Origin of the sequence: Geomonas sp. Red32 (assembly GCF_023652955.1) — a bacterium.
Classification (GTDB): Bacteria; Desulfobacterota; Desulfuromonadia; order Geobacterales; family Geobacteraceae; genus Geomonas.
The window spans coordinates 54,633-167,717 of record NZ_JAKLOY010000010.1 but is presented as its reverse complement, the minus strand read 5'-3'; the positions used below and the strand labels follow the sequence as shown (position 1 = coordinate 167,717).

Here is a 113,085-nt window from a genome sequence, read left to right as displayed (position 1 = left end):
CGTCCTTACCCCCCTCGTCGATGGAGCAGCAGAGCATCTGGAACGGCTTCCCCTGCATCGTCTTGTTGAGCTGCACCATGGAGGGGATCTCCTCACGGCACGGCGGGCACCAGGTGGCCCAGAAGTTGACCACCACCACCTTCCCCCGGAGGGAGGAGAGCTTGACATCCCGGCCGGAGAGGTCCTTGAGGGTGAAGTCGGGGGCGAGGTTCCCTTCCACCGCCGGAGTCTCTTCCTTGGTGCAGCCGGCGATTGCCAGAGCGGCCAGCACTAAAACGGCGCAGATCCAACGTTTCATCGATCACTTCCTCCCAGGTTGCACGATTTGGTATTTTTCCATCCGGTAAATCAGGGTGTGGCGCGGAATGCGGAGGAACCGGGCCGCGGCGGTCTGGTTCCAGTCGTTGCGTTCCAGGGCCTCCAGCACCGCCTCCCTTTCCAGCTGTTCGAGCGGATATCCCTCGGGGGGAAGCCTCAGCACGCCTTCCGCGGATCCTCCGGCAGGGGCGGAGAGCATCTTCTCGGGGAGGTCCTGGAGCCCGATCTGGTCCCCCTCCCGCATGATGATCAGCCGCTCCACCGTGTTCTCGAGCTCGCGCACGTTCCCCGGCCACGGGTAGGCCTGCAGCCGGGCCAGCGCTTCCTTGCTGATGGTGACCCGTTCCGCCCCCAGTTTGCCGCAGAAGTAACGGAGCAGGAGCGGGATGTCTTCGACCCGGTTCCTAAGGGGGGGGAGCTTAAGAGGGATCACGCAGAGCCGGTAGTAGAGGTCCTCGCGGAAGCGCCCCTCGGCGATCGAGCGCTCGAGGTCGGCGTTGGTGGCAGCCACCACCCGCACGTCCAGCTTGGTCGGGTGGGTGGCGCCCACCGGCTCCACCACCCTCTCCTGCAGGACCCGCAACAGCTTCGGCTGCAGTTCGATGGGAAGTTCCCCCACCTCGTCGAGGAAGATGGTCCCCCCCTCGGCGGTCTGGAACCTCCCGTCCTTGTCCCTGATGGCCCCGGTGAAGGAACCCTTGAGGTGGCCGAAAAGCTCGCTCTCGAGGAGGTCACGGGGGATGGCCGCGCAGTTGACCGCCACGAAAGGGCCGGAGCGGCGGGAGCTTCCCGAGTGGATGGCGCGGGCGACCAGTTCCTTCCCGGTCCCGGACTCCCCGGTGATGAGGACGGTGGCCTCGGTGTCGGCCACCTTGCGGACTACCGAAAAGACCCCTTCCATGGCACGGGAGGTCCCGACGATGGTATGGAACTCGGCCCGGCCGGAGAGCTCCTCCTTGAGAAGCCGGTTCTCCTCCGAGAGCCCGCGCAGCTGGAGCCCCTTTTTGACGGTGAGTTTCAGCTCGTCGCGGTTGAACGGTTTGGTGAGGTAGTCGAAGGCCCCCGCCTTCATGGCCTCCACCGCCGTGTCGATGGCGCCGAAGGCGGTCAGCACGATGACCACCGTGGAAGGGGAGCGCTCCTTGATCTCGCCCAGCACCTGGAATCCGGAGATTCCCGGCATCTTGAGGTCGGTGATCACCAACGCGGGGTTGCGGTCGGCAAAGAGCTTGAGACCGGACTCGCCGTCGGCCGCGGTGATGACCGTGTACCCCTCCTGCTGGAGGTTGTACTCGAGCACCCGGCGCAGCGAGCTGTCGTCGTCTATGATCAGAATGGTATCGGGCATAGCTCTCGATGGGCCGATGGGACGGTTGAGTGACACCATTCTTTAACCGATTTGTACCGTCAGGGCAACCAATTTGTGGAGACGGAAGCGATCGGGGAAGGGGAGACACGCCAGCGGAGCGGCGGCGACGGGGGGAGCGGAGGGCGAGAACACGGGGGATCCGGCAGGGTCTTCTGGGCAAAAAGAAGACGTGGGCACCGGCAAACGGTTACCGGAGCCTGAAGGGGGACCTTACGCCAGCAAGGGCAACGCCTAGGGGCGGCGCCCCCGTGGCCTGCGCGGGATGCCGAGGTAGCTGTGGGTCAGCTCCCTGGTTCCGATGGCGAGAGGCAGCAGGTTTTCATGCTTGGCGAGCGCATCGTCGAGGGAGCGTCCATCGGTGATGATGACGTCCCCGTCCCCAAGGCAGGTCTTCGCGAAGTAGCGGCCGGCAGCACTGCTGTACACGGAGATACAGAAATACTCGCCATTCACCTCCAGCTCAGACGAATGAATAGGATTTTCCTCGTCCACAGGTTCCTCCCGGCACGACATATCATGAAGGCATGCGGATGGGACAGCAAGAAGCAGACCAGCAGAGCAGGAGCCTGAGGGAAATATGGAGGGAAACTCCGGAAACGACCGAAGCGGCAACCAAGAGGAAATTTTATAAGGAGGTCTCTAATGTGAAAAAGCTAACCAATTTGACAGCAAACGGTCATTTTTCCGTTATATCGCAGGGAGGGGTCTCGTTATTTGACGCGAGTCACCACGTAGTCCGCCAGCTCAGCCATGGCCTCCCGCACCGGGGAGGCGGGGAACTTCTCCAGGTGCTCCTTGCAACGGGCGACGCGCTCCCGTGCGGCAGCCACGGTGTGCTCGATGCCGCCGTAGCGGTGGACCAGGGAGAAGACGCTGGCGAAATCGTCGTCGGAAAGCTCTTCCTTGTCGACGACGGCGGCGATGATGTCGCGTTCAGCGGGGGTGCAGCACTGGAGGGTGTGGATCAGCGGGAGGGTGATCTTGCCTTCCTCGAGGTCGTGGCCGATGCTCTTGCCGAACTGCTCCTCGTTGGCGGTGTAGTCGAGGGTGTCGTCCATCAGCTGGAAGGCGATGCCGAGCTCCATGCCGTAGTCGGCCACGGCCTGTTGCAGCTCGGGGGTCGCTCCCCCCAGGATGGCGCCGACCTCGCAGGCCGCGGAGAGGAGGATGGCGGTCTTGGAACGGACCACTTCGATGAAGCGCTCGACGGTGATATCGAGGTCGCTGGTGACTACCAGCTGGAGCACTTCCCCCTCGGCGATGATGGTGGTCGCGCCGGCCAGCACCTTGAGGATGCGGAGGTCGCCATCGGCGACCATGAGGGAGAAGGATTTGGAGAAGAGGAAATCGCCGACCAGCACGGAGGCCTCGTTGCCCCAGAGGGTGTTGGCCGAGGCGAGGCCGCGCCGCAAGTTGGCGTTGTCGACGACGTCGTCGTGGAGCAGGGTGGCGGTATGGATGAACTCGACCACGCTGGCCAGGGGAACCGAGCGGTTCCCGCTGTAGCCGCACAGCTTGGCAGCCAAAAGGACGAGGGCGGGACGGATCCTTTTCCCCCCGCTGGAGAGAACATATTCCCCTACCTTGCGGATGAGGGGGACATCTGACTCGAGGTCCTTCTTGAACTGGAGCTCTACATTTTTGAGGTCTTCCCCGATGAGGGCAAGCGCTGCGTCCATACCGATGCCTCTGTTCCTTTACCAGGACGCCTACCCGAACCACACTAAATTGTCGAAGATTTTATCGGCAAGGAGGGAGGAGGGCGTACATTTTAACGACGGAGCACTGTAGCAAATCCCGTCTCATTATTCAAGGCATTTCGTTAGGTTTTGCGCATCCCGCCCCCTCAGGCGACTCTCCTCTCCCGGCAGGGGAGTCCGTGGTAGCTGAGCTCCTTCTGCAGCTTGGCCCTGGTGATCCCGAGCGCCCTGCAGATGGCGGTACCGTTGCCTTCGTAGCGCCTGATCGCCATCAGCAGCACCGCCTTTCTCAGCGAGTCCGAGAGCCGGTCCATCACGTGATCCTGGGAGGCGGCGGCCACCACGTCGAAGATGGGCGACAGGTTGTCCTTGAAGAGCCGGGCGTTTTCGTCCACGTGCATCATGCGCTGTTCGTTCATGGTGGTCTCCTTTGACGGCTTCATCTTTGACTCCTTTGGGCAGGATGTTCCGTTTCCCTGCACCTAACCTTCTACAACAGCCGTACCAATCGCCACCCCCTCCCGCCACTTTTTATTTTCCCTGCCGGATCAGAAGGTTAACGGGCCACCGCCCGAGGAACTCATGATAACGGCGGCCAAACTGTTCACATCGTGCACAGGAGCTGACCTTCATCAATCCACCGCGGCTGGTATACTAATGAGCACGCGGGCTCTCCAAGCGCCGCCAACCATGCACGGATACTTGAATATATTTTAATCTGTGCTATCATCCCGCGACGCACATGAGAACCAACGCCACGATAGCCCATACCAGGACGACGGAGGTTTGTATGCAGAGGCTTCAACTTTGGGAACGTTTCAAGGACCGTCTCTTTCACGCCCCTGAGCTCGGGCTGACGCTGGACACGAGCCGGATGAACTTCGGCGAGGATTTCATGGAGTCGATGGAGCCCCGGCTGCAGAAGGCCTACGGCGAGATGGCGGAACTGGAGAAGGGGGCCATCGCCAACCCCGACGAACAGCGGATGGTCGGCCATTACTGGCTGCGCGCTCCCGAGCTGGCTCCCGAGACGGGACTTGCCGAGGAGATCGTCGGGACCCAGGCCTCCGTCAAGGCCTTTGCCGCCTCCGTCCATGCCGGCAACATCGCGGCCCCCGGCGGGGTCCACTTCACCAGGCTCCTCATCATCGGCATCGGCGGCTCCGCCCTGGGACCGGAGTTCGTGGCCGACAGCCTCGGGGGAGCCCACGACCGGCTGCGCCCCTACTTCTTCGACAACACCGACCCCGACGGGATGGACCGGGTGCTCGCCGAGATCGGCAACGGTCTGCAGCAGACCCTGGTGCTGGTGATTTCCAAGAGCGGGGGGACCAAGGAGACCCGCAACGGGATGCTCGAGGCCCGCAACGCCTTCACCCGCGCGGGGCTTAACTTCGCCGCCCACGCGGTGGCGGTGACCGGAGTGGGGAGCGAGCTCGACCGTACCGCGGCCGAGGAGAAATGGCTGGCGCGCTTCCCGATGTGGGACTGGGTGGGGGGAAGGACCTCGGTGACCTCAGCCGTGGGGCTGCTTCCTGCCGCGCTGCAGGGAATCGACATCAACCTCCTCTTGGACGGCGCCCGGATCTGCGATCAGCACACCAGGGTGAGTGAGACCAGAAAGAACCCGGCGGCACTCTTGGCGGCCGCGTGGTTCCATGCGACCCGGGGTAAGGGAGAGGCAGACATGGTCATCCTCCCCTACAAGGACCGGCTCATTCTGTTCTCCCGCTACCTCCAGCAGCTCATCATGGAATCGCTTGGGAAGGAGCTCGACCGCAACGGCGCCGCCGTCTACCAGGGGATCTCGGTGTACGGCAACAAGGGATCGACCGACCAGCACGCCTACGTGCAGCAGCTGAGGGAGGGGGTTCCCAACTTCTTCGCGACCTTCATCGAGGTACTCAAGGACCGGGAGGGGGTCTCGCTGGCGGTCGACCCGGGAGCAACCTCCGGGGACTACCTGTCCGGCTTCTACCAGGGGACGCGTGAGGCGCTCTACGAGAAGGGGCGGGAGTCGATCACCATCACGGTCAACGAGGTCTCCCCGCTCACCGTGGGGGCGCTGATCGCCCTCTACGAGCGGGCGGTCGGACTCTACGCCTCGCTGGTCAACATCAACGCCTACCACCAGCCAGGGGTCGAGGCCGGGAAGAAGGCGGCCGGCAGCGTCCTGAAGCTCCAGCACGAGATCGTCGAACTCTTGCGCAGCCAGCCGGTGCGGGAATTCACCTGTTCCGACATCGCGATGGCGCTCGCCCGTCCCGAAGAGGTGGAAACGGTCTTCACTATCCTGCGGCACTTGGCAGCCAACCCCGACCACCGGGTGGCCTCGATCAGGAGCGACAAGCTGTGGGAGAGCAGGTTTAAGCATCACCAGGAGTAAAACGTCAAAAGCACCCTCACCCGCCCGTGCGGGGCACCCTCACCCCTAAAGGGCGAGGGGATTCACTCACCCCTCTCTTGTAGGGGGAGGGGATTCGCGCGGGAACCCGTTCCTCCCGAGGAGAGAGCCGGGGGTGAGGGCAGATGAAGGAGAGTATGAAAGTAATCGATTTGAGAAGCGACACCGTGACCCTCCCCTCCGATGCCATGCGCGGCGTTATGGCCCGGGCCGAAGTCGGGGACGACGTCTACGGCGAGGATGTAACCGTCAACCGGTTGCAGGAGATGGCAGCCGAAAAGCTCGGGAAGGAAGCCGGCCTCTTCCTCCCCAGCGGCACCATGAGCAACCTGGTCGCCCTCCTTACCCACTGCGGAAGGGGAGACGAGTACATCGCCGGGCAGGAGGCCCACTGTTACCGCTGGGAAGGTGGCGGGGCGGCCGCCCTGGGGGGCATTCAGCCCCAGCCGCTCGACTTCGAGGCCGACGGCACCCTCGATCTCGAAAAGATCGCCCGCGCCATCAAGCCGGCCGACCACCACCACGCGGTGACCCGCCTGATCTGCCTGGAGAACACCACCGGCGGCATCGTGCTGCCGCTCGACTACCTGGCCAAGGTGCGGGAGTTCGCCGCCCAAAGGGGCCTCCTCCTCCACCTCGACGGCGCCCGACTGGCCAACGCGGCGGTGTACCTCGGCGTACCGCTTGCCGAAATCGCCGAAGGTTTCGATTCCGTCTCCTTCTGCCTCTCGAAGGGGCTCGGAGCTCCGGTGGGTTCGGTCCTCTGCGGCAGCCGCGAGTTCATCGAGCGGGCGCACCGCTGGCGCAAGGTCACCGGTGGCGGTCTGCGCCAGGCGGGAATCCTCGCCGCCGCCGGCATCCATGCCCTTGAGCACAACATCGACCGGCTGGCCGACGACCACCGGAACGCGGAGCTCCTTGCCGAAGGCCTCGGGAGGATCGGCGAGTTGCGGGTCAGCTCTCCCCGCACCAACATCCTCTATGTCACCCCTCCCGCCGGAACGGCCGACGACCTCAGGGAAGCCTTGGCCCTCGAAGGGATCCGGCTCGGGAGAGGGGAGACCATCCGCCTGGTCACCCACCTCGACGTGAGCCGGGAAGGCGTCGAGCGGACGGTGGAAGCCTTCAAGCGGTACTTCGCGAGCTAGACAGGAGAGGGGGAGTGGCCCCCGGCAGAGCCACTCCCCCTTTATATTTCTACCCTCGCCCGGAATAACCTCGCTCCTACCACAGCCCTTCCCCCGCCAAGCTCTCACCAATACAACGGCACTCCTCCTCTTTTCCCCTACCACAATGACCACTATCCCCTCCCCTTACCCCCACCGAAAGGGGTGCGATATTTGAGTTTCTTGCAACAAAATGGCATACCCTCGATAACCACTCGATAACATTACACTCCCCCTTCCCTCCGTAGCCGCCGGATTGAATTTCTTCGCACCCCTGCCTTTCGCCCCCCTCGACGGCCACCTTGCAAGCCGCCGGTATCATTGACGAAAAAATCCTTACACATGGGTACGCCCTTTGCTCTTAATGAGGATATCGCACGCCTCAGGGGCGGCAGAACAGCCCCCATGTAGTTTCTGGAAGGAGGTACCCCATGGTGAAGACAGCAACGTTGATCCGTCTCGCACTTTTCACTGCACTGCTGACGGCAGCAGCCACCGGGGCCGAGGCCAGTACCCTGGTTCCCCAGACCTGGCTGCCGGGGCAATGCATCCCGCAGTTTTCCGTACCGCTGCCGACCTTCGGTCCGGCCGGCATTGCTCCCCGGGTGCAGGCAGCCTCGCACCCGTTCCTCGCGGTCAAGATGAAAGAGGTCGAGGTCCAATCGCTTCCCGACGGGATGACCGTCTCCTGTCCCGCGCTGGATCCGACCGCACAGCAACCGCCCACCGTAACGTTCAACCCGACCCGGGTCTGGGCCTATGAGACCTCGGACGCCAAGACCGGCAAGGTTCTAGGACCGGCAAATTGGCCGGCAGTTTCCATCGACGCCACCCGTAACATCCCGACCACCATCAAGTACGTCAACGTCCTGCCGAGCTTCAACTTCTCAAACAGCCAGCCGGCCAACTATCCCTTCAGCCCGGGATTGGTCCAGGGTCTTGTCACCGTCGACCAGACCATCGATTGGGCGAATCCCGAAAAGAACACCTGCAGCGAAGGGGTGAACTGCGTCAGCAACCCGGGCGATCCCTGCTGCCGCGCCTTCACCGGATCGCCGCCGACGGTACCGCACATGCACGGCGCGGAGGTCTTCTCCGCCTTTGACGGCGGTCCCGAGGGATGGTTCACCGCCGACGGACGCAAAGGCCGCGCCTACGGCTCCCTCTTCGACGCCGGCCCCGGCTCCGCGGTCTACGTCTACAACAACACCCAGGAGCCGGGGACCCTCTGGTTCCACGACCATACCCTGGGCGCTACCCGCGACACCGTTTTCGCCGGCGGGCTGGCAGGCTTCTTCCTGCTGCGCGACCAGAAAAACGAGCCGAAGAACCTCCCGTCCGGCGCCTACGAGGTGGAGATGGCGCTCCAGGACCGGCTGTTCGACACCAACAGCCAGCTCTTCTTCCCTGACGGCAGCGGTCCGGTTGATGCCACCGGTAACCCGCTGGGGAACCTCAACGGCCCCCCGACCAACCCGGACATCCACCCGTACTGGATCCCCGAGTTCATCGGCGACGTCGCCATCGTCAACGGCAGACCGTGGCCGTTCATGAACGTCGAGCCCCGCCGCTACCGCCTCCGCCTTCTGGACGCTTCCAACGCGCGGGTCTTCAACCTGGCCTTCGGCAACGCGGTGGTTTACCAGATCGGTGCCGACGACAACTACCTCGACCGCCCGGTACCAGTCACCCAGGTCAAGATCGCCCCGGGCGAACGGGTGGACCTGATCGTCGACTTCTCCAAACTGGCCGGTAAGACGATCACGGTGACCAACGACGCCCCGGTCCCCTATCCTGACGGCCTGTACCCGGTGCCTTATCCCGACCCGGCCAACCCAGGGCAGATGCTGCCGGCCGACCAGCCGCAGATGGCGAGCATCATGCAGTTCAGGGTCGGCTCCCATGCGGTTGCCGACAATAGCTGCCGTCCCGCCACGGGCGAGTGCAAGCGCCAGACCCCGATGGTCAGGCTGACCGACGGCCACGGCCACCTGGCCCCCGCCGTCAAGATCGACCGCAAACGGCAACTGGTGCTCAAAGAGTTCGAGGGCCCCGGAGGACCGGTGGAGGTCATGCTCAACAACTCCGATTTCAACGGCCTCAAGAACCCCAGCATCGCCTCCTTCCCGGATGGGGTGACCGAGCAGCCGCGGATCGGCTCTACCGAGCTCTGGGAGATCATCAACCTGACCGCCGACGCCCATCCGATCCACACGCACCTGGTCCAGCCGCAGATCCTGAACCGCCAAGCCTACGATGTTGACCGCTACCTCGGCACCTTCGACGCCAACGGCAACCTCCTGGTCGCCGGTGCCTGGACCAAGGCCTTCGGACACGGTCCGGTGGCGCTTCCTGCCGGATGCCAGTTCGAGCAGTATTGCCCCAACTACGGGCCGCCGCTTCCCTACGGGGTCCTCAACGCCGATGGCGCCCTGGGAGGGAACCCCGCCATCACTCCGTTCCTGGTCGGCAAACCAATGCCTCCCGAGCCTGGCGAGAGCGGCTACAAAGACACCATCCGGTCGATGCCGGGCGAGGTGCTCCGGCTGGTGATCCGCTGGGCACCGACCACGACGCCGGTGGGAAGGTCGATGGTAGGGGTCAACCTCTACCCCTTCGATGCTACCGGCGGCCCCGGCTACGTCTGGCACTGCCACATCCTCGACCACGAGGATAACGAGATGATGCGTCCGTACAACGTCAAGAAGTGAGCCGATGACGGGCCCCGGCCAGCCGGACGCGAGGGAACGCTCCCTACGCCGGCTACCGCCGGGGCGCCATGGCTTTACATAGGGCCCCTCCTCCGGGAGGGGCCGCAGGAGGCTGTCATGAGCAGGTTAACGTCCACCATCCTGGTCCTGCTGCTGGTAGGCACCGCTTTCATCGCCGGAAGATGGGTAAGCCACGGCTCCCTGGTTTCCTCCGCCGCCGACGGCAAAAAAATCCTTTTCTACGTCGATCCGATGCACCCCTCCTACCACTCCGACAAGCCGGGGGTGGCCCCCGACTGCGGGATGCCGCTCGAGCCGGTCTACGAAGACGGCTCCATGGGGGGCGGGGACGGCAAATCGCTCCCGCCCGGTGCGATCCAGGTTTCTGCCCAGCAGCTACAGACCATCGGAGTCAAGCTCGCCACCGTCGAACGGAGCTCCGCCCGAGCCTCCCTCCGCTTGCCCGGCCGGGTCGTGCCTGACGAGAGACGGGTGTACCGGGTAACCGCGGCGGTGGACGGCTGGGTCCAGCAGGTAGGGGAAGCCACCACCGGAAGCGCCGTCCGTAAAAACGAAACGCTCCTCTCCTTCTACGCGCCCGAATTTCTCTCCGCCATCCAGACCTATGTCTACGCGCTGTCCGCCAGCGAACGGGCCGCCGTCTCCCGGGGAAGCCTCCCGGCCGCCGCCCAGGAATACAACGACAGCAACCTGCAAACCTACCGTAACGCCCTGTTGAACCTGGGGATGAGCGAGGCCCAGCTCGCCGAGATGGCGAGAACCCGGAAGGCCACCGAGAGCGTGCGGCTGGTCTCTCCCGGCAGCGGCATCGTCCTCTCCCGAAACGTCTCCCCCGGCCAGAAACTCGACAAGGGGAGCGAGCTGTACCGGATCGCCGACCTCTCCCATGTCTGGGTGCTGGCCGACCTCTACGGTGACGAGGCGGAGCGGACCCGGCCCGGGACAAAGGTGACGGTGTCGATACCGAACAGGAACCTGACCCTCACGGCACGGGTGAGCTCGGTCGAGCCGATCTTCGACGGGGCGAGCCGGACAACGAAACTTCGCCTCGAGCTGGACAACCCGGGCAACGTGCTGCGCCCCGACATGTTCGTGGACGTGGAGCTCCCCCTGGGCGCCCCGGCCATGGTGGGGATTCCATCCGAGGCGCTCCTTGATACCGGGACGAAGAAGATCGTGTACGTGCTGCGAAGCGAGGGAGTCTTCGAGCCACGCGAGGTGGTCACCGGCCGCAGCTTCGGCGGGCGCGTCGAGATCCTTGCCGGTGTCACCGAAGGGGAGAAGATCGCCGCCTCCGGCACCTTCCTCCTCGACTCGGAAAGCCGCATGAAGCTCGCCTCCGCCCAGGGACCGGCCACCCACATCGATCCGGTCTGCGGAATGGCGGTCGACGAGGCCAAGGCCAGGGCCGATGGACACTTCCTCCAGGTGGCGGGAACCACCTACTACTTCTGCTCCGACGACTGCAAGAAGAACTACCTGAGGCGGAGCGGCCCCAGCCGGGCGGCAGAAAGCCACCGCGATGACGATGGCCGCGGGCACGCCCACGAAGGCATGAATCACCGGCACGGGGCGATGAACCGGCACGAGGCGATGGCGCACCGCGACGACTGAAAGGAGCACGCCATGATAGACCGCGTGATCGAATTCTCGGCCCGCAGGCCGTTCATGATACTGACCGTCGCCCTGGTGGCGGCGGTGATGGGATGGTGGTCGCTCAAGCGGCTCCCGGTGGATGCCCTTCCCGATCTCTCCGACACCCAGGTCATCATCTACTCCCGGTGGGACCGCAGCCCCGACCTGGTAGAGGACCAGGTGACCTACCCGATCGTCTCGGCCATGCTCGGGGCACCCAAAGTGAAGACGGTGCGTGGCTTCTCCGACTTCGGCTACTCCTTCGTCTATGTCATCTTCCAGGAAGGGACCGACATCTACTGGGCCCGCAGCCGCACGCTCGAATACCTCTCCTCGGTCCAGCAGCGCCTTCCCCAGGGGGTGAAGAGCGAACTCGGCCCCGACGCCACCGGGCTCGGGTGGGTGTACCAGTACGCGCTGGTCGACACCACCGGCAATCACAGCCTCTCCGACCTCCGTTCCTACCAGGACTGGTATCTCCGGTACTATCTGAAGTCAGTCCCCGGAGTGGCCGAGGTGGCACCGGTAGGAGGCTTCGTCCGCCAGTACCAGGTGAACCTCGATCCCAACCGGCTCCGCTCCTACGGTATCTCCATCAACCAAGTGGTCGATGCCGTCCGCGCTGGCAACAGCGAGACCGGCGGGAGGCTCATCGAGTTCGGAGGGAGCGAGTACATGGTCCGCGGGCGCGGCTATGCTCGCTCTCCGGAGGAGTTCGGTGCCATCGCGGTGGCGGCCGACGATAACGGGACTCCCATCCGGGTGCGCGACCTCGGCGTGGTGGGCACCGGCCCCGATCTTCGGCGCGGGGTGGCCGACCTGGACGGCAGAGGAGACACCGTCTCCGGCATCGTGGTGATGCGGCAGGGGGAAAACGCGCTCCAGGTGATCGAGCGGGTCAAGGCGAAGCTCAAAGAAATCGAACCGGGGCTCCCGAAAGGGGTTAAGGTTGTCCCCGTCTACGACCGGTCCACTCTCATCCGGGCCGCCATCGACACGCTCAAAGGGACCTTGGTGGAGGTGGTCGCCACCGTCATGCTGGTCATCTTCCTATTCCTCTGGCACCCCGCCAGCGCGGCCATTCCCGCGGTGACCATTCCGCTTGCCGTGCTGATCTCTTTCATTCCGCTCCGCCTAATGGGAATCAATGCCAACATCATGTCGCTCGGGGGAATCGCCATCGCCATCGGCGCCCTGGTTGACGCCTCCATCGTGGTGGTCGAACAGACCCACAAGAAACTGGAGGCCTGGGAAGCTGGTGGCAGGGTGGGCGATCAGAAATCCATCGTGGTCTCCGCCATCAAAGAGGTGGGGGGGCCGAGCTTCTTCGCGCTCCTGGTGATCGCGGCAGCCTTTCTCCCGGTCTTCGCACTGGAGGCCCAGGAGGGGCGCCTGTTCAAGCCGCTCGCTTCCACCAAGACCCTAGCCATGGCGGTGGCCGCCGTTCTTACCATTACCCTCGATCCGGCCCTCAGGGTGCTGATCACCCGCACCCGCCATTTCGAATTCCGTCCCCGGTTCTTTAGCTCGCTTTTGAACTCGGTAACCGCCTGCCGGTTCCGCTCGGAACAGGAGCATCCCTTGAGCCGCTTCCTGATCCGGATCTACGAGCCGGTGGTTAACTGGGCACTGCGCTGGAAATGGCTGGTACTCGGCGGGGCGGTCGCTGTGGTGATCGCGACCATGCCGGTGGTCGGCAAACTGGGGAGTGAATTCATGCCGCCCCTCGACGAAGGGTCGCTATTCTACATGCCGACCACCATGCCGGGGATTTCGGTAGCCGAGGCGCAGAAACTTCTCCAGGTGACGGACCGGATCATCAGCCGGTTCCCCGAGGTCCAGCAGGTACTCGGGAAGGCGGGACGCGCGGAGAGTGCTACCGATCCGGCCCCCCTTTCCATGCTGGAGACCGTCATCGTGCTCAAGCCGCACGACCAGTGGCGCCACGTGGCGACCTGGTATTCGTCGTGGGCACCGGAATGGATGAAGCCTGCGCTGCGCCGGATCACCCCCGACCGGCTCTCCCGCGAGGAACTGGTCAACCAGTTGAACGAGGCGCTCAAGCTTCCCGGGGTATCCAACTCCTGGACCATGCCGATCAAGGGGAGAATCGACATGCTGACCACCGGGATCCGCACCCCGCTCGGTCTCAAGATCAGCGGTGCCGACCCTGCCCAGGTCGAGAAGATCGGAACCCAGGTGGAAGGCCTTCTCCGCCCCCTGAAGGGTGCCCGCGGCGTCTTCGCGGAACGGACGGGAGCCGGGTACTTCCTCGACATCGGCTGGAACCGCGACGCCCTGGCCCGCTACGGACTGAGCATGGAGGAGGCCCAGGGGGTGGTGCAGAGCGCGATCGGCGGCGACAACGTCACCACCACTATCCAGGGACGCGAAAGGTACGAAGTGAACGTGCGGCTGCTGCGTGATTTCCGTGGGGATCTCGATGCGCTACGGAGGGTTCCAGTCTCGGTGAAGGGGGGAAAGGGGCAGGTTTCGCTGGGCGAGTTGGCAACCATCGCGGTGACCACCGGCCCCTCGATGATCCGCAACGAGGACGGGCTGATCACCGGCTATGTCTTCGTGGACTTGGCCGGCCGCGACCCGGAGAGTTTCGTGGAGGAGGCCGCGCCGCTACTCCGTGCCAAGGTGGAGCTCCCCCCGGGAGCCGCCATCACCTGGAGCGGACAGTACGAGGCGATGCAACGGGTCAAGGACCGCCTGACCCTGGTGGTTCCCGCCACCCTGCTGCTGATCCTCGGTCTGCTCTATCTGAACACCCGCTCGCTGGTGAAAAGCTCCATCGTCCTCTTGGCCGCCCCCTTCTCCGCGGTGGGAGCGTTCCTCTTCCTCTGGGTGCTCGGCTACCACCTGAGCGTCGGCGTCTGGGTGGGGCTCATCGCCCTCCTCGGGGTCGATGCCGAGACCGGCGTCTTCATGCTCCTCTACCTGGATCTCGCCTACCGGAACGCCCGCCAGTCCGGGGGGATGATGACGCTGGCCCGGCTGCGGGAAGCGATCGTGGAAGGGGCTGCCAAGAGGATCCGGCCGAAGTTCATGACCACCGCCACCATGTTCGTCGGGCTGGTGCCGATCATGTGGTCGACCGGAACCGGCTCCGACGTGATGAAACACATCGCGGCGCCGATGATCGGCGGCATCTTCAGCTCATTCCTGCTGGAACTGCTGGTATATCCGCCACTCTACGAGGTATGGAAATGGCACTTCGAATTGAAGCCGGAAGTGGCGAGGGAGCCGGTAGGGATGGGATTGGTACTGGAGAAGGGAGCTACGGAAAACGGAGCGGCAAGGGAGATCCCCCTCTGAGAAAAGTTCTTCCGAGAAACGCCGGGGAGAATTGAAGTCCCCTTTGACAAGGGGGGAACGGTAGGCCAGCGGCGTTACCATGATTCTCTGAAGAGCGGTTTCAAAGGGGGGAGTAAAAGAGTGCATCACCCTTTCTGCCGAAGCGCCTCGGCATACACCACGCTCTTCGCCAGTCCGGTCTCCTTGGTCACCTGCTTCACCGCGTCCTTGAGGGAGAATTCCCCCGACGCCAGGTAGCGCCGCAGCAACTCCTCCATCGCCGGAGTATCCGGAAGCTCAGGCTGGTCCGACGGCGACATCAGGATGGCCACTTCTCCCCGGACCGGCACCTCCTCCGCACGCGCGATCAGCTCAGAGAGCCTTCCCCGCAGAAACTCCTCGTACATCTTGGTGAGCTCGCGGGCGATGACGACCTGCCGGTCGCCGAGGATCTCCAGCATGTCGCGCAGCGTGGTGAGGAGCCGTTTCGGGGCCTCGTAGAAGATGATGAGGCCGGGCAGCTTGGAGAGTTCCTGCAACTTCTCCCTCCTGCGCCCATGACGGTTGGAGAGGAACCCGGCGAAGGTAAAGAGATCGCTCGGAAGCCCGGAGGCGGCAAGGGCGGCGATGGCCGCGCAGGCGCCCGGAATGGGGACCACCGTGTAGCCCGCGGCCCAGGCGTCGCGGACGATCTGGTAGCCGGGATCGGAGACGCAGGGAGTGCCGGCATCGGTCACCAGCGCCACATTCGCCCCCTTCTCCAGCTGATCGAGGATGAAGTTCCCCTTCACCTCCTTGTTGTGGTCGAAGTAGGAAGTGAGCGGGCGGGAGATGCCGAAATGGGTAAGGAGCTTGCGCGTGTGGCGGGTGTCCTCGGCGGCGATCAGGTCGACCTCCTTGAGGATCCGGAGGGCGCGCAGCGTGATGTCTTCGAGGTTACCGATCGGAGTGGCGACGATGTACAGGGTACCGGACAACTATTTCCCCCAGTCCCGCGCGTAGCGGAAGTCGCGGTCGATGGTGCGGTTGGAGACCTTGGCGATGACCGGGAGGCGGCGCTTGAAATGGCTCCCCTGGACTTTGCGATGGACATTGTCGATGAAGGCGGGATCGAACCCTTCGGCGATCAACTCCTCGCGGCTCATCCGCTGGTCGACCATCCGGAAGAGCAGTTCGTCGGCCTCGCGGTAGGTGAAGCCCAGCTCCTGCTCGTCGGTCTGGCCAGCCCAGAGGTCGGCGGAAGGTTTCTTCTCGATGATCTCGCGCGGAACCCCCATCGCCTCCGAAAGCTCCCAGACCTGGCTCTTGTAGATGTCGCCGATGGGGTTGAGCGCACTGGCCATGTCGCCATGCAGGGTCCCGTAGCCCAAGAGCAGCTCGGTCTTGTTGCTGGTGCCGAGCACCAGGCCGCCGACCGCTGCCGAATGGTCGTACAGGATCGTCATCCGCTCGCGGGCCATCTTGTTGCCGCGCCGCATGTTGTCGGCGTCGGGGATCATCTGGAAGTAGGCGTCGACCATCGGGGTGATCTCGATCACCTTGTAGTTGATCCCCAGCTTGTCGGCACAAAGCTTGGCGTGGGCCTCGCTCTCCGGGTTGGAGGTACGGTACGGCATGGTGTAGGCGTAGACGTTCTCCGGCCCGAGCGCCTCGGCGGCGATGAAGGCCACCAGCGCGGAATCGATTCCGCCGGACAGGCCGAGCACCCCTTTATTCACCCCTACCTTGGTCACCTCGTCGCGGACGAAGCCGACCAGGATATCGCGCAACAGCGCGGTGTTCACAGATAGCGCACCCATCAGCGACTGTTCTCCCTGTCGATACGTTTGAGTTCTTTCAAGGTGATCCCCATGTTCTCGTCCCGCATCATGGGAGAGAAGATCCGCTCACGCCGCAGGGCCCCTTCGTCCACCTTCACCGTCAGGAAATCCTCTTCGAGCATCTTGGAGCGCTCCAGCACCTGCCCGGAAGGTGCGACGACCTCGGAACCGCCCCAGAAGTTGATGCCGTCCTCGTAGCCGACCCGGTTGCAGTAGAGGACCCGGCAGTTGAGGAACATCGCGGTGGTGGAGGTGAGCTTCTGCCAGGCGGCCGACGAACCAAGCTCTTCAGTGCCGCTCACGCCCCGGCCGGGGCTCGACGACAGACAGATCAGCGTGGTGGCGTTATCCATGGCGAGGATGTAGGGCGCCGAAAGGTGCCACATGTCTTCGCAGATGAGGATGCCGAACCGCCCAAAGCGGGTATCGAAGGCGCGGAAGCGCTCGCCCCTGGCGAGGTAGCGCTGCTCGTCGAACAGGCCGTAGGTCGGGAGGTACACCTTGCGGTGAACGTGCAGGATCTCTCCCCCTTCGAGGTAGAGGGCCGAATTGAAGAAGCGGTAGTCGGCGGAGACCTCGACGAAGCCGATGGCGATGGAGATGCGCTTGGAGAGTTCTTTGAGCTTCTGGATCTCGGGGGCATCGAGGCTCAGTGCCACGTCCGGCACCAGGTCCTTGAGGAAGTAGCCGGTAAGAGCCAGTTCGGGGAAGACGATGAGGTCCGCTCCGTCCGCCACCCCCTTTTCAATGGCAGACTCGATAATCGACATGTTGTCGCCCAGGCAGCCCAACTTCGGCTTGATCTGGGCGAGGGCAACAGTGAAATTCATGAGTGTCTCCGGAAATTTTTCTTCATTACTAGCATAGCGAGGAGGGGATTTCAATTTTTTCGGGGCTTACCGATTCCCCCTCCCCTTGAGGGAGGGGGCCAGGGGGTGGGGGAAGCCACCACGAAGACACCCTGTCGGCCAGCATGGTCCGACGAGCTCCCCGGCCAGCAGAGGCTAAAATCCCCCCTGCCCCCCCTTTGACAAGGGGGGGACCTGATTCCCACTTTTCGGGGGAGAGGCTGGCCTTAAAGCATGATGACCAACGCGACGCCGCCGGCGATAACGGAAAGGTTGCAGACTGCGGAGACGCCGTGCAGCTTTGAGAACTGCTGGCGAAGGGGATGGTCTTTAGGAGTCGTTTCGAAGGAGACGATCTGGCGCTTGAGCTCGGCGGCCTTCGGCTCGATGTAGAACGCCTGGATCGAGGAGAGCGTCAGCATCACCGCGAGGATGATGGAGGGGATGACGGTCCCTTTCCCGGCCATGACCAACCGGCAGACGAGGGCGATGACGCCGCAGGCGACACCCCAGCGGAAATAGCCGGGGAAGAAGAGCCCGACGATGCGGGCGGCGGTATCGCGGGTTTCGTTTTTGAAGAGAAGCGGAGTGAGGACAAAAGTAAAAAGGGCTGCGCCACCAAGCCATAGCGAGATGGCGAGACGATAGATTACCGGTACTGCCTGCATGGAAACCTCCGAAAACAAGTTCTAGGTTCTACATCTAATACGCCAATTCGAAGGCGTTTCTTATATGCTCGATCTCCGGCAGATCGTGCTTATGAAGAACGATCGCCACCACATCGAAGCGGGCCTCGGCATCGAAGAGTTTTCTTTTGGAAAGCCAGACGAGGGCGGCCTTGGAAATCTGCCGCTGCTTGAAAGGTGTCACGGCAAGCTGGGGAGGGCCGTAAAGCCGGTTGTTGCGGCACTTCACCTCGACAAAGACAATAGTTCTTCCGTCCCGGGCCACGATATCGACCTCACCGCAGACACAGCGAAAGTTCCGCTCCACCACCTTGAAACCTTGCCCCACAAGGTAGGTGGCGGCGATTGACTCGCCGGCTTCGCCCTTTTCGCTGTTCCCGTCCTGCCCTCGCACGAGCCCCCCTTCCCCGGGTTACGGTCATGAAGAGTTTACAGCAAGATCTCTAACACTGCTGAGAACAACTCCCCCCCTCCCCTGGAGGGAGGGGGCCGGGGGGGTGGGGGAAGCCGGCCCGGGCTGTACCGGTCGCGCGGGGGGGGAAGCTTCAGCATGATGGACAAGCACCGGCGGTGCCAATCCCTTGCGTCTTAGAAGCTGAAGGAGCCGTTACTTCCTGCGGGATTATCGCTGGGCGGCGGAGCGGGAAGGTGCTCCTTGACGCCGCGGAAGGTCTTCCGGTGGATGGGGGACGGGCCGAGTTCGGCGATGGCCGCCAGGTGCGATGCTGCGGCGTATCCCTTGTGGCTTGCAAAGCCGTAACCGGGATACTGGACGTCGTATTCCAGCATCATCCGGTCACGGGTCACCTTGGCGATGATGGAGGCCGCCGCGATGGAGATGCTGCGCGAATCCCCCTGCTTGACGGTCCGCTGCGGGACGTTCATCGGGATGTTGGATATGCCGTCGATGAGGATGAAATCCGGCTTCGGGGTCAGACTTTCCACCGCCTGCCGCATCGCCTTGAGGGTCGCCTGGAGGATGTTGAAACGGTCGACGGCTTCATGGTCGCAGATCCCGACCCCGACCGATATCGCCTCGCGGTGGATCACGTCGAAAAGCTGCGTCCTCATCGCCTCGGTCACCTGCTTCGAGTCGTTGACGCCGGGGATAATGAGGCCCGGGGGAAGGATGACCGCCGCGGCCACGACCGGTCCCGCCAGCGGACCTCGCCCGGCTTCGTCCACCCCGGCGATGATGCCGTACCCCTGGCGCAGAGCCTGTTCTTCGCAAGCCAAGAGGTCGATAGGCGAATTGTCTTCGGGAAACAGTCCAGCCATCATGACAAACCTTCCAGTTTCTAAGGCATCTCCGCTTAAAAGAGAGGTGCCCCGATTTGAATGTGGAGATAGTTACTGGCAAACGCCCCCGGAGTAAACTTAAACTTCGGGCATAAAAAAAGCCCCGGGCGTCGTTGACCGGGGCTTTTCGTAGCGGGCCTGTAAAATTACTGGCCGGCGACGTATTTTCTTTCTTTGATCCTGGAAGCCTTACCGCGCAGCTTGCGGAGGTAGTAGAGCTTGGCGCGACGGACCTGACCGCGGGTCACGACTTCGATGGTCTCGACGGACGGCGAGTGGAGCGGGAAAACCCTCTCGACGCCAACGCCGTTGGAGATCTTACGGACGGTGAAGGCTTCGCGGACGCCGCCGCCGGTGCGGGCGATGCAGACGCCCTGGAAAGCCTGAATACGGCTCTTGTCGCCTTCGACGATCTTTACCTGAACCTTAACGGTATCGCCCGGGACAAACTTGGCGATGTTCTTCTTCATTTGTTCGCGTTCGAGCATGTCAATCTTGTTCATGTTGCACTTCCTCCCTTATCTGGAACCTCTAGACTTACAAGTTGATGTTATTGGCAAAAAGCCGGCTTCGTTTTCTCTTAAAACTTTACCTTCCGAAAAGCCTATCCAGCATAATCGCGGCGGCTGACCTGACCGACAGATGGTTGTAATCCCCACCCGCACTGATCGGCTCCAGCACGTAGTCGCTGGCGTTGAATACCTGCTCAGTCAGCCCCCACCCGGTCCCGAGCAACAGCAAAAAAGGCTCCTCCGGGTTCGACTCCATCAGCCCCTTCAGTTCTGCGAAGGTGACGCTGTTTGGCCGACCCGCGGCGCCGGTTACCACGACCTTGGGACGCTTTCCGGTACGTTTCTCGATATCGGCGACGGCATCGGCCAGACTCTTTTCAGTCTGCAAAAGCTCCAGCGCCATCTTCCGTTTCGGGTTGTAGGTCGAACCCCAACCTTCCAGCCAGTGAGTCCTGATCTTCTCGACCAGGTTCCGTTGATCCTCCACCGGGGTCACGACGTAGTAGCGCGATAACCCGTAGGTGCGTGCGCTCCTGGCTATGTCGTGGACGTCCAGGTTGGTGACCGCGGTGGCCACGATGTCCCGGTTCTTGTCGTACACCGGGTAGTGGATCAGGGCGATGCTGAAATTACCGGCCAAGCTCATTTCTGTACCTCGGCCAGCAACTTTTTGTCGGCCTTGCTCAACTCGATGTTCTCGAGGAGCTCGGGCCGGGAGGCGAGCGTTCTCCGGAACTGCTCCTTCCTGCGCCACTTGGCGATCCCGGCATGGTTGCCGGAAAGAAGGATGTCGGGAACCTTCTCGCCCCTGAATTCGGGGGGCCTCGTGTACTGCGGGTATTCCAAAAGCCCGTCGGCAAAAGAGTCGTACTGGGCCGAATCGTCGTGCCCCAACACTCCGGGGACCAGTCTGGAAACGGCGTCGACGATGACCATGGCGGCGATCTCTCCGCCGGTCAGCACGAAATCGCCAAGGGAAATCTCGTCATCGACGAACAGGGTGCGTACCCGCTCGTCGACCCCTTCGTAGCGTCCGCAGATGATGATGAGCCCTTCCTCGCGGGAGAGCCCTTCGGCCACCTGATGGGAGAAAGGACGTCCCGCCGGGGTGGTCAGGATCACCTTCGACCGGGGACTCTTCTCCTTGACCGCCTCGATGGCGCCCGCCAGGGGCTCCACCTTCATCACCATCCCGGCGCCCCCTCCGTAGGGAGAGTCGTCGGCGGTGGCGTGCTTGTCGAGGGCCCAGTCACGGATGTTGTGGAGGCCGATCTCGATCAGGCCGTTCTCGGTGGCGCGCTTGATGATGCTCTCGGTCAGCGGCCCGTCAAACATGGCGGGGAAAAGGGTCAGGATGTCGAACTTCATAGCTCGAGCAGCCCCTCGGGTAGAGAGACCGTCATCCGCCCGCTGGCGACATCGACCGCCACCACGACGTCGTCCAGGGCCGGGATGAGGAGCTCGCGCCCCTGATACTTGACCACGTAGACGTCGTTGGAGCCGGTCTCGATGATGTCGACCAACTGGCCGAGCTCTTCCCCCTCCTCGGTTGCTACCGTAAGTCCCAGGAGGTCCGACCAGTAGAACTCGTCGGAGGGAAGCTCGGGAAGTGCACCCCGGTCGGCGTAGATCTCACGCCCCACGAGCTGCAGCACCTGGTTGATATTGTCAAAAGGCTTCAGGGTGAGGATCACCCGCTGGCCGTGAGACTTGGCCGATGCCACGGAGAATTCCTCCATGGCACCGGCCGGCGATTTCAAGAAAACGCTCTTAAGCTCCGAGATACTTGAGGCATCACCGGCAAAGGGAATGACACGCAACTGTCCCTTGATCCCATGCGGCGCCTGGATCTTACCGATCAATACCTTGTTACTACTGGACATCTATCACTCTACGATTTTTAGGATGGCCTTCTTGTTATCCTTGGTTGAGACTGCGTTGAGAAGGGTGCGAATCGCCTTGGCAGTACGTCCTTCCTTGCCAATGATGCGGCCCATGTCTTCCTTCGCAACGGTGAGCTTGATGACGGTGGTGTCTTCTTCCAACTCCTCGGTTGCGCGAACCTGGGTGGGGTCATCAACAAGTGCCTTGGCAATGGTCTCTACAAGCTCTTTCATGGCGCTATCCTCTGTAGGGTGGGATATCCGGTGTACCGGAGCTAACGAGAATTAAGCGGCCGGAGAGACGAATTTCTCCCAGATGCCGGTTTTCTTCAGGATCTGCTTGACAGTGTCGGTCGGCTGGGCACCTTTGCCGAGCCACTCAAGAGTTTTCCCTTCTTCGAGACGGTATTCAGCCGGGTTTTTGTTCGGGTCGTAGGTACCGACGTTCTCGATGAAGCGTCCGTCCCTACGGCTGCGGCAGTCGGCTACCACCACCTGGTAAAAGGGTTTCTTCTTTGCGCCCGCACGTGCAAGTCTGATCTTTATTGCCATTTGCTTCCTCCTGGTGTTCTCGGATCTAAGATCCGCAATTGGGTATTAGTGTGTGTCTCGTATACAGATTTAACTAACTCTACTCTATTTATAGCAGCCGTCAAAGAGAATGCGTTAAAAGGGTAACATTCCCTTACCCATTCCCTTCATCCCCTTGAGAAGTCCCTTGGGGCCCATCTTCTGAAGCTGCTTCACAACCCGCTGTGCCTCAGCGAACCTCTTGAGAAGCTGATTCACTTCCTGCACCTGGGTGCCGCTCCCTTTAGCTATCCTCAGCCGGCGGCTGCCGTTGATGACCCCGGGGTTGGCCCTCTCCTTGGGAGTCATGGAATCGATGATGGCCTCGATCCTCTTCAGCTCCTTCTCGGAGGGCTGGGCGCCCTGCATCTGCTTCATCGCCTTACCCATGCCGGGGATGAGCGACATGATGGACTCGAGCGACCCCATCTTCTTTATCTGCTGAAGCTGGCTGCGGAAATCCTCCAGGTCGAAGGTCCCGCCGCTCTTCTTCATCTTCTGCTGGAGCCGCTCGGACTCTTTCTCGTCGAAGGTGGCCTGTGCCTTCTCGATCAGGGTGAGGACGTCGCCCATGCCGAGGATGCGGGAAACCAGACGGTCGGCGTGGAAGACATCGAGCGCGTCCATCTTCTCGCCGAGGCCGACGAACTTGACCGGCTTGCCGGTGACCGCCTTGATGGAGAGCGCCGCGCCACCCTTGGCGTCGCCGTCGAGCTTGGTGAGCACCACGCCGGTAATCCCGAGGCGATCGTTGAAGCCGGAGGCGACGTTAACCGCTTCCTGGCCGGTCATGGCGTCGGCGACGAAGAGGATCTCGCGGGGAGCCAGCTCGTCCCGGATCCCTTCCAGCTCGCTCATCAGGTAGTCGTCGATCTGGTGACGGCCGGCGGTATCGTAGATCACCACGTCGAACCCGTTCAGGGCCGCGTAGCGGGTCGCGTTACGGCAGATGTCGAGCGGCTTCTGGTCGGCGGTGGAATCGAAGACCTCGATAGCGAGCTGACGGCCGAGCACTTTAAGCTGCTCGATGGCGGCCGGGCGGTAAACGTCGGCGGGAACCAGCAGCGGCTTTTTCCTCTGCGACTTCAGGTGGCGGGCCAGCTTACCGCAGGAGGTAGTCTTACCGGCGCCCTGGAGACCGACCATCATGATGGCGACCGGCGGCTTGGCGGCGAGATCGAGCGAGTTATCCTCGCTGCCGCCCATGAGCTCGACGAGCTCGTCGTGGACAATCTTGATGACCTGCTGGCCGGGGGCCAGGCTCTGCAGCACCTCGGTGCCGACCGCCCGGGTCCGCACCTTTTCGATGAAGTCCTTGACGACCTTGAAATTGACGTCCGCCTCGAGAAGCGCCAAGCGTACTTCACGCAGCGCATCCTTGACGTTGTCCTCGGTCATCACCCCCTGGCCGCGGAGCTTCTTAAAAACCAGGTCGAGCTTATCGGATAAAGTGGCGAACATGCAAACCCTATAACGTCCCGTTTTCCAACGGTTATTATCTACAAAACCGGGGCGGGCGCCGGTGTCGGCACGCAGGTATCCCGCGGCAAGAGAGTCAATTTAGTAGAAAAAAGCCGGTATTGTCAAGAAAAATATCCGGAGCATCAGAGGTTACGCTCGCCTTTACAGCCTCACCACGTTGCCGGCCTTCATCATACTTTCGGCGATGGTAAACATGTTGGTGACCGCCCCGGCCGCGAGTTGCTCCCTCTTCTTGAAATAATCGAGGCAGACGCCACAGGAGAGGACCTCCACGCCGCGGTTACCGAGCGCCTCCAAAGCCTCGAGCACCTCGGATCCCTCGACCGTCAAAAGAACGCCGGAATTGACGAAAAATATCCGGTCCGGGAGCTTGTCGAGGTCCAGGAGCGTGATGATGTAGTTCTTCATCAGGAGACGGCCAAGCTCCTCCGGCCCCTCTCCCAGACGATCGGCCCCGACCAGCATGACGACCGGACCCTCCTTGGCGGCGGCCGGTTCGGCCGGCTGCTGCTCTCCGCCGGTGATGGCGAGGGCGAAGCCCCCCTCGACCGCCTCCTCGGTTACGGTGTATCCCCGCCCGGTGGCGAAGCGCGTCACATTCTCGCGGGGAGCGCCGTCGTCGAGCAGAACCCGCACCCCTCCCTCGGCGCTCTCCAGCGCCCGTTTCACCGACACGACCGGCATCGGGCAGGCCATGCCCCTTACGTCCAGACTCTTCATGCTTTGGCTCCTATTTCCACGAAAGTGTCACCCTGTTTCCGGTAAAGATGGCGCGGGAGGAGTTCGGCGGCGGTCAGAAGTGCCTCCACCTCCTCGCGCAAATCCTCCGAGTACCTGAGGGCCAGACCGCAGTCCGCCGCCAGCGCGCGGGGGGCCGGAATCACCAGGATCTTCAGTTTCTTATCCTTTAAAAGCCGCTCCGCCTCCATCACCCGGTGTACCGAGTTGAAAACGGCGACGTAATCTCCATCCTTTACCACAACGACTCCTTTTGTTTCGTCGGCTTCGCGCACGGCGTGGATAATACTCAGATGGCCGGAGGCCGGGTGAGGGAGGTTCTCTGTATTGCCGCACAACCGAATTGACAATGGTGAGCTTACCTCATAATATCTGCTGCGCGAGGTAACGAATGCATACAGCACTCTTAGTAGCAGCCCTGGTCCTCGGGGCCATCACCATCAACGTCCCCATGGGATTCCAGCGGCAGGGGTGCCGGAAGTTCTCCTTCGGTTGGTACTTCTACGTCCACATCACGATTCCCATCATCATCTACGCCAGGATCAAGACGGGGCTGGGATGGCAGTTCATCCCGTTCACCCTCGCCGGTGCCGTCACCGGCCAGATCCTCGGCGGACGCCTCTATCGCAAGAGGAATCCCGTTGAGCCGGAATGACAAACGTCCCAGGATGCGCCGGCCGGCGGCGGTCTCCGATCTCCTTTCGACCATGCTCAAGGGGACTCCGGCCGAGACGCGTATCCGGGAGGGGCGCATCTGGGGGATCTGGGAGCGTGCGGTAGGAAGCCGCATCGCCAACCACGCCCAGCCTTCCGCCTTCCGCGACGGCACCCTCACGGTCACCGTCGACAGCGCGCCCTGGATGCAGCAGTTGAGCTTCCTCAAGCGCGAGCTCATCTTAAAGGTGAACGACGCGCTTGGCTACACGCTGGTAAAGGAGCTCTATTTCCGCGCCGGCAAGGTCGTCAACTGGGCCGCCCCCGCGCCACCCGCCCCCGTGCGCCAGCGCCGCCAACTGGCTGCCGAAGAGATCGAGGAGATCGAAGAGCAGGCAAAGGCGGCGGGCACAGCCGAGCTGCAGGCGATCTTCGCGAACCTCATCAAGAAAGATAAAGAGAACCGGTAAAGAATTAAAATCTTTGGAACGCGGATGACGCGGATTGGGCGGATTTCCGCGGATCAAGCACAAAAACTTTGGGGTAACCGCAAAATCGTTTTAGTAGTATCCGCGTAAATCCGTTAAATCCGCGTCATCCGCGTTCGATTGCAGTTTCTTTCCGATAGATCCTCAGCTTCTCCTCGCTGTATCCTCCATCTTCTCCCCGCACAAAGAGCGGCGGCTCCACCTGCAACTCGCCGGCACGCCCCTTCATCAGCTCGACCAGGAACATCCGCGCCGCCATCTTCGCTGTCCCGTACACCATCCTCAACCGCAGGACCGCGAGCTTCTGCCGCGCCGCCTCTACCATCACCTCCGGAAGCCGCGAGGTGTGGTAGATGAAACAGATCCTGCCGTTTTCCTTGACCAGGAATTTGGCTGCCGACAGGAAGTCGGCCAGGGTCGCGGTGGTTTCGTGACGCGCGAGATCACGCCCGGCGCGCGGGCTTACCTTTCCCGTGCCGGGGCGGCGGTAGGGCGGATTGGAGAGGACAAGGTCGAAGCTCGAAACGGCGAAGCGCTCCTTAAGGGAGATCACGTCGCCGTCGACGATGTCGATACGGTCCGCGAGACCGTTGGCCTCCACGTTTCTCCTGGCCAGGGCCGCCATCCCCTCCTGCAGTTCGATCCCGGTGACCCGTGCAGCCGGCTCGCTCCGGGCCACCAATAGCGGAATGACACCGCACCCGGTCCCCAGGTCCGCCACCCGGTCCCCCTCACGCAGCCGCGCGAAATCGACCAGCAGGAGCGGATCGACCGAGAAGCGGTAGCCGTGACGCGGCTGAACAATCCTTAACCGGTAGCCGGTCAACTCGTCCAGGGTTTCGGTCTCTGCGCAAAAAGGTATCGAGCTCTCTACGACGGGATCCACGACTCTACCGGGCACTATGCCGCCCCTTCCTCCGCAGAGCTCCGACATCCCAGCGTCCGGCGCCGGCGGAGCAGGAACTCGCGCACCAAGGCCCCGGCGAAGATGAGGAAAGAGGCAAGGGTGAGGTACTTGCCGACCTTGAACGGCGTCGGGTCGAATACGAACTCAACCTTGTGCTGCCCCGGAGCCAGGTAGACCCCGCGCAGGACGTAGTCGACCGGGTAGATCTCAGCCTTCTTGCCATCGACGTAAGCGTGCCATCCCTTGTAGTACTTCTCGCCCAGGACCAGCACCGAGTTGAGCTGGACGGCGGCGTTGACCTCGATCTGGGTCGGATCGTAGCGGGTAACCCGGGCATCGCCTCCGGAGAGCGGAGCCTGAGCGCTCGGGGTAGCCAGCGGGATCGGGGTAGCCGACTCCACGATCGCCATCGACCGGCCGTTGAACTGAGGATTCTGCAAGTCTGCGAGCGCGTCTTCGGGGGTGTTGGCCATAACCGCCACCGGCGCCAGCCAAGCCTTGGGAAGTACGTTACGGTTCTCGAGCACGACGCTCCCGTCGGGAGCGTTGAAGACCGGGGTGAACTTCGCCCCGACCACCCCTTTCTCCTTCTCGTACTGCTCCCCTGCCTCCACGATGTACCTGACGTTCATGATGTCGGCCATGCCCGACATCGCGTTGAAGTTGTCGAGGAAATCCTGCCACCGCTTCTTCTGGACCGGGTTGGAGGTGAACATGACGGGGATGCCGTTACTGACGTAGGACATCGGGTCGGCCCCCTCCATCGGAAGGGTGCGGTATTCCTTGCCCGCTTTCGCCACGTACTCCATGGCGGGGGTCTTCACACCGCGCCCCTGCTCCGGCACCGGCTGCAACAGGAGGTACTTCAGGTTGACCCGGGTGACGTCGCCGAGATAGCAGACGAGCAGCAGGACCGGAAGCCAGGCCAGGATCTTCTTGTTCTTCCCTCCCCAATAGATCACCGCAGCATGGATGGCAGCCACCACCATGGCGATCCCGGTCTCGTTCACCAGGTTAACCCAGCGGCGTGCGACCAGTTCGGGCCCCTGCTCGTAGCGGGTGGGATTTCCGATCATGTTGGAGAAGGCGTCCATTAAGCTGCCCCGGGCCACCGTCTCGATCCCGAGCAAGGCCCCCACCGCAACCGGAAGGGCGACGACTCCATAGACATACCTCCGGAATGCGGCGGTGGCGCGGACCTTCTCGTCGATCAGGAGATCGATCCCGCGGGCCGCCAGCACGCCGAGCCCCATCACCGGCAGGAACATGATCATCTTCGGAACGCGGAACCGGTTGATGCCCGGGAAGTGCTCATAGAGGAACCAGTAGAAGGGGGTGAATTTCCCCATCGAGAAGAGGATCCCGGCCACCACGCCGGCGGTGGCGAGCCAGGTGTACTTGTCGCGCCTGAAGATGAGGGGCAGCGGGACCAGCAGCCACGGGAGAAGTCCCATATAGTCGGTGGTCTGGGTGAAGACCATCCTCCCCCAGTAGTAGGCGTCGATATTGGTGCCGTTGTAGCCCCCCTCCTGGCGTGAGTAGCCGAAGAAGCCGGGGATGACGAAGGTAACGAGCTCCTCCGGGGGAAGCGACCAGGACATCGCCTCTTCCACGTCGAGCCCGCCTTTACCCTGGTTGGAGCCGCTCTGCACCCCGCGGGTGGTGTCCTTGGACCAGTCGGAGAGCGGAACGAGCGAGATGGCGACGGTGGAGAGGAAGAAGAGGAGGATGACTGCGTTGAGGCTCATGATCCTCGGGAGGGTTCCCTTTTCCTTCCGCTCCTGGTAGATGATGGCCGCCGAACGGCAGACGCCGTAGACGCCGATCCCGAGGCAGGTGTAGAAAGCAACCTGCCAGTGCATGTTGAAGAACTGGAAGGCAAGGCAGACCGCGGCGGTCATGGCGAAGATGTAGCGACGGGTCTGGAAGGCCTTTTCCACGAAATAGAAGGCCCAGGGGGCGAAGCTGATGGTGGCGATCTTTTGCACGTGGCCTGCGTTGATCAGCGAGGCGTTCTCCGGCGCGATGGCGAAGATGAGGCCGCCAAGGAAGGAGCCGAGGCGCCCGGCCCCGATGGCGCGGCAGAAGCAGTAGACGCCGGCGCCGCCGAAGAAGAGGTGCAGGATCATGAACCAGGCGGTGTTGGCCGGTTCAGGAAGCAGCCAGAACAACAGGTTCCGGTAGAAGAGGAACTGTAGTGAGATGGTTCCCCCGCCTTCGGTGCCGCCGCCGTTGGAGAGGTAGTCCCACCCGGCTTGCATGGAGGGGCGGAACAGGTCAAGAAAACTCATAGTCTTGAAGTGTTTGACCCCCCAGTAGAACTCGGCGATGATATCGGGCGCGCGGACGATCTGGGAGGTGAAAAGGATTTTCCAGAAAAGCAAAATCAGAGTGCCAAGCAGCGCGGCAAGCCAGATCAGGTCTCGTTTACGGTTAGTCAAGGTCATTGCGATATTTCCTTTAACCCGCTGTTTTTTCCAAAAACGCTACGACTTCGGTTCCCCCGCGGGAACTATTGACGGCGAGGACATTGACGTCGGGCGCAAATTCTGCGGTAAACGCCTGCAAGAAATGGGTGTACGAATCGGCCGAGAAGGTGTGGTAGTGAGTGTCCGGCCGCTCAGCTGAAGCCATCGCCGACACAGTCGCCTCCAGTTCCTCAGCCGACATGGTCTTGAAGCTGTCGGCCCCGATCTGATTGCGAAGTGATATGGTGATCACCTCGTGAAAGTGGCGCCTGTTCCTGATGCGGAATTCGTCGATCCGCCCGGAAGCGACCAGGCGATGATCCTCCAAGAGATGTTCTACCGAGGTCTCTTCCCGCCCCCGGTCAAAACAGCGTGCCATGATAGGGACGGTAGCCATCACGATGCCCCCAGGCCTTATAACTCGCAGCCAATTGAGAAGGACACCGACCGGGTCGTCGGCATGTTCAAGGACGTGATTGGCAATGACGAAATCGACGGAGCCCTCATCGAAGGTCTGCAACTGGAACCCGTCCTCGACAAAATCCGTTTCCACAACATTGGAAGCAGTCAGTTCAGGAAACTTATGGATATTCTCATCACGGGTGCAGTAATCAACATACTTTACGGTCACCCCTCGCGGCACCCTTAGAGGAAGATGAAGCGCTCCGATTTCCACGCCGCTTCCTTTCAGGTACTTGGCCGCCAGTTTTTCCCGCACTTTGAATGAAGGTATGACCCCTTTGATACAATTCTTTACCGCCGACAGCATAACATGCACAACGATCCCCCTTGCCGCAGGACAAAGACCCCACTCACCGGACTATCACCGTGTGGTAGAAATCCTGAAGACAGTTCCCGTAGCTCTGCCAATTGAAGTGCTCAATTAAATATGCTCGACCTCCTGCCCCTACAGTTCGCCTTCTTTCCCGGTCCTTCAAAAGTCCCGCAACAGCGACCGCCATTGCCCCCCAGTCGTCCGGGTCGCAGAGGATACCCCCCTCGCCGTCGCTGATGTACTCTGCGATCTGCCCGACCCTGTCTGCAACTACCGGGACTCCGGCCTTCAGCAACTCTGTCAATTTCGCTGGGCATTTGCACCGGTTGATGAGGTTGTCAGCAAAAGGATAAATGGCGACATCGGCGAGGGCGAAATAGTTCGGGAGATCTCCCGGGTTCACCCATCCCACTATGTGCAGCACGTCATCAAAACCGAGTCGAACCGCGGCCTCGGACAGCAACGATTCTTCTCCCCGCCGTCCCTTTCCCACCACGACAAAATGGACGTCTTGCGCCAGCTTGTGAATCTCGGCGAACACTGTATGGAGTTTTTCCTGGCTGAACTCAAAAAAGCGGGTGTAAAGAAACACCACTGGAGAATTGTCCGGGATCCCCATTTGCTCCCTGACCGATGAATTAGGGGTGAGGGGTTCAGGATCTACGCAATTCGGAAGGTACATTACTCTCCGCTTTTGAAGTCTCTCGGACATTAGCATCAGTTCCCGGCTAGCAGCGGTGACCGCTTCCGCGTGAGAGGTCAGCCACTGCTCCTGAAAGGCGAAGATGCGCTTCTCCGTGGCACTGTAGCCATGGAGATCGTTCATCCCCCCCTTCCCTTCCCAGTCGTCGGTATCGACCACCACGACAGGAAGCCTGATCCCTATCGAGCGTAGAGCGATGACCAGCATGGCGGCCACTCCGCCGTATCCCTTTGGCTTGAAGAGATGGAGCAGGTCTGGCCCCTCAGCAAGGGCCGCCTTGAGCATGCGCCACGCAAGGGCCATGGTCGAGAGAACCTTCCCCCCCGTGGGGAGTTCGACGTTGACGAGTCTGACACCCCGAACAATCTCGATCTTTCCTGAGTCCTCCGGATTCGTGTAGGGAGGAGCGACAATGACGACCTCGTTCCCCAGCTCCTGGAGCACGACCGCGAGCGGGATCATACGGGCAAGGACGGTACCTTTCGGACGAATACCGAACGGAGCAAGGAAGCCTATTTTCAGCGGACGCCTATCCTCCATACTTGCCGTACCTTCCCCGGATGAAATCGACTAGACCGTGTGCCATCATCACCAGCTTCTTCCCCTTTTCTCCCTCAAACAGCACGATGCTCCCGATCTCCTTGACGAGCCGCACAAGGTCGAAGAGGCAGTGCCCCGGAAAGGCGCGCAGGTACATGGTGAAGATCAGGAAGCGGTTGCGGGTCTTGTAGTAGCGGCGCAGCGGCGAGTGATTGGTCGCGATGAACGGGCCGTACTTTATAGTGTCCCCGACGCTATGCAGCAGGCGGGCGCGGTTCGCCCGCAAAACCCGGTAACCGCGAGACCTTAGCCGCAGGCAGTACTCATTGTCAACGAAATCGATGAAGAGCTTGTCCAGAAAGGGCCCGACCGCCCGGTATGCCTGTAAATTCAGCAGACACCCAGAGGTCATCGGGGTCATAACTTCCTGGCAACGCTCACTCCCCGGCTTGTGCTCCGATTTGGTGACATGGAAAGGGGAGAGCATGCCGACCTTTGCCACATCCATGTCATCCAGACAGCCGAGCATCTCCTCAATCATCCCCGGCTCGGCCTTGCTGTCCTGGTCCATGGTCAGCAGAAAATCGAAGTCCGCGTCCACGGCCTCATCGGCGCCGCGGTTGAGGCCGGTGGCGATGCCGAGGTTGGCAAAATTGGGGAGGTAGCTGACCTTGAGGCCGAGGCTGGCGGCAACCTCGGCGAAGGCGTCGTCATCGGAGTTGTCGACCGCGAAGAGGGTCTCTACTTGGCCGAGGTAGCTCCTCAGGTTGTCCGCCACCTCCCGCTCCGGGCGGTAGAGCACCACCACCGCTGCCACCCGGAAACTACGCTGCATGGCTCACCGGTCCGGGAAGGGTACAGAGGTTCACCAGTCGCTGCATCTCCGACAACGCCGAGCGCTTCATCTCCTCGATAACCCGGTAGTTTTTCTCCCTCATCTCCTCGAGCCGCTCGGGATACGGGAGCTCCTGGTGAAGAAAATCGGCGAGGGTAAGGTAGCAATAACCGAAGGTGTCGAAGTCACCGATGCCGGGCTGGATGACGATGGGAATAACTCCGCAGGATAGATACTCAACCAGCTTCGTCGGGCAGGCGACACGGTTGACGAGGTCATCGTCGCGCAGGACGAAGCCGAGATCGGCCTGGGCATAATAGCAGTAGACCTCATTTTTGGGCACGCTTTTAATTTCAATCTCCATCGTGGATTGGTCAGAAAGCTTTTCGCGGAATCCCGCCACGTCCCCGGTCAGGATCAGGAAACGGCAGCGGCCCCCCACCTCCTTGATGGTGGAGACCATCAGGTCGACATTCTGCCAGGCCTGGGTGCCACCGGCATACACCACGAGCGGAGCGTTGCCGGTTACTGAGTGCCGCGGAACCGTCCCCGCCTCGTCGAAGATGGGTACGTTAATCACCCGATCGCGGGGGATTCCGTACTTGCGCAGATAATGATCGGCCATCGCCCCACTGACCGTTACGATCGCGAGACTGTTTTTAACCGCCACCCGCTCAACGAGCCGGTAGCGCCAGGCGGCCAGACTCCGTCCCGCCATTTGGAATTCATCCGGGACGACGCCGTGCATGTCGGTCACGCAGCGGCGAAAGAGATACAGTGGAAGAATGGCCAGTGCATTACCGACGGAATGGACATAGATGCAGCGCGCAGTCAGAGCAAGGTACAGGATCAGCGGAAGGTGGAGAAACAGGTTGACCCGGTAGATGGTCAGCAGCTCGGAACGCCTATCCTTCGCCGCTTTCAAGTTACCAACCAGGCTTACCTTGAGATAGCTCCTATTGACGGAACTGAAGCGGTTATCGATGGCGGCAATGCGCTGCATCATGCCGTCCTTCTCGTTGTGCGGCCCAGGATAATCGGCGACGAAGAGCATCATTACTTGTTCCCCGCCCCCGCCAGCATCCCCTTCAGATATCCGCGGACCAGGCTCAGGTTTATGAGGTATGCCATCTTACGGGCACCCTTGTAGTGGGGCTTCAGAAAGTACTTGTACGGAAAGAGCAGGCTGAAGAGCATGGTCAGGTAGTTCTTCTTGAAGAACCCGTACTGCCCGTCTCCGTAGCCGTAGTTGTAGTGTTTCTTGGTCGCCTCATCCAGAGTGCTCGGGCAGTTCCAGAAGACCACCGCTTTCTCCGCGAAATAGAACCTGAACCCGGCTTCCCTAAGCTTTATGTCGAACATGGTGTCTTCCGCCGTGTAGGTGTCCTCCGGATATCCCCCCACCCTCGCCCACGCCTCCTTCCTGAAGGCAATGCTCCGGGAAGAAGGAAGGAAGTTTTCCCGGTCGATGCTTTCCAGCGTGGGGAGGTACAGCCTCGAGTACGCCTTCTGGAAGGCACTGCCAAGCACCGGTTCGTACCACCCGGCGACCACATCCGCCTCCTGCTCTGAAAAAGGTCGGACTATCTCTTCCAACCACATGGACTCGAGCCGACAACCGGCATCAGTGACAGCTATCAGATCGTTGTGAACATGAGAGATGGCAACGTTTCGTCCCTTGGCGATCGGGCCGACGGAATGTTTCCGGGAGCAGGTCTCGTCGACCAACAACCTGATGTTCAGATGGGGGTTCCGCTCTGCAAAAGTTGTAATAAATCTTGCGGTGTCGTCCCTTGATCCCCCGTCGACGATGACGAACTCGTTAGCATGCCTCGTCTGTGCGAGGTAACTTTGAAGAAAATCGAGGATCGACGCGCCCTCGTTGTACACGGTAGTGATAAGAGAGACGTGTAAGGCTCGTTCTGGCATCACTTTATTCATTGGCAAGACGTCGCAGGGCGTTGAGATAGATCTCAGCAGATCTCTCCCAACTGTACAATTTGGCGTGATTGAGGCCGCGGTAGCGGTAATCGAGTCTCAGGCTTTCGTTATCCTCGAATGCCACTAATCCCGCGGCAAGGCTTTCGGGATCATCAGGGTCCACATAAAACGCAGCATCACCGCAAATTTCAGGGATCGAAGTGTACTGCGTTGTCAGCACCGGGCATCCAAGTGCCATCGCCTCCAAAGGCGGGAGTCCGAAACCTTCGTATTTCGATGGGTACACCAGGGCATGGGCATCGCGTATAAGCGCCGCAAGTTCAGCATCAGAGACATAACCTTTTTCTACTATGACCCCCAAACTAACGCCCTTCGCTACTGACGCCCTGAAATCTTCTGAAAAGTAGCTCTTGGAACCGGTGAGAACCAGTCTGGAGGTAAGCTTTTTTTCCTGGTGCAATTGCAGAAAGACGTTCACGAGTTTGTCGATGCCCTTACGGCGATCATAGCCACCAACATAGATAAAATATGGAGCCTGTTCTCCCGAAACTGTCGAGGCCACCCCGGTCATTGTGGGAGCAAGAGGCACAACGAGCGGTTCGGTAGTTACGTTGAAATTACTGATTATCTCCTGCTTCGAGTACTGTGATATTGTGATGAGTAGGTTCGTCCTATTTATATCTTCCTGCACCCTTGTACGATATTTTCTTTCCTCATCCGTGGTTCCGAATGCTCCCGGGATAACCAACGGCAACACATCATTGAGTGTAGTGACCACTTTGGCTTGAACGAGCCATTTCGGAATCTGGCCATTCCAAGGGAAATGGATTATGGCCGGCCGGTGTTCGAAGGCAAACGCTGGCAAAAACATCCTCCTCCAAATAGAGGATGGTAAAAAAGGAAGCGATTGGAAGCTTCCCATACCACCAGGAAGCGCACACTTTAATGACTTTCTGTGCAGAGCAACAACCTGTACGTCCGAAGACGCCTGAAGACATGCGTCATAAAGGCACAGAGTCGACTTGGCAATGCCTGTCGCCTGCATCTGCATTACCGTAGCATCAAGATATATTTTCATTGGTGTCGGCCCCACAATTACCTCTTAGTTATGTACGCAGCGGCAAGACCGCCGCTTCCACAGTTGGCTTGATCGAAATAGCCGACATACTGTAGCTCCTCTGGCCTCGTCTCCCGCCAGCCAGAACCGAAGGTATGACGGAAGTAGTATTGCTTTACATCAGCCTGTTTTTCAGCTTCAGCGAGCACCCTCAGCCATGATTCCTTGTCGTAGTTTCGCAACCAGCCATGGTCTTCATTCTTCCCATAAGGAACGGTGACAAGCAGGCTACCGCCTCGCTTCAGGATGCGAATCATTTCTGCGACTGCTTCCAGATCCATATTATTTTCTTTGCGGAAGTTGTCAGTATAGCCAGAATTATCCATGCCGAAGTGCTCAAGGGCGGAGATACACCAGATCAAGTCGAAGGAGCCTTCGTCGAATGTCATCCGGGTAATGTCACCGACAAGGGATTCTCGATAATAAGTCGACGTATTATAAACAGGTTCGGCAATGTCGATGCCGGTTAACTGCGCTGGTTGGGGCAGTGATTCCACCATCTTGAGATGACACGGCATGGCATTGGCGTGAGCAACGTCAAGGACTTTAGCTCCCGCATGATATGTCATCCGAGCTAACAGAAGTTCTACCACCCTTTCGGGCAGCCCCTTTCCGTACCCTTCAGGCAGTACCAATGTGGCCGGGAGGTCACGGTTATTGAGGACGAAGGCCCTCTCGAACTCTTCGGAGATCCTTTCCTGTAGATCCTCGCGAAGATAGAAGGCAATGTGGTTCTTTATTTTTTGAATAAATTTAGATTTCATATGACACCTTTCTTTAAAGATGATCGCCATAAACGCCCGCGCTAGGATCAGGACGACAGTTACTCGTTGTTGCCCCCAACTGCTAGGGATTTTCCGTAGATATTTCTTTCACAATAAAGCTTTCATTCCTTTTCATCTCCAGGATTCTGCGCCGGATGAAAACAGCGGATAGTACGAACCCTATGATCTCGTTGACAACGAGAGCCCATGCGGCGCCTACGGCCCCAATCCTTGGCAGCAAGAAGACGTTACACCCAATCACCGACAGCAACTGTAGCAGGTTGATGACCCAGTACACTCGTACCATACCGAAGCTGTAACCGATCACGCCAATAGGGCAAATGAGGAGGGAGAGACAATATCTTATGCAGAGAATCTGAGCCAACAAAATTCCTTGTGCATAAGTGCTTCCGAAAACATATGGAGTAGCAAGAGGCGCGATAATGGAATAGGCCACAGCACCTAAAGACAGAAGCACGCTCATTTTCAGCGTCTTCTTCATCGTCTCAACGGTTTTTTCCAATGTGACAAGTGCCGATGCTCGGGGCCACAGGGCGGTATTCAAGGCACCAAGGACAATCACCAGTGGAAGCGTGAATCTCGTTGCGACGCTATAGCGTCCGACATCGGCCTTATCTAGGAAGAATCCCATCAGCCACACATCGGCTCTTAGCGTCACCGAGACCAGGATCGAAGAGAGCACCATGAAGAACGCGAAAGAGTTCGCTCCGGTCTTGTCCATGGTGGAATCAGAATCCAGCCGAGGCGCACGGAGCAATCCCATCGGCAAGGATGAAAGCGGGCGGTCGAAGTCGCGTGACCGCAGAAAGGAATCCCGCGGAACAAGCACCATGAAGACTATCGCACCCAAACCGCCAGCCACGACGCTTACCCAGATGACATGGTCAATAGACCAAGATTGCTTCACGGCGATTGCAAGGATCCCGACAAACGCCGCCAGGGTCTGTCCGACGGAGACGACCGCGTTCATCTTAAAGCGTTTCAGCGACTGGAAATAAATGGTCGGAATGGAAGCCAAGGCGGAGAAAAGCCCGATCAGAAGGCTTATCCTCACGAAACCCGCCAGTGACTGTTCGTGCCAGATGCGATCGGCAACGACCGGCGCAAAAATGAAGGCCAGAAGCGAAACCGCCACAACAAGCAGCATCCGAAGTCGAAACGCCCACCGTAGGACAGCGAATTGTCCTTCCCTGTCATGATTGTCAGCCGCTCTCGAGGCAAATCTGATTGCGGTCTGGCTGATTCCGAGATCAGACAGGGCCGCGGCTAACCCCGACACACTTAGGATGAGAGCATAGCTTCCCATCCCTTTCGGCCCCAAGCCTCGCGCAACCAGTATCGAGGTGAGGAAACCGGTAACAACCGATACAGCCTGCGGAACCATCGAGACAACAACATCCTCAATGGCGCGGCGCGTACCAAGAAATGTGGTTTGGATCAGATCCTGAATTTTGCGAAATAGTAGCTTCATCTTCTCTTGACTAGTAATCTAAGATCCCCAAACGGGTACTGCCTTCCAACCGCGGCTCTGCTGTCATGGCGACGCTTAACCTGCTCACGCCAGGGTGCTATAAAGTTCCAACTCACGCTCGACCATTTCGGCGATGATACCTTTTAGGTCCGTGGTGGTTTCCCATCCCAGGCGTTCCCTGATGCGCGACGGATTCCCGCAGAGTTGGATTTTCTCCGCGGGACGGAAGAATTTGGGATCAACGTTAACAAGACCGGTATAGTCGAGGCCAACCGCGGAAAAGGCCGCCTCGACAAACTCGCGCACGCTGTGTGTCTCTCCGGTCGCCACCACGTAGTCTTCCGGTTCTTCAGCCTGAAGCATCAGCCACATCGCGTTGACATAGTCAGGTGCATAGCCCCAGTCGCGGTAGGCATCGAGGTTACCAAGCGAGAGGCTGTCTTGAAGCCCCAGCTTAATCCTTACCGCTGAAGAGACGATTTTCCTGGTCACAAACTCATAGCCGCGTCGCGGTGATTCGTGGTTATAGAGGATGCCGGTGCAGGCGAACATGCCGTACTGGCTCCGGTAATTCTTGACGAGGTGGTAGCCGGATACTTTGGAAATACCGTAAATGGACCGGGGATTGAAGGGTGTATTCTCGTCCTGCGGATCAGAGGTTACGTTGCCAAACATTTCGCTTGTTCCGGCGAAGTAGAACCGACAGGTGGGAGCGAACTCCTTGAGTGCGGCGAGAAGGTAATGAGTGCTATTGACGTTGTTGTTAAGGATGGATATTTCATCTTCAAACGAGTAGCTGACAAAACTCGCTGCGGCAAGATGATAGCACTCGTCGGGAACGACGTCTTTCACGGTCTTGATGAGTGACAGCACGTTATCGAGCGACGCCACGTGCAGGTGAATCTTGTCCACCAAGTGTCCAATGTTTCTAAGCTTGTGAGTAGTGTCCTCGATTGCCGCCCGTCGAACGATCCCGTGGACCTCGTACCCTTTTGCCAGTAGGAGTTCCGCCAGGTACGATCCATCCTGACCTGCCAATCCGGTTATCAGTGCCTTCTTCTGCATCCACTATCCCCATTCACGGAAAGAGCCCTGCTTAATTGGCCAGGGCTGCAACATATTGTCCGATGGTTGCGGTTGCACCAGAACCGGTTCCCGCAGCCAGCACCTTGAGAGAGTTACCCTTCCGCCCGCTTCTCGCGCTCGGCTTGGGCCAGGTCGGAGTCGACCATCATGTTGACGAGACCGTCGAAGTCAGTCTTTGGGGTCCATCCCAGCGTTGTCTTCGCCTTGGTCGGGTCGCCGAGAAGAAGGTCAACCTCTGCGGGACGGAAATACTTGGGATCGATTTCGATCACTATTTCACCGGTGGTGGTGTCGATTCCTTTTTCATGGACACCCTCCCCCTGCCACTGAAGCGGCATGCCAAGACGGGAGAAGACCTTCTCTGCAAACTCTCGCACGGAGTGAGTTTCGCCGGTGGCCACCACATAGTTGTCGGGCTCGGCCTGCTGAAGCATCATCCACATCGCCTCGACGTAATCGCCGGCAAAGCCCCAGTCCCTCTTGGCGTCCAGGTTGCCAAGGTAGAGGCAGGACTGCAGCCCGAGCTTGATGCGTGCCGCGGCGCGGGTAATTTTACGGGTTACGAAGGTCTCGCCCCGCCGGGGAGACTCGTGATTGAAGAGGATCCCGTTGCAGGCAAAGATGTTGTAGCTTTCCCGGTAGTTGAGCGTGATGTAGTAGGCGTAGGCCTTTGCGCATGCATACGGGGAGCGGGGATAGAAGGGGGTGGTCTCTTTCTGCGGGGTTTCCACCACCTTGCCGTAAAGTTCCGACGAGGAAGCCTGGTAGAACTTGGAGTTAAGGCCGGATTCGCGGATACCTTCAAGAATGCGGACAGCCCCTAGTGCGTCGACCTCGCCGGTGTATTCCGGGACGTCGAAGGAGACCCGCACATGGCTCTGGGCACCAAGGTTGTAGATCTCGTCCGGGCGGATATCCCGCAGGAGCTTGTTGATGGAGCTTGCGTCGTTGAGATCGCCGTAATGCAGGAAGAGGCGGACGCCGCTTTCGTGCGGGTCCTGGTAGATATGGTTGATCCTGCCGCTGTTGAAAGAGGACGACCGACGGATTATGCCATGCACCTCGTATCCCTTGCTCAGCAAAAGCTCTGCAAGGTAGGATCCGTCTTGGCCGGTGATGCCGGTGATCATTGCTCTTTTTTTCATGCGTTCCCTCTCCATTTCAGAATTCATCTCACCTTAATTTCCAGCTAGCCAGCTCTCCAACGCCCTCAGCAGTTTCTCGATGCAAACAGGTACTAGTCAAGGTCGCCCACTATCGACCTATTCGGTGCTCCAGAGCCGCTGTTACGTCATAAACCAGCTGTTCGCAGCTGACTCGCATCACTCGTTCTTTGTTACAGCTATCGGTAATCAGTTGGAGAAGTCTTGTCTCACCCGATCCTGATGTGCCGTATAGAAACAACAGATTAGCTGACATCTTTTATCTCCACCTTCAGCCCATCTGCTGCTTCATAAATCTGCGCCTGTTTGGTACCCATCCGCAGGAGTTCTTCTCGCAGTCTCTCGCCGCGCTTGAGCGACGTCATGACAATCCTTAGTTCTGGTTGAGCGAGGGCAGCCGTCGGGGGCTGGATGATCTGGCCAAAGAACGTCTCTCCGGAATTCTCCAGGTCTATGGCCATCTCCAGTTCGAGGCCTGTCTCCTTGAGTGAAAGGTAAGCGATCTCAGCCACCTCATCGATGCCGCAAAAGGCGACTTTCACGACGCCGGAGTTAGCCAGCGCGCGAAAGAGTGCCAGGTAGTCCTGGCGGGTGGTCGTATAGAGGCCGGAAAAGTAGCTTAGGTGCTGGTAGGCGAGGCGGCTTTTTTCGGCGAAGCCTTTGGGGGTGAGGAGATAGGCGTAACGGTTCTTCGGGAAGTTGTTGACCCGGACGAAACCTTTGGCGACCAGATTCTTGAGATAGGAGTTAACGAGTCCGAGGGCGATGCCGAGCCGCTTGGCAAGCTCCCGTTGGGAAAGCTGCTCCTCGCCCGAGATCTCCGAAAGGAGCAGGAAGGAGCGGTAGGTATCTAAAACTTTTTCCTCATCACCGTTCATTCGGTGAACACTACAACAAAGTCCCCGACATTACAACAAAATCCTTCCGTACGGAACGCGTTCCTGTTGCGTCACAGCACCCGACACGCAGCCATTCCCCATCCGTCACAAGATCTCCAGAACCGACAACTCATCACCTGCGGGCGATAGCTTATCAACTGCTCCGGATATCTATATCTGCCGCTCTAGATATCTTATCTGCCGCTCTAGATATCTTTTCTGCCGCTCTAGATATCTTTTCTGCCGCTCTAGATATCTTTTCTACCGCTACCGATAAATTATCTGCTGCGATAGATATCTTATCTGCCGCTACCGATAAATTATCTGCCGCGATAGATATCTTATCTGCCGCTACAAATAAATTATCTGCCGCGATAGGTATCTTATCTGCCGCTACCGATAAATTATCTGCCGCGATAGATATCTTATCCGCCGCTACAAATAAATTATCTGCCGCGATAGATATCTTATCTGCCGCTCCGGATATCCTATGAGCCGCTTTCGACAGTTTATCGGCCGCTCCCGAGAGCTCATCGGGCCTGTAAATCTCGGTAGATGGCCAATATCGTGGGCGTGTAAAGGGATTTATGCGGGTGGGTGAGAAGGAGGTCCAGCTTTGATTGGGGAGGGCGTTAAGCGTGAGGTGGACCTGAAGATCTAGCGGCCGACGTGCAATGGCAAGTCCGGTGACCCCAAGGTTTGAGGCGAAAATACTGGCCACGGAGACACGGAGAAAATCGGAGAAGGCCTTTTGGGAAAAACCTTGAATCATGGTTTGGCCTTGAGACGAGGTTGGGCCGCAAACTTGTGCCAGGTGGCAATGTTACAAAACGAAGCGTCTGATGCCTTTCGAAAGAAGGACAGTGTTGAAATTGATCAGAAGCCCTACCCGATATCCTCCAAGTTTCATGTAGCTGAGAAGCTGAGCTTCATAAAGGGGCGTGTCTCGCTCAGTGCTCTTGAGCTCGACGACAACAGTGTCCTCAACAAGGAGGTCCATGCGGTAGTCACCAATGGGCTTGCCCTTGTAGCTGACCGGTAGACGTGCCTGGTTTTGATGACGTAGGCCCCGCTCGGCAAGCTCAATGCAAAGGGCTGTCTCGTAGACGCTCTCCAGAAGCCCTGGCCCTAACTGCAGGTGGACCTCAAGACAGCAGGCGATAATCTTGGCGGTTAACTCTTCGCATAGCATTAGACCAGCTTAACACATTAAAAGGCTTTTGCCACGGAGACACGGAGAAATTCGGAGAAAATCTATATTCTGAGGGGAAAGACAAAGGCGGGGGGAATGAACTGGGCACCCATAGTTGGAAGAATCGGCCCTGACGTACTCGTGGGTTTCGGCATTTGCCTCGGATCTCTCGGCTTTTCTCCGTGACTCCGTGGCTCTTGTATTTTGAAGTATGGTTTCCCCCTAAAGCAGTTGTCTTGACTTTGGCAGTCTCAGAAGTTCTCCGTGTCTCCGTGGCTAAGGCTCTTGTAGATCGCGACAAGCGCCTTACCCCGTGCCTCCCAGGAGTGCTCGCGGATCGCGCGTTCACGCCCGAGGTGACCGAGCTCTTCCCTAAGCTCCCGGTCTCCTGCTACCCGGCCGATGGCGCCAGAGAGGGATGCTACGTCGCCAAGTTTGGCATAGTACCCCGCCTCTCCTAAAATTTCCCGGTTCACGGGCGTATCGAAGGCGACAGTAGCGAGCCCGCAGGCCATGTAGTTGAAAAGCTTGCCGTTGGCCTCGGTGAGGGAGATCTTGGGTGAGACGGCCAGGTCGCCGGCGCAAAGGTAGAGCGGCGCCTCGTCGTAAGGGACGCGGCCGGTGAAGGTGACGATATCCTCGATCCCCAAATCACAGGCCATCTCGATGTAGCGCTCCTCGGGAAATCCCATGACCAGGAAGTGGATCCTCGCCCCCTGGGTCTTCAGGTCGGCCGCCGCCTGCAGCAGGAGATCTACCCCCTGGTAGCTGTTCAAAAGCCCGAGATAGCTCACCACCGGACGATCAGTAGGAAGCCCCAGCCTTCGCCTGATATCTTCCTTGGTCTTAGGTGCGAAGACCGAGGTGTCGACACCATCGATGAGTGGCGCCAACCGCTCGCGCGGCACCCCGTCGCTTACGAGCAACTCAACGGTCGGGGTCGCGCTGGTGACGATGAAGTCGGAGGAGTTGTTGATCCAGCTCTCCAGCCCCGCGAAGAATCGCTGCAAGAGCGACCCCTCCTTTACGAACCCATGGTCGGTGATCTCCCCGGTCAGGCTCCCCTGGCAATCGAAGAGCATCGGGATCCCGAGGATCCGCTTGAGAATCGCGCCGAAAAAGGCTCCTTCGTGGAGATGGGCATGGATCAGGTGCGGTTTGAAGGTCTTGGCTACCCTCCAGGCCTTCCAGAGGAGGAGCAGGTCGAGGTACGGCTTGTGCCAGGACGGCCCCGCCCCCAGTTTGCGGTACCAGGGGATGCGGGGGATCCGGTCGGTGGGGATGCCGGGGATGTCCCGGCCGATGTGGTAGGTGACGAGCCGCAACTGCGCGCCCTGGGCCATGGCGGCGCGCGCCTCCTCCAGGATCCGCACGTGGCAGCCACGGTCGGCGAAGAAGGGGGTCGGCGCCAGCACCAGGACTCGCAGCGGGGTCTCAGCCAAAGTTGAGCTTTTCCTTGATGGTGTAGATGGCCTTCCCCTGCGCCTCGTAGTAGGTACGGGCGATCAACTCGGCCAAGAGCCCCATCACGATGAACTGGACCCCCATGAAGAGCAGGAATGCGGTGAGGATCAGCAAGGGGTTCCGGTTCATGCTGGTGTTCTCGAAGAACTTCATGTACAGCGTGGCCACCCCGCTCACGACACCGGCACCGAGGGTGTAGATGCCCCAGCGGCCGAAGAGCTGGATCGGCTTGGTCGAGTAGCTCAAAAGGAACTTCACCGTCATCAGGTCCAGGATGACCTTCGTGGTCCGGGAGATCCCGTACTTGCTGGTGCCGTGCAGGCGCTCGTGGTGCCTTACCGGCATCTCGGTCACCCTGGCCCCCACCTGGTGGGCCAGCGCCGGGACGAAGCGGTGCATCTCGCCGTAGAGGTTCACGTCCTCCAGCACCTCGCGCCGGTAGGCCTTCAGCGTGCAGCCGTAATCGTGGAGATGGACGCCGGTCATCCGGGAGATGAGGCCGTTGGCGATCAGGGAGGGGAGCTTGCGGTTGACGAAGGTGTCTTTGCGGTCCTTGCGCCAGCCGGATACGACGTCGAAGCCCTCGTCAATCCGTTCCATCAGGAGGGGGATATCCAGCGGATCGTTCTGCAGGTCGCCGTCCATGGGGATCACCACCCGGCCGGAGGCGAGATCGAAACCGGCAGCCATGGCCGCGGTCTGCCCGAAATTTCGCCTGAGCTTCACCACCTTGACGCGGGAATCCTTGGCTGCAAGGAGTTTCAGGGCCGCGTAGGAGTTGTCGGAGGAGCCGTCGTCCACCAGGATCAGTTCGTAGGCGAACCCGGACGGGGTCAGCGCCTCGCTGATGCGGGCGTGCAGGATGGGGATGTTCTCCTCCTCGTTATAGATGGGAACGACGACACTGATATCCACGGAAGCTCCTTGTACTAGTCTTGTCCTTGCGCGTTGAGGGGCTCGCCGAACGCCTTCACCCTGCGGATCTCGATCCCGTCCGTCGAACGGGGGGCGCCCTTGAAGCGCGGCCTGACGAGCCCCCAGACCACCCCCACGCCATACAGGAGGTGCAGGGCGGGGAAGAGAACCAGCAGGCGCGGGAGCAGGGTGAGATCCCGCGCGCCAAGCGCCCCCTGCAGGGAGGCGGCAAGCATCAGGGCGAGGTAAGCGAAAAAGGGGAGCGAGAGGATCCAGCTCCCCAAAAGCGGTAAGAGCAGCAGGTAGACCACGAACAGCGACGGGGCCATGGCCACCGGCTTGATCCGGCCGGAGATCCTGGTCTGCTCTCCGCGGCCGCGCCCGTAGCCGAGCATCTGTTTGACGTAGGCCTTCCAGGTCGGGCGCTGGCTCCGCTGCACGCCCAGTTCCGGGTCGTGTACCAGGTAGAATCCTTCCCCTACCAGCCGGTCCATCAACTCGTTTTCCTCGTTGGGATAGAGCCGGGAGTCGAGCCCGCCGTGGGAGAGAAAGATCTCCCGCCGGAAGCTCAGGTTGCAGAGGATGAGCTCGCTGTCGCCGGTGTGGCGCGCCTCGCCAGCCTTGCGGTAGCGGTTACGGACGCCGCCGCCACCTACTGCCGAGGAGAGCACTACCCCGATCGCCCGCTGCAGGGGCGAATCGGTGACGGGAGTCAGCGACGGCCCTCCGGCTGCGGCCACCTTCGGATTCTCGTAGTGGGGGACCGCCCGTTCCAGGAAACCGGGGGCGACCCGGGAATCGTCGTCCAGGAAGTAGAGGATATCCCCTTCCGCCTCGTTGGCGGCGCGGTTTCTCTGTACGCTCGGGGCGCGGCCGTAGGCGACCAGCACCTCGAAGAGTTCCTGCGGATAGGTCACCGGGGCGAGACCGGCCAGTGCCCGGACCGTTCCTCCCGGTGCCACCGGAATGATGATGGAAACGCGGGGAAGGGTCATGCGGTACGGGGACCCCATGAGCCAGCGGCGGTTACAATCCACCCTGTCCCCCCTTCGCAAAGGGGGGGGCGCTGGGCCGGCGGCGCAGTCGAGGCCGGAACCGGCGGACTCCCGGCAGAAACCGGCAGCGATGCCGCGCTAGTTGTTGTCAAGCGCCTTGCCCCTGTCGTAGCGGTAGGTCTTGTGGCAGCCGACCGAGCACTGCCCGCCGGTATCCGTCTTCGTGTAACGGATGGGGATCTGCCAACTCCCGAAGCCGGGGGCGTGGGTGTAGATCAGGCGGTCCTGGCTGGAGGCGTGCGGGTTGTGGCAAAGGAGGCAGGAGCGTCCCTTCCCAGGCTTGTTGACGTGGACCGCGTGCAGGTTGCGGTCGCCGTTTCTGAAGCCGGTGGTCTTGGTCGTCTTCACCTCGGAGACCAGGTCCGGGTTGTGGCAGTAGAAACAGAGCGGGAAAGCGTCCGGCGTGAAGGGACGGTACAGCTCGGTCGGCATTTCCGCCTTCAAAAGCTTGCGGTTCGGGGAACCGTGGACCAGGTGGCACTTGGTACACTCCCCGGTCTTGATCGGCCCGTGGATCGACTTGCCGGTCGCGTACTTCTTGTCGTGGCACATCAGGCAAAGCTCGGAGCCCGGCTTTCTCAGCAGGTACCTCCCGGTCGCCTGGTGCGGCTCATGGCAGGCGAGGCACTTTCCTTCCGCCACCGGTTTGTGGGTGAAGGCAGCGCCGGTGAACTTCGTCTGGTCGTGGCAACGGAAGCAGAGGTTGGGAGGGGCGTCCTTCAGGAGCGCCTTATAGTCGGAGGAGTGGTGGTTGTGGCAACCGGTACACTTTCCTTCGGCGACCGGCTTGTGGAAAAACGGCTTGGAATCGGTCAGGAGCTTGGTGTGGCAGTGAAGACAGAGCTTTTCGCGGGGGACCACGAAGCCCATGCTCCCCTTTTCGAGGGGATGGGCATCGGAGAGCTGGCGATGGCAGTGGGTACACTCACCGGCGGCAACCGGCGGATGGGCGACGCTCCCGGTGATGAGCCCGCGGTGGCAGGAGCTGCACTTGAACTCGGCACGGGCAAGGCCCGGCACCAGTACGAGGGAGATGGTCAGCAATGCGCCTGCCGCGGCAAGCCTACCCCAAAAACGTCGCATGAAATCAAACCTTCCTTGGAAAAGTGCCGGCTCCCTCGCTTTAGCCGCAGGCCCCAGGCAGACGCGGCGCGGGCCGCCCCCCGTGCGGAGGACGGCCCACGTTCGTACGTTGGGCCCTGCCGGTCCGTTGCTACTTGCCGTAGCTGTGGAGGCCGGAGAGGAAGAGGTTAACACCCAGATAGCAGAAGATAGTGGCGGCAAAGCCGATGACCGACAGGATGGCCGCCCGGCGCCCGACCCAGCCGCGGGTAATGCGGGCATGGAGGAAGGCGGCGTAGACGAACCAGACGATCAGCGACCAGGTTTCCTTGGGGTCCCAGCTCCAGTAGGTACCCCAGGCATAGTTGGCCCAGGCGGCGCCGGTCACGATCCCCAGGGTCAAGAGCGGGAAGCCGATCATGATGGCCTTGTAGTTCAGGTCGTCGAGCACCCGGATGGCGGGGAACATGGAGAGCATCCCCCCCGCGGCCGAGTTGCCGCCCCCCTTCTCCACCTTGTCGCGTATCAGGTACATGATGGAGATGCCGCAGGCCACCGCGAAGGCGGCGTAGCCGAGGAAGCAGGTGATGACGTGGTACATGAGCCAGTTACTCTGCAGGGCCGGCACCAGCGGCTCGATGCCGCTGTCGAGGCCCAGCTGGGCCCAGGCCATGCCGAAGAGCGCGAACGGAACGACGAAGAAGCCGACCGCACGGTACTTGTACTTGAAGTCGATGATCAGGTAGATCAGGATGATGGTCCACGAGAAGAAGACCACCGATTCGAAGAGGTTGGAGAGCGGCGCGTGGCCATGCCCCTGGTCGTAGGACTCTTTCCACCGCATGCCGATCGCCGCGGTCTGGATCAGGAAGCCGATCAGGGCGGCGTACGTGCCAGCCAGACCGACCGCCTTGTTCCGCGAGGCGAGGAAGGCGAAGAATATGCAGGTGGTAACCATGTATATGACCATGGTGACGTTAAACAGGTTGGAACTGGACATCGATAATCCTCCGGTCGTTGTGTGCGCGACGAGGGGGTGGGCACCCCCGGGATTCTATGCTTTGTTGAGCTTCTCCACCAGGTCGTCGAACTGCATCTCGAACCCGGCGGGGTTCTTGGAGGCGGACCCGCCCACGGTCACGCCGTCGTCAGAGATCCTGGCCCAGACCCTGCGGTGGGACATGAAGAAGGCCATGATGATGCCGATCACCATCAGGGCGCATCCCGTCCACACCACCCATACCCCCGGGTCCTTGGCGACCTGGAGGCCGGTGTAGAACTTCTGGTCCATGCCATCGAAGTTTATGAGTAAGTCCCCGCCGTGCTGGGCGTTGAAGGACTGGTATTTGTCGCTGAGAATGACGAAGGGTTCCGGCTGGCCGCCCGGCGGGGTGAACTCGACCTGCGCGCCGGGGCCGTCGAACTCCTTCATGAAGGGAGTGACGTTCTGGGTGGCTTCCATGACGGAGAGGAAGGCGCCACCCGGAAGGGCAACCCGCTCACCCTGGCGGGCATCGATCTTCTCCGCCTTGTTGGTCTTGCGGTTGAGGACCGTCAGGTGGTAGAGAGCCCCTTCGTCGGACTGGCCGTAGCTCGCCTGGTAGAAGGTGACCCCCTTGTAGGTCAGCGGATCGTTGACGATGACCGGGATGTTCTGCAGCCCGGCGACCGGCTTGCCGCCGTCGAAGACCGACAGGATGCTCTTGAATTCCTTGGGAGCACCGGTGTCGTAGAAGGTGACCGTGAACTTCTCGCAGCGGACGTCGAAGCCGAGGTTGACGATCTTGCCGTTTCTCCCCATGACCTGGTTGACGCTCCCCCCCTCGGGAATCTGGGCGTACCCCTTGTAGCCGAAGAACGAGCCGACGAGTGCCCCGATGAAGACGACGATGATGGAGAAGTGCACCACGTAGACCCCGAGACGGCACCAGGGGTTCTTCTGGGCGAAGAGGTGGATGACGCCATCCTTCTCGGTGACCACCGGCCGGGCGAACTCGGAAGCGAGGGCGGCGCTGACGCGGTCCTTAAGCTCGGACTTGCCCCCCTTGAGCTTGAGCTCCTGGGTGTTGGAGAGGGTCCTCTCGAAGGACTCGTCCATGACCAGGACCGGCTCGGAAACGATCTTCCATACGCGGGGGAGACGCTTGATCGAGCAGCAGATCAGGTTGAGGGTCAAAAGGTAGAGGAGAAGGATGAACCACCAGGAGTGGTACATGTCGAAAAAGCCGAGGGAACTGTAAAGGCGAATCTTGGTTTCGCTGATGGTGGCGAGGTATTCACGCTGGGGACCCTGCGGGATTACGGTGCCGATGATGGAGACCAGGGCGAGCCCTATCAGAAGGAAAATGGTGAGTCTCAACGAGCAGAAAAAATCCCACAGTTGTTCCGCAAGTCCGCGTTTATTCGTTGTCAAGGTACTCTCCCGTCTCTAGGTTTGGATCGTGGATCAAATCACAAGCAAGGCATTATAGACAAAATGATGATAAGAGCAAAATAAAATTAACTAATAGAAAAATTGCCGAAAAAATGGGGTAACAGAAGGCAGTTACCCCATTGTCATGGGATCAGTCCAGGCCAAACCGGATAGGAGATTTACTTCTTGTGGCACTCCTTGCAGGCGCCGGAAATCTTTCCGTTGTTGGTCTTCTTGTGGCAGTCGAGGCAGAGGGCGTGGGCCTGTTTCCCCTCGATGACGATCTTGGTCGGGGCTCCCTGGCCGTGGCAGGCTTTGCACTCGGTCCGTGCCTGATGGGCCTTGTGGTTGAAAGTGATGGTGGTGCCGTTCTTGGCGTTGTAGACCACCTGATCGGCGGCCATCGCGGTGGATGCGGCAAGAATGACAGTCATAGCAACCATTGTAACAATATTTTTCACGGGCACGACCCTCCTTATTTGGAAATTTTAAGAAACTAATACAGTAACTAGAGCATTGTCAAGAAAAATGACACAATCGGTATGAATAGCTTCATTGTTTCGTAATCATTGAGCGCCGCTATCTCATCCCTTCGCAGCTACATCTCCCCTCACCGGGCCTTCGGTCACCTTCACCCCGCGGGAGGCGAGGGCACGCTGCCGGGACCGGCTACTTCGAGTTCAGCTTCAACTGCAACGCCTGGTCCTTCTGCTCCACTTCGTCGACCATCTGCGCCTTGTAGGAAGCGAGCTGGGTGCGGAGGGCGGGATTGGAGAGGGCCAGGATCTGGACGGCGAAGAGGCCGGCATTCTTGGCCCCGGCTTTGCCGATGGCCATGCTGGCCACCGGGATCCCACCCGGCATCTGCACGGTGGAATAGAGGGCGTCTACCCCGTTGAGGGCACCACCCGGCATGGGAACGCCGATCACCGGCAAGGTGGTTTCGGCGGCCACGACCCCGGCCAGGTGGGCGGCCATGCCGGCTGCCGCGATGATGACCTGGATCCCGCGCCCAGCCGCTTCGCTGGCAAGCTTGGCGGTGCGCTCGGGGCAGCGGTGGGCCGAGGATATGCGCATCTCGAACGGCACGCCGAAGTCGTCGAGCACCTTCGCGGTCTCTTCCATCACCGGCAGGTCGGAATCACTGCCCATCATAATCAGTACTGCAGCATTCGACATATCTACTCCCTTAAATCTTTGCCACGGAGAAAATCGGAGAACATCAAAAACGGTGAATCGTAGCCACGGAGACACGGAGGAAATCGGAGAACATCTACACCAAGAACGTAAGGGGAACCTGACCGAAAGCTTCCTTTCGGTTTCGGGTGATCCCTGTATTAATTGGTTGAGGTTTGTCCGCCTTTCTCAGATTTTCTCCGTGTCTCCGTGGCTAATGAGTTTAGCGGTTCATAGCCTTGGCGCCGATATCCTTCCGGCAGTGCATCCCGGGCCAGGTAATCTTGGCGACTCCCGCGTAGGCGCGGTCGATGGCGTCCTTGACAGTGGCGCCGAGAGCGGTGACGCCCAGCACGCGGCCGCCGTTGGTAACGATCCCGGCCTCGGATGCCTTGGTCCCGGCGTGGAAGACCACCAAGTCCTCGATGGTTGCGGCCTCGTCGAGCCCGTTGATGACGTCACCCTTGCGGTAGTCGCCAGGGTACCCTTCGGCCGCCAGCACCACGCAGACGGTTGCCTTGTCGTGCCACTCGATCTCCACGCCGGAGATGTCGCCTGAGGCAACCGCCATCAGGATCGGCACGATGTCCGACTTCATCCGCATGAGGAGCGGCTGGCACTCCGGGTCGCCGAAGCGGGCATTGAACTCGAGCGTCTTCACGTTCCCGCCGTCGATCATGAGCCCGGCGTAGAGCACGCCGCGGTACGGCCTTCCCTCGGCGGCCATGCCGTCGACGGTCCTTCTCATGACCTCGGCCATCGCCTTGTCGTGAATGGACTTGGTCACCACCGGTGCCGGGGAATAGGCTCCCATGCCGCCGGTGTTGGGGCCCTTGTCGCCGTCGAAGACCGCCTTGTGGTCCTGGGCGCTGGCCAGCGGGACGATGTTCTTGCCGTCGGTGAAGGCGAGGAAGGAAGCTTCCTCCCCTTTCAGGAACTCCTCGATCACCACGCGCGAGCCCGCGGCGCCGAAGGCGTTGCCCGAAAGCATGTCGGTGACCGCTTCCACCGCCTCGTCGCGGGTCTGGGCGATGATGACGCCCTTGCCGGCGGCCAGGCCGTCAGCCTTGATGACGATGGGAATCCCGGTCTTGTCGATGAACTCGATGGCAGGCTGCACCTCGGTGAACACCTCGTAGGCGGCGGTCGGGACATGGTACTTCTTCATCAGGTCCTTCGAGAACGCCTTGCTCGCCTCGATGATGGCGGCGTTCTGGCGGGCGCCGAAGATCTTCAGCCCCTCCTTCTCGAAGAGGTCCACGATCCCCAGGGAGAGCGGAAGCTCCGGGCCGACCACGGTGAGCTCGATCCCGTTCTCCTTGGCGAAGGAGAGAAGCCCCTGGAGGTCGTCCACCGCGATGTTGACGTTCGTGCCGAGCTGCGCGGTGCCGGGATTGCCCGGTGCACAGAAAACCTTGTCAACGAGCGGAGACTGGGCGATCTTCCACACCAGCGCATGCTCGCGCCCCCCGCTTCCTATCACCAAAACCTTCATAAAAGGACTCCTTTAAAAGCTTGAAAACCATTAGAACGCGGATGACACGGATTGGGCGGATCTACGCGGATCAATCAAAAGCTTTTGACGTTAACTCTAAAAAAGATGCTGGGTAAATCCGCGTACATCCGTTACATCCGCGTCATCCGCGTTCCATTGACTTTGACTTAGTGCCTGAAATGCCTCATCGCGGTGAAGACCATGGCGATGTTGTGCTCGTCGGCGGCGGCGATAACCTCGGCGTCGCGCATGGAGCCGCCCGGCTGGATGACGGCGGTGACGCCGGCAGCGGCGGCGTTGTCGAGACCGTCACGGAACGGGAAGAAGGCGTCGGAGGCCATGACGGCGCCCTGGACCGGGATCCCGGCGTGCTCGGCCTTGATGGCGGCGATACGGGCGGAGTTGACGCGGCTCATCTGGCCCGCGCCCACGCCGACGGTGGCGTTGCCGCGGCCGTAGACGATGGCGTTGGATTTCACGAACTTGGCCACCCGCCAGGTGAAGAGGAGGTCTTCCATCTCGGCGTCGGTCGGCACCCGCTTGGTCACCACTTTGAGCTCGGTGAAGAGGTCGAGGTCGGCGTCCTGCACCAGGATGCCGCCATTGACGCGTTTGAAGTCGAGACGCTTGGCCGGGGCCTCCGGCCAGAAGCCGCACTCGAGCAGACGGACATTCTTCTTGGCGGAGACCACTTCGCTGGCCGCCTCGGTCACCTTGGGAGCGATGATAACTTCGACGAACTGGCGGTCGACGATGGCGCGGGCTGTGGTCTCGTCGAGCTCGCGGTTGAAGGCGATGATGCCGCCGAAGGCGGATTCCGGGTCGGTCTTGTAGGCAGCCTCGTAGGCTTCGAAGATGTTGGCGGCCACGGCGACGCCGCAGGGGTTGGCGTGCTTGACGATGACGCAGGCCGGCTCGGTGAACTGCTTCACGCACTCGAGGGCGGCGTCGGTGTCGCCGATGTTGTTGTAGGAAAGCTCCTTGCCCTGCAGCTGGCGGGCGGTGGAGATGGAAGCCTCCTTGGCCCCCTTCTCGACGTAGAAGGCGGCACCCTGGTGCGGGTTTTCGCCGTAGCGCATCCCCTGGGCCAGCTTGAACTGAACGGTGAAGGTGTCCGGGAACTCGGCGACCCCTTCGCCGGTGCGGGCGCCCAGCCAGTTGGAGATGGCGGCGTCGTAGGCGGCGGTGTGCTGATAGACCTTCACGGCCAGCCGGAAGTTGGTCGAGCGGGAGACGCAGCCGCTGTTGGCCTTCATCTCGTCGAGCACCACCTGGAAGTCGGCGTTATCGACGATGACGGTTACGTCGCGGTTGTTCTTGGCGGCGGAGCGGAGCATGGTCGGGCCGCCGATGTCGATGTTCTCGATGGCGTCTTCCATGGTGCACCCTTCCTTGGCCACGGTGGCCTCGAACGGGTAGAGATTCACGACCACCATGTCGATCGGCTCGATGCCGTGCTCCTGCATCTTGGCCACGTGGGCCGGGTTCTCGCGCATGCCGAGGATGCCGCCGTGGACCTTCGGATGGAGGGTCTTGACCCGGCCGTCCAGCATTTCGGGGAAACCGGTGAACTCGGAGACGTCCTTCACCGCTATGCCCGCATCGCGGATGAGTTTAGCGGTGCCGCCGGTGGAGAGGATTTCCACGCCATACCCTGCCAGGGCCCGGGCGAAATCCACCACCCCGGTCTTCTCCGATACGCTGATCAACGCGCGCCCAATCTTTGCCATGACTGCTCCTTTTCTACGTGTGTTATGAGTTAAAAAAAACGCCAGAAAAAAACGAAAAACCTGCGCTATGAGACAGAGTTGCTCTCACAGCCACAGGGATATGTCACTCCGGAGTATATTAAATACCTTTCGGTTAGAAATTGATTCGACCAGACGGTGTCGGGAAATGGTGCTGACAGGGTGTTGCCAGTTACAGAGTATACCGCACGTGCGGTCATCGCTTGTTCGGGGAGTTCGGATTTCAACGATCACCAGCGGCCTTGGGAAAATCCATGTGGGCCAGGAAGTGCTTCTCGAACAGGGGAGTGCCGGAAAGGGGAATCACCCGCACCTCGCCGGCCAGCTTTGCGAGCTTGGCGGGTCCGTCCGGGTCGCCGATCAGCCGCTCGGCACCGGCCAGGGCACCCTCCCTGATAAATCCGGTGATTTTTACCATGTTCTCGGTGAAAATTCCAACAGTTTTTAGCCCGTCCGGCGAAAGAACGGCGCCAAAGGAGCCGGTCAGCACGACCCTGGTCAACTGGTCGAAGGTGAGGCCGGCCTTGGCCATCAGGACGTCGATCCCGGCTCGCAGAGCTCCCTTGGCAAGCTGAAGCGCCCGGATGTCCTCCTGGCCGAGGTAGACGAGGCTTCTGGCGTCGCGGTGGAGCACGAAGGCGAGCTTGCCGTCGACCTCCTGGACGCGGTTGGCGAGGTTGGACGGAATCTCGCCGGGTGGAAGCAGCCGTCCGGTGCGGTCGATCACGCCGCATCCCAACAGGGCGGTGACCGTGTCGAGGGCGCCGGAGCCGCAGATACCGGTGGCGGGAGCGTTGGCGACCGTCGAGATCCGCACGCGGTCCCCCTCGATGGCGACCTTGGCTACCGCGCCGGGGAGAGCCGGCATACCGCAGCGAAGGTTCCCCCCCTCGAAGGCAGGGCCAGCGGCGGCCGAGGTGGCGAGGAAACGGGTACCGTCGTACAGGGCGATCTCCGCGTTGGTCCCCATGTCGAGGTAGAGGCTCCCCGCCTGCGGCTCCTCTTCGAGCCCGAAGAGGAAGGCGACCAGGTCGCCCCCGACGAAGCCGCCGGGGAGCGGGAAGAGATAGGCGGGAACGTCGATAGTCCAGCCGAGATCACGGGTGGAGACCGTTTTGCCTTCGGTGAAGAGCGGGCGAAACGGCGGGTGGGCCAGCGAGGCGACCGGGAGCCCGAGGGCCAGGTGCTCCATGGCGGGGTTACCGGCCACGGCGACTCCGGCCAACTCTGCCAGCTTGGCTTCGCCAGCGGAGAGGAGATCCTCCGCCAAGCGCTGCATCTCGCGGGCGAGCGCCAGTTGCATGGCGGTACGGGTCTCCGGGACCGCGGCGGCGGTCAGGCGGGCGAGGACATCCGCCCCCCACTGGCGCTGGGGGTTGAGGGCGCCGGCCACCGCCAGCCGCCCCGGAACTTCCGGATCGACCAGGGAGGCCGCGATGGTAGTGGTTCCCAAGTCGAAGGCGATGTGAAGGCGTCTAGATGAAGACAAGAGGGGTTTCTCCCGAGGGTTCGACCTCGCCGATCAGGGCGGCGAAGGCCCCGGCAGACTTGGAGCGGTTAAGGAACTCGCGGGCGTCCTTGGGGGCCAGCGAGATCAAAAGCCCTCCTGAGGTCTGCGGGTCGAAGAGCGGAAGCAGCACATCTCCGGTGATCCCGGAAACGAACGGAGAGTAATAGGTCCGGTTGCGGTAGCAGCCGGCAGGGACCAGCCCGTCCCGCACCAGTTGAGGGATCCCCTTCATGAGCGGGAGCTCGGAGAGGTGAATCCTGAAGGTCACTCCGGCCCCGGATGCCATCTCGCAGGCGTGGCCGATCAGTCCGAAGCCGGTAACGTCGGTGGCCGCGGTCGCGCCGCAGCAGACCATCAGTTCGGCGGCTTCCTTGTTGAGCAGCGACATCCAGCGGACCGCCTCGACCTCGGTTTCCGGCTCCACCATCTGCGCCTTGATGGCGGTGGAGATGATGCCGGTGCCGAGCGGTTTGGTGAGCACCAGGTGGTCGCCGGGGCGGGCGGTGCAGTTTCTCACCACGCCGGCGGGATCGATCAGCCCGGTCACCGCGAGGCCGTACTTCAGCTCGTCGTCCTCGACGGTGTGGCCGCCGACCAGGCAGGCCCCGGCCTCGTTTATGGCATGGGCGCCGCCGGCCAGGATGGTGGCGAGGGTCGAGGTAGGGAGCGAGCAGGCGGGGAAAAAGGCAAGGTTCATCGCCGTCACCGGCCGCCCTCCCATGGCATAGACGTCCGAAAGTGCGTTGGCAGCAGCGATGCGGCCAAAGGTGAAGGGATCGTCCACCAGGGGAGTGATGATGTCGGTGGTCTGCACCAGGGCGAGGCTGTCCCCTATGCGGTAGACCCCCGCATCCTCCGCCTTCTCGATGCCGACCAGGAGGTTGGGATCATCGGAGCGGGATATGTCGCGAATGGCATCTTCCAGGCCCGCCGGGCCCAGTTTAGCAGCTCAACCCGCTGCCTTTACGATCGCCGTGAGTCTCACGGTACTCTCGTCCATAACACCCTCTTGTTTTGCCACGGTGGACATCTGAAAACCCTTCAAGCTTTTCTCAGATTTTCTCCGTGTCTCCGTGGCAAAAGAACTTGCCTTTCTCCGGTTTTTATCCGCCGCTACCCGATGTAGACCCTGCGGACCCGCCGGGTGGCGATGCCGCAGAAAATCTCGTACGGGATGGTCCCAGCTTTCTGGGCCAATTCCTCGGCACTGATGGAGTCACCCAACGGATCGGGTCCGAGCAGCGTTACCTCGTCCCCGACGGCCACCCCTTCCACGCTGGTCACGTCCAGCATGATCCAGTCCATGCAGACGGTGCCGGCCACCTTCGCCCGCTGCCCGCGGATCAGCACCTCTCCCTTGTTGGTGAGGCTGCGCGGATAGCCGTCGGCATAGCCGACCGGGACGCTAGCGATGAGGGTACGCTTGTCGGCGACGAACCTCCTGCCATAGCTGATCGGCGTCCCCGGCTCCACCCATTTCAGCATGGCCACCCTGCTGACCAGCCGCATCACCGGCTTCGACTTGACCATGCCGGCGAAATCCCCGGAGGGGAGCCCACCGTAAAGGATGATGCCGGGACGGATCAGGTTGCAGAAGGGAGTGTCCAGGGTCAGGATGCCGGCACTGTTGGAGGTATGCACGTAGGCGGGGGAGAAACCGACCCGCCTCGCCTCGGTGACCGCCGCGGAGAGCCGCTCCACCTGGAGTTTCGTATAGCTGCGGCCGTCCTCGTCGAGCTCGTCGGCACTGGCGAAATGGGAGAATATCCCCTCCAGCTCCAGGTGCTTGAATTCCTTCAGCTTGGCGAGAAAGGCCGGAGCCTCGTGGTGGGGAACCCCCAGCCTGCCCATCCCGGTATCGATCTCCAGATGGATCTTGGCCGGGCGCGGCGCGGCCAGCTCAGAGGCTGCCCGGTCGAGCGCGGCGGCCTGCTCGAGGGTGAAGACCGCGGTGGAGATGTTGAGGCCGATGCAGCGCCTTTCTTCGCCGGGATAGACGCCACCGAGGATGAGCACCGGGCGGTCTACGCCGTTTCTTCTCAGCTGGACCCCCTCGGCCAGGAAGGCCACGGCGAAGGCATCTACGCCGAGGGCGTCCAACTCCTTGGAGACGTATTCGAAACCGTGGCCGTAGGCGTCCGCCTTGACGACGGCGAGGATGCCGCAACCCTTGGGGGCGGCCTTCTTCACCAGCGAATAATTATGCCGCAAAGCGGCAAGATCGATCTCAACAACCGTCGGCCGACTATCCATGATCAGCTTCCTGTCAACTCATCCCCTCGCCCCTTTAGGGGAAAGCGTGCCCGAAGGGCGGGTGAGGGATGTTTTATCTTTGGTGAATGTCTCTCAAAACGAGACGATGGCTGGGAAAGTCCGCTAACAGTGGTTAGAGACTGACTCAGCCATCAGTTTTTTCTATCACTTCTCCCCCCCACTGTAAAGGTAAAAACCTGAAAACGATTGACTTTGCAAAGCGTTTACATTACCTTTAGGCACGCTATCCAAGCCAGCTAGGGGAGTTCGAAAGAACTGAGACAGGCGGTGCCTGAGACCCTTTGAACCTGATCCGGTTGAAACCGGCGTAGGGAAGCGGCACGTTCTCCGATCGACCATAACCGAACCCAGGAGCCGTGACAACCGTCGCGGCTTTTTTTATTTTTGCCGCGGAGAAATGCCTCATGACACGGAGGCACGGGAACTTGTGAGAATACGCAACCGCCGTGTCTTCGTGGCTCACTAAAAGGACGCCGATCATGCTCAAGCTCGTGGTGGATCGCTGCAAGAATAAGCCGTGCGTCGAAGGTCTCTACCTGATCACCGACCATGGCGAGCGCCTGGTCGAGCGGGTGGCCGAGGCCCTGACGGGCGGAGTCAGCGTCCTGCAGTACCGCGACAAGATGCGCGACCCCGAGGAGCGGCTCGCCATCGGCATGCAGCTCAAGGAGCTCTGCAGCCGCCACCAGGTCAAGTTCATCATCAACGACGACCTGGACCTCGCCCTTAAGCTGGATGCCGACGGCGTCCACCTCGGGCAGGAGGACGGCGACCCGGCCGTGGCCCGTGCGCTGCTCGGCCCTGGCAAGCTCCTCGGGATCTCCACCCATTCGCTGGAGGAGGCTTTGGCCGCCCAGGCAGCCCATGCGGATTACGTCGGCTTCGGCGCCATCTACCCCACCGGCACCAAAGAGGTCCCGGAAACCTGCGGGCCGGAAGGGGTAGCGGCGTTGAAAGGGAAACTCCGCATCCCGGTGGTCGCCATCGGCGGCATCACCCGCGATAACGCACCGCCGGTCCTGGAGGCCGGGGCCGATGCGGTAGCCGTCATCTCCGCGATCCTCTCCTCCCGCAATCCCGCGCTGGCCGCGACCGAGATTTCGCTGCTCTTCAACCGCAACGCCCCCCATCCGCGCGGCATCGTCCTCACCGTGGCGGGCAGCGACTCCGGCGGGGGAGCGGGCATCCAGGGAGACCTGAAGACGATTTCGCTGCTGGGAAGCTACGGCGCCTCGGCGATCGCCGCCCTGACCGCCCAGAACACCACCGGCGTTTCCTCGGTGCTGCCGGTGCCGGCGGAGTTCCTGGCCGAGCAGATCGACGCCGTGCTGGACGATCTCCCGGTCCACGTGGTGAAGGTCGGGATGCTCTCCACCCCCGAGAACACCGCGGTACTCGCCGAACGGCTGAGTGCGCACGGGATGAAAATGGTCGTCGTCGACCCGGTGATGACCGCCAAGGGGGGAGCCGCGTTGCTCGAGGACGAGGCGCTGGCGGTCATGAAGAAGCGGCTGATTCCGCTCAGCTACCTCTTGACCCCCAACGTTCCCGAGGCCGAGCGGCTTACCGGGCTCACCATCACCGACCCCGCGGGGATGGAGCTCGCCGCCCGCGCGCTGCACCTGATGGGGGCGAAAAACGTGCTGATCAAAGGCGGGCACCTGACCGACGGAATGGTGACCGACATCCTATACGACGGCAATGCCTTTACCCGGTTCACCGCACCGCGGGTGCTGTCGCGCAACACCCACGGCACCGGCTGTTCCCTGGCCTCGGCCATCGCCACCTTCCTGGCCCAGGGCGAGCCGCTCCCGGGAGCGGTGCTGCGGGGGAAGCTCTTCATCACCAAGGCGATCAAGTTCGCCCAGCCGTTGGGGCACGGTCACGGTCCGGTCAACCACTACCAGGCCGCCCGCGATCCCTCGGAACCGTTACCCTAAATGTTTCGTAGGTTGTGTTGAACGGATTCACCGTGAAACGCAACGATTGCCTTCAACCATTGATAACTGTCGCGTTTCGTCCCTCAACGCGGCCTATCTGACTTCGATCATCTGCCCCTGGAGGGCTCACTTAGCAAAAGGAGTAGTCATGACTCAGCTTGAATACGCCCGCAAGGGGATCATCACCGACAAGATGAAAACGGCCGCCCTCGCCGAAGGGGTAGAGCCCGAATTTATCCGCGCCGGGATCGCCGCCGGGAACATCATCATCTGCCACAACATCAAACACCTCAACGGCACCCCGCTCGCGGTCGGCAAGGGGCTCCGCACCAAGATCAACGCCAACATCGGCTCCTCCGCAGACGACCTCGACATCCAGAAGGAACTGGAGAAGGCCCGCGTGGCGGTCGCCGCCGGCGCCGACGCCATCATGGACCTCTCCACCGGCGGCCCGGTCGACGAGATCCGCCGCGCCATCATCGCCGAGACTTCCGCCTGCATCGGCACCGTTCCCCTGTACCAGGCCGCCCTCGACGCGGTCCGCACCAAGAAGAAGGCCATCGTCGACATGACGGTCGACGACATCTTCGAAGGGGTCATCAAGCACGCCGAGGACGGCGTCGACTTCATCACCGTCCACTGCGGCGTGACCCGCTCCACCGTGGAGAGGATGCGCAAGGAAGGGCGCATCATGGACGTAGTCTCCCGCGGCGGCGCCTTCACCATCGAGTGGATGGCCCACAACAATGCCGAGAACCCGCTCTTCGAGCACTTCGACCGCCTCCTCGAAATCACCAAGGCCTACGACATGACCCTTTCGCTGGGTGACGGTTTCCGCCCCGGCTGCCTGGCCGACGCCACCGACCGTGCCCAGATCCACGAGCTCATCCTCTTGGGCGAGCTCACCCAGCGCGCCCAGGAGTACGGCGTCCAGGTCATGATCGAGGGCCCGGGCCACATGCCGCTCAACCAGATCGAGGCCAACATTCTCCTGCAAAAGAGGCTTTGCCACGGCGCCCCCTTCTACGTGCTCGGGCCGCTGGTCACCGACATCGCCCCCGGCTACGACCACATCACCTCCGCCATCGGTGGCACCATCGCGGCTTCCGCCGGCGCCGACTTCCTCTGCTACGTCACCCCTTCCGAGCACCTGCGCCTGCCGTCGGTGGAGGATGTGCGCGAGGGGGTCATGGCCTGCCGGATCGCCGGTCACGCCGCCGACATCGTCAAAGGGGTGAAAGGCGCCATGGAAAAGGACAACCAGATGGCCCGCTGCCGCAAGAAGCTCGACTGGGAAGGGCAGTTCGCCCTGGCCATCGACCCGGTCAAGGCCCGCCGTCTCAGGGAGGAGTCCGGGGTCGCCGAGCATGGCGCCTGCACCATGTGCGGCGAGTTCTGCGCCTACAAGGTGATGGACGACGCCACCGAGCGCGAGCTGGCTAACGCCGCCGGGTAATTCCTAAAGAACGACCAAGGGGGTGGCCCTTCCCGGCCACCCCCTTTTTATGCCGCCACCGTTCCCCTCGCTCGGCCCCCGCGCAAACCAGGACACAACCTGCAAAAAACCGCACACCCTGCCCATTTTTCGTACCTGTCCAACGTGCCGTTTTTCCGCCGGAAACTCCGGCAAGCCCGGCAGACGCCGTCTAAAGGGGGCACCCTCTCTATGCGGCGCCATACGGGCAACAAGGCTAACAGCCCGTATTTACCTGTTGTATTTTTCAGTCCAGAGAGGCACCGATCTTGCTGAAAGATAGGACTCGAAGGCGCACGGAGCTGAGAGCTTCGCCCCTCATCAACCTGCAGGAGACGTAAAATGAACAAGAACATCCTCATCATAGACGACAGCGAACTGGTGCTGACCATGGCCAAAGACGCCCTCGAGGAGGCGGGCTACCAGGTGGCGACCGCAACCAACGGCATCGAGGCCAACAAGCACATCTTCTCGAAAAACCGCCCCGGCCTGATCATCCTCGACATCATGATGCCGATGCTCTCCGGGGACACCAAGGCGAAGCTCCTCAAGGAGAACGAGACGTGCAAAGACATCCCGATCCTGCTTCTTTCCTCGAAGAGCGATCTGGAGATGCGGCAACTGGCACAGGAGACCGGTGCCGATGGCTACATTCTCAAACCCTTCTCTCCCATCCAGATCGCCAGCAAAGTCAGGAGATGTCTCGCCGGAGTCAACTAGGCGGGATCCGCTCTCACAGCGCTTTCAGTCCTAGGTATGGCTTGACTCAGCCGCCTTTTTACGGTACACATCTACGATGTCTTTGGCTGAGTGTCCCCTGAGGATCCCGCCTAAGGCTCTTCAGAGTATTGGATCAGCCGGAGTAACTCAGTTGGTAGAGTAGCTGATTCGTAATCAGCAAGTCGGCGGTTCGAGTCCGCTCTTCGGCTCCAGTAAAAAAGAAAAGGTCACCGGGAATCTCCTGGTGACCTTTTTGTTGTTTTAACTCACAGTATCCTTTTACGCCAGAAACAGTCCACCACTCGCCCTTCCGGCTGCACAACCAGAAGGCCACCGGCATCCCGATGGCCTCTCGTTTGTTTCCCCGTCAATTCCCTTACTCGGTAACCGCGGTCTCGACCAGTTGAGCGAGCAGGGTCAGCGACTCCTGCCACCCGAGATAGCAGGCTTCGACCGGGATAGCTTCCGGAATCCCTTCCTGAACGATCCTCAACTCGGTGCCGCAGAAAACCTCACGGAAGGTGATGGTGGTCGTGATTTCTCCCGGCAGGGTGGGATCGTCGAAGCGGTCGGTGTAGCGGATGCGCTCGTTGGGGACCAGCTCCTCGTACTCGCCACCGAAGACGTGCCCCTTCCCGGTCGTGAAATTGGTGAAGGACATCTGGTAGGTGCCCCCTACCCGGGCCTCGAGATGGTGGACCCGGCCGGTGAATCCGTGCGGCGGCAGCCACTTGGCCATCGCATCGGGATCCAGGAACGCCCGGTAGACACGGTCGGGCGGGGCTTTCAGCACTCGATGGAATTCAATTGCGTTCTTTGCCATGACTCACCTCTTTTCTCCCATCCGTCCGGGGTCTTCATCGGATCACAACCGGTGCCGGCGGCGTAGGGCAACGGGAGTGCTCCGGAATTCACCGCCGACCTCCTCATGAACTCCGGTCTGTCCTGCCTCTTCATCTTACTACAGGCGCAGCCGGTTGCACGCCCGGATCATCGGGTCTACGAGGCCCGCGCACGCCCCCTGGCGAGGGCTGTTTCCGGTTACCTTCCGCTAGGCGGGCTCGATGGCGACCTCCAATTTCCGGCGGTTTATCTTCAGCACCAGCCCCGAAGCCAGCAGGCAGATGGCCCCGGAGAGGATGAAGGCCACGGTGTAGTCGCCGAGCCAGGTCCGCACGCTCCCGGCGAAGCTTGCTGCCAGGGCGGCGCCGACCTGGTGGCTCGCGAAGATCCAGCCGAACATGAGGCCGACGTTCTTGGTACCGAAAGCCTCCGCGGTGAGCTTGACGGTGGGAGGAACGGTGGCGATCCAGTCCAGCCCGTAGAAGACGGCGAAGGCGGAAAGGGTCCATTCGGGGCCGCTTAGAGCGTGGGGGAGCCACAAAAGGGAGAGGCCCCGGAAGCCGTAGTAGCAAAAGAGGAGGTAGCGGCAGTTGTAGCGGTCGGACAGCCACCCCGAGAAGGTGGTCCCGAAGAGGTCGAGGATCCCCATCATGGCCAGAAGGCCCGCGGCCCGCACCTCGGGGATGCCATGGTCGACGCAGGCGGGAATGAGGTGGGTGCCGATCAGCCCGTTGGTGCTCGCTCCGCAGATAAAGAAACTGCCGGCCAAAAGCCAGAAGTCTACCGAACGAAGCCCAACCTTCAGCCCGTCCAGCGCGGCGGTGAAGGGGTTGACCGCCTTCGCCTGAGGAGCGGCAGCCGCTTCCGTCTCTCCCTCGTCGGCACCGTAGGGGCGCAGGCCGATCTGGCCCGGGCGGTCGCGCATGACCAGCAGCACCAGGGGGAGGATGACGGCAGCCGCCGAGGCGATGGCGATGGCGGCGGTGCGCCAGCCGTGGTGGTGGGCGAGCCGGGCCAGGATGGGGAGAAAGAGGAGCTGCCCGGTGGCAGAGCTCGCGGTCAATACCCCCATCACCGTCCCCTGGGATCGCGCGAACCAGCGGGTCACCACGGTAGCGCTCAGACTGTAGGCGGTCATCCCGGCCCCGCAGCCGACCACGATCCCCCAGATGAGGATCATGTGCCACGGCTTGGTCATGAAGACGGTGGCTCCCACCCCGCCGGCCAAAAGCGCCAGCGCGATGGCCATGGTGCGGCGGATCCCGATCCTGTCGAAGAAGCCGGCGGCGAAGGGGCCCATCAGGCCGAAGAGGAGGAGGTTGACCGAAACGGAGAGGGAGATGGTGGCCCTCGACCAGCCGAACTCCTGCTCGAGCGGGACGATGAGGACTCCCGGAGTGGAGCGGATCCCGGCGGTGATCAACAGGGTGAGGAAGGTGGCGGCGATGACCAGCCAGGCATAGTGGAAGCGGGGGCCATCCTTCGGCGGTGCTGGGGTGCGCTGGTGAGCGGAAGCGTGGGACATCTGGCGGGTCTCCTCGATCTCGTGCATGGGGAACGTTCGGCTCCGGCGTCGGGCCGGCCTTCCCGGTCCCCTCGCGTGGGCTGGCCCTGGCCCCCTCGCTTCGCGGCCGGAGCGGGGCCGGAAACACGTTAGCCGGAATCGCAAAATAATGAAAGGCCCGCCTAACTTCGGCGGGCCTTCGGTTTTGTAATTACTGATTTCCCTTATCAAGGGTTTTTCCGGAGCCATTATGACCCCGGCGTTGGCTGCTGCTCATCTTTTTAGAATTCCAATCGGTGGAGTTTCTTCGATGCTGCGCAACCTCCTTTTTTTAGCGTTCTACCGTTAGCTAGCTAGCTGAGTAAATATATACCACCTGTCACAACATTTTTACAGTCTGTCACAAAAATTTTTTTTCGTGTATAGTCGGAAAATTCGCACTCTTAGGACCCCTTTCTCCCCGCCCCTGTGACACCGATCTCCCTCTTAGCCGAATCTCTCTGTCATTGCACCTACTTAGTGACTGTCTTAGTCCCCTGCGCTGTGTCTGCCGGTCTTCGTCCCGAAGTTTTCCGAGCTCCTCTCATGCTTGGTGTAGGGGAAATGGAGCGGTTTACCCGGGAAAAGGGATACGCCGTACAGCGAAACGGGAGGGTAACCCCGTGCCGTTGGGGCCCCATAACTGGACAACAATAGGGGCAATGTTACCCTTTTCACTGAAGGCGGCCGCTGGCTGCCAGCTCCCGCCCCTGCCACCTTTACGGAGGAGCTCGTGAAAACTTCCGCTATCTTCGGCGCCATCGTCCTCGTCGTCCTCATCGTTGCCGGCTTCTTTTACCTAAAGGACATCTCCGGTCCCCAGATCATCCTCACCCCCGGCTCCGGTGCGGTTTCGGGACGCCTCGATGTGGCGATGTCGCTCAAGGACACCGGTTCCGGCTTGAAGAACGTCACCGTGGAAGCCCAGCAGGGCGGAGAGACCTTCCCGGTCTTCTCCCGGCAGTATCCACCCAAAACCACCTCCGCCCGGGAAACCTTCAAGCTCTCCACCGCCCAGGGGCTCAAGGAAGGGCCGTTCAAGCTGGTGGTCTCCTCCACCGACCGGGCCGTCTACCATTTCGGCGCCGGCAACCGCGCCGTGGAAAACCTCGACTACACCTACATGAACAAGCCTCCCGCGGTCACCGCCTTGAGCACCGCCCACAACATCGCCAGGGGCGGAGTGGGGTTGGTGGTCTACACGGTGAACCGGGAACCGGCCAAGACCGGCGTGGTCTTCGCCGACCGCTTCTACCCCGGCCACCACCAGTTCGGCGAGGTCTACGCCTGCCTCTTCCCGTTTCCCTACGATATGAACGAGGCATCCTTCATCCCGAAGATCCTCGCCGTGGACCGGGCGGGCAACGAGCGGCTGACCGGAATCTACTTCCACGTGATCCCCAAGTCCTTCCCCAGGGACCACCTGGAGCTCCCCGACTCCTTCCTGGACAAGGTCGCCGCCGAGTTCAAGGACAAGTTCCCCGAGGCCAAGACCCCGCTGGAGGTCTTCCTGAAGGCCAACCGCGACCTGCGCGCCCACGACCTGAAGATCCTGGCCGACTGCGGAAAGAAAACCTCCCCGGCTCCGCTATGGGAGGGAGTCTTCCTGCGGCTCCCGAACTCCGCCCCCAAGGGGACCTTCGCCCAGGCGCGCGACTACTTCTACCATGGCCAACTCGTCGACCACCAGACGCACCTCGGCATCGATCTGGCCGCCCTCGCCCACGCGCCGGTGCCGGCCGCCAACAGCGGCAAAGTGGTCTACGCCGACGATCTCGGGATCTACGGCCAGTGCGTGATCATCGACCACGGCATGGGGTTGCAGACCCTGTACGGCCATTTGAGCCGTATCGACGTCAAGGCCGGGGACGAGGTCAAGAAAGGGCAGCCGATCGGCACCACCGGTGACACCGGGCTGGCCGGTGGAGACCATCTCCACTTCGGCGTGGCGGTCTCCGGCGAGCAGGTCAATCCCATCGAGTGGTGGGATCCTTCCTGGATCAGGAACAACATTACCGGCAAACTCGACTCCGCAAAGAAAACCAACCCTGCCAAATAGTCACTCACCCCAAGATCAGCGCCCCTGACCATGCTTTCAAGCGGCAGGGGGACTGGCACTGAACGGGCCGCCCGGCATGGCTGACCGGCGGCCCGTTTGACTTTTCCCCACAGTACATTACATTCTTCCAAGATAAATAAATTTTAATTCATTCGTCGGAGATGCCATGAGAGCGATGCTCGCCTTCCTGATTCTGCTCGCGGTCATGTTAGTGTTCCCCTCGGCCGGGTTCTGTCAGGACCCTGACCAGGGGCTACAGAGTTTCGGTATCCGGGGAGGCTACATGGCCACCCAACGGAATGAATACTTCCACCAGTACGAGGCCTTCGTGAGCTTTGGCCTTCCATGGTCGGTCCGTGCCGACAACGGCTGGGGGCTGGAGATGTCGGCCAACGCGGCCGCCGGTGGGATCCACGCGGCGGGGCAGACCGGCTTCATCGCCGCCGTGGGTCCCGGCTTCATCGTCGACAAGGCGGGGGGCAAGGGTTTTGCCTTCGTGGTGGGAGGCGATCTCAACGGCCTGACCCAGTACCGGTTCGGCAGCGTGGACCTGAACGGGCACGTCCTTTTTGACGGACACGCCGGCGTACAGTATCGTTTCGATAACGGGCTCGGCGTCGGCTACCGTTTCCAGCACATGTCCAACGGCGGGCTCAACGGCTCCCGCAACACGGGGGTCGACTTCCACATGTTCGAAGTGAGCGTGAATATCAGGAAATAGGAGTCATCGATGCCGCGACTGGTGCTGGTACGTCATGGGGAAAGCGTCTGGAACAAGGAGAACCTCTTCACCGGCTGGACCGATGTCGAGCTCTCGCAGACGGGAGAGCAGGAAAGCCGCGAGGCGGGGAGTGCCGTGAAAGAGGCCGGCATGCTGTTCGACATCGCCTTCACCTCCGTGCTGAAGCGGGCGGTGAAAACACTTTGGAACATGCTGGAGGAGATGGATCTCACCTGGATCCCGGAGGTGAAGGACTGGCGCCTCAACGAGCGGCACTACGGGGCACTGCAGGGGCTGAACAAGGCCCAGACCGCGGAGAAGTACGGCGAAGAGCAGGTGAAGCTGTGGCGAAGGAGCTACGACGTGCGCCCGCCCGCACTGGAGGAAGACGACCCGCGGCATCCCCGTTTCGACCTGCGGTACCGGCAGCTTGACCCGCGCGAGCTCCCCAACTGCGAATGCCTGGCGGACACCATCGAAAGGGTGCTTCCGTTCTGGCATGAGCAGATAGTGCCGGTCTTGAGGAGGGGGCAGCGTCCCCTGATCGTCGCCCACGGCAACAGCCTGCGCGGGCTCGTCAAGTACATCGACAAGATATCCGACACGGATATCGTCAACCTGGAGATCCCCACCGGAAAGCCGATCGTCTACGAACTGGACGAGGGGCTCAACCCGCTCAAACACTACTACCTGTAGCTGAAGCCATCCCGCCGTAGGGTGGCAGAACTCTGCCCGCCAAGCCTTTCCGGCGCGCGGGCGCAGGGTGCCTACCCTACCGGTATGCACCCCTGTCCCGGGTTTCCCCATTAAGCCTTCTCAGATTTTCTCCGTGTCTCCGTGGCTACGCAGTGGGCCTTTCAGCTTTTGGCCGAGCCTCCGTAGCCCCGTCTTTCCTTCCTTACTGGGGGGTGTTCCCGTTCTGGTCGGTGAGCGAGAGCGGCTCGCCACCGTCCTGAGCGCCCTGGCCTCCCTGGCCACCGTTATCCTGCTGATCGGCAGGGGCAAGCTCCTCCGGTTGCGTCGGCTTCACTCCCCCCCCGCCATGCTTCGCGCAATACTCGACCGGCTCGGTCCCGGTCAGGTAGAACTCCTCCTTCTTGGTGGGGCAGGCCGGGGTGGCCAGCTGGCCGGTGGTGGGGTCGATGGTGGCGGTCACCACGTTATCAGGCTTCGGGAAGTCGACCGGCGGACGCGAGGCGAGCGCGGTCCTCATGAAGCGGCCCCAGATGGGCGCCGAGATTCCCCCTCCGGTGAATCCTCTCCCTCCCGGCTTCGGCTTGTCGTATCCGACCCATACCCCGGTGATGATCTGCGGCGTGTACCCCACGAACCAGGCATCGCGATAATCGTCGGTGGTGCCGGTCTTGCCTGCGCTCGGGTGCGCCTGGCTGAACTTCTTCAGGTTCTTCGCGGTGCCGTAGGTCAGCACGTCCTTCATGATCTGGGTCGTCAGGTATGCCGTGGCCGGCGCCATCACCGGCGTCACCGTGGAGGGGAACTCCGTCCAGGACTTACGGTAGCGGTCATAGATCCGGACGATGGTCCTCGACTCGCTCCGCATCCCGCTGTTGGCCAGCGCCGAATAGGTGGTCACCAGCTCGTTGAGGGTCACCTCTTCGGTCCCCAGGGCCAGGGAGAGGTCCTGCTTCTGCAGCGGCAGCCCTTTGCTCCGGGCAAATTCCAGGAACTTCGGCACGCCGAGGGAGTCCAAAAGCTTGACCGCGATCACGTTGTTGGAGTGCGCGAGCGCCTGCCGGAGCGAGAGCGACCCGAAGGCATGTTTCTCGTAGTTGGTCGGCCTCCACCCCTGTCCGCTGCCCGAGTTGTAGGTCACCGGATCGTCGTTCATGATGGTTCCGGCGGTGAAGCCGTTCTCCAGGGCGTCCGCATAGATCAGCGGCTTGATGGAGGAACCGGGCTGACGCTTGGCCACAAAGGCGCGGTCGTAGCCGTTGACGGAGAGATCGACGCCGCCAACCGCGGCCAGCACGTCACCGGTCGCGAGGTCCATGCAGAGTAGCGATCCCTGCAGTTTCGGGTTGACCTTCTTCACCCCCTCGGTCAGGGCCTTCTCGGCCGCCACCTGCAGGTTCAGGTCCATCGCCGAGATCACGTCCAGGCCCCCCTGGTCCACGATCCCGCGCCCATAGCGCTCGATCAGCTGGTTGCGCAGGTGTCCCATGTAGGTGGGAGCGAGGGCCGATCTGATCACCGCCGCCGGATGCGCGACGATCTCCTGCTTCCGGCGTGTCGAGATGAATTTCACATCTTCCATCCGCTTCAAGACCACGCTGCGGCGGGCGTTGACGTCGGCCGACTTGCCGAGCGGGTTGTAGCGTCCCGGGTTCTTGGGAACCCCGGCAAGAAGCGAGCATTCCGACTCGGTCAGCTCCTCCGGGTTCTTGTCGAAGTACAGCCGCGCCGCCTGCGCGATCCCCCACGCCCCGTTGCCGAAGTAGATCGTGTTGAAGTACATCTCGAGGATCTGGTCCTTGCTGTACTTCTTCTCGAACTCCAGAGCCAGCTGGGCCTCCTTGATCTTTCGGTCGAAGGTCTTCTCGCCGGAGAGGAACTTGTTCTTGATGAGCTGCTGGGTGATGGTCGAGCCCCCCTCGGCCATCCTCCCCTTCACCACGTCCTTCATGAGGGCGCGCGCGATCCCCCGCACATCGATGCCGTTGTGCTCGTAGAAGCGGGAGTCCTCCACCGCCACCAGGGCGTTGCGCAGAAAGACGGGGATCCGATCGATCGGCGTCCAGTAGCGCTGGGTGGGAAGGATGCGCCCGACGAACCGGCCGTGGTTGTCGAAGACCCTGATGGAGTTGTAGCCGGTTGGAAGCAGCGGATAGGTGGCGATCTGCGAGGCGAAGGCGGAGGTAAGAGAAACGAGGACCAGCAGGACAGCGGCGGCCAAAAGGACCGCCGGCTTTTTCAAACAGAACGGGCGTTGCAAGGTGAACTCCTTCAGAAGGTGAACACGAATCCCCTCTCTTTGGGAAGAGGGGGAGGTACTTCACAATCCCTCTCCTTCAACGGGGAGGGGGAGGGGCGAGGGAGGGGGGCTGCCAGAGTGACAAACTCCCCCACCCGCCCTTCGGTGACCCTCTCCCTGGAAGGGCGAGGGTATAAGGCCTTCCCCTAGCTCAGGATGTCCATGACCTTGGAGAAGAAGTTCTTCCTCATGGGGTTGACGTCCTCGCCGCTGATGCGGGCCAACTCCTCGAGGAGCTCGCGCTGCTGGCGGTTGAGGTTGGTCGGGGTCTCCACCTTGGCGACCACCAGGTGATCGCCGCGGCCGTACCCCTGCAGGGCGGGGATCCCCTTGCCGCGCATCCGGAAGACGGCGCCGGACTGGGTCCCTTCCGGGACCTTCATGGAGATCTTGCCGTCCAGGGTCGGCACTTCGATCTCGCAGCCGAGCGCCGCCTGGGTGAAGCTGATGGGGATCTCGCAGATGACGTCGTTGTCCTCGCGGCGGAAGATCGGGTGCTCCTTGACGCTAAGCGCCACGAAGAGGTCGCCGTTGGGTCCCCCCTTGGTCCCCTGTCCACCCTCGCCGGAGAGTTTCAGCCGGATGCCGGTCTCGACCCCGGCGGGGACTTTCACCGAGATGGTCTTCTTGTCCCGGACGGTACCGTTGCCGCGGCAGGTCGGGCAGGGATGCTCCACCACCCTTCCCTCGCCGTTGCAGTGCGAGCAGGTCTTGGAGACTGAGAAGAATCCCTGCTGGAAGCGCATCTGCCCCGCCCCCTGGCAGGTCGGACAGGTCTTCGGCTGGGTCCCCGCCTTGGCACCGGAGCCGCCGCAGGCCTCGCAGCGCTTGGCGTAGGGGATGTCGATCTTCTTCTCGACCCCGAAGGCAGCCTCCTCGAAGCTGATCTCCATGTTGTACTGGAGATCGTCGCCCCGCTTGCCCCGGCTGGTCCGCTGGCGGCCGCCGCCGAAGATGTCGCCGAAGATATCCCCGAAGATGTCGCCGAAAGGCGAACCGGCCCCAAAACCTGCCGAGGAGAAGCCGCCGCCGTTCACGCCGGCATGGCCGAACTGGTCGTAGCGCGCCCGCTTCTCCGCATCGGAAAGGACCTCGTAGGCCTCGGAGATCTCCTTGAACTTGTCCTCCGCCGCCTTGTCCCCCTGATTCTTGTCCGGGTGGAACTTCAGGGCCAGCCGCCGGTACGCCTTCTTGATCTCGGTCTCGGAGGCGTTCCGGTTGACCTCGAGCTGCTCGTAGTAATCCTGTTTTTCGCCGTTTGCCAAGTCTACCCTCGTAACACAAAGAGCAGCGTCTCTCATGAGACGCTGCCCGTCGTGCGTTTCGTTAATTTATTGCGTCATCATCCATCAAAGTGGACCCGGATGCAACTACTTCTTGTCGTCCTTGACCTCTTCGAAGTCGGCGTCGACCACTTTCTCGCCCTTGGCGGCGCCGGCATCGGCCTCGCCGTGGGGCTCGGCGCCCGCCTGCTCGCCCCCCGCAGCCTGGGCCTTGGCGTAGACCGCTTCGGCCAGCTTGTGGGAAGCCTGCATGAGGTTATCGCTCGCCTTCTTGATGGTGTCGAGGTCGCCACCTTCCAGGGCCTTCTTGAGTTCGGTCACGCCGTCTTCGATCTTCTGGCGCTCGGCGGCGTCGATCTTGTCGCCGTACTCCTTGAGCGATTTCTCGGTGGAGTAGACCAGGTTGTCCCCCTGGTTCTTGGCCTCGATCAGCTCGCGCTTCTTCTTGTCGTCGGCGGCGTGCGCCTCGGCCTCGCGGACCATCTTGTCGACCTCTTCCTTGGAGAGGCCAGAGGAGGCGGTGATCCGGATGGACTGCTCCTTGCCGGTACCGAGGTCCTTGGCGGAGACGTGCACGATGCCGTTGGCGTCGATGTCGAAGGTGACCTCGATCTGCGGTACCCCGCGCGGTGCCGGCGGAATCCCGGAGAGCTCGAAGTTGCCGAGCGTCTTGTTGTCGGCCGCCATCTCGCGCTCGCCCTGGAGGACGTGGATGCTGACCGCCGGCTGATTGTCGGCCGCGGTGGAGAAGACCTGCGACTTGCGGCACGGGATGGTGGAGTTCTTTTCGATCAGCTTGGTCAGCACGCCGCCCAGAGTTTCGATGCCGAGGGAGAGCGGGGTGACGTCGAGCAGGAGCACGTCCTTAACGTCGCCGCGCAGCACGCCACCCTGGATGGCAGCGCCGATGGCGACCACCTCGTCCGGGTTGACGCCGCGGTTGGGGACCTTGCCGAAGATGTCCTGCACCTTCTTCTGGACGATCGGCATGCGGGTCATGCCGCCCACCAGGATCACCTCGTCGATGTCGGACGGGGAGAGGCCGGCGTCCTTGAGTGCGGTGCGGCAGGGGCCTTCCAGGTTGTCGATCAGCTCGGCGCAGATGGACTCGAGCTTGGCACGGCTAAGCTTCATGGTCAGGTGCTTGGGACCGGAGGCGTCGGCGGTGATGAACGGGAGGTTGATGTCGGTCTCCAGCGAGGTGGAGAGCTCGCACTTGGCCTTCTCGGCGGCCTCTTTCAGCCTCTGGAGGGCCATCTTGTCGCCGCGGAGGTCGATCCCCTGGTCCTTCTTGAACTCGTCGGCGATCCAGTCGATCACCTTCTGGTCGAAGTCCTCGCCACCGAGGAAGGTGTCGCCGTTGGTGGACTTCACCTCGAAGACCCCTTCGCCGAGCTCCAGGATGGAGATATCGAAGGTGCCGCCGCCCAAGTCGAAGACGGCGATCTTCTCGTCCTTCTTCTTGTCGAGGCCGTAGGCCAGGGCGGCCGCGGTCGGCTCGTTGATGATCCTCAGCACGTTGAGACCGGCGATCTTGCCGGCGTCCTTGGTGGCCTGGCGCTGGGAGTCGTCGAAGTAGGCCGGAACGGTGATGACGGCGTCGGTCACGGCCTCGCCCAGGTAATCCTCGGCGGTCTTCTTCATCTTCTGAAGCACCATGGCGGAGATCTCGGGCGGCGAGTATTTCTGCCCGCGGACTTCGACCCAGGCGTCGCCGTTGTCGGCCTTCACGATCTGGAAGGGGGAGATGGCGATATCTTTTTTAACGGCGTCGGTCTCGAACTTGCGGCCGATCAGACGCTTGATCGCGTAAAGGGTGTTCTCGGGGTTGGTGACCGCCTGGCGCTTAGCCTGCTGACCCACCAGCCGCTCGCCGCTCTCGGCGAAGGCCACCATGGAAGGGGTGGTGCGGCTCCCTTCGGCGTTGGCTATGACGACCGGCTCACCACTCTCCATCACTGCGACGCAGGAGTTGGTGGTCCCGAGGTCGATTCCTATTACTCTACTCATGTCGTGCCTCCTGTATGGTAACTGTAACTGAAAGCTAGTCATCCCCCTTTTGATTTACAAGGGGGGACCAAAATTTTTTATCGGATTGGTAACATTCTTCCCCTTGAAGGGGAAGGGACGCATAGCCGTCATCGGGCCGGGAATCACCCCTTGGGAGCCACCGCCACGGTCACCATGGCCGGACGAAGCAGCCGGTCGTTCAAAAGGTATCCCTTCTGCAGCTCGGTCACCACCGTGTTCGGTGCCTGGCCGGCGGTCTCCACCTGGCTCATGGCCTGGTGGAAGGCAGGATCGAACGGTGTCCCGGCAGGGGTTTCGATGGCGGTCACCCCGAACTTCTTGAGGGTGGAGACGAACATCGAGAGGGTGATCTTCACCCCCTGGATGACCGCGGAGGAATCGTCCTCGGCGTGGGAGACGGCGCGCTCCAGGTTGTCAAGGGCCGGCAGGATCTCCAGGATGAAGTTCTCGTTGCCGTACTTGAGGATCTCCTCCTTCTCCTTTTGCACCCGTTTGCGGTAGTTCTCCAGGTCGGCACGCTCGCGCAGGTACTTGTCCCAGTTGTTGGCGGCTTCCAGCGTCTTGGCGGCTACCGACTCCTCGAGCTCCTTGATGCGGTCCGTATCGCTCACGGCAGCGGTCTCCGCCTGGGGGGCCTGCTCCTCCGTCTTATGCTCGTGCTGATGCGAATGTTTTTTCTTCTCCATCCTTATCCCTCTCCTTTTTCCGGCCTACTCGGTCTCCAGCAGGCGGCTTATCAATTTGGCCGTGTAATCGACTATCGGTATCACCCTTCCGTACCCCATCCGCGTGGGACCGATCACCCCCAGGACGCCGACGGTGTCCTTGCCGGTCATGTAGGTGGAGGTGATGAGGCTCATCCCTTCCATCTTGAGGAGATGGGATTCCGAGCCAATGAAAATCTGCACCCCGTCCGCCTGCATGGCGCGGTCGAAGAGGTCGAGGAGCAGGCTCTTCTTCTCGAAGGCCCGGAAGATCTCGCGCATCCGGCCGGCGTCGGAGAACTCCGGCTGGTCGAGGATGTTGGCCTGTCCTTCCAGGAAGAGCTCGGGGTTGCCGGTGTTGATGGTCTGCTCCGAGAGGGCCAGTGCCCTCGCCATCAGCGAGTCGTAACGGACCTTCTCGCTGTTCATCTCGTTGAGGATGCGCTCGCGCACCTGGGCGATGGTGAGCCCCTGCAGCTGGTCGGTCAGGTAGTTGGCCATGCGGACCAGGTCTTCCTGGCGGATGTCCTCATCGACCTGGACCAGCCGGTTTTGCACGGTCCCGTTTTTCGAGATCAGGATGGCCAGCACCCGCTTCCCGGGGAGCTTCACGAACTCGATCTGGTGAAACACGCTGGAAGCCGGGCGCGGCGCCATCACCACCCCCATGTAGCTCGAGGTGGTGGAGAGGAGACGGCTGGTTTCCTTGAGCACCTGGGCGGGATCCTTGCCGGCCATCTGGCAGCGGCGGCGGATCTCGTCCTTCTTGTCCCGGGTGATGTTCTTCACCTCGAGGATCGAGTTGACGTACAGCCGGTAGGCCTTTTCGGTGGGGATCCGGCCGGCCGAGGTGTGAGGAGAGGCGAGCAGGCCCATCTCCTCGAGGTCCGACATCACGTTCCGCACGGTGGCGGGCGAAAGGGCCAGGGCATGGCTGCGCGTGATGGTCCTGCTTCCAACGGGCTCGGCGGTCGCGATATAATCCTCGATTACCGCCTCTAATATCCTTTTGCCACGATCCGAAAGCTGATCTGCCATTTTGAGCACCCCACAATGCAGATTAGCACTCCGACTGATCGAGTGCTAACGAGCTTAAGGTAGCAACGGGGTTGGGCTTTGTCAAGGGGGGAACCTGCTAGAGAAAACGGGCGAAGACGGAGTTGGCGATCAGCACCGTGGATGGGGAGAGGCGGACACGCTCGCCCTCGCGCAAGAGAAGACCGGCCCCCTCCAGTCGAGCCACCTCCGCAAGGTGCCGCTCCAGGGGGTTCTCCCCGTAGAGGGTCCGGAACTCGGCCAGGTCGATGCCGTCCAGCTCCCGCAGCCCGAGGAAGAAGGCCTCGGAAACGGCATCGTCCAAGGTCAGCAGTTCGATCTCCTCCTCGGGAAGGGAACCGGCGGCCACCGATTCGAGGTAGGCGGGGAGATCGGGGGTATTGTTCCACCGCCGCCCCCACTCCCCTTCGCCCCCTCCCTCCACCGAGGAGGAAAGCCCCCCCTGGCCGCGAAAAAGACGCGGATTGAGGAAGGAGTGTGCCCCGCCCCCGAAACCGAGGTAGCTCTCCCGCCGCCAGTAGGCGCCGTTATGCCGGGAGGCATAGCCTGGGCGGGCGAAGTTGGAGATCTCGTAGTGACGGTACCCCGCCTCGGCGAGCCTGCAAACCGTCTCCTCGAACATGGCGGCGGCGGTCTCCTCTTCCGGCAGCGGGAGCGCCCCCGCCTCCTTCAGGGCGGCAAACGGGGTTCCCTCCTCGACGGAGAGACCGTAGGCGGAGATGTGCTCGGGGGCGAGGGCGATGGCCCGCTCGAGGGTGGAGCGCCACTCCTCCAGGCTCTGGCCGGGGAGCCCATGCATGAGGTCGATGCTCAGGTTGGCAAACCCCGCCCGCCGCGCCGCCTCGAACCCCTCCACCGCGTCGGCGGCGGTGTGGATCCTGCCGAGCTTCTTCAGGTAACGGTCGTCGAAGGACTGCACCCCGAGGGAGAGCCGGTTGACGCCTGCCGCCAGGTAGCCGGAGAGCTTTGCCGGGGTCAGGGTGCCGGGGTTGGCCTCGATGGTGACCTCGGCACCCGGCTCCAGGCCGAAGAGCCGTTCGACAGCTTCCACCAGCGCCGCGACCGGCTCCGGCCCCATCAGCGACGGGGTCCCTCCCCCCAGGTAGAGGGTGGGAGCCCGCACCGGGCCGCGGAGCGTGCGCCGCCTAAGCTCCATCTCGGCGAGCACCCCCCTCACGTAGGCCTCGGGAGAGACCGGCGAAGAGGCGGTGGAGGCGAAGTCGCAGTAGAGGCACTTCCGGACGCAGAACGGATAATGGAGATAGATGCCGGTTAGCATGACGGTAAAAATCGCTCCTTTCCCGCCAAAGACAGCCTTTCCCGGCGGGAGCACCCCTCATTTCTAGCAGATAGGGCGCTCCGCTGTCACCTAAAAGCGGCTAAGCGCCGCATATCTCTCTTGAAATACCGTCCGGCAGTATATTACACTGCCGACTTGCGTTCGAATCCATCAACGCCCGATCGGAGGGATCATGGAAAAAGCGATCAAGGCCGGCGTGGTACAGTTCACCATCGCACTGGGCGACATCGACGCCAACGTCACCCAGGCCACCGGAGCACTCAGGCGCCTGGCCGCCCAGGGGGTGGAGCTCGCCGTCCTCCCGGAGATGTGGAGCTGCGGCTTCGCCTACCGCGAGCTGAACGCGCTGGCCCGGCGCACCCCCGAGCTGGTCTCCCGGCTGGAGGAGCTCTCCCGCGAGCTCTCCATGGTCATCGTGGGGAGCCTGCCGGAGCCGCACGGCGACAAGGTCTACAACACCGCCTACGTGGCCGACCGCGGCCGCCTGGCGGGAAGCTACCGTAAGCTCCACCTCTTCTCCCTGATGGGGGAGGACCGCTCCCTGGATGCCGGTGATTCGGTGCTGGTGGCCGATACCAGCGTCGGCAAGGTCGGGGTGATCATCTGCTACGACCTGAGGTTCCCGGAGCTCTCCCGCAAGCTCGCCCTCGCGGACGCCGACATGATCGTGGTCCCCGGCGAGTGGCCCAAGCCGCGCGAGGAGCACTGGTTCACGCTTCTCAAGGCCCGCGCCATCGAAAACCAGCTCTTCGTCCTTTCCGCCAACGCCTGCGGGGTGGTCGGCAAGCTCGACTTCTTCGGGCGGAGCCTGATCTTCGGACCGAAGGGAGAGATCCTGGCCGATGCCGGGTACGACTGCGGCGAGGCGGTCGCGACCCTCGACCCGGCCGAAGTGGCCGCCTGGCGCCAGAGCATCACCTGCTTCAGGGACCGCCGCCCCGATTGTTACTGATCCCCGGCGACGCTCGCAGAGCTTTCCTGTTGACTTCAACGGTGGTAAGGCATATTTTTCCTCGTTAACCAATAACTTCAGCGGAGGTATCCTTCCTTGGGTATGCTTGCCTCGACCGGCCTGGTCGTAAAACTCGTCCTGATCGTGCTGCTGTACTTCTCCGTGGTCTCCTGGGGTATCATCTTTTACAAACTTCTGCAGATCTACCGCGCCAACGGTGCCAGCGAACGTTTCATGGAGTTCTTCTATAAGTCCAAGCGCTTCGACACCATCGGATCACAGCTGGACCGCTTCGAAAACTCACCGCTCACCGTCCTTTTCAAGGAAGGGTATGCCGAGCTGAGAAGGCTCCAGGAAAAAGTTGAGCAAAAGGCCGATCCCAACGTGATCAGCACCGACCTGGGGGGGATCGACAACATCTCCCGCGCCCTTCGCCGTGCCACCACCTCCGAGATCACCCGGCTGGAAAAGTACCTGACCTTCCTGGCCACCACCGGCTCCACCGCCCCCTTCATCGGCCTGTTCGGCACCGTCTGGGGGATCATGTCCGCCTTCCAGAACATCGGCCAGTCCGGCTCCGCCTCGCTGGCGGTCGTTGCCCCGGGCATCGCCGAGGCGCTCATCGCCACCGCCATCGGCCTGGTGGCCGCCATCCCGGCTGTCATGGGGTACAACCATTTCCAGCAGCGGATCAGGGTGCTGATCTCGGAGATGGACAGCTTCTCCACCGAATTCCTCAACATCGTTCAGCGTAACTTCGCGGGGAGATAATCCATGGAGTTCGGCAACAGAAACGACAACCGCAGCACCATGTCCCAGATCAACGTCACCCCGCTGGTCGACGTCATGCTGGTGCTGCTCGTGATCTTCATGGTCACCGCGCCCATGATGCAGCAGGGCGTTCAGGTGAACCTCCCGAAGGCGGAGACCAAGTCGCTCGCCCCCAAGGAAGACACCATCGTCGTCTCGATCGAGAAGACCGGCAGGACCTTCATCAACAGCAACGCCGTCGACGTGGAGCAGCTCAAGGATAAGCTGAACACCATGCTCGCCGGCCGCGAGAAGCGCGAGGTCTTCCTGAAGGCCGATCAGGCCGTTCCCTACGGCGAAGTGGTGCGGGTCATGGCCCAGATCAAGGGAGCGGGTGTCGAGCGGCTCGGCATGGTAACGGAGTCCCCCGAGCTGCGATGACACAGCGGTTCCCAAACCGATACCCCGGCCCCGGAGGGATGTTCGCCATCTCCTTCGTGCTCCACCTGGCCGTCGGTCTCCTGATGCTCTTCGGCGACCTGCTTCCCATCTTTCAGCCCCAGGAGCAGCCGGTCACCTACGTAGACATGGTCACCCTGCCGGTAGCCTCGCCGCAAAGCGGGATGCCGGCTCCGGCCACGCCCGAGGCTCCCAGGACCCCGGCCCCGCCGGCTCCCGCCGCGCCCAAGCCCCCCCCGGCGGCCATGGCCCTTCCGGCCAGTAAGCCAACTCCCACGTCCAAAGGAAAAACGGCGGCCCCGAGCGCCAATGCGAAACCGCAGCAGACGGCTCCCGGCGAGACCCAGGAGGACGCCCGCGCGTTCAACGACCGGATCGCGAAGCTCGAGCGCCAGGCCGAGGACCGCCGCCAGGCCGAGGTGATGGCCCGGCTGAGGAAGACCGCCAGGACCGGCATGCCGGGTGCCCGCGGGACCCAGGCCGGGAGCGACTACGCCTCCTACATCCAGTCGCGCCTCAAGGACGCGCTCACCAGGGAGATGGCCAAGGAGACCAGATCGCCGCTTTTGATCGCCATCATCACCATCGGCGCCGACGGAAAGGTCGCCGAATTCCGGGTGACCAAGCCCTCGGGCGACCGGGTCTTCGACGACGCCGTCACCCGCGCGGTCACCCTGGCCGGAAGATCGCTCAAGCCCCCCCCCAGCGGGCAGTTCAGGTACGAGCTCCGTTTCCGGCCCGAAGAGGTTACAGCCAAATGATCAAGAAGCTTCTGCTGATATCGATCCTTCTCCTGCTCCCCGGCCTTTGCAGCGGGCAGACCTACCTCGACATCGCCGCCCCGGTATCGGGGAAACCCCAGCTGGTGCTGGCCCCCTCCACCACCCTCTCCGGCCCCGCCTCCCCGGAGGTGGCCAAGGAGCTGTCGGAGCTCTTCAGCCTCGACCTCGGGCTGGCCGGGCTCTTCGACGTCACCACCGCCGGTCAGGCCGCCCCGGGCGCACCGCTGCTGCTCAAAAGCGCCTACGCCGTCAACGGCAACTCGCTCGTCATCGAATGCCGCCTGTTCGACCAGGTCCTCAACCGGGAACTGACCGCCAAGCGCTACAGCGGCTCTATCAAGGAGCTCCGCCGGATGGGACACGCCTTTTCCGACGAGGTCCTCCGGGTGCTGACCGGGCAGAAGGGGCCCTTCACCGGCAAGATCGCCTACGCCACCAAGGTCTCCGGCAACAAGGAGATCTTCGTGATGGATTACGACGGATTCCACCCGCAGCGCCTCACCAACAACGGCTCCATCAACATCAATCCCGACTTCTCCCCTTCCGGCCGCGAGATCGTCTACACCTCCTACAAGAAGGGGAACCCCGACCTCTACCGGAGGGAGATCTACACCGGCGCCGAAGCGAGGATATCCGCCCGCCCCGGGATCAACGCCCAGGGGACCTTTTCCCCGGACGGAAGCAAGATCGCCGAGGTGATGAGCAAGGATGGGAACGCCGAGATCTACCTGATCAGCCGTGACGGCAGGGAGCTCGCCCGCCTGACCCGCACCCCCGCCATCGACGTCTCGCCGGCCTGGTCGCCGGATGGCAAAAGGCTCGTCTTCGTATCCGACCGCCTCGGGAAACCGCAGCTCTTCATCATGGATTCCGACGGCGGCAACGTGAGGAGGCTCACCACCGAGGGGTCCTACAACGTGACGCCGCGCTGGTCTCCCAAGGGGGACCGGATCGCCTATGCCCGCCAGGTCCCGGGGGGATTCCAGATCTTCGCCATCAACCCGGACGGCACCCAGGACACCCAGCTCACGACCTCCGGAAGCAACGAGCATCCCCGCTGGTCGCCCGACGGCCGCTTCATCGTCTTCAGCTCCACCAGGAACGGCGCCGAGGCCATCTACCTCATGCGGGCCGACGGCAGCGCCCAGACCCGCATCTCCCGCGGACGCGGGCCGGACTCCCACCCCACCTGGTCCAACGGGTGGTGATTTGACATTAAATTGGCGTTGATTAAAGCGCAAAGATGGCTATAATTCAGTATCGTTTTCCGTGAAGACCACCACGGTCAGCACCTATCTAATTCATCTAAAAGGAGTGGGCAATGCGCAACAGGATCACCGGGACCATCGTTTTCGTCTTCGTCGGCGCCCTTCTGTGCGGTGGATGCGCCAAAAAAGAGGTCGTCAAGCCTGAGGAGACCGCACCCGCGGCCCAGGCGGCACCCGTAACCCCGGCACCGGCCGAGCAGCCGAAGGCTGCCGAACAGGTGAAGCCTGCCCCCAGGCCGCCGGAGCCGGCCCCGCAGGTCGCCGAGACCCCTGCGGCCGAGGCCCCGGTCAGCAGCGAGGCACCGAAGGCAGGCGCCCGGGAGCAGGCACCCGCCGGGGAAGCCGCCGGTGAGATGCGGATGGACCTGAAGACCGTCTACTTTGCCTTCGACTCCTCCGAACTCTCCGCCGAGACCCGCGACGCCCTCTCCAAAAACGCCGAGGTCCTCAAAATGAGCCCCGGCATGAAGATCAGGATCGAGGGTAACTGCGACGAACGCGGCTCCGACGAGTACAACATGGCCCTCGGCGAGCGGCGCGCCAAGTCCGCCAAGGATTACCTGGTGAACCTCGGGATCGCCCCCGACCGCATCTCGGTCATCAGCTACGGCGAGGAGAAGCCGGTAGACCAGGGGCACGACGAGGCCGCCTGGTCCAAGAACAGAAGAGACGATTTCGTCATAGCCAAGTAAGGCAGATGCCGCTGGGAAAGGGAGCCGACCGGCTCCCTTTTTCTTGGCGCCGATATACGTTCAAGGAGATCCACCCATGCAAGCACTGAGGGTAGCAGGAACCTCGCTCATCGCACTCGCCCTGTTCGGTTGCGCCTCCAAGGCAGACGTCGACGTCATGCGCCGGGACAACGACGAGATGAAGAACCGCATCTTCGCCATGGAAAAGGGGCTCAACGAGGTACGCGGCGATGTTAAGGAAGGGATCGAGAAGTCGCTGGCCGCCAACCGCAAATCGCTGGAGACCCTGCAAAAGGACGTGGGAGGCTACCAGAAGGACATGGAGACCATCAGAAAGAGCGCCGCGGACCTGCAGGCAACCCTGGACAGCTCCCGGGTCGACATGCAGGTCTTGACCGGCAAGATCGACGACGTCCGCATCCTGGCCCAAAAGCCCGCCGACGACATCGCTCTTTTGAAGGACGACCTCAACAAGCGGCTGGCCGCCCTCGAGGACCGCATGGCCAAGCTGGAGGCGGGTTTGGCCGACCAGCAGAAGAAGGCGGCGCTCGCCCAGCAGACTCCGGAGTGGCTCTACCAGCAGGCCCAGGATGCCTACAAGCGGGGGGACGTGGCCAAGGCACGGGAGTCCTTCGGGAAATTCCTGGAGACCTACCCGAAACACCGGCTGGCCGCCAATGCCCATTACTGGCTCGGGGAGACCTACTACTCCGATAAGAACTACGATCAGGCGGTGCTGGAATTCCAGGAGGTCATCAACAACTTCCCCGACAACCGTGACAAGGTCCCCGCCGCCATGCTCAAACAGGGGATGGCCTTCAAGGAGATGGGGGACCCGAAGAGCGCAGTCTACGTCTACCGGAAGCTGATCGAAGAGTTCCCGAAGTCGGACGAGGCCAAGGTTGCCAAGGAGAAGCTGCGCTCCATCAAGTAGGGGTTCCCTTCCCGGCCATCATCACGAACCATAGCGTAAGGAGTGACCATGTACCTGGCCAGAGACAAAAACGGCGATCTCTACCTCTTCGACAAGATCCCCACCAAGGGAAACGAGTGCTGGTGGGCTGAGTCGGGGGTGGACGGGACCTACCTGAAGCTCGACAAGAAACTGTATCCGCAGGTGACCTGGGAGAGCGACCCTTTGCCGGTTGACCTCATGATCACCGACCAGTGAGCCTGTCCGTCAACAGCCATCAATAACGAAAAGGCCGCCCTTAGAGGCGGCCTTCCGTTTTTCCGGGGTTTGCGGTTCATCCCCCTCGCAGCCGGAGAGCCACGAGAGCCGCGGCTCCCGTCAAAGATGGATATCCTGCTTGATGTTCTTCGGCGTGTAGCTCTCCGCCACCCGCCACCCTTTCCCCGTCACGAAGACCGGCTGCAGCTTGCACGCGATGTATCCTATCAGGCTCGCCTCATCCGGCAGGTCGGAGGCGATGGTGACGATCCGGAAGCCGACGAAGTCCCCGGCGAGAGGGAAGGTCCGCGATTCCTTCAGCGTGCAGCTCCAGACGCTTTTTCCTCCCGCCGAATCCGCCACCCTGATCCGGAAGGTCCTCTCCCCGTCCGGCCCGAGCCCGCCATCCTCCTCCACCAGCGCCGGGATCAGCGCCCCTATCAGCGGGAGGTATCCCTCGCTGCAGGCTTGGGCGAACGCTTGGCCGTTGTCGCGGTATTCCAGAACCTTCGGTGTTTTCTTCCAGGGCCAATCGACCATGAGCTTCGCCTCGGTGCTGCCGGGAGTAATGGGGAGCCGCCCAAACGGGCTGCTAAAACGGTACCGCACCTGCGGTGCCGGTCAAGGCGGCGGGTGCGCTAAATAAAAGAGGCGGGTCAGTACCCGCCTCTTGGTTGCCAATCTCACGCCGCGCCCTCAGACGCTCTTCTTCTCGGCCCCGGCCTCGGTCTTGACCGGCTCCGGCTCCTTCCCGTCGGCGGCCCGCTCGGCCATCTCCATCTTCTCCTTCTCGGCCTGGGCCTTGGACTCGGCCAGCGCCGCCTGCTGCTCCTTCTCCTCCGCGCTTCTCGCCTCGGCGTCGATGCTGTGCTTGAAGTCGTCGGTCGCCTTCTTGAACTCGGCAAGCCCCTTCCCGAGCGATTTGGCCAGATCGGGTAGTTTCTGCGGGCCCAGCACAATGAGTGCGATGACCATGATGATGATTAGTTCAGGCATGCCGATTCCGAACATACTCTCTACCTCGCTGTCATCCTTGCAAAGCCGCCCAGGATGAAAAAATTTTACAGAAATAATAGAGGTTTTGCCGAACGGTGTCAAGCTTGCATACATTACGGCTCAAAGGGTTTGACATGATTGTAAACATTGTCTACTATCGGTCCGATTACCCCTATTACTCCTCAAGAACAGCAGTCTCTGGCGGTGACAGACATGACGCAGCAGTCCATCAAATCCGAAATCAGACAGCTACTCAAGGAGCGCAACGCCGTGCTCCTGGCCCATAATTACATGCGGGACGAGGTACAGGAAATCGCCGACATCACCGGCGACTCCCTGGGACTCTCCATCGAGGCAGCCAAGACCGACGCCGACGTCATCGTCTTTTGCGGAGTCCACTTCATGGCCGAGTCGGCCTCCATCCTCTCGCCCCACAAGACCGTGCTCCTCCCCCGGCTGGACGCCGGCTGCCCGATGGCCGACATGGTATCGGTGGAGGAGCTCAAGGTGCTGAAGGCGAAGCTTCCGGGCGTCCCGGTGGTCACCTACGTGAACTCGTCCGCGGCGGTGAAGGCCGAAAGCGACATCTGCTGCACCTCGGCAAACGCGGTGAAGGTGGTCCGCTCGCTTTCCGAGGGCGAACTGATCTTCGCCCCCGACAAGAACCTCGGAGGATTCGTCTCCGGCTTCATCGACAAGAAGTTCCACCTCTGGGAAGGGTACTGCCCCACCCACGAGCGGCTCAAACCCGAGGTGGTCAAGGAACTCAAGAAGAACAACCCCGACGCCCTCTTCATCTGCCACCCCGAGTGCAACCCCGCCGTGGTCGCGCTTGCCGACCACGTCTGCTCCACCACCGGGATGTACGACTACTGCAAGAAGAGCAGCGCCCAGCGCTTCATCATCGGGACCGAGGCCGGGATTCTCTACCGGCTCAGGATCGACAACCCGGACAAGGAGTTCATCCTGGCCTCCCCGGCGCTGATCTGCCCGAACATGAAGCTCACCTCCCTGGAAGATATCCTGGACGCCCTCCAGACCATGCAGCCGGTGGTGAAAGTCCCCGAGGAGATCAGGGTTCCCGCCAAGCGGGCGCTGGACCGGATGCTGGCCATTCCCCGGGATTAGCCGCACGATCTTACCCCATCCTCACCCCGGCCCTCCCCTTGAAGGGGAGGGTGAGCATAGGAGTTGAAACGCATGATCCGTTCGTTCAAGGGGATGAAGCCCCAGATAGACGAAACCGCCTTCGTCGCCGAAGGGGCGGTCGTCATCGGCGAGGTCTCCATCGGCAAGGAATCGAGCATCTGGTACAACTGCGTCTTGCGCGGGGACGTGAACTTCATCCGCATCGGCGACCGGACCAACGTCCAGGATCTTTCCATGCTCCACGTGACCCACAAGAAGCACGCCGACGATCCGGGCGCGCCGCTCGTGATCGGCAACGACGTGACCATCGGGCATAGCGTCACCCTGCACGGCTGCACCATCGAGGACGGCGCCTTCGTCGGGATGCAGGCGATGATCATGGACAAGGCGGTGATCGGCAGAGGCGCCCTCATCGGGGCCCGCGCGCTGGTGACCGAGGGGACCGTCGTTCCGCCGCACACCCTCTGGGTGGGAGCCCCTGCCAAGTACAAGCGCGACCTCACCCCGGAAGAGATCGCCTGGCTCTCCCGTTCGGCCGGCAACTATGTCCGCTACTCCCGCGAGTTCATGGCCGACGACCTGGAGAAGCTCGACTGAAAACGATGTCCCGGCAGTACCCCGCTCAACCAGCCCTTCTCATGGAGGTCTTCGACCTCCTCCTGAAAGCCTACGGACCGCTCGACTGGTGGCCCGCCGACACCCCCTTCGAGGTCTGTGCCGGCGCGGTCCTCACCCAGAACACCAACTGGGGAAACGTCGAGAAAGCCATCTTCAACCTCAAGCACGAAGGCGTCCTCTCGCTGGAGGCGATCGCCGGGATCGACCACGAGCGGCTCGCCGATCTGATCCGCCCCTCCGGCTTCTTCAACGTGAAGAGCGTGCGGCTGAAGGAGCTCGTCGTCTGGATCATCGGACGCTACGGGACCCTGGAGAAGATGTTCGAGGGGGACTGGGAGCTTTTGCGGGAGGAGTTGCTCGCGGTGAGGGGTATCGGCAGGGAAACCTGCGATTCGATTCTTCTTTACGCGGGAGAGAAGCCGTCCTTCGTGGTGGACGCCTACACGAAGCGGGTCTTCTCGAGGCTCGGCGTGGTGGAGGAGACGGCGGATTATGAGGAGGTCCGCTCGCTGTTCATGAGGAGCCTCCCGCACCAGGTGTACCTCTTCAACGAGTACCACGCGCTCATCGTGGAGCACTGCAAGCGGCACTGCCGGAAAAAGCCTTTGTGCGAAGGGTGTCCGCTGGCCGGGATATGCAAGGGTAGGTTAGGTTGAACAGCTTCACCGTGAAATGCAACGATTACCAGGGCCAGCGAAACTGAAACCATCGCGTTTCGTTCCTCAACACGACCTACAACTCCCCCTACCAGACAGCGCTAAAATCCTCCCTGTCCCCCCTTCGCAAAGGGGGGGGGACGTCAGGCCCCGGCACTTTCTACTCCGCCGGTTGGTCCTCGAACTCGTCGGGCTCGCTGCACTCGATGTCGAGGGCCGGCTCCCTGCCATCCAATAGATCCAGAAACTGCTTCAGTATCCTCGCCGTCAGTCCCCAGATCTCGTCGTCCCCGTACTGGTAGAAGTAGACCGCATGCCGCTTGCCGCGCCAGGGCCAGCACTCCGCCCGGAAGTACTCGGGCTTGCGGAGGTGCGACAACGGCACCACGATTAGCCGTTCGATCTCGGCATCGTTGACCGTCAGCTGGTAGCCGGAGGGGAAAACTCCAACTACCGGGGTAACGATGTAGTTATGGATGGAATGGCAGTCGTCCAGTTCGCCTAAGATCTCCACGTCGGCGGGACGGATGCCGACCTCTTCCCAGGCCTCGCGAAGCGCGGTGTCGGCACTGTCCTTATCGCCGGGATCGCAGCGGCCTCCGGGAAAGGAGATCTCGCCGCTATGGTGGGTGAGATGCGGAGTTCGCTTGGTGAAGAGGAGATGGAACTCGCCGTCTTTCTCGAACAGGGGGACCAGCACGGCGGCGGGGACCGGCCCCGGTGCCATCGGAATCCGCTGCCGTCCGGCCAGCACGGAGCGGATCTTCTCCTTCATGGCGAGAATCTCTTCCATGGCGCCCCCCGGCGCGGTTTCCCCCCCGTGGATCAGAGAACCGGCTCCTTGGCCCGCCTCTTCAGCTCGGCGATGGTGGCGGCGTAGTCGGGGCTGTTGAAGACCGCGCTCCCGGCCACGAAGACGTCGGCACCGGCGTGGGCGATGCGGGCGATGTTGTCGGTCTTGACCCCGCCGTCCACCTCCAGCTCGGCCTCCACACCCCGCTTGTCCATCATGGCACGGAGCGTCTGGATCTTCGGGATGCAGTTCTCGATAAAGGACTGGCCGCCGAAGCCGGGGTTGACGGTCATCAGGAGCACCAGGTCCAGGTCCTCAAGGATGTAATCGAGAGCGGAGAGCGGGGTCGCCGGGTTGAGGGAGACCCCCGCCCGCTTCCCGAAGGACTTGATCAGCTGCACGGTGCGGTGGAGATGCACGGTCGCCTCGGCGTGGACCACGATGATGTCGGCGCCCGCCTTGGCGAAGGACTCGATGTAGAGGTCCGGCTGGGAGATCATGAGGTGGACGTCCAGCGGGAGCTTGGTCACCTTGCGCACCGCGTCGACCACCAGCGGCCCGATGGTGATGTTGGGGACGAAGTGGCCGTCCATGACGTCGACATGCACGTAATCGGCGCCACCCGCCTCGATGGCGGCAACCTCCTCGCCCAGGCGGGCGAAGTCGGCCGAGAGAATGGAAGGGGCTATCTTTTTCATGGCATCTCCTACTGGATTTTCTTGAGGCGGCCCGCGAAGAAGCCGTCCATACCGTCACGATGCGGCCAGCTCCTGAAGAAACCGCGCTCGGTGAAAAGGGGCGACAGGGAGGGGAACAGGGGCCGCAGGTCCTCCACGACGAACTCGGGATGCCGTTCCAGGAAGCGGTCGAGGACCTCCTCGTTCTCCTGGACCGTGGTGGAGCAGGTGGCGTAGACCAGGGTGCCGCCGGCCTCCAGGTAGCCGGAGAGGTTTTCCAGGATGGCCAGCTGGGTGGCGGCGAGCTGCGGCAGATCGGCCGGGGACTTCCACCACTTCCCCTCCGGGTTGCGCCTGATGACACCGAGCCCGGAGCAGGGGGCGTCCACCAGGATCTTCCGGAAGCGGAGATCGCCGAGCGCCGCCGAGGGAGCGGTGGCGTCCATGGAGAAGGTGCGCACCGAGGAGATCCCCAGCCGGTCGCAGGTCTCCCGGATCAGCCTGAGCTTCTTCTGGCTCACGTCGCAGGCGAGGATCTCTCCCTTGTCGCCGGTCAGCTGGGCGATCTGGGTGGTCTTCCCGCCCGGGGCCGCGCAGGCGTCGAGGATCCGCTCCCCCTCCTTGGGATCGAGGAAGATGGGAGCCAGCTGGGAGGACTCGTCCTGCACCGTGAAGAGCCCCTCCTGGAAGGAGGCAAGCCGGGTGACCGCCCCGGCGTGGGAGAGCCGGACACCGTCGGGGGACCAGGAGGTGGCGGCCGCAGTGACCCCTTCCCCCTCGAGTCTCTTGATGAGCCCGTCCCGCGAAGTCCTGAGCCGGTTGGCCCGCACGGTGATCGGGGGGGGCTCGGCCATGGCGGCCGCCAGCGGTTCGGCCTCCTCGCCAAGCTGCCTGAGCCACTGGGAGGTGAGCCAGGCCGGATGGGAATAGCGGATGGCCAGGTACTCGGCGGGATCGGCCTCGCGGTCGGGATAGACGATGGCATCGCGGCCGCGGTCGGCGTTTCTCAGCACGGCGTTGATGAATCCCGAGGCGCGGGGAACGATCTGCTTGGCCAGGTTGACTGTCTCGTTCACCGCCGCCGACACCGGGACGCGGTCGAGATAGAAGCACTGGTACAGGCCGAGTCTCAAAAGCAGCCGCACCACAAGCTCGAGCTTGTGGGGACGCTGTTTGGAGAACTGGCCGATAATATGATCCAGGGTCGCCTGCCGTCTCAAGACACCGTAGACAAGCTCGGTAAGGAGACCGCGGTCGGCTCCCGTGATCATCCCATGAGTGAGTTCGTGGTCCAAAAGTATGTCCGCGAACGAGCGCTCGCGTTCGATTCTCACAAGTATGTCAAAGGCTGCGCGGCGTGGATTTTTATTGGACAAGAGGGTGATCCTTTGTTTGGGGCAAGTCTCAGATGACCGTTGATTATATGCATTCTGCCTAAAACTGCAAGCCGTTAGGGCACTTGACATAGATAAAAGCGCGGCTAACCTTTATTTACCGAAAAGGATGTTCGATGGAGGCAGCCAATGATCCCTTGGGAAAGCGAGATGTCGAAAGCTCTGGCACGGGGAAAAGCCGAACAGAAATGCATCCTGCTCGACTTCTTCAGTCCTGAATGCATCGGATGCCAGCAGATGGAAGAGGCGTCGTTCCCCAACCAGTCGGTAGCAAACTTCATAACCGATAGGATGGTCCCCATTCACGCCGCGGCCGGGACCAGCACCCTGTCGGCAGACTTCAACGTAGTATGGACCCCGACCCTGGTGGTGCTCGACTTCTACGGCAGGGAGCACCAAAGGACGGTCGGCTTCCTCCCACCCGACGAGATGGTGGCCTGGCTGCTCTTGGGTATCGGCAAAACGGCCCTCGACAAAGGCCAGCACAACGAGGCGGTACTCCAGTTCAACACCTTGATGAACGGGTACCCCACCAGCGCGGCCGCCCCCGAGGCCATCTACCTCCGCGGCGTGTCCCGCTTCAAGACCAGCCAGACCGCCGCCACCCTGAAAGAGACCTACCAGCAGCTCAAAAACGACTTCCCCCACAGCGAGTGGACCAAACGGGCCGAGCCGTTTGCGCTGTTGTAGTAAGCATCGCCGCAGCACGCAGTAAGTAAGTCATCCCTGGGGCGGCATCATGCCGCCCCTTTTTTGCAGCAAAAACCCGAAAGGTTGGTGGTTGCCCTTCGTATGACACAGCTCCCCTCGCGCTGAACGGACAGACCCGGCGGCACGAGGAGCCGGAGGCAGGGTGGAACTGGTTCTCTCCTACACGATGAAGCTCTGCCTGGCGGTGCTGGCCCTGCTGTCGGCCGGGCACGCGCTCATCAACAAGCGCGACCCGCGCTCCGCGCTGGGGTGGATCGTCACCTGCCTCGCCTTCCCGCTCCTCGGCCCGCTCGCCTACTGGGGGCTCGGCGTCAACCGGATCTACAGCCGGGCCCGGCGCTGGCAGGGCAAACCGGAAGCCCCCACCCATCCCCCCCGTCACCGCATCGAGCTTTCCTCCCCTCTGCCGGTGGAGATCGGCTACCTGAACGAGCTCCGCAGCCTGTCGGACCGGGTGGTCAGCAGGGCCCTGAGAACCGGCAACAGCATCACCCCGCTGGCAAACGGGGAAGAGGCCTACCCCGTCATGCTCGATGCCATCGAGGCCGCCAGCTCCTCCATCCACCTCAGCACCTATATCTTCGACGGCGACCAAACCGGCAGGCGCTTCACCGATGCCCTGGCCCGGGCGGCCGCCCGGGGAGTCGAGGTGCGGGTGATCGTGGACAGCCTCGGGGAGAAGTATTCCCGCCCGACCGCGCGGGTCCTTCTGAAGGGATCGGGGGTCCAGTTTGAGCGCTTCCTCCCCCTGCGCCCGGGAGGATACCTCAACCTGCGCAATCACCGGAAGATCCTGGTGGTGGACGGCCAGACCGGCTTCACCGGCGGCATGAACATCGGCGGGCGCCACATGGTGACCGGCCGGCCGCCCGTGGTCAAGGATCTCCATTTCCGGGTGATAGGCCCCGCGGTGGCCGACCTGCAGCGGACCTTCCTGGATGACTGGCGTTTCGTGAAAGGGGAGTCGTTACCGGGGAGGAAGTACTTTCCGAAGCTTCCCGAGGCGGGGAGCGCCCTGGTGAGGGCGGTGAGTGACGGGCCGGACAAGGACTTCAGGAAACTGCACTGGATGGTGCTGGGTGCGCTCTCCTGCGCGAGGCGCCGGGTGACCATCGTCACCCCCTACTTCATCCCCGACCGCGCGCTGGTCTCGGCGCTGATCACCGCGGCGCTGCGGGGGGTGGAGATCGTGCTATTGCTGCCGGAGGTCAATAACCTCCCCTTCGTCCACTGGGCCAGCCGCTCCTACCTCTGGGAGCTCCTGCAGCAGGGGGTGCGGATCTTCTACCAGCCGGGGCCCTTCGTCCACACCAAGTACCTGGTGGTGGACGGGAGCTGGTGCCTGATCGGGAGTGCCAACCTCGACCCCCGCAGCCTCCGGCTCAACTTCGAATTCGACCTCGAGGTCTACGACCTAGCCTTTGCCCGGGTGCTCGAAGCCCGCAGCGCCTCCGCCTTGGCCGCTTCCCGCGAGATCACCCTCGTCGAGATGGATAGCCGCTCCCTTGCGGCGAAACTGCGCGACGGCGCCGCCAAACTGCTCTCCCCCTATCTGTAGTCCCGGGTAGCCGCGCTTGGCCGCCCCATCCCCCTCGAACAGCGTCACCCGATTCTTCCCGAGCCTTTTGCTGCTGTACATCGCCAGGTCGGCCCGCATGATCACCGTCCGCAGGTCGTACCCGTCATCCGGGAAGGAGGCGACCCCCGCCGAGAGGGTGGTCTCCACCAGATGCCCCTCGAAGGTGAAGGGGGAGGTGGCCATCGCCTTCACGATCCTCTCCACCGCGGGAAGGATCTTCTCCTTGTCGTGCCCCTCGTACATCACGATGAACTCATCTCCCCCGAAACGGGCGGCAATGTCGCACTCGCGGATGTTCTCGGTAATGATGTGGGCGGTCCACCTGATCAGCGCGGTGCCGGCCAGATGCCCGTAGCGGTCGTTGACCTGCTTCAGGTTGTCGGAATCGATCATGCAGATGGCGTAGGGGCGTTCGTAGCGCTTGGAGATCTTCTCCTGCTGCCCGGCCAGGGTCTCGAAGCTCCGCATGTTGTGGAGATCGGTCAGGTCGTCGGTCAGGGAGAGCTTTTCCACCTCCAGGCGCGCCGCCTCCGCCTGCCCCGAGATAAGCGCCCCGAGGTGGGCGGTCATCACGAAGGGGAAAAGCTCGACGATCCGCTCCATGAGCCCCACCCCGGCCATGGGCCCCTGGACCAGGGCCAGGATGGTGAAGGAGGCGATGGAGAGGCCGGCCATGAGATAGGTGATGCGGGTCCCCATGGTGAGGGAGGTGATCATCAGCACCAGGTAGAGGACGGGCAAAAAGGGACTCGCGGACTTGCCGGTCACCCAGCAGATGGTCACCACGAAGAGGTGGAGAAGGAGAAGGTCGAAGGCGCCCTTGAACTGGCCGCGGGGGAGGAAGTTGGCGGCCACGGCACGGTAGCAGCAAAGGGCGAGGCAGGCGACGCCGAGCACCGAGATGTTGGGCTGCCCCAGCTGGTGGAGGGTGGCGTACCACGACGCCAACGCGATAAGCAACCAACAGATCAGGCCGGTTATCCGGTCGTAGCCGGAGTACCTGCCGAGCCGGCCGTCGTTGGTCGCGTTTGGTTCACTCATGGAAATAAGCCTCGTTGGCAAAAACCTGAGCGGGCCTAGCCCACTTCTACACCTATTCGGCAGTCCGGCCGGAAAGTTGACAGAAAAAAGCCCCGGTACGCAAGAACTTCTGCCGGGGCACCTCGCCGGGAAACGATCCGGGGCCGCTACCCCGTCATCGCCAGTTTCACCGGTGTCTGATCAACGAGCGGGCCGCAAAGGCGGTGAGGAAGGTGAGGAAGTTGATGAGCACGATGGTGGCCCCGGTGGGGAGGTTGGCGCTGAAGGAGACCCCGATGCCGACGACCACGGTGCATACACCGATGCAGGCCGCGCAGACGATGGCGGTCTTGAACCCCTTGGAGAGCTGCAGGGCGGTGGCGGCGGGAAGGATCAGCAGCGCCGAGATCAGCATGATCCCCACCACCTTCATGGCGAGCACCACGGTGAGGGCGGTCAGCAGCACCAGGATGGCGTTAATCCGCCCGGTGTCGATCCCGGAGGACTTGGCGAGCTCCTCGTCGAAGGTGCTTGCGAAGAGGTCGTTGTAGAAGACGAGCACGCCGGCGATGACCACGGCGAAAAGGACCGCCGCGATGATCAGCTCGTCGCGGCTGATGGAAAGGATGTTGCCGAAGAGGTAGCTGAAGAGGTCGACGTTGAAACCGCCCGACAGGCTCGCCAGCATGACCCCGAGGGCGATCCCCAGGGCGGAGACGATGCCGATGGCCGCGTCGCCGTAGATGCGCGCACGCTGCGCCAGCTTCAGGATGCCGAGGGCGGAGACGAGCACCACCGGGATGATGGCGAGGGTCATATAAAACGAGTAGAGACGGAAAAAAAGCGCCAGCGCCACCGATCCGAAGGTGACGTGGGCGAGCCCGTCGCCAATGAGCGACAGCCTCCGGAGCACCAGGAATATCCCGAGCACCGAGCAGAGAATGGCGATCAACGATCCGCCGATCAGGGCCCTCTGCATGAATCCGTAACTGAGCATTTCCGTTATAGCCATTGTTTCCTCATAAGCCGAACATCCCAGAGGGCGGAACCTAGTGCCGGTGGCAGACCAGGTGCTGCCCGTGCTCCCCGAAGAACCCGGTCATCTCCGGGGAAGTGCAGAACTCGTCGAAACTCCCGTAGAAGATGATCTTCTTGTCCAGGTAGAGAAGATGGGAGGCGTACTTGCCGATGGTCGCGGTGTCGTGGGTGACCAGCAGCACGGTCGATTTCTTCTCCTGGTTCATCTCGAAGATCAGCTTGTAGAAGCTCTCCCTGGTTTCCGGGTCGAGCGCGGTGGTCGGTTCGTCCATGACCAGCAGCTCCGGCTCGTTCACGAGCGCCCGCGCCAGGAGGACCCGCTGCCGCAATCCGCCCGACAGCTCGCCGATCATGGCGCCGCGGATTCCGGAGATCCCCATCCACTCCATGGTCCGCTCGACGGCGAGGGTGTCCTCGCGGTTGAAGCGCTTGGGAAACTTCTTGGCGGAGAGACGGCCGAGCCTGATGACCTCCTCCACCTTGGCCGGGAAATGCGGGTTGAAAAACTGGAGCCCCTGCGGCAGGTAGCCGATCCGCTCCCACTCCTTGAAGGCCCCCTGCGGGGTCCCCAGAATGGAGATATCTCCCTTGAGCGGGGGAAGAAGCCCCAGGATGACCTTGATCATGGTGCTCTTCCCCGACCCGTTGGGGCCGCAGATGCCGATGTAGTCGCCGGCCCGGACGCTGAAGGAGATATCCTTCAGCACCTCGGTCCCGTGGTAGCCCGCCGTTAGGTGCTCGACCGAAAGGACGGCCTGGTCGCGCCCCGAGGGCGCCGGTGACGATGTCATTTGTTCTCTCCCTTTTCCAGGCACCCGCCGCACAGCCCGTTCAACTGCAGGATGTGCGAGAGAACCTTCCCTCCCGTCTTCCCGCTCACCTCGCGCTCCAGTGCCTCGATCCCGCAGGAGGGGATATCCTCCACCTTGCGGCAGTTGAGGCAGACGAAGTGATGGTGGTGTTCGCGGTTGCCGCAGAAAAAGTAATACAGCTGCCGGTTCGGGTGGATCACCTTGGTGATCACCCCGCTGGCCGCCAGCTCCTCGAGGTTACGGTAAACGGTGGGGAGGCCGAGCCGCTCGAAGCGGTCGCGAAGCCGCTTCCAAAGCTCTTCCGGGCTTGCGAAGGAGCTCTCGCCGTCGAGCATGTCGAGAATGGCGAGCCGCTTGGGGGTGGCCTTCATGCCGGCCTGCTTGAGAGCCTGGACGTGGCGCTGGTCCATCGGGCGCTCCTAAATGGAAATGATTTCGTTTTAGAATAGCCACGGGGGACGCAAAGTCAAGGAATATATGTCCGCCAGATGACGGTGGCGGCGAGGAAATTTCCGTGAAATAACTGAGAGGTTGAACGGACCAGGATGCCTCAGAAAATATCTCGTTGAAATAAGGCTGCAGGAGGTGTATATCACTAGCAATTTTATGGCACTAATGAATGCAGCGGCGGTTGGCTTCGCGCTTGCATTCTGACGGTACTCAAGCAGACTTATTTACTGTCATTTAATTCATTGATGGGCGGCGGGACATGGAAAAGGAACCCTGCAACTATAGGGACTACTTTCACCCGGGGCAGCGTGCTGTCGTCGAAGTGAACGTAGAAGGCGGCAAGGTATTCAACGACGGTGCCGTCGTCACCGCTGTGGAAGAAGGTCACATCGGCCTTCGCCTTAGCTGGGACAAGGTACCCATCGGCGCGCAACTCCACCGCGAGGCCCCGCTGGTGGTGCGGGTCGGAGGGATGGGATACGGCTACAGCTGCAAGGTCGTCCTGCTCGATGACGCGAGCGAAGAGCTGAGGGCGGGCTTCGCCGGCCCGGTGGTCCCCGAGGACAGCCGGGAGTTTTTCCGGCTGGGAACCGAGATTCCGGTGGTGCTCTTCAACGTGACCGCCGGGACCGCCGAGGAGAACGGGTTCGGCGGTTTGCGGGTGGCCGGCAAGGGTGGCGTTCCGCGCATCGTGAACATCAGCGGCGGCGGGTTACGGACGGAGACCGAGATGGCCATGGCCATGGGAGACATCGTCTACGCCACCTTCCATCTTCCGCTGACCGAGCCGAAAGTGGTCCCGGTGGTGGCCCAGGTAGTCCACAGCGAGGTGGTGGAACGGGACGACGTATCGGTGGTAAGCTCCGGACTCTCCTTCATGCACATCAACGAGCGCGACCGCGACGCCATCGTCCGCTACGTCTGCAAGGAAGAGATCAACCGGATCAGGAACTGCCGCAAGCAGATGCGCGACATGGCCGACTAGGCCACAACAAATATCAATAATAAAAAGGGAAAGCCGGGGAGCATCACGCTCACCCGGCTTTCCCTTTTTTAGTACCTTTTGGAGAGAAACGTCCCGATCCCCTCCAGCAGCTTCAAGTTCTCCTCCCTCAGCCTGACCGCGACCCGGAAGAACCGCCCGTCCAGCCCCTCGAAATTCGCACAATCCCGGATCAGGATACCGCGCGGCATGAGGTACCCGCGGAGATCCTTAGCGGTGCCACCCGAGAGAATCTCTGCCAGCAGATAGTTGGCGGCGCCAGGGTAGACCCGCAGTTGCGGATACCGCGCGAGTTCCCCGGCCAAAAAGGCGCGTTCCCCGGCAACCAGCTTCCTGGTCCGGGTGCGGTAATCCTCATCCGCCAGCGAGGCCACCCCCGCCACCTGGGCGGCGGTGTTGACGCTCCAGGGATCCTGGAGGGCAGCAAGCGACGCGATAGTCTCGGCGGCACCGAGGGCATAGCCAAGCCGCAGCCCCGGGATGGCGAAGAACTTGGTCATGGAGCGGAGAAGAAGCACGTTGGGGACGCCGCGGACCAGTTCCTTGGCAGACGCCTCCTCGCAAAAGTCCATGAAAGCTTCGTCAAGAGCCAGGAAGGTGCCGCTGGCCCGGCAGAGCCGGATGACATCCCAGATCGTTTCGGCCGGGGTGAGAATTCCGGTGGGATTGGCGGGGTTGCAAAGAAAGAGGAGGTCGTAGCCGAGGGCAAGCCTTTCCTTGAGCCTGGCGGCGTCAAGGGCGAAACCGTCCTCCTTCGTGAGATGGAAGTATTCGATCTCCCAACCGGCGCGCTCCAAGGCCGCCGCATACTCGGCAAAGGCCGGGGCGACGATCAGCGCACGTTTCCCCGCCCCTGCCACCAGCCGCGGGAGAAGGTGGATCAGCTCCGTCGAGCCGTTACCCACCGCCACCTCTTCGGGGGCAAGCCCGTGATAGGAGGCAATCCGCTCTTTCAGCTCTACCGCCCCCTTGTCCGGATAGTGCAGCAGGTTCGGCAAAGAGGCAGCCAGGGCGCTCGCCACGCCGGGAGCCATCCCGAGCGGATTGATACTGGCGGAAAAGTCCAGTATCGCCTCCGGGGGAAGTCCGAGGGACCGGGCGATGGCGAAGATGTTGCCTCCATGTTCGTGAGGAGCGGACATAAGAACCTACTGCGCTGGGGTGAGGATGGACGGCACGCGGATCAACAGCCACAAGCCGACGAGTAAAAGTTCACTGCAGTACATCAGCCTGACGACGCCGGCATAGGTGGCGATGGAAAGCGGAACAATCGCATCTCCGATGGACGGCTTCTCCACGATCCTACCGAAGTAGCGGTTGGCACCTCCCAGCCGGACCTGCAAGGCCCCGGCGGCGGCCGATTCCGGGAAGCCGCTGTTGGGCGACGAATGGTTCCTGCGGTCCCGGCGCATGATGCGCCAGGCGCCTTTTCCGCTCAACCCGCAAAGCGGCGCCGCGGCCACCATGAGCAGCGCAGTGAGCCGGGCCGGGAGATAATTGGCCAGGTCGTCGAAGCGGGCCGACGCCCAGCCGAGCTCGAGGTACCGGTCGTTCTTGTACCCCACCATCGAGTCGAGCGTGTTGACCGCCTTATAGGCCAGGGCCAGCGCCGGTCCGCCCAGCATCAGGTAGAAGAGCGGAGCGATGACGCCGTCGCCGGTATTTTCCGCTACCGTCTCCACGGCCCCCCGCACGACCTCGGGCTCGTCGAGCTCCGCAGTCTCCCGCCCGACGATGTAGGAGAGCGCCACCCGTGCACCGGGGAGGTCGTTAGCACAAAGGGCCTTGGCGACTTTGGCCGATTCCACGTGCAGCGAACGGGCGGCCAGGGTGACCCATGAGAGATAGAGGGCGGCCACGAAGCCGGAAACCGGCGAGACGAGGTACGCCGCCTTCAGAATCAGCGCCGCCAGGAGGTAGGTGGTCGCGACGGTGACCACAAGGAGAAGGATTCCCGCCACCCTGAGGTTGCCGAAGCTCTTCCTGAGCCGGGCCTCCAGAAACGAGATCAGGCGCCCGATCCCGACCACCGGGTGCGGGAGGCAGCGCGGGTCCCCCAGCAGGAGGTCGAGGGCAACCGCGGCGAGGACCAGGGCAATCTCGGGGGGAAGATGCTCCATCAGCGGCACCCAGCGGAAGCGGCGTCAGTAGCCGCGACGGCAGGAACGGGCCGGGGAAATCCCCCCTGTCCCCCCTTCGCAAAGGGGGGGACGTTGGACCACCTGTTCGCAACCTTGTCGGGACGCCCGCCGGTCATGCAGGGTGAGAGGGCGCCAGGCCGCAGATGGAGAAGATCTTGTCCATGTCCAGGTGCAACTCGAGATGGGCCGCGAGGGCGTCGAAGGGATCGGCCGCGACGGCAGCGGCCGAACGCTCAGGCATTCCCTTGGCGCGGCGGACGCGGTTCAGGAGGGAGCTCCGGAAGGCGTCATTGTCGAAGATGCCATGCAGGTAGGTGCCGAAAACCCTTCCGTCGCAGGAAACGGCGCCGTCGGCAACGTCTGCGGCCTTCCCCGAGCGTTTCACGATACGGGCGAAGGGGCGGGAACCGGCGCCCAGCTCGGTCTCTCCCATGTGGATTTCGTAACCGGTCAGGAAAGGGGAAGAGCCGTCGGCCATCACCCCTTCGGCTAAAAGCTCGGCCTCAGCCAGGTGAGTCTGTTTCTCTCCCAGCATGGTGGTCTTAACGTCGAGCAGTCCCAAACCCGGCATTTCCGTCAGCTCCGACTCCACTTTCAGGGGATCGAGGACCACGCTTCCCAGCATCTGGTAACCGCCGCAGATACCGGCCACCGGACCGGCGAAGGATCGGATGGCGTCGGCAAGGCCGCTCTCCCGCAGGAACTTCAGGTCGGCAAGGGTCGATTTCGTTCCCGGCAGCACGAGGAGGTCGAGCCCCGCGACCGCCGTGGGCGATTCGAGGTAGGTGACGGAAACGTCCTCTTCGCGCTCGAGCGCGCTGAAGTCGGTGTAGTTGGAGATCCGCGGCAGGCGCACCACGCCGACCCGCACCTTTTCGCCGCCGGAAGCCGGTAAGTGCGAGGCGGGCTTTCGCTGGAGGGCCACGCTGTCCTCTTCGGGAATAGCCGGTCCGCGGTACCAGGGAACGACACCCAGCACCGGGATCCCGGTCCGCGCCTCCACCAGCTCGATACCCGACTTGAGCAGCGAAGCATCGCCACGGAACTTGTTGATGACGACCCCTTTCACCATGGCCTTCTCTTCCGGGGTCAACAGCTCGATGGTCCCCACGATCTGGGCGAAGACGCCGCCGCGATCGATATCGGCGATCAGGATGACGGGAGCCCCTGCCATGCCGGCGATCTTGAGGTTGGCGATGTCGTGGGCGCGCAGGTTGATCTCGGCGATGCTCCCCGCCCCTTCGATCACCACGAACGAGTAGGCATCGTGCAGCCTCCCGTAGCTTTCCCGGACCTTGACCAGGGCTTCCGGCTTGTAGGCGTTGTACTCCTTCACCCCCATATTGCGGACCACCCGCCCCTGGACGATGACCTGGCTTCCGGTCTCCGAGTTCGGCTTCAGGAGGACGGGGTTCATGTCGGTGTGGGGATCGATTCCGCACGCCTCGGCCTGCACCGCCTGGGCGCGCCCGATCTCGCCCCCCTCGGGAGTGACCGCCGAGTTGAGCGCCATGTTCTGGGACTTGAACGGTGCCACGGAAATGCCGCGCCGCTTGAGGATGCGGCAAAAGCCCGCGGTGATCACCGATTTACCGACGTCCGATCCGGTGCCGCAGAACATGAGGGAACGGGGAGCGTCTTCTTTCTGGACGCGGGCGTCTCCGCCCTCGCAAGCACAGTTGCACCCGCTCTCGCACGCGCTCTCACTTGCCTGCTCGGGCGCCCCCGCAGGCCCCTTGCCGGGGATGCGGCCGCGGCTCGCGTAACCGCGCGGGGTAAGGATCCGGCCATCGTGGGAGATGCGGGTCGACGCGTTGCCGATGATGACGATGGAGAACATATCGATGGGATGGGTGAGCATCTCGCCCAAGGTGGTGACGGTACAGGCTTCGCCGTCGCGGCAGGCATTTCTCACGATGCCGACCGGAACCTGCGGGCCGCGCGCGGCGATCAGGATCTCGGCCGCTTCCTCGATCTGGGTGACCCGCCCCTTGGAGCGGGGGTTATAGAGGGCCACCACGAAATCGGCCTCGGCCGCCGCGCGAAGGCGGGCGCGGATCTTTTCGATCGGGGTCATCAGGTCGGAGAGGGAGATCACCGCGAAGTCGTGCATGAGGGGGGCGCCCAGCACGGATGCCGCTGCCTGCACTGCCGAAACACCCGGGACCACCACGATCTCCACCCCGCGAAGGGGAGAGGCGGGGTCGGCCTCGGCCGCGTCCGCGAGCTCGAGAGCGAGCCCGGCCATGCCGTAGATACCGGCATCGCCGCTGGAGATGAGGGAGACCGTCTTGCCGGTGGCAGCGATGGAAAGCGCCTGCGAGCAGCGCTCCACCTCACGCATCATGCCGGAGGAGACGACCTCCTTGCCGGGGAGGAGGGTATCGATGAAATCGAGATAGGTCTGGTAACCGACGATGACGTCGGAGCGTTCGATCGCCTCCCGAGCCTCGAAGGTCATATGGTTCAGCCCACCCGGGCCGATACCGACTACAAAAAGCTTGGACATCAAAACCTCGTTACGTTAGATCTTCTGCTCCACAAGCAGGCTGGAAGGGCAACTCTCCCCTCCCCCCTTAAAACTTCCCCCACCCCCTTACCCCCTAGGGGGGGCCGTACTTCAGGGGCAGTTAGGCATTTCAGCGATGGACAGGGTGACGTTGCCGTCCTTCACCTTTTTCATCAGCAGCGCCCCGCCGCCGGAGGCGAGGAGAGCGGCGGGCTCCGCTACGCCGGTAGCACCGATGGCGCTCATGGCATGCTCCGAAGGGGGAGAAGGGACGACCACGGAGTTGAGCCGGTCGCTTCCATAGAAGCAAAGCGGCAGTGAGCTCTTTTCCGCAAAGGAGAGCAGCCCAGCCTCATCCCGCTTCGCCTCCGCCGTGGCGAGGCAGGCAACACTTTTCATTGAAAGCCCTTGCCGCTCGAGATGTCTCGCCACTACCGACTCGATCTCCTCACAGGAGGTGCCGCGGTTGCAACCGATCCCCAGGCAGAGGTTACGGGGACGGAGCACCAGGAGCGGAGCGTCCCGATGGGATGGCGGGAGGGTCTTGTTGGTGACCAGCAGGAAACCGCTCGCCCCGCTGGCCAGGGCCTCCGCCTGGCCGGGATGGAAGGAGAGCTTGCCGCGGCCGGCGAAATACCTCTTCACCTCGCCGCCGTGATCGGCCACGGCGATCTCTTTACCTTCCAACAGGAGGGCGTTCAGGCTCTTCACCCGGGAGAGGTCCTCGATCTGCCACCCCTTTTCCTTGGCCAGCATATCGAAGGAAGGAAGCCCGTTGGCGTCGGTGGCGGTGGTGATGACCGGAGTGCTGCCGCAGAGTTCGCCGCAACGGACGGCGAGGGCGTTGGCCCCGCCGAGGTGGCCGGAGAGAAGGGAGATGGCGAAGGTACCGGCATCGTCCATCACCACCACCGCGGGGTCGCGATCCTTCCCTTCGAGATGAGGAGCGATGGAACGGACGACGATGCCGGTGGCCATGATGAAGATGAGCCCGTCGTACTCACGCCAGATCCGCTCGACCAAGGGGGCGACGCCGCCGGTAAAGGGTTTGGCGGCGCCGGCTGCGTGCTTTTCTATGGCGAAGAGGTCGCTGCCGGGGAAGGCTTGCCGGAGGGTTTCTCCAAGAAGGACACCGTTGGCGGTTATGGCAATGATGGCTATAGGCATATGTTGGCCACCCTCTCCGCCAAGGGGGGCGAGGGTAACGTCTCGCCCTTCAGGGGAAGGAGGGGGGGAGGTCTCAGGTGACGATTCCCTTCCGGGAGCCGTGGGTGAAATTGGGATCGTAGAGCTGGGACTTGGCCGTCATCCCCTCCCTGCGGGCGGCCAGCACGTCGCCCACCAGGATCAGCGCCTGCTTCTTGATCCCGGCCTCCTTGACCTTGTCGGCGATATCGGAAAGGGTGCCGGAAATCACCAGCTCGTCCGGCCAGGAAGCGCGCGCCACCACCGCCACCGGGGTGGCCAGGGTGTAGGCACCGGCGAGAAGCTCCTTTACCACGGTCTCCACCATGGAGACCGACAGGTAGATGACCATGGTGGCGCCGATCCGGGCCACCTCGCTCAGTTTTTCCCGATCGGGCACGGGGGTCCGCCCGGCGATACGGGTGATGATGACGGTCTGGGAAACCTCGGGAAGGGTCAGCTCCTGCTTCAAGGTGGCCGCGGCGGCGAAAGCGCTGGTCACTCCAGGGACGACTTCGTAGGGAACCCCGGCCTTGTCGAGCTCCTCCATCTGCTCCTGGATGGCGCCGTAAATGGAAGGGTCACCGGTGTGGAGACGGACCACCTTTTCGCCGTCGGCGATGGCCTGGACGAGGATCTCGGTGGTTTGGACCAGGTCCATCCCCGCCGAGTCGTAGGCCCGGGCGGCGGGGGCGTAATGCCTCACCAGCTCCCAGTCCACGAGGCTCCCCGCGTACACCACCACGTTGCACTCGCGCAGCAGGCGGGCGCCCTTCACGGTGATGAGCTCGGCGTCGCCGGGGCCGGCTCCTACAAAATAGACTTTGTTCGGTTGGTCGGTCATGGTGGCACCTTTGAAAGTTGACCCCATCCTCACCCCGCCCCTTTATTGAAGGGGAGGAAGAGGAGAACAAAGGGGGTGAGTGTGAAATTCGAGCGGCGCGCTCAAGATGGTAGAGGGGGGCGCCCCCGCTTCGGTGGCTAGATCGGTTGCTTGCGCACGATGAGCATGGAGAGGTAATCGAGCTTCTTGCCAACCAGCGAAGCCAGGTCGAAATGGACCTCCTCCTCGGCGGAGCCCACCCGGCGGACGAAGACGCTTCCCTTCTCCAGCCCCATCTCCTTCAGCACGTCGTAGATCCGGTCGAAAACCCGGTTCACCTTCATCAGCACGACGATATCGAACTGTTCCAGCGTACGGGTCAGCTCATCCTTTTCGTAGGTGGCGGGGAGGATGGCGATCCGTTCCGGCCCCAGCCCCAGGGGGACCCCCGAAACGGCGGAGGACGCGAGGATGCTGGAGATGCCGGGGACGATCTCGATCTTTATCTCGGGGTACTTGGCGAGCAGGATCCGGTGGATGTACAGGTAGGTCGAATAAAGGAACGGGTCTCCGATGGTGATGAAGGCGACGTCCTTACCCTGCGCAACCCGCTGCGCCACCTGGTCGGCGGCCTCTTCCCAGAACGGGTCCAGCCCTTTCTGGTCCTTCAGCATGGGGAAGAGCTGGACCAGCACCTCCTGGCGGCTGCGGTCGATGAACTCTTCCACGATGGAGAGCGCGTAGCTTCCCCCCTCGGCAGCACCGGTGGGGGCACAGATGACGTCCACGCTCCTCAAGATCCGTTCCGCTTTCCTCGTCAACAGCTCCGGGTCGCCCGGTCCAACGCCAACCGCGTAAATTACCGCCACTACTCCTCCCCTTTCCAGGCGGTGATCACGTAGACCGGGTTGTGGGCGGCGAACATCTTGTACTCGGTAAGGCTGCGGGTCTTGGAGATGTTGACGCAGGTAACCTCAACAGTGTAGCCGTGGTCTTCGAGAAACTCCACCGACTTGGTCAAGGTATCGAGGGTGACCGCGTTGAGGACGATGAATCCTTCCGGCTTCAACCGCTTGTCGACCGCCTCGATGATCTCCTCGAGCATCCCGCCGGAGCCGCCGATGAAGACGCGGTCCGGGTCCGGGAGATCGTCCAGCCCTTCGGGGGCAAAGGCCTCGGTGACGATCACGTTGCGGGCGACGAACTTCTTGAGGTTTTCCTTAAGGAAGACGAGGTACTGGGGATTCTTCTCCAGGGCGAAGATGCGGCCGTTGGGCATGAGGTTCCCGGCCTCGATGGAGACCGAGCCGCTCCCGGCGCCGATATCCCACATGACGAGGTCGTCCTGGAGCTGCAGCTTGGCCAGGGTGATGGCGCGGACCTCTTCCTTGGTGATCAGCTTTTTGGCGGTGGCGAATTCGTCGTCCCGGATGCCGATCATCGGGTAGTTCTGGAGGTTCGGCTCCCAAGTCTTGATCAGGATCAGGATATTGAGGGGAGAGCAGGTGATCTCGGTTAAGCCCCGCACGTCGGTCTTGGTGAACTTCTCGCTCTCCAGCCCCAGGTCCTCGCAGACCCACGCCTCATACCCTTCGGCGCCCCGCTTGATCAGCTCGCGGGCGAGGACGGCGGGGGTGTTGACGCTATCGGTCAGGATGGCGATCTTTTCGGAGGCGATGATGCGGTCCAGGGCGGGCTTGATGCCGCGGCCATGCACCGAGACGAAGGTGGCGTCGTCCCACGGCTCCTTGATGCGCGCGAAGGCGTACTGGACGCTGGTGACGTTGGGGTAGATGACGATCCGCTCTTTGGGGAGGTTCCGGAGGAGGAAACGGGCCACCCCGAAGAAGTTGGGGTCGCCGGAGCCGAGCACCACGGTGTGGCGGTCGGTCGACTTGAGGTATTCGAGGGTGATGGAGAGGTCGCCCAACTCGCGCTTTTCCCCCTTGAACTCGGGGAAGATGTCCAGCAGGCGCTTGTGGCCGATCAGCACTTCGGCGGAGTCGATCACCTCGAGGGCCTGCTTGCTGAAGCCTTCCCACCCCTCGATGCCGGCGCCGACCAGATAGATCTTCTGTTGAGACATAGCCCGCTCCTTCTCCATTCAAACAGCAAAATTCCAGCCTAGGCTCTCCCCCCTTTGACAAAGGGGGACTTCGAATCCCTCGCCGAGATTCTTCGATCACCGTTTACCAAGGAGGAGTTACTGCCCAGTCTACCCGAAGTAGAGCTTCTCCCCCTGGTAGCCGGCCAGGAAGATACGCACCGGGAGTCCCGGGGCCACCGTCTCGCAGGTCTCGGCCGCCTTCCGGCAAACCAGGTCGATCAGCCCCTGGCTGAACCCGGACTCCTCCAAAAGGTGCCGCGCGGTATTCGCCTCGCGGGCCAGCGGCTCCAGGTGCTTAAGGCCCGGGCTCTCCTTCAGCCAGCCGGCCACCTGGGCGAGATCGAGCTCTGCCGAGGAGACGTGGGTCTGCCGGTGTCCGCAGGCGATCTTCACGAGCTTGGCGAACTGCCCCGCCACCACCACGTTGGGTACCTTTCTCAAGTGGCAGCTCTCCAGCGAGTAGCCGAAGTGGTCCCCCATCATGACGAAGGATTCCTCCTTCAGATGGATGCCGTTGTCGCGGAGGTGCAGCTGGGCGGCAAGCTCGGAGCTTCTCCCGGTGGAGAGGACCACCGTGTCGGAACCGCAGGCGAGCGCAACGTTGACCGAGGTATCGACAGTGGCAGTCCAGGCTTCGGTGGAGATCGGCTTCACGATCCCGGTAGTTCCCAGGATGGAAAGCCCTCCGACGATGCCGAGCCGCTCGTTGATGGTCTTTTTGGCGAGCTCCTCGCCGTTGGGGATGCTGATCGTGATGGTGATCGTGGCGGGGACGCAGCGAAGGGCGAAGACTTCCTTCACCACCTCCATGATCATCCGGCGCGGGACCGGGTTAATCGCCCACTCCCCTACCTTGAGGGCGAGTCCGGGCTTGGTGACCCGGCCGATGCCGACTCCCCCCTGGATGAGAATCCGGTGCTTGGTGAAGAGATCGATCTCGACCGTCGCGTGGACGTGGCAGCCGTTGGTCACGTCCGGGTCGTCACCGGCGTCCTTTACGACGTAGCACGTCGCGCCCTTGCCGGTAAGCCGGCAGCCGTGCAGGGGAAAGCGCGCCGTGTCGCCCGAGGGGAGATGGAGATCCACCTCGTCGATCAGCGTCTGATCCCGCAGCATCTGGGCCGCCCCTTTTACCGCGGCGGCCGCGCATGAGCCGGTTGTGAAGCCGTATTTCAGAGTCTTACCGTTCATCAGGCTCATCCGGTCCAGACTGGTGGCATTACAATCGACTTTTCAGCATCAAAACCATCAACATGACTGGCACCAATTTACCGCCAGCCCCTGTTCCAAGCCTCCCCCCTTTGAAAAAGGGGGGCCGGGGGGGCTTTTCCCGGCTGCTACCACTGAAAATCCCCCTAAATCCCCCTTTTCAAAGGGGGACTTCACCGCTAATTGTCGCTCGCTGCGGCGGCCTCGATGAGGATGGCGTTCATCACCGCGGCGGCGACGTTGGAGCCACCCTTTCTGCCACGGTTGGTGATGAACGGGAGATCCGGCATCTCGACGGCCAGAGCCCTCAGCGCATCCTTGCTCTCGGCGGCGCCGACGAAGCCTACCGGAAGGGCCACCACGAGACGGGGACGGACCCCATCCTCGCGCACCAGCCTGATCAGTTCGAAAAGGGCGGTGGGAGCGTTGCCGATCACGAAGATCCCGTTGCCGGCATCCCTGGCCGCCGTGCGCATGGCGACGATGGAGCGGGTGATCCCCTTCTCCTTCGCCTCGCGGGCGACCTCCGGGTCGGCCACCAGGCAGTTTCCCTGCACGCCGAAGCGCGCGAGCCGCTGCTTGTTGATCCCGGAGAGGATCATGGTGGTGTCGCTCACGATGCCGCACCCAGCCTTCAGGGCCGCGATCCCCGAGGCGACGGCATTGCCGGAGATCTGCATGGAGACGGCGTAATCGAAATCCGCGCTGGTGTGGATGGCGCGCCGCACGATCGGCCACTCGAGAACCGACCAGTGGTGCGGGCCGACCTCCTCCTCGATGATCCTGAACGACTCCGCCTCGATCTCTTCGGGGCGCAGGTGTACCGACATCAGTACCACCTCTCCTCGGTCAGCGTCTCGGCGATCCGCTCCACCACGATCTCGGCGAGCTTCGGGTGTGCCCCGAGGTGCCTGCCGAGCACCATCTGGATGCCGGGGTGGCGCTGCTGGGCGACTTCCATCTCCTCCGGGAGGTCCTCCTGGACGTGGGCGCCCATATAAAGGAAATACGGGACCATCAGGATGCGCTTGGCACCCTGGGCCACGCAGTTATCGATCCCCATCTGGATGTTGGGAAGGTGCTGCTCACGGAAGGCCACTTCCACGATGTCGTACTTGGTCATATCCTTGACCATGGCAGCGATGTCGCGGGCGGCATCGTTGGCCTCCGCAATCCTCGATCCATGGGCCAAAAGCAGTATAGCAGTGTTCATTTACGCTCCAACGTCTCGGGTATTACCACCCCTTCTTATACTCTTTGATCAACTTCTCCACCGCCCGTTTCGCCCCGGCCTTCCAGGGCCCCACCGCCACCAGGTTCACGTTGGCCGGCTGGAAGAGCGCGTGGCAGGTCTCGCGGATGGCGGCGGCATCGATGGCAGCGGCCTCGATGCGGTCCTCCTCGAGGGTGCGGACCATGCCCATCAGCTCGCCCCAGCCGTAGCGGACCTGCATCTCGTAGGTGGAGTCCGCGCTGTATTCCAGGTCGTAGAAGTATCCTTCCTTCACCCTGGAAAGTTCCGCCTCATCCATGTCGACGAAGGCGAGGGTCTTCACCTCGCTCAGCACCTCGGAGACCGCCAGCACCAGGTTTTCCGGAGCGGTGGCAAGCTCGATGGCGAAGGCGCCGGTCTCTTCGTAGGCCGAAAGCGAAGCGTCCACCGAGTAGACGATGCCCAGCTTCTCACGCAGGGTGAGATGGAGGCGGGAGGTGCCGCCACCGCAGAGGATCCGGCGGATCAGCCGCAGGGCCATCAGGCGCCGGTCGGGCCGTGCGAATCCCCGGAAGGCGATCTGAAGGTTGACCTGGCTGTCGCTGTCCTTCACGAAGAGCGAGCGGGGTTCATCCTGCTGGTCGGACGCCGGGACCGGTGCAGGAGGCGGGCCCCCTTGCCACCCGGCGAAGCTTTCCTCGCACGCGGCGAAGAACTCCCCGGTATCGTGCCTTCCCGCCGCCACGATGAGGGCGTTACCCGGCACGTAGAAGGTGGCGAGGTACTCGCGCAGGTCCTCCCCGGTGATCCCCTTGATCGAGTCGAGGTAGCCGATGGTCGGCGTGCCGAGGGGGTGCCCCGGCCAGAGGAGCTTGCTCGCGAGGTTCCCGGGGTTGGTCTCCTCCCCCCGTTCGTTGATGTCCTCGAGGGCCTCCTCGGTGATGATCCGCTTCTCGATCTCGATCCCGGCCAGGGTCGGGTGAAGGAGCATCGACGAGAAGAGCTTCACCCCCGTGCCCATATGCTGCGGATGTACCCGCGAGAAGTAGCAGGTGGTCTCCTCGTCCGTGGCCGCGTTGACGCTCCCGCCGATCGCTTCGAAGGCGATCTCCAGCTCCAGGCTGGAGGCGAACTCGGCCGAGCCACGAAACAGCATGTGTTCGAGAAAGTGGGAGATTCCCGACTTGCCGGCGGTGTCGTTGCGGCCACCGGCCTTGATGTAGATGGCAATCTCCGCCGTGTGCAAGTGCGGCATCCGGACCGAAACCAGCCGCAACCCATTGGGGAGAACCTTACTCGTGCAACTGAGCATTAACTGTATACTCCGTTCAGGCCCCTACCTTCGCCCCAAGCCCGATGGTCATCCAGGCCACCGCCGCATAGCGGGCGAGCTTACCGGAGGCGACCAGCAGCGTGAAGCGCAGGAAGCCGACCCGCAGCACCCCTCCCACCAGGCAGAGCGGGTCCCCGATCACCGGGAGGAAGCTTAACAGAAGCGAATAGGAGCCGAACCGTTGATAGAATCGTTCGGCCTTTTGGGTGCTCTGCTCGTCCATCCTGAGCACCCTGACCTTGAGAAAGTCCCCGCCGTAGAGCCCGATCCAGTAAGTGGAGAGCGCGCCGAGGTAGTTGCCGGCGGTGGCCACGGCCACCACCTTAAGCGGATCGTAGTGTGCCAGCAGCATGGCAACCAGCAACCACTCCGACCCGAGCGGGATCAGTGTGGAGGCGAGGAAACTCAGCAGGAACAGCGAGTAATAGCCATAGCCGGCAAACCAGTCGTGCATTCCGGCCAAATTAACGGAAAGCCTGGGCGTTGTCAAACAACTTGAATCACATAGCGGGGAGTTTTTTCTTGACATGTCTTCACCAAACTGGCAAAAGGGGAGCCATGATCAAGACCAGCTATTTTTCCTTTTTTAACTTTTACTTTTGGTGCGGCTTTTATTTTAGGCCGTCTCCCCGGGTAGAGGTTTGATTTAGGAAGCTGATCTAAACCAAACAAACCGAAAGCCGGGGTGGACAGGATCCTCCCCCCTTTTATGGTTTGTATGAGAGATAACACGATAACAGGGCCGGGGGGATATCCTTCCGGCCCTTTCGCTTTTCGGGAATCCCCCAGGAGGAAGCGAAGATGATCGTGGTAATGAAAGCCGGCGCAGCGAAGAAGGAGAGGGACGAAGTAACCAAGCGGATCAAGGAGTTGGGCTACACCCCGCACCTCATTCGCGGCACCACCCGCGACGTCATCGGTGCGGTAGGCGACGAGCGCGGCAAGAGCGTTCTGCAGAGCATCGAGTCGATGCAGGGGGTCGAGAGCGTGGTCCCCATCCTCCAGCCGTACAAGCTCGCCTCGCTGGAAGTGAAGAAGGCACCGAGCGTCGTCAGGATCTCCGACACCCTTTCCATCGGCGGCAAGGAGCTGGTGGTGATGGCGGGTCCCTGTTCGGTGGAGAGCGAGCAGCAGATCATCGAGTCCGCCCAGGCGGTCAAAGCCTCCGGCGCCCAGATGCTGCGCGGCGGCGCCTTCAAGCCCCGCACCTCCCCCTACTCCTTCCAGGGCCTCGAAGAGGAAGGGCTGAAGCTCCTCGCCAAGGCACGCGATCTCACCGGGCTTCCCTTCGTCACCGAGGTCATCGACCCCGAGTCCGTCGACCTCGTCGCCTCCTACGCCGACATGCTCCAGATCGGCGCCCGCAACGCCCAGAACTTCGCCCTCCTGAAAAAGGTCGGTCAGATCAACAAGCCGATCCTCTTGAAGCGCGGCATGTCGATGACCATCCAGGAGTTCCTGATGAGCGCCGAGTACATCATGAGCGAAGGGAACCAGTCGGTCATCCTCTGCGAGCGCGGCATCCGGACCTTCGAGACCGCCACCCGCAACACCCTCGACCTCTCCGCCATCCCGGTCCTCAAGTCGAAGACCCACCTCCCGGTGGTGATCGACCCCTCCCATGCAACCGGCAACTACCACTACATCGCGCCGATGTCCTACGCCGCCGTCGCCGCCGGGGCCGACGGCCTGATCATCGAGGTCCATCCCGACCCCGAGCGCGCCTCCTCCGACGGCCCGCAGTCGCTCAAGCCGAAGAAGTTCGACGCCCTCATGGAGAAGCTGAAACTCTTCGCCGCCGCCGCAGACAAGACGCTGTAAGATGACGCCGCAATAGCTCCCGGCCTCCGGGCACCGCCAGGTGCCTCTCCGACTCCCCTCCCCCCTGGAGGGGGAGGGTCAGGGTGGGGGGGAGGCCGGCTTCGGCACTCCGTTGACACCTCCCTCAAGGGGAGGGGGGATCAGAGGAGTGGCGAATCCGGGACCGCATGTTAAGCTTCCTCTAACCTAAAGAGAGGAGGTGCACGATGCGCCGACTTCCGATCCTGGCTATCCTGGTAGTGGTACTCCTGACGGTTTTCACCGCCCTTCCCGCCGATGCCCGCAAGAGCAGACGCGCCCAGATCTCGACGGCCGCGCCGTCCGAGCAGGAAATCCTCCGCGACTTCGAGGCCATCCTCGACCTCTGGCGGGACGGGAGGTACAACGAGCTCTTCGAGCGCACCGCATTGAACAGGCAAAGCCGCGAGGAGTTCGGAAAGACCATGGCCTCCGCCCCGCGGCGCCCCACCTGCTGCTGGGACAAGATGCAGGACGCCCGGGTCACCGTTACCAACAACCGCGCCGCCATGGTCAGGGCCCGCCTCGGCTTCGACAGGAGCGTCCCCGGCACCGAGTACGTCACCAAGGGAGTGAAGCTGAAAAAAGAAGGGGACGTCTGGGTGATCTCCCAATCGGAGCTCTACTCGCTGGCAAACCTCAGGAAGAGACAGCCCCGCTACAAGTATCTGCCGATCCAGCCCAAGTAAAGCCACCCCACAGACCGCCTGGGTCATCGCATAAAGCTCCAGGTTGTGTAACAACGATCCCGTCGCTTAGCCAACTACTCCCTCCCCTTCAAGGGGAGGGGCGGGGTAAGGATGGGGGCTGGAGTAGTCCAAGGCGAGAGAGTCTTTCTCTTGCAGTGACTTTTTCTTTGGCCTGAGCGGAAAATTCGTGTATTCTCCCCCCAAACAAGACCTAAAGAGTCTCTTTCAAGAAATCTCTTAGAGATATACTTCTACTTGACCCACGTTTCGCCTTCCGGTACTCTTAGCCGCATGTCACTAGATCAGAAATTGTCACTGTCTCGAAAGCCTGAACTTCTTTCCCCCGCAGGTTCTCTCGAAGCGTTTTTCGCCGCCATGGAAAAAGGGGCCGATGCAGTCTATGCCGGCCTGAGGGAGTTCTCTGCCCGCGCCAAGGCAAAGAACTTCACCCTTTCCCAGATGGAGCGGATGAATGCCTATGCCCACCACCACGGCAAAAAGGTTTACGTCACTCTCAATACCCTCGTCAAAGAGAACGAGCTTCCCCAACTGATAGATTCCCTCGCCGCCCTTGAGAGTATGCGGGTCGACGGGGTGATCCTGCAGGACCTTGCGGTCGCCCGCCTGGCCAGGGAATACTTCCCCGGCATCCCGCTCCACGCCTCCACCCAGATGACCATCCACAATTCCCTGGGGGTGCGGCAGCTGGAGGAGCTCGGCTTCGAGCGGGTGGTGCTTGCGCGCGAGCTGCACATCGACGAGATCAAGACCATCGTGGCCGCGAGCCGCGCCGAGATCGAGTGCTTCATCCACGGCGCCCTCTGCTTCTCCATCTCCGGGCAGTGCTTCTTCTCCTCCTTCCTGGGGGGGCACAGCGGCAACCGCGGACGCTGCGCGCAGCCGTGCCGGCGCCAGTACAAGCACAAGGGGAAGGAAGGGTACTACCTCTCCACCAACGACTTCTCCAGTATCGAGATGGTTCCCGAGCTCGTGCAGGCGGGGGTTGCCTCCCTCAAGGTGGAAGGAAGGATGAAGTCCGCCGAGTACGTGGCGAGCGTGATCGGGGCCTACCGGATGGTGCTCGACGCCGATCCCTCCTCGTACCCGCAGGCGGTGGCCGAGGCGAAGTCGCTCTTGAAGCTCTCCTTCGGCAGGGTCCCCACCAAGGGGTTCCTCGCCTCCACTAACCCGACCGACATCTCCACCCCCTCCATCAAGGGGGCTACCGGCCGCTACCTGGGTGACATCCGCGAGATCAAGGGGAACCGGATCAGCTTCGATACCCGCGACCGCCTCCACGTGGGGGACCGGATCAGGATCCAGCCCAAGACCGACATGGCCGGGCGCGCCTTCACGTTGAAGGACCTCTACCTCGGCGGGAAGAGCGTGATGAACGTCAAGGAGAGCACCATGGTCTCCACGACCTCCCCCTTCCCGTTCAAGCTCGGCGACTCGGTCTTCAAGGTCTCCTCCGAGACCGCCTTCACCATGAGCGAGAACGCCTGCCTGAAAAGGCTCGACTCGGTGAAGGGAGACAGCATCCCCTGCAAGCTCACCCTCTCCCACCACGGCCAATCGCTCAGGATCGAGGCCGACGTCCTCGGCGCCCGCTTCGATGCCGAATACGAGCTCGGAGAGCTGGAGCCTTCCCGTTCGAGCGATATGGAAGGGGTGCTGCGGGCCCAGTTCTCCCGCTGCGGCGAGACCCCCTTCGTACTGGCCAGACTCGATGCTCCCGGCTTCCCCTCCGTCATGATCCCCCCTCCCCGTTTGAAGGAGATCCGGCGCACTTTTTATGCGTGGCTCGCGGAACAGGCGCTGGGGGCACTGAAGAAGAGAAGCGGGCAGGGGCGCGAGGCGGCGCTGGCGTCGCTCGTGAAGAGCCGTCCGGTCTCCTCCAAGGGGAAGGACGAGCTGACCGTCAAGGTCGAGCATTTGAAGGAGTGGCACGAGCTGCACAACGACCTGGTGGACGTCATCGACGTGCCGGTCTCCCGGGCTAACATGCACCAGCTGCCGCAGTTCGCCCGCAAGCTCAAAGGGTCCGAGCAGAAGGTGCTCTGGCAGCTTCCCTTCATGATCTTCGAATCGGAGATCCCCTTCTTCAAGGAGGCCATCGGCGCCATCCTGAGGAGCGGCTTCAAACGCTTCGAGCTCACCAACCTTTCGCAGTTCCAGCTCTTCAAGGGTACCGGCGCCGAGCTTTCCACCGATTACCGGCTCTTCTCGCTCAACACCCAGGCCCTTCTGTCCTGGCAGGAGCTGGGAGCGGTGCGGAGCACGCTCTACATCGAGGACGACCGCGACAACATCTCCAAGCTTTTGGCCGCCGACCTGAAAATCAGGAGAAGCGCCATCGTCTACGCGCCCGTTCCGGTCATTACCTCCAAGATCGCCATCAAGGAGATCAAGGGGGAGGCGCCGCTTTCCTCGGACCGGGGCGATCTGTACCCGGTCAAAGTCAAGGACCACCTGACCGTGGTGAGCGCCCAGACGCCGTTTTCGCTCATCCAGTACCGGAACGAGCTTCGCCAGCTCGGCTGCAGCTCCTTCATACTCGACCTCACCCAGCTCCCCCCGGAGGAGCACGTCAGGGTGATCGAGGCCTTCCGGAAGGGAGCGTCGCTTCCCGGCACCTCCGAGTTCAATTACACCGCCGGTCTCGTCTAGCAACTCCTTTCCCCTCCCCTGGAGGGAGGGGGGCTGGGGGTGGGGGAAGCCTCCACGAAGTAAGATGCAGGTACCGATGCCGAGGATAACGCCTAGCTATTGCAGCAAATGTTATGATGGCCGTTAGGAGTGCATTGAAATGAGTATCCTCGACAAGATCACCGGCCGGCTCCAGGAGAAGATCGGCAATCCTATCCTCGCCGACCTGGTAAAGGACCAGAACCTCAAGGACCTGTTAGTCAAACGGGAGTTTCGGATCACCCAGCAGTATCTGCAACGGGAAGTCTTTGACAAAGCCGTGGATGACGAGCTTCCGGAAATCTCCATCACTGTCATGGACGGCTTCGCCGAGATAGCCGGGAAGTTCAAAAAACGGCTCATTCCGTTCGCCATCCCCTTCTCTGCCGTCTTCACCATCCACAGCATGGAGTTCACCACCGCCCGCAAAAACGTCGTCCTGAAACTTGAGCGGGTCGCACCGGTTGACATTGACTGGTTAACGAGAAAAATTGTTGAACGGGTTCCCTATCTGAGCTGTCTCGGCGACCTCGTTGTCTGTGACCTCAACAAGGTGCCGAAGCTTGCCCATCTCTTTGGCTACCGCGTCAAAGGGATCAGCCCCTGGGACTACGTGACTCTGAAAGATTTGCAGCTAAAGGAGAAAGAGATTATTGGCAAAGTGGGGGTGGTACTATGACTGATTATTTGGTGCGGGTGATATCCAAGTCCGGCAGCGTGCGGGGCCTGGCCTGCGTCACCACTGGACTGGTGAACGACATCTGCAAACGCCATGGCACACTTCCCACCGCCACCGCCGCTCTTGGACGCGCACTGACCGGGGGGACCCTGATGGGGGCCATGCTGAAGACCGGCCAACGCGTCGCCATGCGCTTCGAAGGAAACGGCCCCCTCAAGAAGATCATCGTCGAGGCCGACAGCAACGGCACCGTGCGCGGCTATACCGGCGATCCCAACGTCCATCTCCTGCGTCCCGACGGCAAGCTGGACGTTGCCGGAGCCATCGGCAAGGCAGGCTTTCTCACCGTGGCCAAGGACCTGGGGCTCAAGGAGCCCTACCGCGGGACCGTCCAGCTCTACTCGAGCCAGATCGCCCAGGATCTCGCCTTCTACCTGGTGGAGTCCGAGCAGAT

General features: G+C 62.0%; 109 protein-coding genes, 1 tRNA gene, 1 pseudogene and 1 riboswitch (2 of these 112 running past the window's edge). Of the genes and pseudogenes, 33 read left to right on the top strand and 78 right to left on the bottom strand.

Translation table 11 applies throughout. From position 1 onward, the window contains the following. The 5 genes from L4X63_RS21110 to L4X63_RS21090 all read right to left on the bottom strand — a co-directional run. Positions 1 to 298 carry the 5' portion of a TlpA disulfide reductase family protein gene (locus L4X63_RS21110; protein ID WP_250680644.1) on the bottom strand. It extends 212 nt beyond the left edge of the window, so 298 of the gene's 510 nt are visible here — the first part of the coding sequence; its start codon is at positions 296 to 298; its stop codon lies beyond the left edge, outside the window. 3 nt (positions 299 to 301) lie between these two features. After that, on the bottom strand, positions 302 to 1,666 hold the full coding sequence (locus L4X63_RS21105; protein WP_250680643.1) for a sigma-54-dependent transcriptional regulator: 1,365 nt from the start codon (positions 1,664 to 1,666) through the stop codon (positions 302 to 304). A gap of 252 nt (positions 1,667 to 1,918) precedes the next feature. Then, complete coding sequence (locus L4X63_RS21100) at positions 1,919 to 2,179, bottom strand: hypothetical protein (protein WP_250680642.1); 261 nt, start codon at positions 2,177 to 2,179, stop codon at positions 1,919 to 1,921. A 218-nt stretch (positions 2,180 to 2,397) separates the two neighbouring features. After that, complete coding sequence (locus L4X63_RS21095; protein WP_250680641.1) at positions 2,398 to 3,366, bottom strand: polyprenyl synthetase family protein; 969 nt, start codon at positions 3,364 to 3,366, stop codon at positions 2,398 to 2,400. Between the two features lie 167 nt (positions 3,367 to 3,533). Beyond that, positions 3,534 to 3,830 carry a hypothetical protein gene (locus tag L4X63_RS21090; protein ID WP_250680640.1) on the bottom strand — a complete coding sequence of 99 codons (297 nt, stop codon included), beginning with the start codon at positions 3,828 to 3,830 and terminating at the stop codon, positions 3,534 to 3,536. Positions 3,831 to 4,177: 347 nt separating this feature from the next. Here L4X63_RS21090 and L4X63_RS21085 point away from each other — a divergent pair, with 347 nt between their 5' ends. The 5 genes from L4X63_RS21085 to L4X63_RS21065 all read left to right on the top strand — a co-directional run bounded on the left by L4X63_RS21085 (position 4,178) and on the right by L4X63_RS21065 (position 14,648). Further along, positions 4,178 to 5,773 carry a glucose-6-phosphate isomerase gene (locus L4X63_RS21085; RefSeq protein ID WP_250680639.1) on the top strand — a complete coding sequence of 532 codons (1,596 nt, stop codon included), beginning with the start codon at positions 4,178 to 4,180 and terminating at the stop codon, positions 5,771 to 5,773. Positions 5,774 to 5,928: 155 nt separating this feature from the next. Beyond that, positions 5,929 to 6,939, top strand: a complete 1,011-nt coding sequence (gene ltaE, locus L4X63_RS21080; RefSeq protein WP_250680638.1) for a low-specificity L-threonine aldolase — start codon at positions 5,929 to 5,931, stop codon at positions 6,937 to 6,939. Positions 6,940 to 7,388: 449 nt separating this feature from the next. After that, positions 7,389 to 9,668, top strand: a complete 2,280-nt coding sequence (locus tag L4X63_RS21075) for a bilirubin oxidase (RefSeq protein WP_250680637.1) — start codon at positions 7,389 to 7,391, stop codon at positions 9,666 to 9,668. Between the two features lie 117 nt (positions 9,669 to 9,785). Further along, positions 9,786 to 11,303: an efflux RND transporter periplasmic adaptor subunit gene (locus tag L4X63_RS21070; RefSeq protein WP_250680636.1), complete on the top strand. Its 1,518-nt coding sequence runs from the start codon at positions 9,786 to 9,788 to the stop codon at positions 11,301 to 11,303. Between the two features lie 12 nt (positions 11,304 to 11,315). After that, complete coding sequence (locus tag L4X63_RS21065) at positions 11,316 to 14,648, top strand: efflux RND transporter permease subunit (RefSeq protein WP_250680635.1); 3,333 nt, start codon at positions 11,316 to 11,318, stop codon at positions 14,646 to 14,648. A gap of 125 nt (positions 14,649 to 14,773) precedes the next feature. Here the strand turns inward: L4X63_RS21065 and rsmI are convergent, their stop codons facing one another. The 15 genes from rsmI to L4X63_RS20990 form a co-directional block, all read right to left on the bottom strand. Further along, positions 14,774 to 15,604: a 16S rRNA (cytidine(1402)-2'-O)-methyltransferase gene (gene rsmI, locus L4X63_RS21060; RefSeq protein ID WP_250680634.1), complete on the bottom strand. Its 831-nt coding sequence runs from the start codon at positions 15,602 to 15,604 to the stop codon at positions 14,774 to 14,776. Further along, positions 15,605 to 16,426 (bottom strand): NAD+ synthase, encoded by an 822-nt coding sequence (locus L4X63_RS21055; RefSeq protein WP_250680633.1) that lies wholly within the window; start codon positions 16,424 to 16,426, stop codon positions 15,605 to 15,607. It abuts the gene before it with no gap. Then, positions 16,426 to 17,277, bottom strand: a complete 852-nt coding sequence (locus L4X63_RS21050) for a nitrilase-related carbon-nitrogen hydrolase (protein ID WP_250680632.1) — start codon at positions 17,275 to 17,277, stop codon at positions 16,426 to 16,428. Before L4X63_RS21050 ends, L4X63_RS21055 begins: the two co-directional genes overlap by 1 nt. 245 nt (positions 17,278 to 17,522) lie before the next feature. After that, on the bottom strand, positions 17,523 to 17,963 hold the full coding sequence (locus L4X63_RS21045; protein ID WP_250680631.1) for a DUF4149 domain-containing protein: 441 nt from the start codon (positions 17,961 to 17,963) through the stop codon (positions 17,523 to 17,525). Positions 17,964 to 17,997: 34 nt separating this feature from the next. Next, positions 17,998 to 18,375 (bottom strand): YraN family protein, encoded by a 378-nt coding sequence (locus tag L4X63_RS21040; protein WP_250680630.1) that lies wholly within the window; start codon positions 18,373 to 18,375, stop codon positions 17,998 to 18,000. 194 nt (positions 18,376 to 18,569) lie between these two features. Beyond that, the gene (gene rnhB, locus L4X63_RS21035) at positions 18,570 to 19,259 is read right to left on the bottom strand and encodes a ribonuclease HII (RefSeq protein WP_250680664.1); all 690 of its coding nucleotides are present in this window, start codon (positions 19,257 to 19,259) and stop codon (positions 18,570 to 18,572) included. Positions 19,260 to 19,426: 167 nt separating this feature from the next. Beyond that, positions 19,427 to 19,783: a 50S ribosomal protein L19 gene (rplS, locus tag L4X63_RS21030; RefSeq protein ID WP_250680629.1), complete on the bottom strand. Its 357-nt coding sequence runs from the start codon at positions 19,781 to 19,783 to the stop codon at positions 19,427 to 19,429. 85 nt (positions 19,784 to 19,868) lie between these two features. Further along, entirely contained in the window at positions 19,869 to 20,438 is a 570-nt protein-coding gene (locus L4X63_RS21025; RefSeq protein WP_250680628.1) for an RNA methyltransferase, read from the bottom strand. Then, complete coding sequence (trmD, locus tag L4X63_RS21020) at positions 20,435 to 21,160, bottom strand: tRNA (guanosine(37)-N1)-methyltransferase TrmD (RefSeq protein ID WP_250680627.1); 726 nt, start codon at positions 21,158 to 21,160, stop codon at positions 20,435 to 20,437. Before trmD ends, L4X63_RS21025 begins: the two co-directional genes overlap by 4 nt. Next, a complete protein-coding gene (gene rimM / locus L4X63_RS21015; RefSeq protein ID WP_250680626.1) occupies positions 21,157 to 21,675 on the bottom strand; it encodes a ribosome maturation factor RimM in 519 nt (172 codons plus the stop codon). The genes trmD and rimM overlap by 4 nt, the downstream gene beginning before the upstream one ends. A 3-nt stretch (positions 21,676 to 21,678) precedes the next feature. Next, positions 21,679 to 21,909 carry a KH domain-containing protein gene (locus tag L4X63_RS21010; RefSeq protein WP_250680625.1) on the bottom strand — a complete coding sequence of 77 codons (231 nt, stop codon included), beginning with the start codon at positions 21,907 to 21,909 and terminating at the stop codon, positions 21,679 to 21,681. A gap of 51 nt (positions 21,910 to 21,960) precedes the next feature. Beyond that, positions 21,961 to 22,227 (bottom strand): 30S ribosomal protein S16, encoded by a 267-nt coding sequence (gene rpsP / locus L4X63_RS21005; RefSeq protein ID WP_250680624.1) that lies wholly within the window; start codon positions 22,225 to 22,227, stop codon positions 21,961 to 21,963. A gap of 114 nt (positions 22,228 to 22,341) precedes the next feature. Continuing rightward, a complete protein-coding gene (gene ffh, locus L4X63_RS21000) occupies positions 22,342 to 23,706 on the bottom strand; it encodes a signal recognition particle protein (RefSeq protein ID WP_250680623.1) in 1,365 nt (454 codons plus the stop codon). A gap of 162 nt (positions 23,707 to 23,868) precedes the next feature. Beyond that, the gene (gene yedF, locus L4X63_RS20995; RefSeq protein ID WP_250680622.1) at positions 23,869 to 24,447 is read right to left on the bottom strand and encodes a sulfurtransferase-like selenium metabolism protein YedF; all 579 of its coding nucleotides are present in this window, start codon (positions 24,445 to 24,447) and stop codon (positions 23,869 to 23,871) included. Continuing rightward, entirely contained in the window at positions 24,444 to 24,707 is a 264-nt protein-coding gene (locus L4X63_RS20990) for a putative Se/S carrier protein (protein WP_250680621.1), read from the bottom strand. Before L4X63_RS20990 ends, yedF begins: the two co-directional genes overlap by 4 nt. 149 nt (positions 24,708 to 24,856) lie before the next feature. Between L4X63_RS20990 and L4X63_RS20985 the strand changes: the two genes are divergently transcribed. Next, positions 24,857 to 25,120 carry a hypothetical protein gene (locus L4X63_RS20985; protein ID WP_250680620.1) on the top strand — a complete coding sequence of 88 codons (264 nt, stop codon included), beginning with the start codon at positions 24,857 to 24,859 and terminating at the stop codon, positions 25,118 to 25,120. Further along, positions 25,107 to 25,589 (top strand): DciA family protein, encoded by a 483-nt coding sequence (locus L4X63_RS20980; RefSeq protein WP_250680619.1) that lies wholly within the window; start codon positions 25,107 to 25,109, stop codon positions 25,587 to 25,589. The genes L4X63_RS20985 and L4X63_RS20980 overlap by 14 nt, the downstream gene beginning before the upstream one ends. Before the next feature lie 124 nt (positions 25,590 to 25,713). Here the strand turns inward: L4X63_RS20980 and L4X63_RS20975 are convergent, their stop codons facing one another. From L4X63_RS20975 to alr, 28 genes are all read right to left on the bottom strand, one after another. Then, on the bottom strand, positions 25,714 to 26,508 hold the full coding sequence (locus tag L4X63_RS20975) for a tRNA1(Val) (adenine(37)-N6)-methyltransferase (RefSeq protein WP_250680618.1): 795 nt from the start codon (positions 26,506 to 26,508) through the stop codon (positions 25,714 to 25,716). Then, positions 26,508 to 28,961 carry a YfhO family protein gene (locus tag L4X63_RS20970; protein ID WP_250680617.1) on the bottom strand — a complete coding sequence of 818 codons (2,454 nt, stop codon included), beginning with the start codon at positions 28,959 to 28,961 and terminating at the stop codon, positions 26,508 to 26,510. The genes L4X63_RS20975 and L4X63_RS20970 overlap by 1 nt, the downstream gene beginning before the upstream one ends. A 13-nt stretch (positions 28,962 to 28,974) precedes the next feature. Beyond that, a complete protein-coding gene (locus L4X63_RS20965) occupies positions 28,975 to 29,751 on the bottom strand; it encodes a methyltransferase domain-containing protein (protein WP_250680663.1) in 777 nt (258 codons plus the stop codon). Between the two features lie 43 nt (positions 29,752 to 29,794). Then, positions 29,795 to 31,000: a glycosyltransferase family 4 protein gene (locus tag L4X63_RS20960; protein WP_250680616.1), complete on the bottom strand. Its 1,206-nt coding sequence runs from the start codon at positions 30,998 to 31,000 to the stop codon at positions 29,795 to 29,797. Further along, the gene (locus L4X63_RS20955; protein ID WP_250680615.1) at positions 30,990 to 31,835 is read right to left on the bottom strand and encodes a glycosyltransferase family 2 protein; all 846 of its coding nucleotides are present in this window, start codon (positions 31,833 to 31,835) and stop codon (positions 30,990 to 30,992) included. Before L4X63_RS20955 ends, L4X63_RS20960 begins: the two co-directional genes overlap by 11 nt. Beyond that, the gene (locus L4X63_RS20950; RefSeq protein ID WP_250680614.1) at positions 31,825 to 32,892 is read right to left on the bottom strand and encodes a glycosyltransferase family protein; all 1,068 of its coding nucleotides are present in this window, start codon (positions 32,890 to 32,892) and stop codon (positions 31,825 to 31,827) included. Before L4X63_RS20950 ends, L4X63_RS20955 begins: the two co-directional genes overlap by 11 nt. Further along, entirely contained in the window at positions 32,892 to 33,776 is an 885-nt protein-coding gene (locus L4X63_RS20945) for a glycosyltransferase (protein ID WP_250680613.1), read from the bottom strand. Before L4X63_RS20945 ends, L4X63_RS20950 begins: the two co-directional genes overlap by 1 nt. After that, a complete protein-coding gene (locus tag L4X63_RS20940; RefSeq protein ID WP_250680612.1) occupies positions 33,769 to 34,854 on the bottom strand; it encodes a glycosyltransferase family 4 protein in 1,086 nt (361 codons plus the stop codon). Before L4X63_RS20940 ends, L4X63_RS20945 begins: the two co-directional genes overlap by 8 nt. Before the next feature lie 17 nt (positions 34,855 to 34,871). Beyond that, entirely contained in the window at positions 34,872 to 35,687 is an 816-nt protein-coding gene (locus L4X63_RS20935; protein WP_250680611.1) for a class I SAM-dependent methyltransferase, read from the bottom strand. Positions 35,688 to 35,739: 52 nt separating this feature from the next. Continuing rightward, a complete protein-coding gene (locus tag L4X63_RS20930) occupies positions 35,740 to 37,149 on the bottom strand; it encodes an oligosaccharide flippase family protein (RefSeq protein WP_250680610.1) in 1,410 nt (469 codons plus the stop codon). Positions 37,150 to 37,233: 84 nt separating this feature from the next. Then, positions 37,234 to 38,214: a GDP-mannose 4,6-dehydratase gene (locus L4X63_RS20925; protein ID WP_250680609.1), complete on the bottom strand. Its 981-nt coding sequence runs from the start codon at positions 38,212 to 38,214 to the stop codon at positions 37,234 to 37,236. Positions 38,215 to 38,327: 113 nt separating this feature from the next. Then, entirely contained in the window at positions 38,328 to 39,380 is a 1,053-nt protein-coding gene (gene gmd / locus L4X63_RS20920; RefSeq protein ID WP_250680608.1) for a GDP-mannose 4,6-dehydratase, read from the bottom strand. A 263-nt stretch (positions 39,381 to 39,643) separates the two neighbouring features. Then, positions 39,644 to 40,276 carry a winged helix-turn-helix transcriptional regulator gene (locus tag L4X63_RS20915; protein ID WP_250680607.1) on the bottom strand — a complete coding sequence of 211 codons (633 nt, stop codon included), beginning with the start codon at positions 40,274 to 40,276 and terminating at the stop codon, positions 39,644 to 39,646. 154 nt (positions 40,277 to 40,430) lie between these two features. After that, positions 40,431 to 41,048, bottom strand: a complete 618-nt coding sequence (locus L4X63_RS20910; protein WP_250680606.1) for a methyl-accepting chemotaxis protein — start codon at positions 41,046 to 41,048, stop codon at positions 40,431 to 40,433. Between the two features lie 51 nt (positions 41,049 to 41,099). Continuing rightward, positions 41,100 to 41,468 (bottom strand): GxxExxY protein, encoded by a 369-nt coding sequence (locus L4X63_RS20905; RefSeq protein WP_250680605.1) that lies wholly within the window; start codon positions 41,466 to 41,468, stop codon positions 41,100 to 41,102. 251 nt (positions 41,469 to 41,719) lie between these two features. Further along, positions 41,720 to 42,910 carry a glycosyltransferase family 4 protein gene (locus tag L4X63_RS20900; protein WP_250680604.1) on the bottom strand — a complete coding sequence of 397 codons (1,191 nt, stop codon included), beginning with the start codon at positions 42,908 to 42,910 and terminating at the stop codon, positions 41,720 to 41,722. Next, a complete protein-coding gene (locus L4X63_RS20895; RefSeq protein WP_250680603.1) occupies positions 42,903 to 43,847 on the bottom strand; it encodes a glycosyltransferase family 2 protein in 945 nt (314 codons plus the stop codon). Before L4X63_RS20895 ends, L4X63_RS20900 begins: the two co-directional genes overlap by 8 nt. 14 nt (positions 43,848 to 43,861) lie before the next feature. Further along, positions 43,862 to 44,884 (bottom strand): glycosyltransferase family 2 protein, encoded by a 1,023-nt coding sequence (locus L4X63_RS20890; RefSeq protein WP_250680602.1) that lies wholly within the window; start codon positions 44,882 to 44,884, stop codon positions 43,862 to 43,864. Positions 44,885 to 44,980: 96 nt separating this feature from the next. Next, complete coding sequence (locus tag L4X63_RS20885; RefSeq protein ID WP_250680601.1) at positions 44,981 to 45,985, bottom strand: cytochrome c3 family protein; 1,005 nt, start codon at positions 45,983 to 45,985, stop codon at positions 44,981 to 44,983. Between the two features lie 130 nt (positions 45,986 to 46,115). Beyond that, a complete protein-coding gene (gene ccsB / locus L4X63_RS20880; protein ID WP_250680600.1) occupies positions 46,116 to 46,964 on the bottom strand; it encodes a c-type cytochrome biogenesis protein CcsB in 849 nt (282 codons plus the stop codon). Positions 46,965 to 47,018: 54 nt separating this feature from the next. Then, positions 47,019 to 48,377 carry a cytochrome c biogenesis protein ResB gene (gene resB, locus L4X63_RS20875; RefSeq protein WP_250680599.1) on the bottom strand — a complete coding sequence of 453 codons (1,359 nt, stop codon included), beginning with the start codon at positions 48,375 to 48,377 and terminating at the stop codon, positions 47,019 to 47,021. Positions 48,378 to 48,556: 179 nt separating this feature from the next. Then, positions 48,557 to 48,811 carry a cytochrome c3 family protein gene (locus L4X63_RS20870; RefSeq protein ID WP_250680598.1) on the bottom strand — a complete coding sequence of 85 codons (255 nt, stop codon included), beginning with the start codon at positions 48,809 to 48,811 and terminating at the stop codon, positions 48,557 to 48,559. A 235-nt stretch (positions 48,812 to 49,046) separates the two neighbouring features. Beyond that, entirely contained in the window at positions 49,047 to 49,556 is a 510-nt protein-coding gene (purE, locus tag L4X63_RS20865) for a 5-(carboxyamino)imidazole ribonucleotide mutase (protein ID WP_250680597.1), read from the bottom strand. Between the two features lie 220 nt (positions 49,557 to 49,776). Then, positions 49,777 to 51,048, bottom strand: a complete 1,272-nt coding sequence (purD, locus tag L4X63_RS20860) for a phosphoribosylamine--glycine ligase (RefSeq protein WP_250680596.1) — start codon at positions 51,046 to 51,048, stop codon at positions 49,777 to 49,779. A gap of 167 nt (positions 51,049 to 51,215) precedes the next feature. Then, positions 51,216 to 52,778 carry a bifunctional phosphoribosylaminoimidazolecarboxamide formyltransferase/IMP cyclohydrolase gene (gene purH, locus L4X63_RS20855; protein WP_250680595.1) on the bottom strand — a complete coding sequence of 521 codons (1,563 nt, stop codon included), beginning with the start codon at positions 52,776 to 52,778 and terminating at the stop codon, positions 51,216 to 51,218. A gap of 241 nt (positions 52,779 to 53,019) precedes the next feature. Next, positions 53,020 to 54,285 (bottom strand): ASKHA domain-containing protein, encoded by a 1,266-nt coding sequence (locus L4X63_RS20850; protein ID WP_250680594.1) that lies wholly within the window; start codon positions 54,283 to 54,285, stop codon positions 53,020 to 53,022. Beyond that, the gene (gene selD / locus L4X63_RS20845; RefSeq protein ID WP_250680593.1) at positions 54,272 to 55,306 is read right to left on the bottom strand and encodes a selenide, water dikinase SelD; all 1,035 of its coding nucleotides are present in this window, start codon (positions 55,304 to 55,306) and stop codon (positions 54,272 to 54,274) included. The genes L4X63_RS20850 and selD overlap by 14 nt, the downstream gene beginning before the upstream one ends. Before the next feature lie 113 nt (positions 55,307 to 55,419). After that, positions 55,420 to 56,559, bottom strand: a complete 1,140-nt coding sequence (gene alr / locus L4X63_RS20840) for an alanine racemase (RefSeq protein ID WP_250680592.1) — start codon at positions 56,557 to 56,559, stop codon at positions 55,420 to 55,422. 249 nt (positions 56,560 to 56,808) lie between these two features. Continuing rightward, positions 56,809 to 56,911: riboswitch (TPP riboswitch) on the top strand. 148 nt (positions 56,912 to 57,059) lie between these two features. Here alr and thiD point away from each other — a divergent pair. From thiD to L4X63_RS20820, 4 genes are all read left to right on the top strand, one after another. Then, positions 57,060 to 58,520 carry a bifunctional hydroxymethylpyrimidine kinase/phosphomethylpyrimidine kinase gene (gene thiD, locus L4X63_RS20835; protein ID WP_250680591.1) on the top strand — a complete coding sequence of 487 codons (1,461 nt, stop codon included), beginning with the start codon at positions 57,060 to 57,062 and terminating at the stop codon, positions 58,518 to 58,520. Positions 58,521 to 58,668: 148 nt separating this feature from the next. Next, a complete protein-coding gene (gene thiC, locus L4X63_RS20830; protein ID WP_250680590.1) occupies positions 58,669 to 59,976 on the top strand; it encodes a phosphomethylpyrimidine synthase ThiC in 1,308 nt (435 codons plus the stop codon). 360 nt (positions 59,977 to 60,336) lie between these two features. Further along, positions 60,337 to 60,714, top strand: coding sequence for a response regulator (locus tag L4X63_RS20825; protein ID WP_250680589.1), 378 nt, complete (start codon positions 60,337 to 60,339; stop codon positions 60,712 to 60,714). 136 nt (positions 60,715 to 60,850) lie between these two features. Then, positions 60,851 to 60,926, top strand: a tRNA-Thr gene (locus tag L4X63_RS20820). Positions 60,927 to 61,090: 164 nt separating this feature from the next. Here the strand turns inward: L4X63_RS20820 and L4X63_RS20815 are convergent. Then, on the bottom strand, positions 61,091 to 61,537 hold the full coding sequence (locus L4X63_RS20815; protein WP_250680588.1) for an SRPBCC family protein: 447 nt from the start codon (positions 61,535 to 61,537) through the stop codon (positions 61,091 to 61,093). Between the two features lie 228 nt (positions 61,538 to 61,765). Continuing rightward, a complete protein-coding gene (locus L4X63_RS20810; protein ID WP_250680587.1) occupies positions 61,766 to 63,109 on the bottom strand; it encodes an MFS transporter in 1,344 nt (447 codons plus the stop codon). Positions 63,110 to 63,833: 724 nt separating this feature from the next. Here L4X63_RS20810 and L4X63_RS23970 point away from each other — a divergent pair. From L4X63_RS23970 to gpmA, 3 genes are all read left to right on the top strand, one after another. Then, entirely contained in the window at positions 63,834 to 65,159 is a 1,326-nt protein-coding gene (locus tag L4X63_RS23970) for a M23 family metallopeptidase (protein ID WP_250680586.1), read from the top strand. Between the two features lie 166 nt (positions 65,160 to 65,325). Further along, entirely contained in the window at positions 65,326 to 65,880 is a 555-nt protein-coding gene (locus tag L4X63_RS20800) for an acyloxyacyl hydrolase (RefSeq protein ID WP_250680585.1), read from the top strand. Between the two features lie 9 nt (positions 65,881 to 65,889). Beyond that, a complete protein-coding gene (gpmA, locus tag L4X63_RS20795) occupies positions 65,890 to 66,576 on the top strand; it encodes a 2,3-diphosphoglycerate-dependent phosphoglycerate mutase (RefSeq protein WP_250680584.1) in 687 nt (228 codons plus the stop codon). Between the two features lie 202 nt (positions 66,577 to 66,778). Here the strand turns inward: gpmA and L4X63_RS20790 are convergent, their stop codons facing one another. The 6 genes from L4X63_RS20790 to hemW form a co-directional block, all read right to left on the bottom strand. Continuing rightward, positions 66,779 to 68,815 (bottom strand): penicillin-binding protein 1A, encoded by a 2,037-nt coding sequence (locus tag L4X63_RS20790; protein WP_250680583.1) that lies wholly within the window; start codon positions 68,813 to 68,815, stop codon positions 66,779 to 66,781. Positions 68,816 to 69,018: 203 nt separating this feature from the next. Next, on the bottom strand, positions 69,019 to 70,173 hold the full coding sequence (gene dnaJ, locus L4X63_RS20785) for a molecular chaperone DnaJ (protein WP_250680582.1): 1,155 nt from the start codon (positions 70,171 to 70,173) through the stop codon (positions 69,019 to 69,021). Between the two features lie 69 nt (positions 70,174 to 70,242). Further along, positions 70,243 to 72,165 carry a molecular chaperone DnaK gene (gene dnaK, locus L4X63_RS20780; protein ID WP_250680581.1) on the bottom strand — a complete coding sequence of 641 codons (1,923 nt, stop codon included), beginning with the start codon at positions 72,163 to 72,165 and terminating at the stop codon, positions 70,243 to 70,245. Between the two features lie 143 nt (positions 72,166 to 72,308). Further along, a complete protein-coding gene (gene grpE, locus L4X63_RS20775) occupies positions 72,309 to 72,872 on the bottom strand; it encodes a nucleotide exchange factor GrpE (protein WP_250680580.1) in 564 nt (187 codons plus the stop codon). Between the two features lie 24 nt (positions 72,873 to 72,896). Further along, positions 72,897 to 73,928 (bottom strand): heat-inducible transcriptional repressor HrcA, encoded by a 1,032-nt coding sequence (gene hrcA, locus L4X63_RS20770; protein ID WP_250680579.1) that lies wholly within the window; start codon positions 73,926 to 73,928, stop codon positions 72,897 to 72,899. Positions 73,929 to 74,025: 97 nt separating this feature from the next. Continuing rightward, the gene (gene hemW / locus L4X63_RS20765; RefSeq protein ID WP_250680578.1) at positions 74,026 to 75,225 is read right to left on the bottom strand and encodes a radical SAM family heme chaperone HemW; all 1,200 of its coding nucleotides are present in this window, start codon (positions 75,223 to 75,225) and stop codon (positions 74,026 to 74,028) included. 193 nt (positions 75,226 to 75,418) lie between these two features. Here hemW and L4X63_RS20760 point away from each other — a divergent pair, with 193 nt between their 5' ends. From L4X63_RS20760 to L4X63_RS20725, 8 genes are all read left to right on the top strand, one after another. Further along, positions 75,419 to 76,198 (top strand): carbon-nitrogen family hydrolase, encoded by a 780-nt coding sequence (locus L4X63_RS20760; RefSeq protein ID WP_250680577.1) that lies wholly within the window; start codon positions 75,419 to 75,421, stop codon positions 76,196 to 76,198. Positions 76,199 to 76,294: 96 nt separating this feature from the next. Further along, positions 76,295 to 76,969: a protein TolQ gene (tolQ, locus tag L4X63_RS20755; protein ID WP_250680576.1), complete on the top strand. Its 675-nt coding sequence runs from the start codon at positions 76,295 to 76,297 to the stop codon at positions 76,967 to 76,969. A gap of 3 nt (positions 76,970 to 76,972) precedes the next feature. Beyond that, positions 76,973 to 77,389: a protein TolR gene (gene tolR, locus L4X63_RS20750; protein ID WP_250680575.1), complete on the top strand. Its 417-nt coding sequence runs from the start codon at positions 76,973 to 76,975 to the stop codon at positions 77,387 to 77,389. A 38-nt stretch (positions 77,390 to 77,427) separates the two neighbouring features. Beyond that, complete coding sequence (locus L4X63_RS20745; RefSeq protein WP_250680574.1) at positions 77,428 to 78,168, top strand: TonB family protein; 741 nt, start codon at positions 77,428 to 77,430, stop codon at positions 78,166 to 78,168. Then, entirely contained in the window at positions 78,165 to 79,397 is a 1,233-nt protein-coding gene (gene tolB / locus L4X63_RS20740) for a Tol-Pal system beta propeller repeat protein TolB (RefSeq protein WP_250680573.1), read from the top strand. The genes L4X63_RS20745 and tolB overlap by 4 nt, the downstream gene beginning before the upstream one ends. Before the next feature lie 113 nt (positions 79,398 to 79,510). After that, a complete protein-coding gene (gene pal, locus L4X63_RS20735; protein WP_250680572.1) occupies positions 79,511 to 80,149 on the top strand; it encodes a peptidoglycan-associated lipoprotein Pal in 639 nt (212 codons plus the stop codon). 76 nt (positions 80,150 to 80,225) lie between these two features. Next, positions 80,226 to 81,083: a tol-pal system protein YbgF gene (ybgF, locus tag L4X63_RS20730; protein WP_250680571.1), complete on the top strand. Its 858-nt coding sequence runs from the start codon at positions 80,226 to 80,228 to the stop codon at positions 81,081 to 81,083. Between the two features lie 48 nt (positions 81,084 to 81,131). Continuing rightward, positions 81,132 to 81,320, top strand: a complete 189-nt coding sequence (locus L4X63_RS20725; RefSeq protein WP_250680570.1) for a hypothetical protein — start codon at positions 81,132 to 81,134, stop codon at positions 81,318 to 81,320. 120 nt (positions 81,321 to 81,440) lie between these two features. Here L4X63_RS20725 and L4X63_RS20720 read toward each other — a convergent pair whose 3' ends face one another. After that, a complete protein-coding gene (locus tag L4X63_RS20720) occupies positions 81,441 to 81,929 on the bottom strand; it encodes a hypothetical protein (protein WP_250680569.1) in 489 nt (162 codons plus the stop codon). An 87-nt stretch (positions 81,930 to 82,016) separates the two neighbouring features. Then, positions 82,017 to 82,316 (bottom strand): twin-arginine translocase TatA/TatE family subunit, encoded by a 300-nt coding sequence (locus tag L4X63_RS20715; protein ID WP_502799933.1) that lies wholly within the window; start codon positions 82,314 to 82,316, stop codon positions 82,017 to 82,019. A gap of 213 nt (positions 82,317 to 82,529) precedes the next feature. Here L4X63_RS20715 and nadA point away from each other — a divergent pair, with 213 nt between their 5' ends. From nadA to L4X63_RS20700, 3 genes are all read left to right on the top strand, one after another. Then, the gene (gene nadA / locus L4X63_RS20710) at positions 82,530 to 83,444 is read left to right on the top strand and encodes a quinolinate synthase NadA (RefSeq protein ID WP_250680567.1); all 915 of its coding nucleotides are present in this window, start codon (positions 82,530 to 82,532) and stop codon (positions 83,442 to 83,444) included. Positions 83,445 to 83,516: 72 nt separating this feature from the next. After that, positions 83,517 to 84,062, top strand: coding sequence for a gamma carbonic anhydrase family protein (locus L4X63_RS20705; RefSeq protein WP_250680566.1), 546 nt, complete (start codon positions 83,517 to 83,519; stop codon positions 84,060 to 84,062). A 5-nt stretch (positions 84,063 to 84,067) separates the two neighbouring features. Continuing rightward, positions 84,068 to 84,739, top strand: a complete 672-nt coding sequence (locus L4X63_RS20700; protein ID WP_250680565.1) for an endonuclease III domain-containing protein — start codon at positions 84,068 to 84,070, stop codon at positions 84,737 to 84,739. A gap of 160 nt (positions 84,740 to 84,899) precedes the next feature. On the opposite strand, the gene L4X63_RS20695 is transcribed toward L4X63_RS20700, so the two are convergent. The 3 genes from L4X63_RS20695 to rsmB are packed head-to-tail and all read right to left on the bottom strand — an operon-like array spanning position 84,900 to position 87,585. Next, positions 84,900 to 85,532, bottom strand: a complete 633-nt coding sequence (locus L4X63_RS20695) for an NUDIX hydrolase (protein ID WP_250680564.1) — start codon at positions 85,530 to 85,532, stop codon at positions 84,900 to 84,902. A gap of 32 nt (positions 85,533 to 85,564) precedes the next feature. Next, positions 85,565 to 86,230: a ribulose-phosphate 3-epimerase gene (gene rpe / locus L4X63_RS20690; protein ID WP_250680563.1), complete on the bottom strand. Its 666-nt coding sequence runs from the start codon at positions 86,228 to 86,230 to the stop codon at positions 85,565 to 85,567. Between the two features lie 8 nt (positions 86,231 to 86,238). Further along, positions 86,239 to 87,585, bottom strand: a complete 1,347-nt coding sequence (gene rsmB, locus L4X63_RS20685; RefSeq protein WP_250680562.1) for a 16S rRNA (cytosine(967)-C(5))-methyltransferase RsmB — start codon at positions 87,583 to 87,585, stop codon at positions 86,239 to 86,241. A 147-nt stretch (positions 87,586 to 87,732) separates the two neighbouring features. Here rsmB and L4X63_RS20680 point away from each other — a divergent pair, with 147 nt between their 5' ends. Both L4X63_RS20680 and cls read left to right on the top strand, forming a co-directional pair. Beyond that, positions 87,733 to 88,293, top strand: coding sequence for a thioredoxin fold domain-containing protein (locus tag L4X63_RS20680; RefSeq protein WP_250680561.1), 561 nt, complete (start codon positions 87,733 to 87,735; stop codon positions 88,291 to 88,293). 187 nt (positions 88,294 to 88,480) lie between these two features. Continuing rightward, a complete protein-coding gene (gene cls, locus L4X63_RS20675) occupies positions 88,481 to 89,872 on the top strand; it encodes a cardiolipin synthase (RefSeq protein ID WP_250680662.1) in 1,392 nt (463 codons plus the stop codon). A gap of 51 nt (positions 89,873 to 89,923) precedes the next feature. Here cls and L4X63_RS20670 read toward each other — a convergent pair. The 4 genes and pseudogenes from L4X63_RS20670 to L4X63_RS20655 all read right to left on the bottom strand — a co-directional run. Further along, positions 89,924 to 90,463: pseudogene (locus L4X63_RS20670) on the bottom strand (GGDEF domain-containing protein); the annotation flags it as partial. A gap of 637 nt (positions 90,464 to 91,100) precedes the next feature. Continuing rightward, positions 91,101 to 91,925, bottom strand: coding sequence for a metal ABC transporter permease (locus tag L4X63_RS20665; protein WP_250680560.1), 825 nt, complete (start codon positions 91,923 to 91,925; stop codon positions 91,101 to 91,103). A 37-nt stretch (positions 91,926 to 91,962) separates the two neighbouring features. Next, a complete protein-coding gene (locus L4X63_RS20660; protein ID WP_250680559.1) occupies positions 91,963 to 92,742 on the bottom strand; it encodes a metal ABC transporter ATP-binding protein in 780 nt (259 codons plus the stop codon). Next, positions 92,739 to 93,173: a Fur family transcriptional regulator gene (locus L4X63_RS20655; protein ID WP_250680558.1), complete on the bottom strand. Its 435-nt coding sequence runs from the start codon at positions 93,171 to 93,173 to the stop codon at positions 92,739 to 92,741. The genes L4X63_RS20660 and L4X63_RS20655 overlap by 4 nt, the downstream gene beginning before the upstream one ends. A gap of 299 nt (positions 93,174 to 93,472) precedes the next feature. On the opposite strand from L4X63_RS20655, the gene L4X63_RS20650 reads away from it, so the two are divergent. Next, positions 93,473 to 94,198 (top strand): PilZ-like domain-containing protein, encoded by a 726-nt coding sequence (locus L4X63_RS20650; protein WP_284694749.1) that lies wholly within the window; start codon positions 93,473 to 93,475, stop codon positions 94,196 to 94,198. Positions 94,199 to 94,266: 68 nt separating this feature from the next. Here L4X63_RS20650 and cobD read toward each other — a convergent pair whose 3' ends face one another. The 13 genes from cobD to L4X63_RS20585 form a co-directional block, all read right to left on the bottom strand. Further along, on the bottom strand, positions 94,267 to 95,358 hold the full coding sequence (gene cobD / locus L4X63_RS20645) for a threonine-phosphate decarboxylase CobD (RefSeq protein ID WP_250680556.1): 1,092 nt from the start codon (positions 95,356 to 95,358) through the stop codon (positions 94,267 to 94,269). Positions 95,359 to 95,364: 6 nt separating this feature from the next. Next, the gene (cbiB, locus tag L4X63_RS20640) at positions 95,365 to 96,336 is read right to left on the bottom strand and encodes an adenosylcobinamide-phosphate synthase CbiB (RefSeq protein ID WP_250680555.1); all 972 of its coding nucleotides are present in this window, start codon (positions 96,334 to 96,336) and stop codon (positions 95,365 to 95,367) included. Between the two features lie 133 nt (positions 96,337 to 96,469). Further along, complete coding sequence (locus L4X63_RS20635; RefSeq protein ID WP_250680554.1) at positions 96,470 to 98,866, bottom strand: cobyric acid synthase; 2,397 nt, start codon at positions 98,864 to 98,866, stop codon at positions 96,470 to 96,472. 111 nt (positions 98,867 to 98,977) lie between these two features. Then, a complete protein-coding gene (locus L4X63_RS20630; RefSeq protein WP_250680553.1) occupies positions 98,978 to 100,033 on the bottom strand; it encodes a cobalt-precorrin 5A hydrolase in 1,056 nt (351 codons plus the stop codon). Between the two features lie 73 nt (positions 100,034 to 100,106). Continuing rightward, complete coding sequence (cobM, locus tag L4X63_RS20625) at positions 100,107 to 100,895, bottom strand: precorrin-4 C(11)-methyltransferase (protein ID WP_250680552.1); 789 nt, start codon at positions 100,893 to 100,895, stop codon at positions 100,107 to 100,109. Positions 100,896 to 101,032: 137 nt separating this feature from the next. Beyond that, positions 101,033 to 101,743 carry a precorrin-2 C(20)-methyltransferase gene (gene cobI, locus L4X63_RS20620; protein WP_250680551.1) on the bottom strand — a complete coding sequence of 237 codons (711 nt, stop codon included), beginning with the start codon at positions 101,741 to 101,743 and terminating at the stop codon, positions 101,033 to 101,035. Next, on the bottom strand, positions 101,743 to 102,960 hold the full coding sequence (cbiE, locus tag L4X63_RS20615; protein ID WP_250680550.1) for a precorrin-6y C5,15-methyltransferase (decarboxylating) subunit CbiE: 1,218 nt from the start codon (positions 102,958 to 102,960) through the stop codon (positions 101,743 to 101,745). The genes cobI and cbiE overlap by 1 nt, the downstream gene beginning before the upstream one ends. Positions 102,961 to 103,089: 129 nt before the next feature. Further along, the gene (locus L4X63_RS20610) at positions 103,090 to 104,172 is read right to left on the bottom strand and encodes a cobalt-precorrin-5B (C(1))-methyltransferase (protein WP_250680549.1); all 1,083 of its coding nucleotides are present in this window, start codon (positions 104,170 to 104,172) and stop codon (positions 103,090 to 103,092) included. Between the two features lie 197 nt (positions 104,173 to 104,369). Beyond that, a complete protein-coding gene (locus tag L4X63_RS20605; RefSeq protein ID WP_250680548.1) occupies positions 104,370 to 105,020 on the bottom strand; it encodes a precorrin-8X methylmutase in 651 nt (216 codons plus the stop codon). After that, complete coding sequence (locus tag L4X63_RS20600; protein WP_250680547.1) at positions 105,020 to 105,403, bottom strand: sirohydrochlorin chelatase; 384 nt, start codon at positions 105,401 to 105,403, stop codon at positions 105,020 to 105,022. Before L4X63_RS20600 ends, L4X63_RS20605 begins: the two co-directional genes overlap by 1 nt. A 22-nt stretch (positions 105,404 to 105,425) precedes the next feature. Beyond that, positions 105,426 to 106,715 (bottom strand): M16 family metallopeptidase, encoded by a 1,290-nt coding sequence (locus L4X63_RS20595; RefSeq protein ID WP_250680546.1) that lies wholly within the window; start codon positions 106,713 to 106,715, stop codon positions 105,426 to 105,428. A 16-nt stretch (positions 106,716 to 106,731) separates the two neighbouring features. After that, the gene (locus L4X63_RS20590) at positions 106,732 to 107,190 is read right to left on the bottom strand and encodes a YqaA family protein (protein WP_250680545.1); all 459 of its coding nucleotides are present in this window, start codon (positions 107,188 to 107,190) and stop codon (positions 106,732 to 106,734) included. A gap of 32 nt (positions 107,191 to 107,222) precedes the next feature. Continuing rightward, positions 107,223 to 107,468 (bottom strand): hypothetical protein, encoded by a 246-nt coding sequence (locus tag L4X63_RS20585; protein WP_250680544.1) that lies wholly within the window; start codon positions 107,466 to 107,468, stop codon positions 107,223 to 107,225. A 69-nt stretch (positions 107,469 to 107,537) separates the two neighbouring features. On the opposite strand from L4X63_RS20585, the gene aroF reads away from it, so the two are divergent. The 5 genes from aroF to hslO form a co-directional block, all read left to right on the top strand. Then, entirely contained in the window at positions 107,538 to 108,557 is a 1,020-nt protein-coding gene (gene aroF / locus L4X63_RS20580) for a 3-deoxy-7-phosphoheptulonate synthase (protein ID WP_250680543.1), read from the top strand. Between the two features lie 206 nt (positions 108,558 to 108,763). Further along, complete coding sequence (locus L4X63_RS20575; protein WP_250680542.1) at positions 108,764 to 109,264, top strand: hypothetical protein; 501 nt, start codon at positions 108,764 to 108,766, stop codon at positions 109,262 to 109,264. A gap of 291 nt (positions 109,265 to 109,555) precedes the next feature. Beyond that, positions 109,556 to 111,934 carry a peptidase U32 family protein gene (locus tag L4X63_RS20570; protein WP_502799932.1) on the top strand — a complete coding sequence of 793 codons (2,379 nt, stop codon included), beginning with the start codon at positions 109,556 to 109,558 and terminating at the stop codon, positions 111,932 to 111,934. Between the two features lie 139 nt (positions 111,935 to 112,073). Beyond that, on the top strand, positions 112,074 to 112,631 hold the full coding sequence (locus L4X63_RS20565; protein ID WP_250680540.1) for a hypothetical protein: 558 nt from the start codon (positions 112,074 to 112,076) through the stop codon (positions 112,629 to 112,631). Then, positions 112,628 to 113,085: the 5' portion of an Hsp33 family molecular chaperone HslO gene (gene hslO, locus L4X63_RS20560; RefSeq protein WP_250680539.1), read on the top strand. Its footprint extends 427 nt past the window's final position; 458 of the gene's 885 nt are visible here — the first part of the coding sequence; its start codon is at positions 112,628 to 112,630; its stop codon lies off the right edge, out of view. Before L4X63_RS20565 ends, hslO begins: the two co-directional genes overlap by 4 nt.

Excerpts from the sequence above, each read along its gene's own strand:
- L4X63_RS21105 (WP_250680643.1), bottom strand. The coding sequence starts at position 1,666 with ATGCCCGATACCATTCTGATCATAGACGACGACAGCTCGCTGCGCCGG.
- L4X63_RS21095 (WP_250680641.1), bottom strand. The coding sequence starts at position 3,366 with ATGGACGCAGCGCTTGCCCTCATCGGGGAAGACCTCAAAAATGTAGAG.
- L4X63_RS21090 (WP_250680640.1), bottom strand. The coding sequence starts at position 3,830 with ATGAAGCCGTCAAAGGAGACCACCATGAACGAACAGCGCATGATGCAC.
- L4X63_RS21085 (WP_250680639.1), top strand. The coding sequence starts at position 4,178 with ATGCAGAGGCTTCAACTTTGGGAACGTTTCAAGGACCGTCTCTTTCAC.
- ltaE (WP_250680638.1), top strand. The coding sequence starts at position 5,929 with ATGAAAGTAATCGATTTGAGAAGCGACACCGTGACCCTCCCCTCCGAT.
- L4X63_RS21075 (WP_250680637.1), top strand. The coding sequence starts at position 7,389 with ATGGTGAAGACAGCAACGTTGATCCGTCTCGCACTTTTCACTGCACTG.
- L4X63_RS21070 (WP_250680636.1), top strand. The coding sequence starts at position 9,786 with ATGAGCAGGTTAACGTCCACCATCCTGGTCCTGCTGCTGGTAGGCACC.
- L4X63_RS21065 (WP_250680635.1), top strand. The coding sequence starts at position 11,316 with ATGATAGACCGCGTGATCGAATTCTCGGCCCGCAGGCCGTTCATGATA.
- L4X63_RS21055 (WP_250680633.1), bottom strand. The coding sequence starts at position 16,426 with ATGGGTGCGCTATCTGTGAACACCGCGCTGTTGCGCGATATCCTGGTC.
- L4X63_RS21050 (WP_250680632.1), bottom strand. The coding sequence starts at position 17,277 with ATGAATTTCACTGTTGCCCTCGCCCAGATCAAGCCGAAGTTGGGCTGC.
- L4X63_RS21045 (WP_250680631.1), bottom strand. The coding sequence starts at position 17,963 with ATGCAGGCAGTACCGGTAATCTATCGTCTCGCCATCTCGCTATGGCTT.
- rnhB (WP_250680664.1), bottom strand. The coding sequence starts at position 19,259 with ATGGCTGGACTGTTTCCCGAAGACAATTCGCCTATCGACCTCTTGGCT.
- rplS (WP_250680629.1), bottom strand. The coding sequence starts at position 19,783 with ATGAACAAGATTGACATGCTCGAACGCGAACAAATGAAGAAGAACATC.
- L4X63_RS21025 (WP_250680628.1), bottom strand. The coding sequence starts at position 20,438 with ATGAGCTTGGCCGGTAATTTCAGCATCGCCCTGATCCACTACCCGGTG.
- trmD (WP_250680627.1), bottom strand. The coding sequence starts at position 21,160 with ATGAAGTTCGACATCCTGACCCTTTTCCCCGCCATGTTTGACGGGCCG.
- rimM (WP_250680626.1), bottom strand. The coding sequence starts at position 21,675 with ATGTCCAGTAGTAACAAGGTATTGATCGGTAAGATCCAGGCGCCGCAT.
- L4X63_RS21010 (WP_250680625.1), bottom strand. The coding sequence starts at position 21,909 with ATGAAAGAGCTTGTAGAGACCATTGCCAAGGCACTTGTTGATGACCCC.
- rpsP (WP_250680624.1), bottom strand. The coding sequence starts at position 22,227 with ATGGCAATAAAGATCAGACTTGCACGTGCGGGCGCAAAGAAGAAACCC.
- ffh (WP_250680623.1), bottom strand. The coding sequence starts at position 23,706 with ATGTTCGCCACTTTATCCGATAAGCTCGACCTGGTTTTTAAGAAGCTC.
- yedF (WP_250680622.1), bottom strand. The coding sequence starts at position 24,447 with ATGAAGAGTCTGGACGTAAGGGGCATGGCCTGCCCGATGCCGGTCGTG.
- L4X63_RS20985 (WP_250680620.1), top strand. The coding sequence starts at position 24,857 with ATGCATACAGCACTCTTAGTAGCAGCCCTGGTCCTCGGGGCCATCACC.
- L4X63_RS20970 (WP_250680617.1), bottom strand. The coding sequence starts at position 28,961 with ATGACCTTGACTAACCGTAAACGAGACCTGATCTGGCTTGCCGCGCTG.
- L4X63_RS20965 (WP_250680663.1), bottom strand. The coding sequence starts at position 29,751 with ATGCTGTCGGCGGTAAAGAATTGTATCAAAGGGGTCATACCTTCATTC.
- L4X63_RS20960 (WP_250680616.1), bottom strand. The coding sequence starts at position 31,000 with ATGGAGGATAGGCGTCCGCTGAAAATAGGCTTCCTTGCTCCGTTCGGT.
- L4X63_RS20955 (WP_250680615.1), bottom strand. The coding sequence starts at position 31,835 with ATGCAGCGTAGTTTCCGGGTGGCAGCGGTGGTGGTGCTCTACCGCCCG.
- L4X63_RS20950 (WP_250680614.1), bottom strand. The coding sequence starts at position 32,892 with ATGATGCTCTTCGTCGCCGATTATCCTGGGCCGCACAACGAGAAGGAC.
- L4X63_RS20945 (WP_250680613.1), bottom strand. The coding sequence starts at position 33,776 with ATGAATAAAGTGATGCCAGAACGAGCCTTACACGTCTCTCTTATCACT.
- L4X63_RS20940 (WP_250680612.1), bottom strand. The coding sequence starts at position 34,854 with ATGAAAATATATCTTGATGCTACGGTAATGCAGATGCAGGCGACAGGC.
- L4X63_RS20935 (WP_250680611.1), bottom strand. The coding sequence starts at position 35,687 with ATGGCGATCATCTTTAAAGAAAGGTGTCATATGAAATCTAAATTTATT.
- L4X63_RS20930 (WP_250680610.1), bottom strand. The coding sequence starts at position 37,149 with ATGAAGCTACTATTTCGCAAAATTCAGGATCTGATCCAAACCACATTT.
- L4X63_RS20925 (WP_250680609.1), bottom strand. The coding sequence starts at position 38,214 with ATGCAGAAGAAGGCACTGATAACCGGATTGGCAGGTCAGGATGGATCG.
- gmd (WP_250680608.1), bottom strand. The coding sequence starts at position 39,380 with ATGAAAAAAAGAGCAATGATCACCGGCATCACCGGCCAAGACGGATCC.
- L4X63_RS20915 (WP_250680607.1), bottom strand. The coding sequence starts at position 40,276 with ATGAACGGTGATGAGGAAAAAGTTTTAGATACCTACCGCTCCTTCCTG.
- L4X63_RS20910 (WP_250680606.1), bottom strand. The coding sequence starts at position 41,048 with ATGATTCAAGGTTTTTCCCAAAAGGCCTTCTCCGATTTTCTCCGTGTC.
- L4X63_RS20905 (WP_250680605.1), bottom strand. The coding sequence starts at position 41,468 with ATGCTATGCGAAGAGTTAACCGCCAAGATTATCGCCTGCTGTCTTGAG.
- L4X63_RS20885 (WP_250680601.1), bottom strand. The coding sequence starts at position 45,985 with ATGCGACGTTTTTGGGGTAGGCTTGCCGCGGCAGGCGCATTGCTGACC.
- ccsB (WP_250680600.1), bottom strand. The coding sequence starts at position 46,964 with ATGTCCAGTTCCAACCTGTTTAACGTCACCATGGTCATATACATGGTT.
- L4X63_RS20870 (WP_250680598.1), bottom strand. The coding sequence starts at position 48,811 with ATGACTGTCATTCTTGCCGCATCCACCGCGATGGCCGCCGATCAGGTG.
- purE (WP_250680597.1), bottom strand. The coding sequence starts at position 49,556 with ATGTCGAATGCTGCAGTACTGATTATGATGGGCAGTGATTCCGACCTG.
- purD (WP_250680596.1), bottom strand. The coding sequence starts at position 51,048 with ATGAAGGTTTTGGTGATAGGAAGCGGGGGGCGCGAGCATGCGCTGGTG.
- purH (WP_250680595.1), bottom strand. The coding sequence starts at position 52,778 with ATGGCAAAGATTGGGCGCGCGTTGATCAGCGTATCGGAGAAGACCGGG.
- alr (WP_250680592.1), bottom strand. The coding sequence starts at position 56,559 with ATGGATAGTCGGCCGACGGTTGTTGAGATCGATCTTGCCGCTTTGCGG.
- thiD (WP_250680591.1), top strand. The coding sequence starts at position 57,060 with ATGCTCAAGCTCGTGGTGGATCGCTGCAAGAATAAGCCGTGCGTCGAA.
- thiC (WP_250680590.1), top strand. The coding sequence starts at position 58,669 with ATGACTCAGCTTGAATACGCCCGCAAGGGGATCATCACCGACAAGATG.
- L4X63_RS20825 (WP_250680589.1), top strand. The coding sequence starts at position 60,337 with ATGAACAAGAACATCCTCATCATAGACGACAGCGAACTGGTGCTGACC.
- L4X63_RS20815 (WP_250680588.1), bottom strand. The coding sequence starts at position 61,537 with ATGGCAAAGAACGCAATTGAATTCCATCGAGTGCTGAAAGCCCCGCCC.
- L4X63_RS20810 (WP_250680587.1), bottom strand. The coding sequence starts at position 63,109 with ATGCACGAGATCGAGGAGACCCGCCAGATGTCCCACGCTTCCGCTCAC.
- L4X63_RS20800 (WP_250680585.1), top strand. The coding sequence starts at position 65,326 with ATGAGAGCGATGCTCGCCTTCCTGATTCTGCTCGCGGTCATGTTAGTG.
- gpmA (WP_250680584.1), top strand. The coding sequence starts at position 65,890 with ATGCCGCGACTGGTGCTGGTACGTCATGGGGAAAGCGTCTGGAACAAG.
- dnaJ (WP_250680582.1), bottom strand. The coding sequence starts at position 70,173 with ATGAGAGACGCTGCTCTTTGTGTTACGAGGGTAGACTTGGCAAACGGC.
- dnaK (WP_250680581.1), bottom strand. The coding sequence starts at position 72,165 with ATGAGTAGAGTAATAGGAATCGACCTCGGGACCACCAACTCCTGCGTC.
- grpE (WP_250680580.1), bottom strand. The coding sequence starts at position 72,872 with ATGGAGAAGAAAAAACATTCGCATCAGCACGAGCATAAGACGGAGGAG.
- hrcA (WP_250680579.1), bottom strand. The coding sequence starts at position 73,928 with ATGGCAGATCAGCTTTCGGATCGTGGCAAAAGGATATTAGAGGCGGTA.
- hemW (WP_250680578.1), bottom strand. The coding sequence starts at position 75,225 with ATGCTAACCGGCATCTATCTCCATTATCCGTTCTGCGTCCGGAAGTGC.
- L4X63_RS20760 (WP_250680577.1), top strand. The coding sequence starts at position 75,419 with ATGGAAAAAGCGATCAAGGCCGGCGTGGTACAGTTCACCATCGCACTG.
- tolR (WP_250680575.1), top strand. The coding sequence starts at position 76,973 with ATGGAGTTCGGCAACAGAAACGACAACCGCAGCACCATGTCCCAGATC.
- L4X63_RS20745 (WP_250680574.1), top strand. The coding sequence starts at position 77,428 with ATGTTCGCCATCTCCTTCGTGCTCCACCTGGCCGTCGGTCTCCTGATG.
- tolB (WP_250680573.1), top strand. The coding sequence starts at position 78,165 with ATGATCAAGAAGCTTCTGCTGATATCGATCCTTCTCCTGCTCCCCGGC.
- pal (WP_250680572.1), top strand. The coding sequence starts at position 79,511 with ATGCGCAACAGGATCACCGGGACCATCGTTTTCGTCTTCGTCGGCGCC.
- ybgF (WP_250680571.1), top strand. The coding sequence starts at position 80,226 with ATGCAAGCACTGAGGGTAGCAGGAACCTCGCTCATCGCACTCGCCCTG.
- L4X63_RS20725 (WP_250680570.1), top strand. The coding sequence starts at position 81,132 with ATGTACCTGGCCAGAGACAAAAACGGCGATCTCTACCTCTTCGACAAG.
- L4X63_RS20715 (WP_502799933.1), bottom strand. The coding sequence starts at position 82,316 with ATGCCTGAACTAATCATCATCATGGTCATCGCACTCATTGTGCTGGGC.
- nadA (WP_250680567.1), top strand. The coding sequence starts at position 82,530 with ATGACGCAGCAGTCCATCAAATCCGAAATCAGACAGCTACTCAAGGAG.
- L4X63_RS20705 (WP_250680566.1), top strand. The coding sequence starts at position 83,517 with ATGATCCGTTCGTTCAAGGGGATGAAGCCCCAGATAGACGAAACCGCC.
- L4X63_RS20700 (WP_250680565.1), top strand. The coding sequence starts at position 84,068 with ATGTCCCGGCAGTACCCCGCTCAACCAGCCCTTCTCATGGAGGTCTTC.
- L4X63_RS20695 (WP_250680564.1), bottom strand. The coding sequence starts at position 85,532 with ATGGAAGAGATTCTCGCCATGAAGGAGAAGATCCGCTCCGTGCTGGCC.
- rpe (WP_250680563.1), bottom strand. The coding sequence starts at position 86,230 with ATGAAAAAGATAGCCCCTTCCATTCTCTCGGCCGACTTCGCCCGCCTG.
- L4X63_RS20680 (WP_250680561.1), top strand. The coding sequence starts at position 87,733 with ATGATCCCTTGGGAAAGCGAGATGTCGAAAGCTCTGGCACGGGGAAAA.
- cls (WP_250680662.1), top strand. The coding sequence starts at position 88,481 with ATGAAGCTCTGCCTGGCGGTGCTGGCCCTGCTGTCGGCCGGGCACGCG.
- L4X63_RS20665 (WP_250680560.1), bottom strand. The coding sequence starts at position 91,925 with ATGGCTATAACGGAAATGCTCAGTTACGGATTCATGCAGAGGGCCCTG.
- L4X63_RS20660 (WP_250680559.1), bottom strand. The coding sequence starts at position 92,742 with ATGACATCGTCACCGGCGCCCTCGGGGCGCGACCAGGCCGTCCTTTCG.
- L4X63_RS20655 (WP_250680558.1), bottom strand. The coding sequence starts at position 93,173 with ATGGACCAGCGCCACGTCCAGGCTCTCAAGCAGGCCGGCATGAAGGCC.
- L4X63_RS20650 (WP_284694749.1), top strand. The coding sequence starts at position 93,473 with ATGGAAAAGGAACCCTGCAACTATAGGGACTACTTTCACCCGGGGCAG.
- cobD (WP_250680556.1), bottom strand. The coding sequence starts at position 95,358 with ATGTCCGCTCCTCACGAACATGGAGGCAACATCTTCGCCATCGCCCGG.
- cbiB (WP_250680555.1), bottom strand. The coding sequence starts at position 96,336 with ATGGAGCATCTTCCCCCCGAGATTGCCCTGGTCCTCGCCGCGGTTGCC.
- L4X63_RS20635 (WP_250680554.1), bottom strand. The coding sequence starts at position 98,866 with ATGTCCAAGCTTTTTGTAGTCGGTATCGGCCCGGGTGGGCTGAACCAT.
- L4X63_RS20630 (WP_250680553.1), bottom strand. The coding sequence starts at position 100,033 with ATGCCTATAGCCATCATTGCCATAACCGCCAACGGTGTCCTTCTTGGA.
- cobM (WP_250680552.1), bottom strand. The coding sequence starts at position 100,895 with ATGACCGACCAACCGAACAAAGTCTATTTTGTAGGAGCCGGCCCCGGC.
- cbiE (WP_250680550.1), bottom strand. The coding sequence starts at position 102,960 with ATGTCTCAACAGAAGATCTATCTGGTCGGCGCCGGCATCGAGGGGTGG.
- L4X63_RS20610 (WP_250680549.1), bottom strand. The coding sequence starts at position 104,172 with ATGAACGGTAAGACTCTGAAATACGGCTTCACAACCGGCTCATGCGCG.
- L4X63_RS20605 (WP_250680548.1), bottom strand. The coding sequence starts at position 105,020 with ATGTCGGTACACCTGCGCCCCGAAGAGATCGAGGCGGAGTCGTTCAGG.
- L4X63_RS20600 (WP_250680547.1), bottom strand. The coding sequence starts at position 105,403 with ATGAACACTGCTATACTGCTTTTGGCCCATGGATCGAGGATTGCGGAG.
- L4X63_RS20595 (WP_250680546.1), bottom strand. The coding sequence starts at position 106,715 with ATGCTCAGTTGCACGAGTAAGGTTCTCCCCAATGGGTTGCGGCTGGTT.
- L4X63_RS20590 (WP_250680545.1), bottom strand. The coding sequence starts at position 107,190 with ATGCACGACTGGTTTGCCGGCTATGGCTATTACTCGCTGTTCCTGCTG.
- aroF (WP_250680543.1), top strand. The coding sequence starts at position 107,538 with ATGATCGTGGTAATGAAAGCCGGCGCAGCGAAGAAGGAGAGGGACGAA.
- L4X63_RS20575 (WP_250680542.1), top strand. The coding sequence starts at position 108,764 with ATGCGCCGACTTCCGATCCTGGCTATCCTGGTAGTGGTACTCCTGACG.
- L4X63_RS20570 (WP_502799932.1), top strand. The coding sequence starts at position 109,556 with ATGTCACTAGATCAGAAATTGTCACTGTCTCGAAAGCCTGAACTTCTT.
- L4X63_RS20565 (WP_250680540.1), top strand. The coding sequence starts at position 112,074 with ATGAGTATCCTCGACAAGATCACCGGCCGGCTCCAGGAGAAGATCGGC.